Here is a 115,343-nt window from a genome sequence, read left to right on the forward strand (position 1 = left end):
TAGTGGGGGCGACAGCAGCGTCTTCAAGATAACGCATGCAGGTACCGTCACGCTCTCCAATTTGACGATTAGCCATGGTCACGGCAGTCTTAACCTCTATAAGACGCCAGGAGAAAAGATTGGTGGAGGGATTAATAATTCGGGTACGCTGGCGATTGTTCATAGCGTTATAGCTGATAATACTGCTGTTTCTGGTGCAGGCATCAGCAATTTAGGGACACTGACCATTACCAATAGCGAGCTTAAGAGAAACAGGAGTAGTAAAGGTGGTGGTGCCATTGATAATTTAGGGACACTAACCATTACCAATAGCACCATTGCTGATAACATGGCTACTACTGGTGGAGGCATTCAAAATGAAGGCAAACTGATCATGCATAATAACACCATTGTCAGCAATACTGCCACACAGGGTGATGGGGGCGGTATCCTTAATCAGCCTGCTGTGACTGCTGATATGGTAAATAACACCATAACAGCCAATCGCGCTCAAAGAAGTGGAGGAGGAATCTCCAATAGCGGTGTAACCAGGACTGTCTATAGCACTATTTACGGAAACCAGGCTGTCGTAGGAGGAGGAGTTGCCAGTGTAAAAGATAGTTCCTCCTCTGCTGAGCTCGGGATGACGGTGGAAAATAGCATTATCGCTGGAAACATCGCTGATAAGGGGCCTGATGCCTCAGGGACTATTACTCTTCTCAATCCGAATTTGATTCAGCATGTTCCCGATCCAACATTACATCTTGTTTATGGTGGCGATCCTCAATCCAAAGAGCATAGACTTGCTGGAAAGTCCATTTTTGGACAATCTCCGAAGCTGGGTGGACTAAACAATAATGGGGGGCCAACCCAGACGATGGAGCTGGCCGCAGATAGCCCGGCAATTGATCTTATCCCTGATAATGAGCCTACCTGTGGTGATAGATCCGCGATAATCATTTCCCACATCTCTTATAGTTATGACCAGCGTGGCAAGGTACGGGGAACGGGTAGAGGTTGCGATCTCGGAGCTTATGAAAGGAGCCTGCCCAATATTCGCAATCCCTATTTCCCATATACTGGCTCGCTCGTGATTGATGATCAGCTTAGTAGTAGAGACCATTCTGCCTGGTCAGAATATGAATATACGAGATTTGTAGAAAATGCATATCGTATTAAATCTGTAGAGCATGGCATACAGGGGGTATCTGCTGGTATAGCATTAAAGGATTTTTCCTTTCAAGTTGATATGACAATTCTTCAAGGCGATGCTGGAGGTGTTGCTTTCCGGCTAGCGTCTACGCGTCTGCAGCAGTACTATGTTTTTGGTATTAGCCGCCGAGGAACCTACACATTTCGCCTCAATAACGGTTTTAAGGACTCAGACGTGCTTAAAAAGGGACGCAGTTCAGCTATCCATTCTGGCTTAAATCAACGTAATGTGCTTGCGGTGGTAGCTCAGGGACAGACCTTTGATCTTTATGTGAATCATGTGCACATTGATACTATCAAAAATGATGTACTCGCTCAAGGCTTTTTTGGCCTCGTTGCTATCATTGATACACCTAATTTAACTGAGATTGCATTTAAAAATGCCCGGGTATGGTCGTTATCAGAGGCGGAATGAGAAGTAAGATCACGATCGCATGTTTGAGGAGACGGAAGGTGTCGCATTGTCTACCATTGGCGAGTACAAAAAGGGAGAATTAAATGGAAATTACGCCCGAAGTTGTCAAGGGATTGCCATTTCGTCCTTTTCGAAAGACATCTGCGTTACGTGCTCGCCCATTAACCTACATGGATTATATCCAGCGACAAGGGATTATTCACTCATTAGAGGCTTCTGCTAGTTTTCATCCAGGAGATTATCTTGCCTGTGGAATTTTTGATGAAGAGTGGCTGATATCGGCCAGGTTATTGCATGCGGGCTATGAGCCAGCGAGTTTTCCCGATCAAATGGGTTTTGTGACATATTATCCAAAATCCTCTATTCGGCAAGCATGCCAGATATCAGAACCATTTGTGCTTCATTGGAACGGTGTCGTATATCTAGGCAAGGCAGGAGATTACCTGGTCAGGGCAGAAGATGATATATGGATTGTTGATCGAGTTATTTTCGAGCACACGTACCAGCCAACTTCCAGCGTAACGTGAACTATAGCTAAAATCGACAGCCGAACAAACGAATATCATAAGCTTCAAGAGCCTATCCATGCCTCTGAACAGACCAACCATGGCTTGCAAGCTGTAGGATTATTTTCTGGTAAGCTCTCTTTTTAAGAGATCCCCGTCTCTTGAGGGTTGACGAGGTCGACGTAGGCGCACCGCGCGTAGAGCGGGCACTCGCCGCACTTTGGCTTTTGGGCGTGGCAGATCTGTCTCCCACGGAGAACAAGTCCCTGGCAAATTTCAAAGACCTTCAATAACATAGTACTCTTTTGCCAGTATCTCTCCTTAAAAGGCTTAAATACATAGAAGGTTTGTATAATTAAACTGCACATTTGACGATAAAAGTTATGAGGAAATTGTATGCAGGTAGCGTTCAGTCAGGGAGAACAATTCATTGGCCAGACCCTGGGCCCTTATAAATTAGAGAGTCTTATCGGGCAAGGACAATGGAATGCAGTCTACCAGGCTCAACAGCAAACGCATAGCCGTAGCGTCCTTTTGACCCTTTTTTTTCTTCCGGAGACGTACTCAGCAAGCGCGCGCAAACGCTTTATCGACCGGCTTTATCGAGAAGGGGCGATGCTGGTCAAGTTAGACCATCCACATATTTTGCCGTTGCTCGATGTAGGCGACCACGATGGCTACACATATGCGGTCACCCCCTTGATTCCCGGTACTTCACTTGCCCAGGTATTGCATCATCAAGGTTATTTTTCTCCCGAACAGGCCCTGGAGGTGGTGAAACCGCTGATGGAAGCCTTGAACTATGCCCATGGAACAGGTGTGACTCATGGCGCGATAAGCGCTGCCAATGTGCTTTTCGATGCAGACAAACAGATACGCCTGGCGCGCTTTGGTTTCAACCGGCTTGGTAGCATACAGGGCATTGAAATGGCACTCTCCCCTTATCCACATCTCTTAAGTATCACAAGTACGCCACTGCCTGGAATCGAATATTTTGCGCCAGAGGTTATCCAGGGGGCTCTGGCTAATCCACTCGCCGATATCTATGCGACCGGCTTGCTTCTTTTTGAGCTTTTAACCGGCGAGCTTCCTTTCAAAAAGGTCAATTCACTGGATGATGTACAGCAACGGGTACAGTTTGATGTGCCTGCTCCCTCCAGTATCCGACCCGCGATATCGCCGCATATCGATCTTGTAATACAGCAAGCAACACAGCGTGATCCCGCTCAACGCATCCAGACCGCTGATCAGCTGGCCAGAGCATTTGAGAAGGCCCTTTACACCCCTACCCCTCATTCTACACTGCAGCCGGACCAACCAGCCGTGGCTCAAAATAATGATGGTACGCTTGATTGGGTAAATCAGGAACTACCTATGCAGACCGCTGGCGCGGCGTCCGCAGCGTTCGCCGAGGGGATCACTGCCAGTTCGATTAAGACGCCACGAATGCAACAAACTGCTAAGCCTGCTAAGAGCCGCCGTCGGGTACTGGCGCTACTGGCGACCGGTGGCGTAGCTAGCGCGGCAGTATTGGGTCTTGGGAGCGTTGGAATGGCCTATGTATTTCGTTCTCAACCATCACCATCTTCACCGACGGCCAATGTAAAGAATCCCACCGCTACCGCACCTGCCGTCAGTACGCCAGAACCAACAAAAGTAGTTAAAAAAGACGTTACGCCTACTCCGCAAACCAATCCTCAGGCACAACCAACGACTGCCCCACTTCAGGTAACGCAAACAGCTGCGCCTACCCCCCCTCCCGCGCCAGCAGCTACTGGTACCGTGATTGGATCAACCAGCATGGCCATCAATACAGCCGCGAATTTTACCAACCCCGCAGATAGAGATGCTAGCATCCTGATTCATCTACCAGACGGCAATTTCGTAGCCTATGAAACCGCCTGTACGCACAAAAGAGTGCCAGTGTATTATGATAGCGGCTCGCATACATTGGTATGCCCTGCCCATGGTGCCATATTCGATCCTGCTCAGGGAGGTGCAGCCATCCGCGGCCCTGCTACAAGGGCTTTAAGTACTGTCACTATTCACATCAATGCAGATGGCACTATTACAACGGGCTAACATTTTCACAAAGAAGCGCCAGGCAGCTCTGCATTCAGTACTTCTTCATTGAGTGAGCTTTCCCCGCTTTTGCTATCAGATCTTTTGCTCAAATTAATATGTAATGATTTACTGGCTGCTCCGTGTTTGTCTGCTGACTGGTATGTGCTGTGCCTGTTTTATGGTGCTCCGATACTGCTCGACCAGCGGCGTCTCATGGCGTACAAGCGTTTGCTGGTCATTGACCGCGATATCCCACAGGCCCAGGTGCAGCAGATGATCCTCTAAGCTTTGCTCGGTCAAACGGTATTCCCATTCGATCATTGAGAACAGTGGGAACCAGGTATAACCGATGACAGGAACTCCTTGCTTATGCATTTCATGGATCGCTTCAATAGTTTCCCGCAGCCAGGCCTGGCGATTTTCGATACTGCCTGCGGCACTTGTCTCGGTTACGAAGAGAGGGAGGCGTGTATGCTGATAACAACGCCGTAGGACCTCGGCGAGCAAAAGACCATTCTGTGGTACACTGGATTTCCGGACCTGCCCTCCCTCGTCGTGATAGATCTCCTGGGCCGACCAGGGGTAGAAATTGACTCCCAGGATATCTTGCTGCACTGGCTGTATGCGTAACCGGGCCAGTTGTGGTTCGGTGGCTCCGTGTTCAATCAACCAGGAATAGAGCGGATGCTCTGTGTCGACCCGTCCGGCTACAAGATCCCAGCAGAGAAAATCCATTTGATCCAGGCGCACTGCTTCCGGCCGATCCTCCTCCCGGCGCGGCTGCGACCAGTTCATGGCCTCCACCGCTATTAATGTCGCCTCTGGATCGTTACGGCGAATCACCCTGCTGGTTTGCTGTATGCCTTGTGCCAGAGGCAGCAACACGCTCACCAGTCCACGCTCACCAGTCAGATATGGCGGCCACTGACCTCGTACGCCACTGTATTCGGCATTCACCATGGGCTCATTCAATGGCGTATAAAATTGTACAAGCCTTCGGTAACGTTGTACAAACGCTTCAGCATAGGCGGCTACCCGTTCGGGATAGTGCGCGTCCAGGAAACTTTCGGTCATCCACAGTGGTGTCCCATAGTGCACCAGGTCGATAATGGGTTGTATATGCAACGTGTTCACCATATAGTCTAGCACCTCATCTACCCAGTGCCAATCGAACACCCCTGGCTGCGACTCCACACGGTACCAGGGTACACCCCAGCGCAGCATCGTAATGCCCAGCGAGGCCGCGCGCTCAAGGTCAGCGCGCCATTGCCTGTAGTGTTGTGTCAGTTCATATTCTTCGAGAGGCCGCAATCGCGGACCACTTTGCGGGATAAACGTATCTTCAATCCCACCCGCCCAGAAGAATTTACCATTCCCCTTTAAAATATCTTGCCCCATCAATTTTCCCTCTTCCGTCTCTTCCTTAACCGCTGTCTGACGACATCATGGACAATATGCTATAGATTACAACGTCGTAATAGATAGCATATTGCCGTGGCTTATGCAAACTCCCTACAACGAATAGTATAAACCTCAAGAGGTTATCCAGGTTTTTGAGCAGGCAAACAGCGATATGTTATAAGCATAAGATAGATGCACAGTTGAATCCCATTTTAAGAGATTTCTGTCTTCTGGGGATTGACGCTGCCGACATAGGCGCACCGCGCGTAGAGCGGACACTCGCCGCACTTCGGCTTTTGGGCGTGGCAGATCTGCCGACCGTGGCGGATCATACCCACATGCAGACCATAGACCCAGTCCGGCGGCGCGATCCTGGCAAACACGATGTGAGCCTGGCCCGCGCTGACCTTTGGCTCGATCAGGTAATTCTCATACTCAAAAAAAACCATCTATTTGCGTATTAATTAAGAGAACAGAAGACGGGTATGATTTAATATGCATTTCCTTGATCTCATCTTATCTGGCAGAATATATGCACTATGACGTCCGGGTGTATAGAGATGGTTGCCGCACCATAACGAACAAAAAAGCTGCTCTCGTATCCACGCTATTTTGTTTCTTACTCTTTAGATGCGGCAATCCTAATTTCTCAGAAGTTTGAGAGGAAACGCCGATGCCCAATGACGAGAACAGACAGAATGGCAATAGTTTGATCGATGCTAAGGTGTCGCCGCAGGGTGCTGTAAACGCAAACAGTAGTCCGCTTCCAGCTATTTCTCTTCCAAAGGGAGGGGGGGCCATTCGTGGCATCGACGAAAAATTCTCTGCTAACTCGGTAACGGGGACTGGCTCCATGACGGTTCCGATCGCAACCAGTCCAGGGCGCTCTGGCTTTGGCCCGCAGCTCTCGCTCTCGTATGATTCTGGCGCGGGAAACGGCCCTTTTGGCTTTGGCTGGGGCTTATCCCTGCCATCCATCACGCGGAAAACGGATAAAGGATTGCCCTGCTACGCTGATGCTGAAGAGTCCGATGTATTTATCCTCTCGGGCAGCGAGGATCTCGTCCCCTGGCTCGTGGAGGAAGACGGTAAATGGCGGCACAGGCATGAGTTCCGGACATTGGAGGATGGCTTTTCCTATCGTATTATTTACTATCGGCCTCGAATAGAGGGATTGTTTGCCCGTATCGAGCGCTGGACAGATCAGAGAACGGGTAGGATTCACTGGCGATCTATCACCAGGGATAATGTTACGACGCTCTATGGAGCATGGGGAAACTCCTGCGTCGCTGACCCGGAGGATGAGTCGCGTATTTTTCGCTGGCTGATCTGTGAAAGTTACGATGACAAAGGCAATGTTATCACTTATGACTACAAAGCGGAGGATTCCGCCAGCGTCGATCCTTCCTATATACAGGAAAAGAATCGTACCGAACGGACGCGCTCTGCCAACCGTTATATCAAGCGTATCCGCTACGGCAATTGCAGACCACGGCAGGGCGATGAAGATTGCTCTCAGCGTACGGATATGTGCTTTGAGATCGTGTTCGATTATGGCGAACACGATCTGGCAGCGCCCACACCTCGGGAAGACAGATTCTGGCCTGCTCGTCCCGATGCCTTCTCAAGCTATCGTGCAGGTTTTGAACTGCGTACCTATCGCCTCTGCCGCCGCGTGCTCGTGTTCCACCATTTTCCTGATGAGCCGGTTGGACGGGATTGCCTGGTTCGTTCCACCGACTTCGCGTATCATGAAGGCCCCGTCGCCTCGTATATTCGTTCCATCACTCAGTCAGGTTATAGCCAGCTTGAAAATGGAACATATCGAAAAAAATCTCTCCCCGCGCTTGAGTTTACCTATTCGCGGGTGCATATCGATGAGACGATGCATACCATAGACCCTGAAAGTGTTGAGGACCTGCCCTATGGGATAGATGGGAGCCATTACCAGTGGGTGGATTTGGATGGAGAAGGGATCGCGGGTATTTTAACCGAGCAGGCTGGTAACTGGTTCTACAAGCGTAATGGAGGCGATGGCACCTTCTTGCCGACTGAGACGCTGCTCACACAACCCTCGCTGGCGAACCTGAAAGGTGGGAGGCAACAGTTACTCGACTTCACGGGAGATGGGCGCATCTCCCTGGCGCAGTTCGCCGGCCCGGTGTCCGGTTTCTATGAGCGCACCACGCAGGATGACTGGGAGCCATTCAGAGCATTTTCATCGCTTCCCGCGATTAACTGGTCGGACCCCAATCTGCGTTTTGTCGATGTCACGGGTGATGGACTGGTCGATATTTTGATTACCGATCAGGACGTCTTTACCTGGTATCCCTCCCGTCGTAAGTGGGGCTTTGGCGCGGCAGAATATACCGCCTCCAACCTGGACGAGGAACGTGGTCCCGCGCTCGTCTTCGCCGACGCTGATCAATCGATCTACCTGGCGGATATGAGCGGTGACGGGCTGTCTGACCTGGTGCGGATTCGCAATGGTGAGGTGTGCTACTGGCCGAACATAGGCTACGGACGCTTCGGGACCAGAGTAACGCTCGGCAGTGCACCCTGGTTCGATCTGCCCGACCTGTTCGACCAGAAGCGTATCCGTCTCGCCGATATCGATGGGTCGGGCACCACCGACATCATCTATCTCGGGCGAAACGGGGTCAAGCTCTTCTTTAATCAGTCTGGCAACCGGCTGAGCGATCCGCATGTCCTGACCGAGTTTCCCCGCGTCGATAACCTCTCATCGGTTAACGTTGTTGACCTGTTCGGCAATGGTACCGCCTGCATCGTCTGGTCTTCGCCTCTCCCGGTGGATGCGCGGCAGCCGATGCACTACGTCGATCTCATGGGAGGGCAGAAGCCACACCTGCTGCTCTCCGTCAACAATAACATGGGGGCAGAGACCAGAGTGCAGTATGCCGCCTCGACCAGATTCTATCTGGCGGATCGTGCGCACGACACCCCCTGGGTCACGCGCCTGCCTTTTCCGGTCTATGTAGTAGAGCGGGTAGAGACCCTTGACCGGGTGAGCAATAGCCGCTTCGTGACTCGCTACGCCTACCATCATGGCTACTACGATGGCTACGAGCGCGAGTTTCGCGGCTTCGGCATGGTGGAGCAGTGGGATACGGAAGAGATCGATGTCACCCCTGCTGGATATGCCAATCTGGCGGTGTCCTCTTTTGTCCCTCCCATCTACACCAGAAGCTGGTTCCACAACGGTGCCTACCTCGCCCAGGACCGGATCAGCCGGCAATTTGTCCATGAGTATTATCAAGAAGATCCCCTGGCGGTCCTACTGCCAGATACGATTCTGCCGCGCGGTTTGAGCGACGAGGAGCAAAGGGAAGCGTGCCGGTCGCTGAAGGGTTCCCTGCTGCGGCAAGAGGTTTACGCCGAAGATGGGACAGGCAAGAGCCGACATCCCTATATCGTCTCGGAGCACAACTATACTATCGTGTGGGTGCAGCTTAGGAGTGATAATCGCCACGCCGTCTTCTTTACCCATGCGCGCGAAAGCATCGACTACCACTACGAGCGCGTCTACGAGCCGCAGCACGACCCGCGTGTTAGCCACCAGATGGTGCTGGATGTCGATGCATTCGGTAACGTTCGCCAATCCCTCTCCATCGGTTATGGACGCCGGCACTCACCTCTTCAGCATGAAAGGGACCGTGCAAAGCAGACGCAAACGCTGGTGACATACACCGACAATCGCTTCACCAATCCCGTTCTGGAGCAGGATGCCTATCGTATACCATTGCTGCATGAGACGCTCACCTATGAATTGACCGGACATAGTTACAGCGAACGTTGCCGACCTGGCTTGTCAGAAGCTTTCAGGGATGTGATGGGAGCCGTGTCTCTGGAGTACCAGGAGCGTCCCGCTGGCAGCCTACAAAAGCGGCTGATCGAACACGTCCGTACTCTCTATCGCAAGGATGATCTCTCCGCGCCTCTGGCACCCGGAAAGCTGGAATCAATGGCGCTCCCCTACCAGAGCTACAAGCAGGCGTTTACCCCCGGACTATTAGAGCAAGTGTACGGGGATCGCGTCACTGAGGAGATGCTGCTAGAGGGTGGATATGTTCATCATGAGCATAACTGGTGGATACCGTCGGGGCGGACCTTCTACGTCCCTGATAAACATGCTTCTTCAGCGCGTGAGCTTGCGTTCGCGCGTGAGCACTTCTTCCTGCCCCATCGCTTTGAAGACCCATTCGGCAACACGGCGACGGTGGTCTATGACCGCTATACCCTGTGTGCGACCAGGAGCCGCGATGCGCTCGACAATGAGATCAGAGCCGAGTACGACTACAGGGTATTGCAGCCAAAAGTAGTGGTTGATCCCAACCACAATCACTCGCAAGCGGCATTTGATGCGCTTGGTATGCTGACTGGTACGGCCATCATGGGAAAAGTGTGGGAGGGACAGGCAGAGAGCGGTGATTCGCTGGACGGTTTTGTGGCTGATTTGAGCGATGAGCAACTGCGGGCGTTTATCCGCGCCCCAGGAGAGCTGGCACCGCAACTTCTCAACGGCGCTACCACGCGCGTCATCTACGATCTGGATCGCTTTAAGCATGATGGACAACCTGTCTTTGCCGCCACGCTGGCGCGTGAGCTGCATGTCAGCGCGTCAGGTGGAGAGCAGTCACCGGTGCAAGTTAGCTTTGTGTACTCGGATGGCTTTGGGCGCGAGGCGCAGACCAAAATTCAGGCAGAGCCAGGAGACGCACCGCGGCGCGCGGACAATAGCGCCAATCCAGAACTGCCGGGCACGCTGGCTCTGGAGAATGATCAGCCTGTGCTGGCGCCTGCCCATCCGCGCTGGGTGGGCAAGGGACGCACCGTATACAACAATAAGGGCAAGCCCATCAAGCAATACGAACCCTTCTTCAGTTCGACACACCTTTATGAGTCCGAGGCAGAGATGGTCATGACCGGTGTTACATCGATCATGTTCTACGATCCGATGGATCGCGTGGTCGCCACGCTGCACCCCAACCATACCTACGAGAAGGTCGTTTTCGATCCCTGGCAACAGGCGACGTGGGATGTTAACGATACAGTATTGCAGAGGAAGCCTGGCGATGATACAGACGTGGGCGATTATTTCCTCCGTTTGCCCGAGGCCGAGTATTTACCCACGTGGTACACGCGGCGGATAGACGGTGCGCTGGGAACGCAGGAGCAGGCTGCCGCGCAAAAGACGGCTCTCCACGCCAATACGCCGACCACTGTCCATCTCGACACACTGGGCCGCACATTCCTCAGCGTCGCTTTCAACCGCTTTGAGCGCGATGAAGCGGTCAGCGAAGAAAAATACAGCACGCGTACCAACCTCGACATCGAAGGCGATCAGCGGGAAGTCATCGATGCGCGGGAACGTGTTGTGATGCGTTATGACTATGACATGCTTAGCAAGGGTATTCACCAGTCCAGCATGGAAGCAGGCGCCCGCTGGATGCTGAACGATGTCGCTGGCAAACCTCTCTATGCATGGGATAGCCGGGGACACCGTTTCCATACTACTTATGATGCCCTGCGCCGTCGGCTAGAAGTATACCTGCGCTCAGATGATGCTCCAGAGTTGTTGGTAGATCGGACCGTCTATGGAGAAACGCGGCAGAATCCCGAGGTGCGAAATCTGCGCGGGAAAGCATACCAGGTCTTTGACTGCGCGGGCGTGGCCACCAGCGAGGAGTACGACTTCAAGGGCAATTTGCTACGCAGCAACCGCCAGCTGGCTATTGATTACAAGCACATTCCAGACTGGTCGAGGCAGGTGGCGATTGAAGAGCAGATATACACCAGTAGCACCACCTACGACGCGCTCAACCGCCCGGCCTCACTTACGTCACCTGACAATAGCATCATCCATCCCGCTTACAACGAGGCGAACCTGTTGGAGCGCCTGGATGGCAACCTGCGCGGCTCAGTCGATGTAACCACCTTTGTCCGCAACATCGACTACAACGCGAAAGGCCAGCGCACTCTCATTGAGTACAGCAACGGAGCGCATACACACTATGACTATGATCCGGAAACATTCCGCCTCATACACCTGCTCACTTTACGCGGAGCCGCTTTTCCTGATGACCGTCCAAAATCCCATGGGGCAACCTGCGGAGTACAAAATCTTCAGTATATCTATGATCCGGTGGGCAACATCACGCACATTCATGATGATGCCCAACAGACCATCTACTTCCACAATCGGCGCGTGGAGCCGAGCGCGGATTATACCTATGATGCGGTGTACCGGCTGATCGATGCCACGGGTCGCGAGCACCTGGGACAAGCGGCGGATGGCAGCCACGTAGCCCCCGTGCCCACCAGCTCTGGCGATAATCCTCGGGTGGGCCTCGTACAGCCCGGTGATGGCAACGCGATGGGTCGCTACCTCCAGCAGTACGTCTACGACGAGGTAGGCGATATCCTGAAGATGCTTCACCGCGGCACACATCCTGCCAACCACGGCTGGACGCGCACCTATGCCTATCACGAAGCAAGTCTTGTAGAGCCGGACAAGACCAGCAATCGTCTGAGCCGAACGCACGTTGGCGACGAACAGATCGAACGCTATACATACGACGCTCACGGCAACATAACCGCTATGCCTCATCTGCCGCTGATGCAGTGGGATTACCGCGACCGCCTTCAGGCCAGCGCGCGGCAACTGGTCAACAACGGTGGCAATCCGGAAACGACATACTATGTGTACAACTTCGATGGACAACGGGTGCGCAAAGTCACCGAGCGCGCCCTCACGACGCAGCAGGGCACAGCTGAACAGGAGCCAACGCGCTTGAAGGAACGCATCTACCTGGGCAGCTTTGAGATGTATCGAGAGTATAGTGGTGATGGCAACGCCATAACGCTGGAACGCGAGACGCTGCACGTGATGGATGACAAACAGCGCATTGCACTGGTTGAGACGCGTACGCGGGGAGAGGATGATTCACCTGCACAGCTCACCCGCTACCAGCTAGGCAACCATCTCGGCTCGGCAGTGCTGGAACTGGACGGGCAGGCCCAGATCATCTCCTACGAGGAATATTATCCGTATGGAAGCACAGCATATCAGGCTGTGCGTAGCCAGACGGAGACGCCGAAACGCTACCGGTACACGGGTAAGGAACGGGATGAGGAGACCGGACTAAACTATCACGGAGCAAGATATTACGCGTGCTGGTTGGGAAGGTGGGCGAGTTGCGATCCGATCGGTATAGCTGCTGGACTCAATATATATGTCTATGTCAACAATCGTCCGATAAATGCGAATGATCCTCAAGGAACAGAGGGGATTGATATTGGTGATGATCCGGCACTACAACAGGCAGCTCGGGATGTGCATCAAGCCAGGCCTGATCTAAACGCGTCAGGATCCTCAACGACATCCCGACGAACAGTTAGCCGTTCCCAGGCGCGTGCAGAGGCCAATCGCGGTGCTGCTGCTGTAAGACAATCCCAGGGGATGACGGACCCAGCAGTACAGGCCGGTCACACTCAGGCCGCACGTCATGTACCCGAATCAGGAGCCCCGGCGGCACAGACAAACGATCCTGGAACGTTTCAGCAGCTTCACAGTCGCAGGGGTCAGGGTTTAGATGTTGAAGTTACTGAACCCGGTGGACGTACGGTGACAAGGACACGTCATACTGCACAGGAAGGGCTGATTGATGATGCGGTAACCCGTGCCAGGACTACTACTGGAGGCCGTCTTACCCCTGAGGGCCAGGCGGCGGCAGGGCAGGAAGTTATCTGGCGGACACAGGGTACCGGGCTTGATCAGAGAGAGGTACAGATTCGGCGTGCCAGTGGTGTTTTTAATGAGGAGGCTGCTATCCAACGCAGTTCTTCTGTACGAGCATACCAGGAGTCACGTGCAGGAAGAGCCACTTCTGGATCTGGTGAGGGTAGTGGAGTTCTGAAGGCGCTGGGGATCGCCGGCCTGCTCGGAGCCGCGGGTGACGTCATCAAAAATCTCCATGAAGGGAACTATGGAAAAGCTGCGGCAACGATTGGTATCACGGGCGCGTCAACCTATGTCCTGTCTAAGGTCCCCGTGCTCATCCCTCTGGCCGTTATGTTTTCAACCATTAATGCTTACGATGATAAAGTGCAGGAGCACGCCAACGCTGTTGGCAGTTGGGTTGAAGATAAGTTGGGAAGCCGTTACGCAGGAGCATTTGCAGCCTCTATTGCTGCTACCGGAGAATCACTATTCCAGGGGACTTTTGGAGTAGTTGGAAGAGGTATCGGAGAAGGTGCTGCCGCTGCTTATATTAGACTCACCTCTGATGAGTATACCTTGATACCCTGGAAGTCACAGTGGTGGTCGGACATTTTCGACTGATCGCATGTCGTATCGCTGAAACTGAGCGTGTTCGCTCGGGCGAATACTGCAGATGTTTTGAACAGCAGGAGGACTAGCAATGTCTAGCTATCTGGTTGCCCGCCTTACTCCGTCATCGCCGGTGGACGGGGCTACGTTTGCCGCCTATCTCGATGATCTCCATATTCAGGTGTTGCCGGCGAATCCTCTTCCGGGCACGACGCCACTGCCCCTTGGTTCAGCGGTATACGCTTCACCGCTGCTCCTGCTGCCGGATCCCGGTGGGTCCCCGGCCTACCTTGGTATCGTGTCAAAGCTGACATCGGCTCCCACGGCTCAGGTCGGACCAAACGATTATGGAACGGTGCTGGAGTTCGACTCTACCGAGGGGATCGCCGTCGGCTCATGGCTCTTTAGCGCCGAGGCGAACGCTCCTTTTGCCCCAGGCCTTACCGTCATTGAGGTACATGAACAATCGATTACCCTTAGTGGTTCTCTGCCCGCATACGTGCCGGCGGGTACGGTGGCATCGTTCGTCGTGGATTATGAGAATGTCGCACCGTGGAGCACGCATCCTCCGCAACTCTCTTTCGAGAGGAAGACGAGCTCCGCGATTGCCAAGGGCGCGACGGTCTTGCCACTCGCTTCGACTAGAGGAATTACCGTGGAGATGACGGTGAGCACGTCAACGGGCGCGCTCGATACAGGTACGACCGTGCTCTCCGCGAATGAGACCTCCGTCACGCTCTCCCGGCCGACCTCAGACAAGCTGTCGAAGAACACAGCAGTCACCTTCACCTTCGCATTGAGCTCTGGAATTACGCAACATGTCGACCCGAACGGTATTCCTCTTCCCGGTTTCGCTTTCCTTGGCTACAACCCGCAGGCCGTGGCTACGGCAATCATCGAGTTATCTTCACCACCACCGGCATACCTGGATGTCTCTATTGTGGCTTCACGACATGGCATACAGATTCCCATCGATACCACCTTTTACGATGTACTGGTGAGCAGTGGTTCGCTGCCGACACCAGATCAGTACCAGGACATCCCGTCGAGCGCGACCAGCTTCTATCTAACCCTTCCGGCTCCTCCTGCTAACAGTAATGCGGTGAATCTGACGTTAGCGGGCAATGGCACTCCTCCTCCATTCCATCAATTGTTCGCCGCGGTACAAAGCGTGTTGAGCGCCACGCCGGGCGGTTCAACGGATCTTGCGACATTGACCGAGGCCCAATGTCGCAAGATCGCCTATGAAATCGTATGGAGCCAGCAGAAACCGCTTCCAACCGTGCCCGATCCTCAGGATCGTCCGCTTGAGTCGCTCTATACCAATCCACCTAACAATGGGGCTTTACTCAATGGGAAGGACCCCAATAAGAACGAGGGGGATCGCCAGCAGTTTGAAGGGGATCTGCAGGCATATTATGCCAGGCCCAATGCGCAGGCGGAACGCCTGGTCGGATACGTCTATGCGCTCTCGGCGGCCTTTGCCTGTTTTGCATTGAGCCAGCAGGCTACTACCATGCGCTTCCAGTTTCCCATTATAGTTGAGCCGGCAAAAGCTCCCGCGGCGGGAATCGATCAGGGGGCCGTCCTGCTAACCAATGGCAATGCACCCATGACTCCCAGCTTTGCCGTGCCGGTCGAGTACTTCTACGCGCTGGGCGTCGGTCTGCCCGCTCAGGTCACGCCGCAGCAGCAGTATCAGATGGCGTGCCTGGCGAGCGAGCAGCAGATTCTGACTAAAATTCAACAAGCCATTGATGCCGGAGCCATCAGCGCTCCTGTGCTCCCTTCCAGTCCTCCGAACCCTGAGGACCCCAACGCACCCACCATCACGCCACAACAGGCGGTACGCCAGCTGAACGCGTTAGGCGTGATCAGTAGCAAAACAGACCCGGCGTGCGCGATTAATAGCGACGACCTGCCAGCGCTGATAGGCTCATGGCTTGCGATTGCTGGTGACGATATCGCCATCGCGAATTTCTGGCACACCGCGGTGACAACCTATAAGAGCGGCTACCTGGACCTGGTCCTGTGCGCCGTTAGCGGCGGTCACATGCCGTTGATCGACGCCATCAAGGCATCCTGGGAATACTTCGATGGCACGGCACTTCAGACTGTTACGGTCGCTACGGTTGAAGACCTGACTCAGGTCACGGCGAAGCAGTGGCATGACCTGTTTATTCCTCCGCCACAGCTACCAGGTTCTCCACCGCCGCGGCTTGAGCTCTTTCCCTCGTTCATAGTCGCGACCCGAACCCCTGATGAGCGCGTGACGGCCTTTGTCCACCAGTTACAAAATTTCTTTACCGTCTCTTCAGGAGTGGCGGAGCCATCACATCCAGCGCTGGGAGCCCCTCCAACATTTGCTCAACACCCGGGAGATCCCCTGCTCTCCTTCATGAGCAACTACGGTGCTCTCGCCTTCGGCCCCAATTTTCCGTCGCAGCCAGCATTTCAGAATGCGCTCGATAGCACGTTCCAGCATGATGAGGCGGCCAAAGCATGGATGACGCAGCTGCTTGAAACGATCAATGCCCTCTACATCCTGACGGATACTGGCATTCCAAAGGCGGCTCAGCCGGGTGATCCTGACCTGCGCTTCTCCGTGATGGAGGCCCTGTACGCCCGTGGCTTCACCAGCATCCAGGGAGTGCAGAGCCTGACGGAGGCTGATTTTCAGCATGCGCTCACCGCTACGGTGGCTTACAGTTACGCTCACCAGATATACGCCAATGCACAGGCGGCAACGCAACCGGGCGGACAGGATGGGTCGGGCTTTCAGCCGATCAACCCTGATGGCTGCCTCGTGAACTGCGTCCCGCCGCTCTACCTCTCACCGCTTGGTCCCGTGGCTTACCTGCACGACCTGCTGAAGGTCTCAGCGACATCCACCTGTGAGAATCCACTGCCTGAAGATGTTGAGCAGACGTTAGAAAATATGCTCGCGCTGCGACGCGGTTCCCTGGGAGCGCTTCAGGTAACCGAGGCCAACCTTGAGACCCCTCTACCGCTCATCGATATCGTAAACGAGTGCCTTGAAGCTATCACAGCTCAGGTGCCGTTAGCTAGCCCTCCCGCCGGTGTCATCTACAACACTGCCAGCGACAAGCTCGACGAGCATAAGCTCTGTACAGATGAGGATGATACAGACGAAAAACACAGCCCCGACAGGCACCATAAGCACGCAGAAGCCTGCCACAATCCGGCCAGATTGTTTGAGGCTGTGCCGCAGTACTCCTCTCCGGCCACACCGGTAGCACAGCCCGGCGCTTATGAGAAATTGAAGAGCGACTTTTCCTCGTGCCATCTTCCGTATGCTCAATCGCTGGATATCAGCCGATCCTATCTGCGGCGGCTGGGAACGAGCCGCTATGCCGTGATGCGGAGATTCCGCAAGGACATCACCGAGTTTGTGCTTGATCCCAGCCCGGCCCATGAGCCATCCGGCTTCCAGCGTCACCTGTGGCGCTACCCGGTTCGCATTGAGATCGCGAGAGAATACCTGGGCATCAGCCCTGAAGAGTATGATCTGCTTTTTACGCAGGATATTGCCACGATGGCGACATCGGAGGGCGATCAGCTCTTACTCTGGCAGGTCTATGGCTATCCCTCGGAGACGGTCGGAGATACGAGCTGGGAGCAACTGGTGGTGCAGCTCCCCGAATTTCTCAAGCGGACCTGCCTGACCTACTGCGAGTTCCTCGAACTGTGGAGGTCGGGCTTTGTGAAGTTTCAATGTTCCCATGGCCGGCGCGAAGGCGAAGGCGGCGCATTTCCGGACTGCGAACCATGCTGCCTGGACCAGTACTCCATCCAGTTTGAAGATCCCGAGGCGCCAGAAGAAGCGCTCAAGCGGTTGGTTGTGTTTATCCGCCTGTGGCGCAAACTCCAGCAGGTGAAGAATGCCCGCTATTCATTCGCCCGTTTGTGTGACATCTGTACCGTCCTGAACCTGTTCAATAGTGGTTCTATTAATCCCGATTTCATCCGCCAGCTTGCGGCATTCCAGATGTTGCGCGACAACCTTGGACTCAGGCTCGCTGGCGTTACAGGTTCGCAACCTGGCGCCATAGGAGTCGATAGAACGCCGCTGCTGGCGCTGTGGGTTGGTGAGAGCGCGGGCAACGCGTGGCAATGGGCCGTCGAACATCTTCTCGACCGTGTCCAGCACTACGCGCGAACGCGCCACCAGTGCGGCAGCCGCCCGGCGCACTTTATCAAACTGCTGGCGGAGAACCTGGATCCTCTCTCCTTGCTGGCGGGCTTTGATCCGACCCGGTCTGCGGATACCTGGCATGCACTGCCCACGCATACCTTGCGCTTTGCCGAAGTGCTGTCAAAAATCTATGCATCCGAGTTTAGCGTTGGCGAAATCCTCTACCTGTTTACGGCGAACAATCACCTGGATGGCGATGATCCATTTCCCCTGCCGGATGATAACGAGGCGCTCGATTCTCCTCTTGAGTTTCCAGATGACGAGGCGAAGTACTCGCTGTGGGCATTGCGACGCGAGCTGCTGGCCGTTTCCATCCCGAAAGAAGAGGCGGAGCGCTGGACGTGGCGGCACATTGAGTGGTCGCTGCGCCACGAGTTCGGCTACGAGTCCGCTGGCGGCGCGGACCTTTTGCTTTCAATCGGTGAGCACTTCTTCCCGCATATTCTCGCGGCCTGTGGCAATCACGTCGATACGAAGCAGCGGCAGTACCGCGTTCAACTCGCCGCCTCCAGCACAAATGCGACCATGTGGAACACGCCCGATAGCCCGTTCCACTATGATACCAGTGCGCAAGAACTCTGGATTCGCCTGCCATTGATGGATGAGGAGGTGTTTGAGAAGCTCAGCCATATCCGGCAACTGAACCAGGAGGAACAGGACGCGGTGCAGAGCCTGTACTTTGCACCTCGCGCTGACCTGGCCGCGTTCGCCTTTATCTTCTCCAACTTCGGTGCCTCGGTAGAGCGTCTGGTCCAGGAGGGGGATGAAGAGAAACGCTGGGACTACTTCCAGCACGAGTTTGCCCGCTGTCATGCCCGTAGCCACGTTATCTCCGAACACCTGGCGCGGCATGTGGCCGCCGCGACCGGGCAGGAGCAGCCTGCTGGTCCCGATAGCGTCAGGCTCGCCTGGCGCCTGTTGCGACACCTCTTTGCCGACGAGAACCGCGCCACAGGTCCGTGGGAGACGGATAGCGGTCAACTGTCAGGCGTTACCTGGCAGCCACAGCCACATGGTGGTGCCTTTGCGGCCTTGCTTGGCCTGACGGGTACGGGGCTGCTCGGCACATTGACGCCTGAAGGCGGTGGCCTTGCCTGGAGCGAGGTGCGGGGACCAATGAGCGCCTTCGGTCATGAGAAGAATCGCTGGAACATCCCGGTACCAACGATTTTACCATCGATGAGCCTGACGCTCTCGCCTGCCCAGGCACGCTTCGCCGGTATCCGCAACGGCTTTGCCATGAAGGGGCAGAATGGAGAACCTCTCGGTGGGCCGCAGGGTTTCAGTGTCCGCTGGCAGGGTGTTCTGCTCGTCGAGCACGAAGGCATGTATGAGTTTCACGCCGGCTCGCCGACGTCTGAAGGTGAACGGCCTGATTTTGAGGCCGCGGAGGAGCGCAGGTGGCGTATCACGCTGAAACGAGGGCAGAAAGCCTGGGTCGTGCTGGCCCATCACTGGCCCAACACGCAGGCCCCTGCGGCCCATGCCGCGCCGCTCGCCCTCAGAAGCGGAGCGTATCAGATCACTGTCGAGTTCGCGCAGCCAGAGGTGATTTTCACCCAGACTGAGACCTGCCGCCAGCATACCGGCTTCCAGGTGAAATATTGCGGACCCGATAGCGAAGATCACCTCGTTACCATCCCCCTCGACCGGCTGTATCGTGATACGCAAGATGAACCATTGGGATCCGGAATCGACAGGGGCGGCGCGGCCGGATCGTTCTTAAGCCAGCACTTTACCAGCACGCTGCGCGCTATGCGGCGCACGTACCAACGCGCTTTCAAGGCGCTGCTCTTCGCGCAGCGTTTCGGCCTCTCTGCCAGCCCCATCACCGAGTATGGGCAGTCCGAGATCGGCTACATGCTGACGCATCCCGACCTGTTTGAAGGAACGTCATACTATCGCCAGGGGCAGAATGCCGGTTTCGGCACGCATCATGCCTACTTCAACTTCAATTTACTGCCTCTGCTCGACAACTATCACCCACCCTTGCCAGCTGAGGACCAGCGTGTGCAGCCCTCTCCCCAGCGGCGGCAGGCGCTCTTTGACTGGTGGGAGCGCATCTTCGACTACGTCCAGATGCGCCGGGAAACGCGGCACGTGCGCGAGCATCCGCTCTGGCTGCTGTTCGAGGAAGCGATCGAGAAGCAGCCGGATAATCCCGCGCAACTGCTCCGTCACGTAGGCGTCGAGCTTGATCATGCCAACCTGGTCACCCGTTACTATCAAGGTTACACCATGAGCAGCGATGATCTGGAAGACGAACGATGGGCCATCCGAGCCTGGCGGGCCGAGAAGTGGACGCGTGACCTGCTCTCAGACTTCGCGGTGCAGGATATTCAGGCGGCCCGCCCCGATCTGTGGGCCTCTGATGACCCGAATGCCGTGCTGAGCGGGGAGACGCAAGCTGGAAATGATAACCTCACCCGCTTTGTGCGCGACAGCTGCCTCGAAAATGGCAGGCCGCGCCGCTACGAGGAGATCAGGCGGCTCAACGATGAACTGCGGGAGCGTGCCCGGCGAGCGCTGCTGGCTTATCTGTGCGCCATGAACCGCGTGCCGCTCCCCTGGGGTGGCTATGCGCAGAAGGCCGATGACCTGAGCGATCTGCTGCTGCTGGACGTCGAAGCCGGAATCTGCGAGCGCACAACACGCATCGAGGAAGCGATCAGCGCGGTGCAGGCCTATATCCAACGCTGCCGGCTCGGTCTTGAAGCTGGTTTCACCATCTCACCCGCATTTGTTCAGCTCTGGGAAAGCCGCTTCGTCTCATTGCGCAGCTGGGAAGCCTGGAAGCGCCGCGCGCTGTATCGCGAGAACTGGATCGACTGGGATGAACTGGAGAAGGTGGAGCATACAGAAGCATTTCGCTTCCTCGATGCCGAACTCCAGCGTACCATCCTGACCATACCCGGACCGGGCGGCATGGAATACTGGATAGAGCAACCCCCACCAGATCACGCCGGACTCGCGCTTCTGCAGCGCCACGACCCTTCGCGCATACAAGAATTTGCGCCGCCGCCGCAGCCAGAAGGTCTTGATCTGCTCGGTACACCCGAGCGCAACGCACGCCTCTCCTGGCTTTCGATGGCGCCCCAGAACACGACCCAGGGCGATGGCAATCCCGATGGCGGACCCGTGATCCTGGCCGTGAATAATCCTCCGCCAGCACAACCCGGCCAGGATCTGCCTTTGTGGATAGAGGCCGCGATCCGGCTCAACGTGCGCTTCCTGCGTGTGGCCGCTGCCTCTGAGCCGCCAGCATCAGCCACGTTCATCCCTGATCACAGGGATGGCGAAGCACGATGCTGCTGCCAATGTGGTAAGGTTCATTCCGCCGTCGTTGATGAATACTACTTCTGGTTGCTCGACTCGCGTTTCTACGAAGCGCAGGAGCAAGACGCTGAATGGCCCTGGGAAGATCCAGGCCAGCAGCCGCACCTGCTCCACTGGGATGAGCGGCCGATGGTTCACCTGGCCTGGTGCCGTCTGCACAATGGTGAGTTCCAGCAGCCGCGCCGCTCGGATGAAGGTGTACCCCTTACTGTAACTGCAGATCATAAGATAGCCGCTGCCCAGCTCGAACTGGTAGGGAGGGCAGGCGATTCGCTCACCTTCAAAGTAGATGGGGCCGCCGCGCCGCTGCCCGGCTATGACACGCAGGAGCAGCCGGGTTTCCGCTACGATCTTGTAGCCGATACAGCCGTGACGCTCCCGCTGGTGGTCGCGCCTCCCGCGCCGGCAATCGATCCCGGTCTGGGTGGCCTGGCGGCTTACCCGTACTTCGCCTACTTCGAGCCTGGCGCCCCTGTCATGCCGCGCTCTCTCTTTGGCCAGGCGCTGCTGGTTGCCCGAGCACTACGCACGCACTGCCGCTTCGAGGAAGCGCTGAAATGGTACGCGCTGGCCTTCAATCCTCTTGTTGACGACTGCTCGTGGTGTCCACAGGAACAAACGGTCCCTGAGGAAGGTATCACCGAAGTAGCCGCGGCAACCGCCAGGGAAGTTATCGCGATCAGGGAGGATGGCCACAGCACTACCGGGATGCCTTGCTGTTCGAGTATCACGGTTTCAGATGAGGTGGCGCGCAATCGTTCTATCATGTTGCATTACCTGGAAACCCTGCTGCAATGGGGGGATGCCTTGATGCGCCACAACTCGCCCGAGGCGTTTCAGCAGGCCAGGGTGATCTTCGATACCGCTGAGCGCATCCTCGGGAAACGTCCTCGCTCCGTCAGGAGGAGAGAGGGCACTGACATGGCGGGGCAGGAGCCGCAGGTGGTTCTCACTTTCGTTCCCGAATGCGCACCTCTCAATCCGCGCGTTCTGGATCTGTATGAGCTGGTAGACGACCGGCTGGCCCTCATCCATAACTGTCTCAACGAGCGCAGACTGCATAACGGACGCCTCGGCCGCGATATGCCCTACTGGGGAAGTGATCCGTTGCGCAACGGCTGGCAGACAATGGCAGAGGCCGACGAAGGCGAGATATGCGCCATCGAGGGGGAAGGATGTTGCCCGCACAGTCCCTATCGATTCATGTTCCTCATTCAAAAGGCACAGGAGATTGCCAACCAGGTGCGAGAGTTCGGCGCTTCCCTGCTGGCTGCGTTTGAGAAAGGTGACGCTGAGTACCTGGCTTCATTGCGCGCCCTCCACGAACGCCACCTGCTGGACCTGACACTGGAGGTTCGGCAGCATCAGTGGCGCGAGTCTGACTGGCAGGTTCAGGCGCTGCAGAAAACGCTGGAAGAGACGCAGGCACGGTTAAACTACTACACTGGTCTCATTCAGAATGGGTTGATCAGCAACGAGGTACAGTACCAGGCTCTCACGGGCACCTCTACTGCCGCGCGGACGGCTGGCAACGTCTCTGAGGGAATCGGGCAAGCGATGAACATCATCCCGGATTTCTGGTTCGGCGAAGCCGGATTTGGTGGCTCCCCCCTCTCTTACGACCAGTTCCCCCTGGGGACCAAACTGTCCGGACTCTTTTCCGCCGCAGCCCGCATCTCCAATACCCTGGCCGACATCGCCAGCACGACGGCAGCGCTCGATCTGACTCAGGCGGGTTGGGATAGGCGCCTGCAGGAGTGGCACTATCAGGTTCAGGTACTCACGATCGAGATTGAACAGATCAGGCGCCAGATTCTTGCAGCTGAGCGACGGAGAGATGTCGCGCTGCGCGAACTCAATAATCATCGCCAGCAGATGGAGCAATCGGCAGAGGTGCTGGATTTTCTGCGGGATAAGTTCACGAACCACGCGCTCTACCTGTTCCTGCAGCAGGATACCGCTATGTTGTACAGCCGCATGTATGAACTGGCGCTCTGTAGCGCCCGGCAGGCCCAGCGCGCGTTCAACTACGAACGCGGCCATACCACGCGCCACTTTTTGCCAGCTCATATATGGGATAATCTGCATGAAGGTCTGCTCGCCGGGGAACGCTTGCAACTGGCACTGCGGCGGATGGAGAAGACCTACCTTGATGAGAATGTGCGTGAGTACGAGCTGACGAAGCATTTCTCCTTGCGCCTGCATTTCCCGTGGGAATTTTTACAGCTTAAAGCGACTGGCTGTTGCGAGATCGAACTCCCCGAATGGATGTTTGACCTCGACTATCCCGGACACTACATGCGCCGGATCAGAAATGTATCGCTGACCATTCCTTGCGTCGTCGGCCCTTACACCGGTGTTCATTGCCGCCTGACCCTGTTGCGCAGCATGACAAGGGTCCACCCGCGTCTGCGCGATCCCCTCATTGAATGCTGCGACGATGAAGAGTGCGATAACGGCTACCGGCCAATGCACCACGATCCGCGTATCGTTACCCAGTATACAGCCACCGAGGCCATCGCTACCTCGAGCGGCCAGAACGATGCAGGCCTGTTTGACCTCAACTTTCGTGACGAGCGTTACCTGCCCTTCGAGTTCATGGGTGCTGTTTGCCGGATGCGTATCGAGCTACCTCAGGAAAACAACCAGTTTGATATCGATAGTGTGACCGATCTGATTTTGCACCTGAACTACACGGCGCGTGAGGGAGGAGAAGTTTTACGTCGGGCTGCTAACGAGGTCGCCAGGTGCCATCTCCCGGGCTCGGGTGTGCGCTACTTCGACATCAGACACGAGTTCCCCGATGCCTGGCACCGCTTCCAGAGCAGCTTTAAACAAGAAGATGCGCCAAAGCATCTCGGCATCCGGCTCAGTCGCGACATGTTTCCCTTCATCCCTGGACACAAGGAGTTATGGATCAACCGACTCGCCATCTTCTTCGAGATTCCAGAGGCAGAGACAGGTCAGCATAAAGTCGTGGAATTTCTCGTCGAACATCGGGACGGGCCAGGAGATGGGGATAAGGATGACTGTGACGTGTATGCGATCACCTGTGTCGCCAGTGAAGAGTGGCCGCACCTTTATCATGGAGTCCTTGATGTTCGATCAGGGCCATTGGCTCAGCGAGCGGATCGTAATCTCGGCATATTCAGTTTCCCTACAGAGACAGGTGTTATCTCGCGAGCTTTCCTGCTCTGTGGCTATGATGTTAAACAGAGACATTCAGATGAGCAGGCCCCCATGAGGAAGCGGCGGCCCTGGTAAACAGCAGTGATCCTGCTGCTCTACATGCTCTCCTTGTTGAGGTAGGTAAAGAGCACAAACTCAGATGAAAAGAGAGGAACTATAGAACAACAGGACTGTATTAGCCAGATATCGCTGCTACCGTTTTTAAGAGATCCCGGTCTCCTGTGGGTTGACGCTGCCGACATAGGCACACTGCACGTAGAGCGGGCACTCCCCGCACTTTGGCTTTTGGGCGTGGCAGATCTGCCGACCGTGGCGGATCAGGCCGACGTGCAGGCCATAGACCCAGTCAGGTGGGGCGATTTGGGCAAAGACGGTGTGGGCCTTGTCGGCGTTGACCTTCGGGTCGATCAGGCCAAGGCGCTTGCTGACACGATGGACATGGGTGTCAACTGGCATGATCGAGCGATTCATATCGAAGAGCATGACGCAGGCGGCGGTTTTGGGTCCGACGCCGGGGAGGGTGCGCAGGTAGCGCCAGGCATCTTCGGGCGTGCGCTTTTCGATCTCGTCGTAGAGATATTCCGGGAGTGGTTTGTTGCCGCCGCTCTCTTTTTGCTGGCTGGTCAGGGTGTTGAGGACGTCCTGGATGCGTTGGGCTTTGACGTTGGCGAGGCCGCCGGAGCGGATCGCCTCGGCCACCATGTGCGTGGGCACGTCACGCACCTCTTCCCAGGTTGGAAATGTCTTGATGAGCTGGCGATAGGCTCTACCAGAATTGATGTCGGAGGTGTGTTGCGAGAGGATCGTGCCCACCAGCCCGCCCAGGGGATCGTAGTCGGGATCGTTATGCATCTCACCATAGGTGTCGATGAGCAGTTCGTAGACGCTGGTCAGGTGGAGGCTGGGGATAATCGATGTCGCTGTCATGGCTCTTTCCTGTTTCTACCTATCTATTTGCTTGCTTGCCTGAAGTCATGTTGATTTTTCTTATATATACCAGGACGATTCAGCGGGGTAAAGCAGGCGCATGTTTTGTGTCGCTGGGACTATTTTGTTATGGTTCATCGTGTTGACTGGCAGTTTTAGGCCTGAAAAGGAGGGCCCCTCCTTTTCAGGCGTTTATTTACTGGTCGGCTGGCATGGTGGCGTGGCGGACGCGGCGGTTGAGGGTGGTGGCTACGGCCAGCAGGACCAGCCAGGCACCGAGCAGGAGGGCACTCTGCTTTGCGCCGAGGGTCTGGATCAGCAGGCCGCTGGCGATGGCGCCGATCGATTGGGCTCCCTGGACGATCATCTGGACTGTGCTGCTCATGCGGCCGCGCATGGCATCGGGCGTGTTCATCAGGCGATAGGTGTCGAGCGAGATGTTGTAGATGGGAGCCACCAGTTCTTCGGCGGCGGCGATGAAGAACATGGCGAGCGCGTTGGGCGCGATGGCGTAGAGTGGAAACATCAGGGCTTCGAGCCAGAGCATGCTAATGGCGATCTTTCCGAAGGGCAGGCGTCTGCGTATCCAGTTGCTGGCCAGGTTGCCAATAAGCGCTCCGATGGCTGCTCCGGTGAAGATGAAGCCGATGCCGCTGGCCGAGGTGTGTAGCTGTTGGGCCAGGACCACAATGACCAGGTAGCCCGCGCCATAGCGCAGGCTGTCGGCTCCATTAATGATGGTGAGGAAGCGTATGAGTGGCTGCCGCCAGAGCCAGGAGAAGCCTGCACCGATCGTTTTGGTCAGGGATTGGCGCGCACCTGCCTGTTCGCCCTGGAAGTTGCCGCGAATGAAGCCCAGCGAGAGCGCGGAGACGCCAAAGGAGATGGCGTTGGCCAGGAAGGGAAAAACCCTCCCTATGCTATAGAGGGCACCGCCCAGCAGCGAGCCAAAGGTGCGGATGCAGGTGTAGGCGGCCTGCGATTGCGAGAGCGCGACTGGCAGTTGATCACGCGTGACCACATTGGGGAGCGCGGCCGTATTGGCGACGCTGAAGAGGGTTCCCAGGATGCCCGCGCCGGCCACCACCAGGTAGATTTGCAGCATGGTTAAGGCATGGAGCCAGAAGGCCAGTGGTATGCTCAGCGTGAGCAGCATGCGTCCCGTATCGCAGACCAGCATGGTCCGCTTGCGATCCCAGCGATCTACGAGCGCGCCCGCTAGCGGGCTGACCACGAGGAAAGAGATCGTGTTCAGGCCGAGGACAATGCCTGTCTGCACGGTCGATTTTGTCAGCGCCAGCACCAGCAGCGGTAGCGCGATAAACTGCTGCTGGTTGCCGGCGTAAGAGACGATCTGACCGCTCTGCAGGAGGAGATAGCTGGGATTGCGCCAGAGCGATGGCGGCTCCGCGTTTTTATGTTTATGTGTATCAGAGATCATGGGTCGAAAAGCTCCATTTTCAATTATCTTTGGTAAGATGACATATAAAAAAGCCGTGGGTGATGCATACGTATCCGCAGCCCGGCGGCCTCTTGTCCCTGAAAATGGACGCAAAAAAGCCGTGGGCGCGATCGATATGTATCACCCACGGCTCGTCGATTTGACGTTCGGCTACGTTAGATCAGGCTTCGTATCAAAATCTGATCCCAAAAAAGGCATAGTATGGCCCTGGGCGACACGAAGCGCTTTAACAATGCTTCCGCGAGTATAAAAGGTCCACCCCCGGGTGAACTTCGCCGTCGCACCAGCCATCTCGTTCCTTTCTTGATTCTCTGAACTAAATCTGCTCTGCTTAATATAATATCGCACTTAAAATATCATTACCATTAACCGGTGTCAATCTACAGGGCCATTTAAAAGTCTTTTTTGCCGCCTTCGGCGGCGGCGAGAGGGGAAGAGGGTGAGTGGGGACACCCCACGCCCCGCAAGGGGCTAGCCGCCCCTTGACCCCGCTAATTGCTACTTTTAAATAGCCCTGTGTCAATCTATGATGTTGAATGTCTCCAAAACATTCAACATCATGAGCGCAACAATAAAAGGAACAAACGTAGGTTCGGCCCTTGCGGCCGATTTTTCCTCGCCACCCAACAATGTCCACCGAAAGAATCAATGATGTATGAGGGCATTGCATGTTTAAGGGACATGATCGTATGAGAAGGGAAATCGGCCGCAAGGGCCGAACTACGGTGCATGATCGATTTTAGGAGCGCCAATCGTATTCCATGCGGCGCGCCGTCCACTCGGCGGTCTCGCGACCGTGCAGGCGTTCAACGACATGGAGGCTCATGTCGATGCCGGCTGAAATGCCGGCGGAAGTGATGATGCGCCCCTCGTCAACTACACGCGCATCATCGAGGATCGAGATGTCAGGATAGGTGTCGCGCATCCACGAGATGCTGCCCCAGTGGGTGGTGGCGCGGTGCTCGTTGAGCAGACCGCCCTCTGCCAGCAGGAAGGCGCCCGTGCAGACGCTGGTCGTCAGTTGCGTGCGCTGATCCTGCTGCTTGATCCAGTCGACCAGGCGCTGGTTGTACATCTCCTTGCGCGTCCCTTGCCCGCCCGGAACGACCAGGATATCCAGCGGCGGATGTTGCTCGATGGTGGCATGGGGTTTGACCAGCAGGCCGCCCCGGCAGGTGACAATCTCGTCCGCCTCCGCGATGGTCAAGGCCTGGAAGAGTTGTTGCGCGTCGCTGTGCTGGCCAGCCAGCCGCGCCACCGAGAAAACCTCAAAGGGACCACAGAAGTCCAGTACCTCGACCTCATTAAAAATAAGGATGCCTACCGTCAAGATTGATTTTTGCGTCATATATCTATGCCTCGTGAACTATTGGTGCGTATCACCTTTCAAAGTGTAGCCTTTTATGCTGGGAAAAACAAGTATCGATAGGAAAATAAATGTCATATAATTGGCAGAAGATATAAAATGTCGCAGAACATACTTATATGGCAACAGACAACGGTATCGAGGTATGCCGATAATGGCACTATGTTTATCTGTTGGGAGGACCGGGTAAATGAAGCAGTTTGATCAGACTTCCGGTGAGCATAAGAATGACAGAAATAAAGAGAATGCCTCTGCCATGCCAGCGAATGATGAGCCGAATTTCCACTGGGATGATGGGCGGCTACGCGTCTCCAATGTCGCATACATGCTGCCCAAAGATCTGGGGGAGATTCAGCGGCTCGATTTTCAACATTATTTGTTGCGCTATGCCTTTAAGGGGAACTACCTGGCGCCCATCAAGCAGCCACAGAATATTCTGGATGTCGCATGTGGGACCGGACGCTGGATGTATGAGATGGCCCAGGCTTTCCCCCAGGCCAGCATCATCGGGATCGATATGGTGACGCCCCAGTCCCTCAAGTCGAACCTGAACTTTCCCAGGCAATGCATGTTCAGGCAGGGGAATGTTGCCCAGGGCCTCCCTTTTGTGCACGACTCGTTCGATTTTGTGCATCAGCGGTTGCTTATCCTGGGTCTGCAGGCCACGGCGTGGCCGCCCTTGCTGCAGAACCTGATTCGCGTCACCCGGCCGGGCGGTTGGATCGAACTGGTCGAATCCGACCTGATCTGCCGCCGCCTGGGACCTCAGACGGCGCGTTTAGGACAATGGGTACACGAGATATCGGTGCGCAGAGGCATCGATCCTTCGTACCCACAGCGCCTGGGTCTGCAGATGCAGCAGATGGGGCTGGTCAATGTCTCGATGCAGAAGGTCTCTATCCCACTGGGACGCTGGGGGGGCCACATGGGTAGCATGATGTTGCAGGATATGATGGCCGTCATCAAAGCCACCCGGTCCCTGGTGAGCGCGTACACCGGCATCTCGCCCGAGGAGTACGACCGCATGACCGGGACAATCCTCAAAGAGTTCGAACAATATCGCAGCTACTCTAATTTTTACGTCGCCTACGGCCAGCGGCCCACATCATGATTAAGTTCCAATATCAATCAACAGCACCATAATATCCCTGCCTGGGGCGGGGATATTATGGTGCTGTTGATTGATATTTTATTTCTGCCTCAAGATCATCGACGAACTGCCGGGCGCTGCGACCGGAGCGCCCCGCGTGCTGCCGCTCCCATTGGAGCGCCCGCGCCTGCAACTCTTCTTCCGCGATAGTGAGCTGGCGTTGCTGGACCAGGGAGCGTACGATGTGCAGATACTGTAGCTGATCGGGCGTGAAGAAGCTGACGCGCAGCCCGAAGCGATGGGCCAGCGACTGCTTCTCATCCATGGTATCGCGCCAGTTGACGTCCTCGGTCGGCTTGCCGCGCTCCCCGAAGTTTTCTTTGACCAGGTTCATACGGTTCGAGGTAGCACAGATCAGCACATTTGCTGGTCGCGCTTCGGCGGTCCCCTCCAGCAATACTTTCAAGTTCTTATAGCTGGTATCGTGCTCCTCGAAAGAAAGGTCGTCGATGAAGAGCAGATAGTGGGGGGCCCGGCCACGCAGGGAGGATACGATCTGCGGCAGATCACCGGTATACTCCTTGCCCACTTCGAGCAGGCACAGACCCTGGTCGGCGTAGGTATTGGCAATGGCCTTGATGGTTGAGGATTTGCCAGTCCCCGGCGGTCCATATAAGAGCATGTTGTGCGCGGGGAGCCCGGCCAGGAAGCGCTCGACATTGGCCAGGATGCGCGTTTGCTGCCGTTCATGTCCGATCAAGCCACTGAGCTGTATTGGATCGGGATGCTGGATGCCGCTGAGCACCTTGCTCGCGCCGTCCCAGCGCAATACATGATAGCGTGCCAGTTTGCCGGTGCCATAGCGGGACCAGTAGTGCTCCAGCGGTCCCACCAGCTCTTCCCAGTTGGGACACGCCGCGATCGTCTGTATCAGCTCGTGTCGCGCCTGCTGCTGATCGATCTCGGCTGGTGGCTGGAGGTGCTGCCAGGGGACCCAGGCCTCATCCAGCGTGGGCATGGCCGGAGTCACGAGCGCGCGTGTCTGTTCCCAGATAAATTGAGCATCCAGTCGGAAGAGGCGTTGCAGGGCGCGCAGGTCTCGCTGCGCCTGGGTACGGAGCGCGGACGAGATATGTGGACTCCCCTGGGCCTCGACCGCGGTACTCCACAGATTGCTATCATCGATCAGGCGCTGAATCAGGTAGGCCTGCCACGCGTCCGCCACCGGCGAGCCTCCATCCTGGTGGAGGGCCGCCAGCAATTGATAAAAAGCCCCGCTATACGCCTCGGCCACCACCACCGGATCTGGCTTGCTCGCCTGTAACTCCTGGAGCAGGCGCATCACCGCCAGTCCCGCCTCATGAGCCAGGATGCCGCGCAACAGCGTTATGCCATACACACCATGCCATGCTACCCGGATCTCTTCCGTTGGCGCCAGTACACTATCGTGTCGGATATATCCCTGTTCTTGAATCTCTGTTTTCATAAAACGAAGGTCGTCCTTTACCGTGGAGCAGTGAGTGAAATGTCTTTTGAGGAGTATAGCACATAGTTGCTAGCAGACGGCAATAAATATGAAGCAAGAGTCATAAATCTACGTATTCCACTATAGACATATACCTGTTAAATTTAAATAAATTTAGCTAAATGGCGAAAAATCATCAAAAAAACTGGCATTTTCAGGAAAAATATATTGTAATATTGTTATGCAAAGATGTATATTATTATGGCTTCAATAGTAAAAATAAAACCATCTAATTGTATCGTTCGTTGTTCATTGATCTCATGGTTTTGCCGGGTGGAGGGTCGTTGGGTGTTTCTTGTCCTTATCTTATATTATTTCTGCTTACGACTAGACATAATGAATGAAAAGCATCTACTGCCAGTGGAGAACTGTATGGAATCTGCAGATAATACATTTTCTGGCCACGCGCGGGCCGCGCAATCCCAGGCAGATAATCTACGCGAAGAGGATATGGAGAAGACGCAGGAATTACCGGATATCAAGCAGCGAAAGCGTCCGGTCGCGCCATTCATGTCATCGACCATCCCTGTTCATGAAGAGCAGAGCGCAGCAACCGATGTTGATCCCGAGGCTACACTGATACTGGAGAAAGCGTCCATCAGTGTCGGGGATCCTGATGCCACTCCGGGAGGTGGAGAGCAGGGGTCTCCTATAGAAGATCCCCGGTTGTATGACCCACCCATCCTTTATATACCCGGTCGTATCCGACTTGTCACCTATAAGTATAAAGAAAAGAAATCCCGTAGGAAAGAGGCTCCAGTATATATGACCCAACGATCATGGGCCATTCAGACTCGACGTCGCGCGCGGCCGAAGCATGTGGTGTTACCGCTGGCCGTGGCCGTTATTCTGCTCCTGGGTGGTGGGGGAGCGTTCTACTATCTGGGTCTTCTTCCGGGCCATGCCGCCGGTGGTAGCAAGCCCGCGCTGACCCCTCATCCCACCATGTCCGCCCGTGCCCGTATCTTCGCCGCCCCGACCTTGCAACTGCTGCCTGTGCAGGGCGGAGCCGTCGCCACCTCTCAGACGCTCAGCGACGGCTCCATGCAGACCGTTTATCTAGATACGAATAGCCATGTGCAACAATTGAGTAGTAAGGATGGTATTAGCTGGCAGCAGAATGATCTCACCCTGGCTACCCGTGCCGCTGTGAGCAATGGCAAGGCGCTGACCACCTACAGCTGGGGTCAGACCGACCGACAGCAGGTCGCGTTCATCGATGTACTGGGCCATATCCATGTCCTCTCGTCGGGCGCCAATGATCACTGGCAGGTGCTGGACGTGACCCAGCGTGCACAGGCTCCCCTGGCCGATGGAGTTATCCTGGTTAGCTATACCACACTAACGGATAGTTCGCAGCATATCGTCTATATTGATCAGCAGAAGCATATTCAAATGTTGTCGAGTACGGATGGCGTCCAATGGCAAACGGCCGATCTGACAAAGGCTACTGACGCGCCGCTATCCAATGGGATCGCGCTCTCGGCCTTTAGCTGGTCAAAGGATGGCAGCGAACATATCGCATATGTTGACCAGAGCCGGCACGTACAGGAACTATACTCCACGGCCTCTGGCAAGTGGCGGGATAGCGATCTGACGCAATCCGCCGGGGCGCCGCTGGCCAACGGCAACGTCATCGTGGCCTACGAATGGCGCATCGCGGGCAGCATCCATATCGACTATATTGATGTCCGCAATAACATCCAGGAGCTCTCTCGTACGGCCCTGAATGCCTGGTTCGTCAGCGATCTCACCACCGTCACCAATCGTCCCCTGGCCGCCGGCAAGTCGCTGGCCGCCTATGACTGGGTGCAGGGGAACATGCGCGTGGTGGTCTATGTCGATGAGAGCAAGCATGTGCAGGAACTGGCTCTGCCGCCATTCGATCGCTGGCAGGGAAACGACCTGACGCAGCAGGCTGTGATCCCGCTGGCCAGCGATAGTGGCCTGGCAGGCATGGACTGGTCCGTCACCGGCACTAAACAGGTTGTATTTGTGGATGCAACGAATCGAGTTCACGAACTGACCGGATTTCCAGGCGGCCGCTGGAAGCTGTCGAACTGGTAAGATTTGTATCAGCCAGAGCGGTTACGCCCGGCCAGAAAAGTGTTGGCCGGGCGTAACCGCTCTGGCCGTCGTTCGTGCTGCGATCATTCTGGATAGATCGTAATGAAGAAGTTATCGGCTCTGTCGTGACGGTGTGGCATAAGCCGGTTTTAAATTGAGATTTATTGAGCCTCAGTGCGTGAAGGGATGTATCACGCGCTCCCACCTCCTCTGCGGACTACTCATTATGCCAGGTTTTCTCATGTATCTTGCAGTAAGCACAACAGTGATCGCATAATTGAAGCAGACGAGTACACTCTATTTTGAGGAATGCGTAATGATGAAATATCGAGCTAGCCGTATTGATCAGAACCCCCTGGATTATTTTTTGCAGTCTGCATCCGAGGGACCATTTTTGCAAGTGGCCGACGTCGTTCTGCGCGAAAATAAGGATCCCAAAGAGGTATTTGCGCACCTGATCCGCATCGCCACAGACAGTAAGTGGAGCCATTCCGCCATCCTCTACCTTATCAGCGATCCATACCAGGGCTTTAACAATACTTTTCTAGTCGAGGCCAAGACTAAGGGCATCCACCTGGCCAGCTGGCGCAACGAAGTGATCCCTTTTGACGAATTTACCGTGGGCATCAAGCGTCCCGTTCTGGACTGGTATGTTGAGAATCCGTATGAGCAATCGCGGCACAATCCGTGCGATCCCGAGGATACCCATGGCATTGGCTATCTGCGGCATGTGCGCGGCATCGCTATTGATCAGATCAACGGTTTATACGATCATACCACCGTCTATGAACTGGCGGCCCTCTACGCGGCTCGCGCGGCCCGCCGCCATCTTAACGCCGTTCCTCAAGTAGCCGAGGCGGCCACGGCCGTCGCCAACCTGTTCAAGAAGTGGGACGAGAAGTCGGACTCTGCCGAATCGGTGCTACGCTTTATCTGCAGCGGGCTGGTCCAATATAGCTTCTTCGAGGCTCTGCGCCGGCGTATCATCAACGACCTGGCGATCCCGGAGCACCGCGAGGCCGGCCTGAGCAACCTGAGCAATCTCCATCGCGTCATCTATCGTGATGACCCCATGGGACTGGTTCCGCGCTACATTGAGCAGGTCCAGAGCGGTGAACTGGACATTCGCGATAAAGTGCCCGAAGACCTGCTGGACCTGCTCAAGACCGCCACGCCCGCCGACTTCAACAACAGCCCCAATCTGAAGTGGCACTATGTCATTCTCAAAGGGGTCATCTGGCATATCGAAGAGGCCAACGCGGACTATGCGCCCACCAGTTCTGATGAGAGCGAAGTGCTAGGAATGCTGCAGACGGAGCATCGCTCTTGAAATGATGGAATGGAATGTCCCGGCCCTCGTGCCGCCAAACGTGTTATGATAGTAGGGGCGCGCACCTATTGACAGGGCGCGCAGGATCAAGCCATAGCTGGAGACCATGGGGGTCGCCGCGCGGCCGCCGGGTCCTGGCGTTGCTGGCATTTCTATAGATGGTTCAAAAAAGGAGTGATTCATGGCGATTCGTAAAGCAGATGCTGAATGGAATGGTGATTTGAAGAGCGGCCAGGGGAAGATGAGCCTTGGCAGCGGCGCATTTGAGGGCCAGTATTCGTTTCGTTCCCGCATGGGGGATGGTTCCGGCGGCACCAACCCCGAGGAATTGATCGCGGCGGCCCATGCCGGTTGCTACTCTATGGCTCTATCGGCTGCCCTGGCTGGTGCGGGCCACGTACCGACGCGCGTCCACACCACGGCCAATGTGCACTTTAACCCGGTCGAGGGTGGCTTTGCCATCAACCCCATCGAGCTCGTCACCGAAGCGGTCGTTCCTGGCATCGACGAGGCCACCTTCCAGCGCATCGCGGAAGATGCCAAGAAAAACTGCCCCGTCTCCAAAGCCCTGGCCGCCACCGACATCCGCCTGAATGCAACCCTACTAAACCAGTAGGTCGCTGGACGCGAGGCCCCTCATAAGTTCGGACCTCGCGTCCGATTAAACCTTGTACCACCACGACATGAAAAAAACCACCCGTATGGGCGGGTGAGACGGCGACTTCCTATTTTCCCACGCAGTTGCCCACGCAGTATCATCGGGGAGGAAGAGCTTAACTTCCGTGTTCGGGATGGGAACGGGTGTGCCCTCTTCGCTATTGTCACCAGCTCACCTGCACATGCAAGTGGTTTTTCTGACAGAGGGAATACTACTACAGAGTTCAACCTCTGTCAACCCCCTTTTAAGGCAATTTTTCACCAGGCTGCGTGTATGTGCTTGAAAATCTCCTCTATATCTGATTTTTGCTGCCGAGGTAAAATACGTCCCCAAAGTGCTTGACAGGTCCTGACAGATATGGCATAATCATCGAGCTGTCAACAAATGAAACAATCACCTGGCTCGCTGAGATTGGGTGCTCCTGTTCGTTCGCATCAGCCGTGCTACGGTAAGGTAGCTCCTCTGAGATCATTATTCTCCTCATGAATTCTATCCGCCGCAGGTTTGCTGCGTCCGTGGGTATGCCAGCCGTTTTCAGCGGCGGTTCCGACCGGGACCGGGGCGAATAACGAGATTTCGGACGGCTCGCAAAAGTGGTCCCAGAACCGCTTGACAAAGCACAACGGATATGCGATACTACAGCACGTGAGACAAGCAAGCGAAAAAACATCAAGCGCCTGTCTCCTGGCAGAATGAAGGTTCTGCCAACTCAGTACCTTGACAACTGAAGAGTGGAAAGCAGAACAGCAACTGGAACACAACACACAACGAACCAGTTCCTGTCAATTCGGAGGCTTGATGGTCACCATCAAGTATCCATAATAATCTGCGAAATAAGCCAATGTTAATGTAACTTGGCCATGATCGCAATTCACATGCAATTGCACATCACTGCTCTGTGATGTACACATAAAAATTGGATGGCGAGTTTGATCCTGGCTCAGGATAAACGCTGGCGGCGTGCCTAACACATGCAAGTCGAACGCCCTACGCAAGTAGGGAGTGGCGGACGGGTGAGGAACACGTGGGTCATCTGCCCTGGGGTGAGGAATACCGGCGAGAAATCGCCGACAATACCGCATAGCTTCGCAAGAAGAAAGCCGGAAACGGCGCCCGAGGATGAGCCTGCGCTCGATTAGTTGGTTGGTGGGGTAATGGCCTACCAAGACTGCGATCGATAGCTGGTCTGAGAGGACGATCAGCCACACTGGGATTGAGAACGGCCCAGACTCCTACGGGGGGCAGCAGTGAGGAATTTTCGTCAATGGGGGCAACCCTGAACGAGCAACGCCGCGTGCAGGATGACGGTTTTCGGATCGTAAACTGCTTTTCTCTGGGACGAGAACGGACGGTACCAGAGGAATCAGCCTCGGCTAACTACGTGCCAGCAGCCGCGGTAATACGTAGGAGGCGAGCGTTGTCCGGAGTTACTGGGCGTAAAGCGCACGCAGGCGGTCAGATTAGTCTGTGGTGACAGTCGTCGGCTCAACTGACGAAGTACTATGGAAACTGTCTGACTTGAGGGCTTCAGAGGGACACGGAATTCCGGGTGGAGTGGTGAAATGCGTAGATATCCGGAGGAACACCAAAGGCGAAGGCAGTGTCCTGGGAAGTACCTGACGCTCAGGTGCGAAAGCTAGGGGAGCGAACAGGATTAGATACCCTGGTAGTCCTAGCCGTAAACGATGACCACTAGACGTTGGGGGTATCGACCCCTTCAGTGTCGTAGTTAACACAATAAGTGGTCCGCCTGGGGAGTACGGTCGCAAGATTAAAACTCAAAGGAATTGACGGGGACCCGCACAAGCAGCGGAGCGTGTGGTTTAATTCGATGCAACGCGAAGAACCTTACCAAGGCTTGACATGAACTTGCACCAGCCGTAACGGGCTGTCCCTTCGGGGCGGGTTCACAGGTGCTGCATGGCTGTCGTCAGCTCGTGTCGTGAGATGTTGGGTTAAGTCCCGCAACGAGCGCAACCCCTGTCGTTAGTTGGATTTTTCTAGCGAAACTGCCGTTATAAGACGGAGGAAGGCGGGGATGACGTCAAGTCAGCACGGCCCTTACGCTTTGGGCGACACACACGCTACAATGGTCAGGACAAAGAGTTGCGAACCCGCGAGGGGGAGCTAATCTCGTCAAACCTGGCCTCAGTTCAGATTGGAGGCTGCAACCCGCCTCCATGAAGTTGGAGTTGCTAGTAACCGTAGGTCAGCACACTACGGTGAATACGTTCCCGGGTCTTGTACACACCGCCCGTCACACCACGAAAGTTGGCAACACTTGAAGCCGCTGGGCTAACCCATCTGGGAGGCAAGCGTCGAGGGTGGGGTCAGTGATTGGGGTGAAGTCGTAACAAGGTAGCCGTACCGGAAGGTGCGGCTGGATCACCTCCTTTCTAGGGAGCTTGAGCACGCGTCTGAAGACACTTCAGACATCTAAGCGTGTTCCACTTCCAGGTCGACCAGGACATTGGTACGATGTGCGTTGCCAGAAGCGACGCTGGTTTCCACTCTTGAGCTGTTGGGGTACAACCACCGCAACACGCAACCATGCGCACCAGGGGGTGCAGGGAATGACCGTTTCCATACCAGAGGTATGGGGATGTTTTCCCAGCATTTTTCCCTCTTGCGCACAGCGCACCAGGGGGTGCAGGGGGACGGCAGTCCCCATGCCAGGGGTCTGGGGGTGTCCCCCAGGATCTTCTCCCTCTTCCGCGCGCCGCCGCAGGCGGCAAGCGTGTGGCGAGAGCCACAACAGTGCACCTTCACAACTGAATACCATGTATCTTCAATTTTGCTGAGCGATAAGGTCAGCCAGAGTTGAAGCAGAGGATCGATTTATTCTCGCAAAGAATAAGTCAAAGCATTCATAGACCATGATGAGATAAGAAGAGAACAAGCTACACAGAGTACGAGGTGGATGCCTTGGCGCTAAAGACCGAAGAAGGACGCGGAGACCGGCGAAACGTTCGGGGGGAGCTGCATACAAGCGATGAACCCCGAGAATCCGAATGAGGCAACTCCTCCAGAGTGATGTCTGGAGACCGCCTGCTGAACACATAGGCAGTGACGGGGGGCAGTGGGTGAACTGAAACATCTCAGTAACCCGACGAAGAGAAATCAACCGAGATTCCCGTAGTAGTGGCGAGCGAACCGGGAGGAGCCCAAACCGATGAACCCTCGGGTCCATCGGGGTTGTAGGACTAGCAACACAGGAGAGATTTCCACTTGAACGCGTTGGAAAGCGCGACCAGAGCGGGTGACAGTCCCGTAAAGGACGGAGAACTCGAATCGGCTAGGATCCTGAGTACCACGAGACACGTGCAATCTTGTGGGAAGCTGGGGGGACCACCCTCCAAGGCTACACATCTTTAGCGACCGATAGCGAACAAGTACCGTGAGGGAAAGGTGAAAAGCACCCCGAGAGGGGGATGAAAGAGACCCTGAAACCACGTACTCACCAGCAGTCAGAGGCCACTGTTCCACGAGGAACCAAGGGCTGATGGCGTGCCTTTTGTAGAATGATCCGGCGAGTGCATCGTCGTAGCCTGGTTAACCAGCGCTAAAGCTGGGGAGCCATAGGGCAACCGAGTCTGAACAGGGCGAACGTTGCGGCGATGCGACCCGAAACCGTGTGAGCTATCCATGAGCAGAGTGAAGCGGATGTGACAGTCCGTCGAGGCTCGCACCCACCAGTGTTGCAAAACTGGGGGATGACTTGTGGATAGGGGAGAAATTCCAATCGAACACGGAGATAGCTGGTTCTCCCCGAAATGTATTGAGGTACAGCTGTATGACACACTATCCTGGAGGTAGAGCTCTGAATGGGCTAGGGGCCTCGTGCAGGTTACCAAACCCAAGCAAACTGCGAATGCCAGGACAGCATGCATGCAAGTGAGACGGCGGGGGCTAAGCTTCGTCGTCAAAAGGGAAACAGCCCAGACCATCGGCTAAGGTCTCCAAGTATCCGCTGAGTGTAAAAGGGGGTCACAACGCCCAAACAGCCAGGATGTTGGCTTAGAAGCAGCCACCATTTAAAGAGTGCGTAATAGCTCACTGGTCGAGTGTCGTGGCACCGACAACGTATCGAGGCTGAAGCGGATTACCGAAGCCATGGAATCCATCGCGAGATGGATTGGTAGGGGAGCGTTCTCAAGCAGAGAAGCCAGACCGCAAGGACTGGTGGAGCGAAGAGAAGTGAGAATGCCGGAATGAGTAGCGTCATGTCTGTGATAACCAGACACACCGAATGCCTGAGGGTTCCTGGGCACCGTCAAACGTCCCAGGGTGAGTCGGGTCCTAAGCCGAGGACGTCATAGTCGTAGGCGATGGAAAGCAGGTCAGAGATTCCTGCACCGGAGATGCTCGTGATGAGCAATGGGGGGACGCGGTAAGGAAGGTGAGCCCATCGATTGGACAGGATGGGTCTGTGCGGTGAAGTGCGAAGCCGAGGCAAATCCCGGCTTCCTGTGCATGACACGTGCAGCGAGCGGACGTTGGTCCGCGGAAGTCATCGGCCCCTAGGCCGCCAAGAAAAGCCTCTCGCCAGAGTCATCTCCGCCCGTACCGCAAACCGACACTGGTAGGCAGGGGGAACACTCCCCAGGTGATCGAGCGACCCTCTGTTAAGGAACTCGGCAAATTGACCCCGTACCTTCGGAAGAAGGGGTGCCCTAGTAGCGAGGCTCTTCGGAGTGGCGTGAGGGGGTTGCAAGAAATTGGCTCAACCGACTGTTTACCAAAAACACAGGTCTCTGCGAACGCGAAAGCGGAAGTATAGGGGCTGACTCCTGCCCAGTGCCGGAAGGTTACGAGGAGCGGTGTACGTAGCTGCGAATCTAAGCCCCGGTGAACGGCGGCCGTAACTATAACGGTCCTAAGGTAGCGAAATTCCTTGTCGGGTAAGTTCCGACCCGCACGAAAGGAGTAACGAGTTGAGCACTGTCTCGACAGAGGACTCGGCGAAATTGAAGTACCCGTGAAGATACGGGTTACCCACGACAGGACAAAAAGACCCCGTGGAGCTTTACTACACCTTGACCTCGAAACGAGGCAGAGCGTGCGTAGCATAGGTGGGAGTCGGAGAACCTATCCTTGTGGGGGTAGGGGAGACGGCAATGAAATACCACTCTCGTTGTGTTTTGTTTCTCACACGTCACCGTGAGCCGGGACGTGGACAGGATCAGGCGGGTAGTTTGACTGGGGCGGTCGCCTCCCAAAGCGTAACGGAGGCGCCCAAAGGTTCCCTCAGGGTGGATGGACATCACCCATACAGAGTGTAAAGGCACAAGGGAGCTTGACTGCAAGACGGACAGGTCGAGCAGGGACGAAAGTCGGGCTTAGTGATCCCACATTCCCGAGTGGAAGGAGTGTGGCTCAACGGATAAAAGCTACCCCGGGGATAACAGGCTTATCTTGCCCAAGAGTTCACATCGACGGCAAGGTTTGGCACCTCGATGTCGGCTCGTCGCATCCTGGGGCTGGAGTAGGTCCCAAGGGTTGGGCTGTTCGCCCATGAAAGCGGCACGCGAGCTGGGTTCAGAACGTCGCGAGACAGTTCGGTCTCTATCCGTCGTGGGCGTAGGAGAATTGAGGGGCGTCATCTCCAGTACGAGAGGACCGAGATGGCTCGACCGCTGGTGTGCCAGTTGGCCTGCCCGGGCCAGAGCTGGATAGCTATGTCGAGAAGGGATAAGCGCTGAAAGCATCTAAGCGCGAAGCCGCACCCAAGACGAGTTCTCCCATCCTATTCGTAGGATCAAGATCCCAGGAAGACGACCTGGTCGATAGACGACACGTGGACACCTGGTAACAGGCGCAGCGAAGTCGCCCTAATGATCGTACGGCTTGTTTCACCATTGTGTATCTTCATCGTGGCTCATGTAGTGCGCGTCCTCTGCTTCAGCCATGTCTGACTGATGGCTCGGCAAAATTGAGGATACATGGTATGCAGTTATGCAACAAAAAAAAGATCTTACTTCCCAGAAGTAAGATCTTTTTTTATATAATCATAACAAAAACATAATTTCATGGAATATCCACAGCGTCCATAACATTATGGAGAGATGCTCTTTCAGCTGGTGCCTGCTGGATAGAAAGGATCAGGACTTGTCATCTTCACCTGACGCGGAAAACGTTTTTTCTACACCTTTAGACTCGAACAGCGCTTGGACATCTCCTGCAGATATGCCCCACCCATTGACAGCATTTCAGGAGGCTTTTGTGCTCTCTGCTTGTCCACCGGGGACTCGCATCATCTCCGCGAAGCCTCATCGTACGGTCCAGTTGCCCTGTCCGATCTGGATTGATCTGGAATTGCCCGAGGGAGAGAATTACCGCCTCATCTTGCGTATGAATTATATTCGCGGCGGCGTAGAGAAAGAAGCTGCCGTGTTGCCCGCGCTGGTCAGGTTGGGCTTACCTGTGCCTCAAGTGCTGGCAGGCCCGGTGATCGACCCCACCCAACCGGGGGTAGGTGCCATGACGATCCTGAACGTCTTGCCAGGACAGGATTTTCTGACCTGGGGCCAGCATGCGACCCCCACGCAGATAGAATGGGCCATAGGCTTGCTGCTAGAGGGCGTTGAGACGCTGCATGCTGTGACAGAAGCACTGGACGCTGACCCGATTGGCGCTCATCTTCCTCATAGGACTCTGCAGTCGGAACTGCAGGTGATCGTGACAACGGAAAGCCCCTGGCTTGATGATCCACGCTTCAAGCAGGCTGTGGCTATCCTGGAGCCGCGCGTGGATGCCATTAAAACTCCACTGGCCTTTTCCAACGGCGACTACAATCAGGGCAACTTCCTCTTTGATGGTGAGCATCTGACTGGCCTCATCGACTTTACCGATCCCTGTTTTGAAGATCCGCATATCGGGATGGCCATGTACTGGATTCATTGCTGGAACCCATTTGATAGGGCGGGCATCGTCGAGCGCTATCTGGAACGGCAGCGCCTCTCATTCGCTGATTTCGCGCCGCGCCTGGCTCTGCGCTGTTTGCGCACCCTGCAGGGAGGAATACCCGTGTCCGGGGGAGAAGATATATACGATGAATGGGGTTTTGAAAGCCAGGCCGACACGCGCCAGCGCGTTCTGAATCTGCTCCAGCGCGCGCTGACCGGCTAATTTATATTTCTTAGTCGTGTTTGCGCTTTTCTTTGTTGGGGAATAGTATATTTTTGTTCGATGCAGCATAACATATCAGAACAATGACGTAGTCAAGCCTACCGTACGAAAAAGCCAGTGTAGCTCAAAAGGTAATCCCAGGCAGCAAAGGAAAGGATGAAAGAGCCATAAGGATTTATCTGGACGCAACCGCTCCCATAAGATAGATGGTTCTCTTGAAAAAGCTCTTCTTGTGTCATTTGTTTTTCGGCAGAGGAAGATATCTTGATGGGGGGACGCCTTTCTCAGCAGAGAGGAGAGCTATCTGATGGTTTCATTACCATTTCGCATGCGGTACGCATCAACAGCTTTGCTTATCCTGCTCATTTTCATCTTGCTCTCCTGCAATGCGAGCAGTGCGCTGGCCCGCGCCCTCCCGGAGATGGCACCATCCCCACCATCGATGGGCCCCGGTGATCCTCGCGAACTGGAAACCTTTCTGAATGGGGAGATTGGAGCGCAACTGGCTCAAAAGCATATCCCAGGAGCTACGGTGTCCGTGGTCAAGGATGGGCGCCTGTTCTTTGCCAAAGGCTACGGCTATGCTAACCTGCAGCACGGTACCCGTGTAAACGCGGCGACCACGTTGTTCCGCATCGGATCGGTGAGCAAGTTATTCACCTGGACAGCAGTTATGCAGCTTGTTGAGCAGGGCAAACTGAACCTGCATGCCGATGTCAACCGCTATCTCAAGACTTTTCAGATTCCGGCCACCTATCCCCAACCGATTACCCTGGCCAATCTGTTGACCCACACCGCTGGCTTTGAAGATGCGTACGCGCCCGACTCGTCAGTATCAACCATGAATGTGGCTGATCTGGAGCCGTTGGGGAGATGGCTGGCAGCCAATATCCCGGCGCGTGTGCGGCCACCGGGTATGCTGGCCTCGTATTCCAATTATGGCGCGGCTCTGGCTGGCTATATCGTGCAGCAGATCTCCGGTCTGCCCTTTGAGCGCTACATTGAAGAGCATATCTACCAGCCTCTGAGCATGAGCCATAGCACATTCCGTCAACCCATCCCCACCCCTCTGAGCGCCGATCAAGCTGAGGGATATACCTATAAAGATGAAAGCTACCAGGCGGAACCGTTTCAATACATCCAGGAGCCACCTGCTGGCTCCATGAATTCGACCGCGACCGATATGGCCAGATTTATGCTGGCACATTTGCAAGACGGGAGCCTGGGCACTGCCCAGATACTGCAGGCGGCAACCGCGCAAGAGATGCACCGGCGCCAGTTTACCAACGATCCACGCATTCCTGGCCTCACCTATGGCTTCATTGAGCAACGTACCAATAACCAGCAGATAATTAAGCATGATGGAGCTATTGGTCCTTTTCGCTCCCTGCTTCTGCTCTTACCGCTCCAGCAGGTGGGGCTCTTTGTCGCTTACAACAGCGATGGCGGCAGCGAGGCTCTAGAAAAGCTAAGGCAAGCCTTCCTCGATCGCTATTTTCCCGCTCCCTCGCGGCATATGAGCATGCCAAAGCCACTGCCTGGCTTTGCGGAACGGGCCAAACAGATCACGGGAAGCTACTGGCCAGTCACGCGTAACTACACGACCTTTGGGAAAGTGGGGGCATTGCTCTCGACAATCAATGTGCAGGGTTATGGCAATGGGGAGATACGCATCCAGGGGGTTCCACCAGCGGGTCAAATTGCTGCCGAAGTCCAGCCCTGGTTCTTTCGCCTGGTCAATGGGACGGAACTCATCGTCTTTCAAGCAGGGCAGGACGGGACTATCATGCTGCTCAATAGTGTGCTCGGAGCATATGCGAAGCTGGCCTGGTATGAGACGCCTCTGTTCCACCTCATGCTGCTTGCTTTCGCGCTCTTGCTCTTCCTATCAGCCTTCCTGCTCTTACTCTGGCTCCTGCTCCAGAGGTTCCGCTTCCGGCGCACGGGAGCACCTCAGGCGAAGAATGCGTCCTTTCGAATCGCACGCTGGATCATGGGACTGGTGAGTGGCGTCAATATGGTGATTCTGCTCTTGCTCGTATTGTTCCTCTGGTTTGTCGTCACGGTCAACATCCAGGGCATCACCTTCTTTGGAGGATCGGGACGCGCCCTGTTGTTCGCGCTTGGCCTTGTCTCAGTGATCCTCACGGCTGGCGCTATGCTATGCGCGGCTCTGATGTGGAAACAACGGATCTGGGGTCGCGGATTGCGTCTGCATTATACCCTGGTCACCCTCGCGGCTCTGATCTTTGTCTGGGAGATAGCGTATTGGAACCTGCTTCGATGGTGAGCCCGCTTTGCCAGAATGTACAGCATGCAAAATTATCCTTTCCCGTATGTGCTTTTCGCGGAATAGCTCAGTGGGGGATGCGGGTATCACGCTATGTTTGATCTTCGACGGGTTATTCAGGTGCTCATGGTCCCCAGGCCGCGAGGCGGTGACCGCCCCGGGCCTGAGGACCATGAGGAGTCTCAGGGACGCGCTGGTCAGGGGCGAACGGCTCGTTCGTAGAAGCGACGGTCGCTTTTCCAGCCAAAGACGACGTTCTTGATGGTCAGCTGCACTGGTTCTGTACAGATGTTTGGGGTGTTGTCCTTGCGGGCAAAGGCGGTGGCCAACCAGACGTCGCCTCCGGCGTGCCAGTGCCGGATGGTGAGAAAATCACCCCAGGTTCCATCGAACGAGACCCCGGGCTGATCGATGCAGGAGTTGCCCTTCCCTGTGAGGAAATAGTCGACCGTGGGTGAGGCCAGTTTGAATTTGAGATTGTCGAAGATGGCGATCATCGAGCCGGGAAAGTAGTCGGTGGTGCCGGTGCCGCCGCCATAGGCATCGATCAGTCCTAGATCGCCGTGCGCGTTTGCAGCGATTGCCTGATAGGCGTGGGCCACGGTGAGTCCGTACAGGTCGTGGCTGACGGCTACGTGTAAATCCTTCTCCTGGATACCGGTGATCCTTACATACGGGAAGGGGCGCCGGGCGCCGTACTGCTGTGCCGCCCAGGAAAACCACAGGTAGCCCCCGCCGCGAGCGGCGAACACCCCACCGGAAGTCAGTTCACTGCACCAGTTGGTGACTATCTGGTCGCGGCTGCTGCAGTCTCCCTTCATCCTCGGTTTGTCAGGCGTCATGTAGCGAAACGGCGGGACGAGCCGGTCGACGGTGGTTACCCACATGGACCACTTCGGCCAGACGAGCAGGCGTAGCACACGCCCTTCCCCGGTACGCAGTGAGGTAGCGCCCGCGTAAGCGATATCGGTGATGCCCTGGGGAACCCGCAGCTCTTCGATGATGTCGGTGCGGGTGATCGCGTCGTAGTGCGCCGGACGTCCCGCAGCCAGGTCCGCGCGAGAGATCCGCATCAGCACTACGGCATTGACACGGTAGTCCCTGTCGGGAAGGAACGTGATGAGCCGTGTGGTCAGGTACAGATAGCGGCTGCCGACTACCAGGTCGTTGTAGTCCAGGTTGTTCTGGTCATTGGCGTACCCGACATCGGACGGCCTGATAGTGTAGGGGCGCCAGTTGACGAAATCTCCTACAGGAGAAGTCGCCAGCACCAGATGACCATTACCTACAACACCGGGGTTATTGAAAAATGGCATGTACTGCAGTACCCAGTCTTGCAGATGGTACTGGGGGTCGGCCACAGTGACCTGGTCGCAGCAGAAGTCGGGCCCAAAGATGGCGTAGGGATTCAGCCCTTGCCAGATCCGGCCATTGTCCCGGGAGAACTCGGCATGGTGGTTGCCGGTGGCGAAGATATTCCGCCCCAACTGGTCGGTGCTGGGCTCCGCAGGGATTATTTGGTTCCCGGTGGTGACCGGCACGGTGGTATTGCGGAACAGCGTCAGTCGCCGTGGGTCTCCCTGCGGTGGGGGTGGCGTGTGCTTCGGATCCGGTAATGGTGCGCCCAGCCAGGGGGACGTATCCGGCACCAGGACCTGGTCCGCGCCGGGCTGCGCCACTTCACGCAGGGGATGCTCGGTCCGGGATGCCTGCCCGGACACGGCCATCTGCGGCTCGACCTTGTGCCTGGTGGCTGCGCAGGCCTGGGAAGCTGCATTAGGCGCCGGCGTCGGCGGACCGGGCTGCGCGTGCACCACCGAGCCAGGCAGCAGCACACCACTGAGCGCGCGCTGCGGCCCGATGGTGCCCCACCCCCTCTCCGCGCTCCTTGAGGGGGCCGCCTGCGTGGTAGATCTCCCCACACCGACGCTCCCCATGCTGGCGAGCAGCATCACCGCCACGGCAACCAGCCAGAAGCGGGGCATACCCCTGACGGTATCCTTTGAAATGGCATGGGCGGCTGCTGTAGCATGGTGCCAATGCTGTTGGTGAGCCCAGGGGAAGCCAGAAACGGCCAGCCGAGCCGGAGGAACAATTCTCAGACCATACAGACAAACATTCCTGCACACTTTTACACAAATCCTCACGTCAAAAGAGCCCTTTCCAAAACCTGACTTTTACGGTAAAAATAGAAGAGGTTTTATAGTGGTATTATACGTGTAATTACAAATTAAACTGTTTCCTACCCTGCGTAATATGTAAATGTGAATAAAAAGTGATATAGTTATCATATAGAAATTACGAGGCTGGTGAGTTAAGTGAAGGCTGACCGACTTTGCACGAAAGGATGAGAATTTATACTGAAGGTGTTACTTGTTGTTATAATTGCATGGAAATATTTTGATTTTGTGAAAAGGATATACGGGTTAGATGAATGAAAAAGACCTGCAACCGACGCTAGAAAGCCCTTTTTTAGTCGAATGTATCCACAGATACTATCACGCTCAGACTGTAGAGCTTCATCGTCTACCGAGTGATTCAGGGAAATATATTTTTCGGGTGGACCTGGTAGATGGGACGCGCCAGATTCTACGCGTCGTAACAGATTCCGACAAGTCCGCCCTCTTTGAGCTTACGCGCCTGCTCCAGTTTTTCGAGCAGCAGGACTATCCAGCGGAGCGGATCATTTTGACGACCGAGCAGGCGACTACGGTAACCGTTGAGGGCTGGCATCTCTTGCTGACAACCTTTCTCGTCGGCAATCCTTTGGAATACACCCCTTCAATGTTCCGCCTGCTAGGAGGCGTTGTAGGACAGCTCCACGCGCTCAAGCCTGTGCTCACCTACGATCCGCCACGCGCGGGCATGCTGCCGTCAAACGAGCTGGCCTTCGCACAGCGGCAGCTTGATGCCGTCGCCACTCGCGTCCCACATCTCTATATCCCACAATTTGATCTATTAGAGACAACTCTCTCGTCGCTTGATCGCGGCACCCATCTGCCCACGACGCTCATCCACAACGATTGCCATCCTTTCAATGCTGTGATGACGGCACCTGGGCATGTCACTCTTCTGGATTGGGAGGGATCAGGCCTGGGACCGGCGGTCCTCGATGTCGCTTTCTTGCTATCCAACTGCGATGGAAAGGCCCCCTGGTTCCCTCTATCTCCAGAGCCTTTTCATCCAGCCACAGAACTGCTGCAAGCGGTCATTGAAGGCTACCGCCAGTACCATCAATTGACTACCGCTGAACTCGCTTACCTGGCGGACGCGATCCGCTTTCGTTCTCTTGTATTTGGCGTCTGTAACTTCGCTGCGGCCATCGCCCAGCAGCAAAACGCCGGGTTTTCCCAGTGGTGGTGGACCCGCTATCGCGCCGCTGACGAGATCGCGGATCAGGCCCGAACTCGTTTTGAGCAGCTTTCCCAGTAGCCATGCATACCTGGTGTAATCTATTTCTTTTCAGTTGAGTGCGGTCACTATGCGTTCAAAAAGGTCGGCTGATGGTCGAGCGGCTATTGTCAGGGCGCCCACGCGTTTGGCTTCATGCTTGAGCCATTGTCCGTAGAGCCAGCTTACCCGGGCACGCTTCTCCTGCGGACCGTGTTCGGGCTCACGCTGCATAAAATTGCGACGGAATTGTTCTTCGCTGTCTTCATACAGGAAGAGTGCTTGTACCGGGTTCCGCTGTGAGCTATCTGAAAAAGCTGTAGCCAGCATGGGGAGGATGAAATCCCCTTCCAGAATAACAGGCGCTCGACTTTCAATGTGATTGGTGATCACCGCCGCTAGCGCCGGCACCATCACCTGGCCCACGGCGATCGTGTGTTTGACAATCTCCTCTACCGGTAAGTCTCCCGCTCTAGGATGGGTGCGCCAGTAGTGCAGGACAGGTTGCTCCGCGGGCGTCGTCATGCGCTCAAGCACCACCTGGAAATCATCGACTTCCGTGATCCCAATTCCGAAGTGCTGCGCCAGCCGGTAACTGACGCTGGTCTTCCCAACGCCAGAAGGACCGCCGAGCAAGAGAACCTGCCATGGGCGGTGAGGAATGCCATGATTCAACGAGGGTAGCCTCCTATCTACATAGATAGATAAGTATAAATATATCCAGTTAGTAGAGATATTTATAATCCTCTTCGAGGTAAGCATTAATTTTCTGCGTCGTAATATCGGAGATGCACGTTTGCTTCTGCAGCATCTGCCCGACTGAGGGGGACACCGCCATCTCCTGCCATCTCGCTTGCTCCCAGAGCCTTGAGCGCTCGATTGCCTTTGTACAATGGATAAACGCCTCTTCAACCTCGACGCCGATGCCAAGCAGAGGCTGCTGACCCTGAACGGTGGAGCGCGCTAAAATATCCTTATCCCGGATCACGCAGGCTCGCCCATTGACGCGCAACGCCTCCTTTTCGCCAGGGATAAGAAAGAGCATGCCGATGCTACCGACCTGGATAATATTGCCCAGTGTATCGACGCGCCGATTGCCCGATCGTTCCGGGATCACGAGCGTCACCTCATCCAGAATCTGCACAAAGCCTGGCGCATCGCCACGCGGGGACACATCACAATACCCAAACGAGTTCGTTGTCGCCATTAAAAGAAACGGCGATAATCTGATAAACTCCTGGCATTGCTGGTCGAGGCTGGAAAGTTGCTTGTAGCGAACAACCTGGCTCGGCGTCCCTACCAACTGACGTAAGGCCGCCTCAGACGTCACTGGGTTTGTAAATCTGGCTGGACCCATAACGTACAATCCTTCTCCTTGATTATTAAATTAACTTCTAATTATAGTACCATTAAACATTTATATAAATTTATATTCTTATTTATAAATACAGCTGTAGCTTCTCATGTGGTGTAAAACCCAGACAAGCAAGTACAATCATCCTATAGCTAGGCGCTCAAAACGTTACTTTTTGGGCAGGCTATTAGTCATCCCTGGCAGGGGGAACATAGCGATCACCGCCAATGGGATTGCGGAGCGGGAAGAATCTATTTGAGAAATACCAGGCGATATATGTTTTTTACCTTCCGAATATTTTATAATCTTCAAATGAGTGTAATGCAAAATAGAAGGAGCAGAAAACGACGTGGACAAAAAAGGATTTCAGCTCATACCCTGGCCGCGTAAAAATACTGTGAGGGCAAGATTGCTGCGTATCTTTCTCTGTGGGATAATTCTTCTGCTTGTTCTTGCGGGTTCAGGAGCAATCTATCAAACGATCGCGACCGCCGTTGATCGGCACCAGTTTGGTCTCGCCGGGCAGATGGTTGATGTAGGGGGACATCAGCTTCATCTGTACTGTACAGGGAAAGGAAGCCCGACCGTCATTCTTGAGGCGGGTCTTGGTGATACTACACTCGTCTGGAGTAAGGTACAACCTACCGTCTCCATCTTCACACACGTTTGTTCCTACGATCGGGCTGGCGATGGCGCGAGCGATCTTGGCCCGACCCCGCGCACGGGTGCGCAGATCGTGACCGAACTTCATACGTTACTCACGAACGCTCATATTTCGGGTCCCTATATCCTGGTTGGGCATTCATTAGGTGGACTCTATGTGCGCCTCTATGCCAGCACCTATCCCCAACAAGTCGCCGGCATGGTGCTTGTCGATCCAAGTTATGAAGATCAGCCACCTCCTTTAGCTCAGGATATACAGAGCCATTACGCCGATCAGTGGTTGGCGAGGTTTGGTATCCCGCGCCTGGCTCTTCAATTGAATCTCGCGTCCGCCAGCAACTTTAGTGAATATCCTCCAGATGTCCTTCCTGCGCTAAAAGCATATCAGGCTCAGCCACAGTTTTTTCACACCTATGCTGATGAGCTCACAGCTTTTAATCAAACCGCCAATGAGGTACGCTCTTCGGCGCAACGCGCAGGGAAGGAACCATTGGTGGTCCTTTTCCATGGTTTACCTGTGCCCCCGAATGCATCTCATCAGGAATTTTTCGCTCATCTCTCATCCCGCAGCATGCTTGTGGTTGCAAGTCGCAGCGGCCATTACATCCAACTCGACCAACCTGATCTTGTCATCAAAGCTATTCGGCAGGTGTTTCATGAAACGATCCATGCATAGGCTGGACAATGCCTTTAGTAGAGATGCTGATAATCCTCTTCGAGGTAAGCATCAAGTTGCTGTGCCGTCTTATCGGCGATGTGCGTATGGTCGTGAAACATCTGTCCGATGGATGGTAGCGCAGCCAAATCGGGCCAGCTCGCTTGCTCCCAGAGCTTTGAGCGCTTGATTGACTTGGCACAGTGGAGGAAGCCTTCCTCCACCTCGACACCAATCCCGAGCTTCCTTTTCCGCGATACGCAACATAAATCGTAGGTGCCGGGCTTGCCCCGGCTTTGGAGCCCTCCGCAGGAGCGGCGACCCCGTGCCTGGGCGCGCATGTTGCGCCAACGTTGCGTTATTTGCGGCGACGACCCTTGATGATAAGGATGGCGAGCAGGAGGGCGAAGGCGGCCGCTAGCGCCGTGACCGGCCTGGGCGTCTGTTTGGTGACGCTGTCGTTGCTGGTTTTCTTATATACCCCGCCAGCGGCGTAGGCGTCATCCAGCAGCTGGATGGGATGCTTGACTTCCATGGGGAGGCCGCGCTGGCGCATGCCCATGGCGATCTGCATCATGCAGCCGGGATTGCCGGTGGCAATGATCTGAGCACCCGTTGCCTCGACGTTGTTCATCTTGCGCTCCAACAGCTCGTGTCCCATCTCCTGATTGGTCAGGTTGTAGATGCCGGCGCTGCCGCAGCACCAGTCTGACTCGGGCAGGTTGACCAGCTTGAGGCCGGGGATGCTCTTGAGCAGCTGGCGCGGCTGCTGCTTGATCTTCTGACCGTGCAGCAGGTGGCAGGCGTCATGATAGGCGACGGTGTGGTGGACCTCGCCCATCTGCTGCACCGGCTCGATGCTGACCAGGAATTCGCTGATGTCTTTGACTCTGGCGCTGAACTCCTGGGCCTTCTGCGCGTAGTCGGGATCGTCGCGCAGCAGGTGGTCGTACTCTTTGAGCGTCGAGCCGCAGCCGGCCGAGTTGATGATGATGGCGTCGCAGTTGTAGGGTGCGAACGTATCGATGTTGTGACGGGCCAGCGCGCGTCCCCTATCGGCCTCGCCGCCGTGGACGTGCAGGGCGCCGCAGCAGCCCTGCTGGGGTGGGGTGATTACCTCGCAGCCGTTGGCGGCCAGCACGCGGACAGTGGCCTCGTTGATGTCGTGGAAGACCTGGTCCATGATGCAGCCGCTGATGACGCCTACGCGGTAGCGCTGCTCACCGATGGCAGGTGTGACCTCGGGTAGCGGGGCAGGGATAATGGGTCCTCCGGCGTTGTGCATCAGCTCTTCGGGGATCTTGAGTTTGCCCTTGAACGGCGTGGGCAGGTTGTTGGCCGCGTCCAGCAGGCCCGTTTTGTGCACGACGGTTTGTAGTCCGCTGCGCTGGTAGAGCTTGAGGCCGCCAAAGACCAGAGAGAGTGTCGTGCGCGAGGGGAGCATGGCGTCAAAGAAGAAGCGCCGCAGCAGGGTGGCGGAGATGCTGTTCTTGCTCCGACTGACCGTTGGCGTGGTGGTCTCATCGTACTCGTCTCTGGCGTGAACGTCGGGACCCTCCTGGGCTGCCACTTTGTTGGTGGTGAGCTGAATCTGCTCGCGCGCCGCCTCGATCAGCTTACCGAACTGCACGCCCGATGGGCAGGCCGTTTCGCAGGCCCGGCAGCCGACGCAGCAATACATATGCTCGATAAAGTCGTCGGAGATGTCCAGCTTGCCATCGGCGACCGCCTGCATCTGGTAGATGCGCCCCCGGGGCGAATCCATCTCCACCCCCAGAACGGCATAGGTCGGACAGGTAGGCAGACAAAATCCACAGTGGATACATTGACGCATCAGGTCATAGGTATGCGTGTGCCGCCGCAGCGGTCCCTCGCTCGGTGGAATGAACTGCACTGTTCGTGACTGTGTATACTCTGTGCTCATGATTTTAACCTGCCTCCATTGCTAATGGTTATTATTGATTATTCATGACGCTCCGGTCGCGGTGAGCCAGATTGATATGGTCTGCGTTGCTGCGTCCCACGCGACGGGTAGGGACGCGTTTGCGGACCCCGTGGGCGTTCTTTGCCCTCCTGGCGCGGCCCCCGTGATTGAAATGGACGTTGCTGTGGTCCTCGGGTATGCTCCGGTCGCCCCTGTGGTCCTCGATGCGCTGGCTGATTCCTCATCTGCGACGGTCGGCCGGAATACTGCGGCGTCCGGGCCTGCGGCAGCGGTTGGGCTGCCACTACGGTGACCTCCTGTCGATTGTGGAAGAGCTGATGCGCCTGCACGACCGCGTAGCTTCTTTTGAGTATGTTCAAGGCTTCTTTGAGATTGACAAAAGGATCAATGGCAAGGGTGGCATGGGGCAGCTTAAAGACGCTGATCATTAGCCCTTCTTCCGGATCCAGGCAGGCGGCGGCCTTACTGATCAGCCGCGCCGCCTCGCGGGCGTCCATGCGCATGTCGTTGACGATCAGATCATAGTGCTGGTGGCGCTGTACCGCTTCCTCCAGATAGTCTTCAGCGTAGCCACGATAGTGCGTCAGGCCGCGACGTCCGGCCAGGCGTGGATCGAGCTTCGCCGGATCGACGGCGACAACCTCAAGTCCCGCGTCCAGCAGCAGCCGTGTCCAGCCACCGGGGGCCGCTCCCAGGTCCAGCGCTTTCCCCTCTGTGGGTAGTATAACACCAAACACCTCTATTGCTTCAAGTAACTTGAACTCTGCGCGGCTGATTTGTTCATCCGTCTGAGCATAGTGGCGGGCACCCCCGGGCCAGGCGCTGAGATTTTCCTCGGCCGTTGAGATGCCAAGATAGCCTCTGTCCATGGTAGCGAGCAGTGAGACGATCACCTGTGGTTTTTTGACATCCTCGATGGCGGCGGTCTCCTCGGCCAGTGCCTCGGCCAGCGCCTTGTTGATCTGCCCGCCGCTATAGGCACGCTCGCCCCTGCTCTTATCGGTCTGCGTCAGGCGCGTCTGTACCGCGAAGTGCACGCCGCGCTCCAGCTGGGCGAAGCCCGGCAGTTGCACGGTGGCCAGGGCGACCGTGCCCAGGTCGTTCTCGTTATTCTGCAGCGGCACGATGGTCTGCACCGGGGCAATGTGGCGCGCGAACACCGGCCGCGACTTACTGACGATCGTTATAAAGCGCGCCACGTCCTCGGCGCGGCAGAGCAGAATTCCGGGCGCGATCTCTTCTTCCATGCTCAGGCTCGGATCCAATGTCTGCAGTTCGGCCAGTGCCGCCTCGCTAAATTCTGGTTGTGCGGTCACCAGGCATAAATTTTCAGTTGTACTCACAATCCTCCTACGTATCTCCCTGTTACAAATAATCCCTGTGGATCAAATTGTTGTTTGAGCCGTTGCATCAGATAGAAATCTGCTCGGGGCTCTCCCCATACACTCAGGCGTTGTTTCAAGCGTGTCGGGCAGCGCTCCAGGACCAGGCTGCCCTTGTATGTTTGCGCGTAACGGCGCAGTTCGGTAATCGCATCGACGACGTGGGTATCGGCTTCATGGGGACCTAACTCAACGTAGAGGATGCCGTTGCCGGCATGCGCGACGATGTTGGCGACCAGTTGTTCACGCTGGCACGTCTCTTCAACGTGACGCAGCGTGGCCGCGACCCGCGTGATCGGGACGCTGATCTTGCAGGTCAGCGCGCTCAGCATCTGCAGGCTGACCATCTGCCAGAAGCGCTCCTGGTTGTGTCCCTCCAGGTCCTGGCAGAGAAACGCCTGGTGGGTCTGCGCGAGCTTATTCGTTTCGTCGATCTGGCGTGCAATGGCTATTGTACTATTTTCGTAGTCAACTGCCAATGTGTAGCCCTGTTCCGGGATCGGGAAATCGAAGAATGGCGTGGCATCTTTGGGACTGTGCAGCGCGATCAGCTCGATGGCGCTGGGGGCCAGGGGTGATTTGAGCAGGGCCTGCGTCATTCGCATGGCATCTTCGCAGCGTGCGAAGGTAAAGAGCAGGGTGCGTTCCGCCTGTGGCAGCGGATTGAGCTTGAAGTTGGCCTCGACGATAATCCCCAGGGTTCCAAATGAGCCGATGTAGAGCTTGTTGAGATCGTAGCCGGCCACGTTTTTGACGACCTTGCCTCCGCTGCGGCTAATCTCGCCATTAGCCTGAATGACGCGCAGGCCGATTAGCTGGTCGCGGGCGGTACCGTAGCGCAGCCGTTTGGGACCGCTGGCATTGGTGGCCAGCATCCCACCAATCGTCGTCGCATCCCCATCGGGCGGATCGAGTGCCAGTCGCTGTCCCCTGGCGTTGAGCGCGGCCTGCAGGGCCCCTAATGTGATGCCAGCCTCCACCTGGCAGGTCAGATCGGGCACCTCGTGCTCCAGGATGCGGTTGATTGCCGTTGTTTCGAGCAGCACATCTATGTGCTCGGGCCGATCGCCGGTATTCATGTGCGTGCCATTGCCGCGTGGAAGCACGCGCAGATGCTGTTCCTTGAGGAAGCGCACGATACGCGCCGCCTCCTCGACCGTCTGCGGCTGGATGAGGAGTCCGGGTAGGCGATCGTCGACCGCGTAATCGAGCAACTGCCCCGGATCACATATCATCGGCGTCTGTGGAAATTGCTGCTGGACTGCTGGCACAAATGGCGCTATCTCTACCATGGTCTTTATCTCCCCAGAAGATGTAAGGCGCTGCCTCTATCCACATAATGAAAGCTAGATCTGCCTCAGTTCCGCGCACCGTCCTGGTAGCGGGAAGAGCTTGCCCGGATTAAAGAGTTGCCGGGGATTCCAGGCGGCCCGCACCTGCTGCATGGTGCGCAGGTCCGCTTCGCTAAAGATCAGGGCCATCTCTGCCTGCTTTTCGAGGCCGACCCCGTGTTCGCCGGTGATCGTGCCTCCGACCGCCGCGCAGATTTCAAGGATCTCGTGGCCCGCCATGCGCACCCGTTCGACCTCGCCCTCAACCTGGCTATCGAAGAGGATCAACGGATGCAGGTTTCCGTCTCCGGCGTGAAAAACGTTGCCAACTTTCAGATTATAGCGCTGGCAGATCTCGCTGATGCAGTTCAACACGTACGGCAGTTGCGTACGCGGCACCACACCATCCTGAACATAGAATTCAGGACTGATGCGCCCGACGGCTCCAAAGGCGTTCTTGCGTCCCGCCCACAGCAACTGACGCTCCGCCTCGTCGGCGGCGATGCGGATCACGCGCGCATGGTTCTTTTCGCAGATGGTCACGATCTGTGCCAGCTGGTCCTCAACGCCCTCGCGCAGCCCCTCGGTCTCCATCAAAAGTACCGCCGCGGCATCCATGGGATAGCCCGCGTGCGTGTCGGCCTCGACGGCCTGCAGGATCATCTGGTCCATCATCTCGATGGCCGCCGGGATAACTCCGGATGCGATGATCTCGGAGACGGTATTGGAGGCATCCTCCATCGTATCGAAGACGCCAACCATCGTCTTGACCGCCTCCGCCATCGGTACGATGCGCACAATGATCCTGGTGACGATACAGAGCGTGCCCTCGGAGCCGATCAGCAGCCCGGTCAGGTCGTAGCCAGGCAGGTCACTGGTCTCGCCGCCGATCTCGACGATCTCGCCTTCGGGCGTGACGATCTCCAGTCCCATCACGTGGTTGGTCGTGACACCATAGATCAGTGTATGGGGCCCGCCGGCGTTCTCGCCGACGTTGCCGCCGATGGTGCAGGAGCGCTGGCTGCTGGGATCTGGCACGTAGGCGTAGCCATGGGGATTGAGCGCCTGGCTGAGGTGAATATTGACCACGCCTGGCTCCACGATGGCGCATAGATTGTCATAATCTATCGACAGGATACGATTCATGCGCGCGAAGGCGATCACGATTCCGCCGTAGATGGGGATCGCGCCGCCACTGAGACCGGTGCCGGCCCCGCGCGGCACCACCGGCACACCGTAGCGACCGGCGATCCTGACGATCTCGGCTACCTCGCGATTGCTGGAGGGCAGGACGACGATGTCTGGTCGCGCGCGCTCGATTGAGGCATCATACTCATACAGAGCCACGTCGTACGGCGTATGGAGCACATGGGCCTTCCCCAACCTCTGCTGGAGCTCCTGCACCACCGCGGCTTTCGTGGTCTCGGACATCCTTGTGTAGAGCGGTTCGGCGTTCATTGCGGCAGTTTGTTCTACAATGCTCATCGTTCGTCTCTTTCCCTTCTTTCTTGCCTCGCATCCCTGTGGATCTACCGCTACTGTCCAACGTCCAATAGCTCGCATAAAAGAGACAGTGCGGCGGCGCAACTGCATGCAGCCATCGCTGGCTGCGACGATCTACGTATAAGCAAACGTGTTCAACAATGATGGATACTTCCAATACTTTGATAATAACATATCGCGCTGCTCCCCAATCTTAAGAATGTATCTGACTCTTGTCATTATGGGGGCACGTGAGTGCCCCCGCACGGGCGTCCGCTGCGCGGCCGCAGCGGTTTTGTGTGTTGGTGCATCGGGTGCGCATCCGCGCACCCGATGCACCAACACACAAAGGATTCCTGAGCGCCGCGGGTGCGACAACTCAAGCGTGCTCAGGACGATGATCGTGAGAGTCAGACACATTCTGAATGAATGCGCGAGCTCCCCGCTTTAATGTGAATGCGCGAGCTCCCCACATTAATGTGAATGCGCGAGCTCCCCGCTTTAATGTGAATGCGCGAGCTCCCCACATTAATGTGAATGCGCGAGCTCCCCGCTTTAATGTGAATGCGCGAGCTCCCCACATTAATGTGAATGCGCGAGCTCCCCGCTTTAATGTGAATGCGCGAGCTCCCCACATTAATGTGAATGCGCGAGCTCCCCACTTTAATGTGAGTGCGCGAGCTCCCCACTTTAATGTGAGTTGTTGCGACAGGGGCGCATTCGCGCCCCTGTCGCAACAACTCAAAAATCAGTGCGGCCGCGCATGCGGACGCCCGTACGGGGGCGCTTACGCACCCCAAAAAAAGTGTGTCTGACACCCCCCTCCCTTAGTTCAGCAGGCGCTTTGGCAGGTACTGTTTATGGGCCATTGCCAGATCGTCGTAGACCTTCTCGGCTTTGTTATAGGACCACACCAGTGGATTGGCGGCCAGGGCCTTGATGGCGTCCTTGCGGGTGCCCCACAGGGCGACGCGCGCGGTGGCGCCTTCATACTCGGCCAGGGCGGCGATCAACCCGCGCTGGTCGAGGCTGAGCCCTCCATCCTTCTGCGTGAGCGGCGTCGCGCCACGGGCATCAACGCGACAGGGTAGTTCCACCACGCGGTCATCGGCCAGAAAGTTGATCGATCCGTTATTGGGTACGTTGAGCACCCACTCTTCGCCCGTGTCGTCCAGAATTGAGCGCATGACAGAGAGCGCGCGGCCGCTCAGACCGAGGTCTCCTGGAAAGTTTATGATTTGTGACACGTCGGGATGGTCGTTGGACGCTTCCCTCTGGTAGGACGCGAGCAGTTGGGGGAGGCGCTCAATCAATGTTTCCGTTGGCGTCTGTTTGCGCTGGCGTTGATAGTCAAGCACGATATCAGAGTAATAGTAGTAGTGCATATAGTAGGAGGGGATAGCCCCGTACTGTGTTGCCAGGCGAGCCAGCAGGATCGTGGGATAATTCTCTTCGTTCATATCCGGATTGCTCTGTAAGAAATCCTCGTACCACTTGATGGCCGCAGGTAAGATGTTTTCTCCATCGCGCCATATCGCTGTGGTCCAGTTGCCATGGCTAAGCCCGACCTTGCGCGGATGGATGCGTTTCTTCGGTTCCGCGCCGATGCCTGTGCGTTTCAGGATAAGGTCGGTTTCGGGATAGGGATAGTCCTCCATGCCGATGGCGCGGATGCCGCTGGCATGCGAAATAGCCTCGGTGACGATATTGCTCGGGCTTGTGTAGTTGAGCAGAAAGGCTTTGGGGGCCAGTTTCTCGATTTCAGCGGCGATGCCGGCGATGACGGGTGCCGTGCGCAGCGCGTAAAAGAAGCCACCGGCCCCAACGGTATCCTGTCCGATCAGGTTATGGCGCAAAGGCAGTTTCTCGTCGATCACACGCGCCCGCAATCCCCCCGTACGAAACGTGATCAGCACAAAGCTGGCATCCTCGATGGCCTCTTCCTGGCTGGTCGTCTTCTCGATCTGTATGCCGGTGTCCGCCTGCTGCAGAAGCTTGCTGGCCAGCGTATACGTCAGATTGAGGCGCTCCTCATCGATATCCATCAATGTAATCTGACAGCCGCGCAGGGTATTGGGATGCTGAATCAGATTTTGTATAAAACCGGAACAATGCAGGCTTCCGCCCCCGATAATGGCGATCTTGGCATGGTGATTGGGAGGGGTTGCGTTATTTTCCAGATAATTTTGTGCTATCATCAAGCGTCTCGCTTCAGGTAACTTTGCCAGGCTATGGCACCAGTACCTCCTGGTTGTATTCCTTGAAGGCAGCGAATTTTGCTGCCTGCCAATCTATTACTCATCTATAATACAGTACGCATCACGGGCGACGGAAGAGACGGCGCCAGTGCCATATTACTATAGTGAGAGAGAGCAACAGGACGGAAAGGATGACTTTTTGTAGCACATTCCCACCTGTGGCTGGTTGCATGCTGTTCTGGGTAGACACCGAGGATACATTATCTATTGTACCAGAATGATCTTGGGGAGTGGGAACGTGTACATCTTTCCAGTTTGCCTGGATATACCTGGCCTGGTTCGGTGGCTTCATGGCGATCTTTGTTGGATCCCCTGACTGGTAGTTGCTGCCCGACTTGAGGGTGGACCCGCGCGTGCGGCTGGACGAGGACGACTTTGCTCGGGTGGTTGGTGTGCTGCGGCGTCCCTTTGGGGTGACGGTCGCTTTGGGGCTGCGCGCCGTCGCCGTGATCTGTGGTGGCGCTGGCGGCACATTGCTGATACCCAGCGTGGGAGTGTGGGTCACGCTCCAGTGGGGGCCACCATCGGTGGTGCGGGCGTAAGATGTGCCTGGCTGTAGCGCGGGAAGCCTGATCTGGTCGAGCACGCTCTCAACGTTGAGCAGGCGGATCAACGTGTTCTTGCTGATCTCTAGAGCAAGATTGGTGGGTGGGAATATAACGATGAAACTGTGAGCCGCTATGGTGACCGGCGAAAAATAATAGGGGGTCGTGTTCGCGCCGCTATCAATGCTGCCATGGGAGAACTGGATGGTTTGCGTTGATGTGTTATAGAGCTCGATGCGTGGAGCATTGGCGACGTCGATGCTCGTCGATGGCTTGCAGGAGAGTGACGCCGACAGCGGCACGAGCTGGATCTCATTGAGGACGATAGAGCCCGGCGATGGCGAGGACTGCGAAGGCGTTCCCGGCGTTTCTGGTAAGCAATCCTGGGCGTGTGCCGCCTGCAGGTCGGGCTGCAAAATGGCAACAAAAGAGGCCACGCCCAAAAGTAGACAGGTAAGACAAGTCATGATCAACAACCGCACAACTCCACCCCTTTATCATAACTAGTGTATTCATCACCATGTCGTTCAATCAGAGAATGATCCTTGGTGTATCATGCCAGATTGTATATATAAACTATTGAGAACGTGACCATGGAAAGATAGATATTTTTTACAGAAGCGCTCTTTACCAGATATACCCGCTGCAATCTGACTTATTGCGAGAGATATTTGAAAGGCACTTCACGTTTGCCGGGGAATTTATCCTGCATGGCGCGGCGCACGGCTTCAACGCTGCTTTCACCGAGTGTAAAAGCGATGACGGAGCCGATGATAATGCCACAAATGCCACCCAGCGCAATCCCTTCTAAGAACAAACGATTACGAAAAAATGTCATCGTCGCCACCTTTTCTAACAAAACTATTATTGTAAGTACACAACTGTCTTTGCTTCGCTCCAAAGACGCTCAATGCGGTAATATTCGCGTTCCTTGGGTCCGAAGATGTGTACAATAATGCTACCAAAATCGAGGAGTACCCAGCCGGAATCGGCGTCCCCCTCGCGATGAAGGAGCTGTGCTCCCTGTTTCCCTAAATCTTCATCAATGGTATCGGCGATGGCCTGAATCTGACGTGTGTTGCTGGCGCTACAGATAACGAAGTAGTCAGCAATGACGCTCACGTCTCGAATATCGAGCAAGAGAACGTCAGATGCTTTTTTGTCATATGCGATATCCGCGGCTGCCTTTGCTTGCTGGTCGATATCTAACAGAACTTCCTCCACGAGTGCTTCCTATGTCGTTCGCACCTCTCGGCGATGTGCCGCAAGTGGTTCATAAGAACTTGAATTTAAATGTTGTATCCGCATTATAGCATGACCGACCACTGCTTGTTAAGAGGCAAATGACCCAGGCGAAATGCCTATTGATGATCTCCTATTGCCGATCCTTCCTCTCTACCCGGAGGGCCGGGCGCCTTTCTACAACAGGACAGATGTCCCAGTTACGCCATCGCGGGCGACTCCCTGTAAAAGCTCCTGTACTGATTTGCCGCTGCGCGGATCTTGCATGGCGGGCGCGATTTCAGCCAGCGGCACCAGGACAAACGCACGCTCATGCATGCGTGGATGGGGGATAACCAGGTTCTCCTCCGTGTATACCAGTGTGTCGTAGAAGAGAATATCGATGTCGACCGGTCGTGGTCCATTGCGTATCGTTTCCTGCCGTCCGAGCTGGTGCTCAATCGTTTTGGCTCGCCGCAGCAGTTCTTGTGGCGTCAGATTGGTATATCCATGGCAGACGATATTGAAAAAGCAAGGCTGATCGAGATATCCTACCGGCTCGGTTTCATAGACGGTCGATACCTGCTGGATATCGACGACCGCGCGCAAGCGCCGCAACGCCTCTTGCAGGTGCGCCCGGCGATCTCCCAGATTAGAACCCAGGGCAAGGTAGACATCGTGTGTCTGGGAACATTCGGGACTCTCGTCACCCATGCTTACCAATGACCTCTCTTTATCGTGTATATTACTCCCTATAATTGGGACGTATCGCATCCCCGGTTCGTTGCGATTTTAGGAGATGGTACTAGATAGTTGAAGTTGTGTGTAGGGATGTCCTACGTCGCAAACGTGCAGCTATTTCTGGAAGACGGCCAGGCGCCTGAAAACGGCCTCCGTACCATAGCGGCTATCACCACCCACCAGGAAGCCCAGCAGTCCGGTGCTGTACGTGGTATCAGTAAAAGTGGAAACGATCAATTGTCGATTCATGTAGATCTGGAAGCGTGCCCGCGAGGCGACGACCATGATGGTATTGAAGGGGCCGTAGCCCGGCTGGATGGTGCCGGTATAGGTCCAGTCGATCAGGGTCAGCCAGTGGGCGGGATCATTGCCCATGGCGCGCTGGAGGCGGTAGCTGCCGTAGCTATTGATCTCCAGCACATAGAAAGTCTTGCTATATGGATTGAGGCGGAAGACCAGTCCGCAGAAGTCCCCGTAGAGCATCTTCACCTGGACGGACATGACGGTGTTGGCGAAGCTCTGCTGATTGGAGTAGCACCAGGCCACGGCGTGGGCGAGACCGGTGTGCACGTGATAGCCCTGCGGCGAGAAATAGCACTGACTGCCGTCGTTGATCCAGCCGCTACTCTTCCTGTCCATCTCATCGTAATAGAGGATCTTGCCAGCCCCGATGGCGCTGGTGATGCCGCTGCTGGCCTGGATGCGCGCCTGCGCGGCTAGCGTGGCCTGCAGGTGGAGATGGGCGAGCTCCGTCTGCGTCGCTTTGAGCAGGACGGTTGGCCGTGGAGTGAGATGGTGCCGGGGTGGTGCGGGCGCCGGTCGCGTCTCCCACATGAAGAACAACGGTAGGGTGATGCACAGGACCACGATCAGTGCCAGCACGACGCTATGCACGGGGCTGATACGCTTCTTTTTTTTGAACATCTCCGAGGTGTAGGGGATAAATGATGATTTGTCCCGTTCCAGGGGGAAGAGCTGGGGTTTGGTGGATGGGATGTTGAGCTGGGTGGTAATCTGCTCGATGGCGGCCATGGTGGTATCTGTGTGTTGCTGCTGGTTGCTCTGCTCGTACTCTACCTCGTGCTCGCCGCTGAAGACGCAGGCCAGCGCTTCTTCTCCCAGGTCGCGCGTGCGCTTCTGGATCAGGGCCACCTTATAGGCCAGCGCGAACGCCTGTGCCTCCTGGAAACGATCTTCCGGCGCCTTGGCCAGCGCCTTGAGCATTACCTCTTCGATGGCCGGTGGAATCTCACTGTTTATCTGACTGGGTGGTATCGGCGGGGTCTGAATGTGCTTGAGAGTAACCCCGACAGGCGAATCAGCCGTGAAGGGGACGCGGCCGGTCAGCATCTGGTACAGGATGATTCCCAGCGAATAGATGTCGCTGCGGAAATCGTTGTGCCCATCGGATTGTTCGGGGGCCATATATTCAGGGGTGCCGACCATGGCTCCGGAGTGGGTCTGAAATTCGGCCTCGATCTTGGCCTTGGCCAGGCCAAAATCGACCAGGTAGGCGTGTCCATCCAGCCGGAGTAAAATATTGGATGGCTTGACGTCGCGGTGGATGACTCCATGCTCGTGGGCGTGTTGCAGGGCTGATGCGATCTGTTCCAGGAAGCTCCCGGCCTCCTCCAGCGTTAAACGCTCACGCTTATGCAAATAATCGCGCAGCGTGCCACCCTCTACAAAGGGCATCACCAAGTAGTACCAGGGGCGCTGCTCCCCAAAATCGTAGAGAGGCAAGATATGGTCGTGTGAAAGGGCTCCCACCGCGCGCGCCTCGCGTTCAAAGCGGCGTACAAATGGCTCATCACTGCCATACAATACTTTGACGGCTACATAACGTTTGACGCGGCGATCATAGCCGAGGTAGACTTCAGACATCCCACCCTGGGCCACCCGGAACCGTAGTTCGTAGCGCCCTAACTTTGAGCCTTCTAACCCCTTCATGAATCCTCACTCCTACTTTTACCTCATCCACCCCGTGGGTACCGGGCTCATCCCGGCTTTCTCTATGATTGTGCTAATCGCACCGTGGAGAGAGCATAGCATTTCTGTATGTCAGGCAAGAATACATGCGTACCGCTCTCCCCCTCTTTCAATCTATTGTTTAGCGCGTGAGCCAGTAGCGCTCCAACCGGATGGTTTCAACCGGTCGGATATCTCTGGCGTAGTTGTCGATGAGCCGGTGCATGGTTTCTCGGCTGCCAAAGTTTGAGTCGATCTGAGAGCGATACATGTCGGCGGCCTCCAACTTCAAGGGCATCATCTCCGAGATCTCGACCAGGTTATACTCGAAGGCACCACCCAGCTCCTGTAGCCGCTTCTCCAGCGCTCCAGGATCGCGCTGCACATAGGGAAAATCCTCGTAAAAATAGACCTTCGCGCCACGCTGAACCAGGCGATCGGCCGCCGAGCAGACGATCTGGTGGTCGATATGATGGCCGACGCCCAGCGGGGCATACCAGACCGTATCGGGCAGGCGGTCACGTAGCTCGACCAGCATGTTGCCCAGTTCTCTGTCCAGCACGCGGTCATCGGGATGCACCTCGCCGCCCATTAGCTGCTCTTTGCTGGTATAGTAGCCAGGGTTGCCGCGATAGATGGCCTCTGGATAATCGAGCCACAGGTAGTCGGCCTGCAGATAGTCGAGGGCGGCGCTATCCTCTTTGCGGCGCTCCTCCATGACGCGCAGCGCGCTCTGAGCATCGCTGGCGCCCCAATCGCGCACAACCTGCAGGGCCAGTGAGCTCAGCTGCTGACCTGGTCTGGGTCCACCGGCAAAGGCCGTAATGACCAGTGGATGCAGGCCGGAACTGACCTGAACGCCCAGCGTGCCGCCGCATGAGTAGACGATATCATCTAGATGCGGGGCCAGGAAAATATGTCGATGCTGTCGGGTTATATCGTTTATGCTTGTGAGTCGCAACGCTTTATCTCCTCCATAAAATGGTTTTTTCTTGTCGGTGCCGGGCGTGTCCCGGCCTGCCGTAGATGCCGGCTTGCCCCGGCTTTAAGGTAAACGCACACCCTCCTCGTTGGCGTCGAGCAGGCCATCTCTGACCAGCCCTTCAACGATCTTCTGTAGCCAGTCGTGATCCTGCTCACCGAACTCTGGCTTGATCTGCGGCCCCAGAGCGGTCAGCGGAATACGCTGTTGAGCCGGTGTCGAGCGGAGTAGATCAACGATGCGTCCCCGGAAATAGCGGTTGGTGCTGGTAAAAGGTCTGGCCTGATACCCGGTCTTTTTCTCGGCAACTTTCCGCAGCTGACGGAGCACCTTCCCTGAAGGGAAGAGACTGTACTGGCTCATTTCAGTGTAGGCCGCGCATTGCTGCTGCAGGGGACAATCTCCACACAGGGGATTGCCGCTGCTGCAGACGGTGGCCCCCATGTCCATCAGCGCCTGGTTCCAGTTATAGGCGTGTCCCACGGGCAATACCTGCTCGGCGAGGGCCAGCATCTGGGCATCGTTGGCTTTGGGATCTGGATGTTCCAGACCGAGAAAGACGCGGTGCAGGACCCGGCGAATATTGGTGTCAACGGTGGCGACCTGCTTGCGATAGGCGAAGCAGGCGATAGCCCCGGCCGTGTAGCGGCCGACCCCTTTCAGCTTCAATAATTCATCGATGGTATCCGGGATGCGCCCATCGTAGTCCGCCAGCACCTGGCGCGCGATTGATTGTAAGCTCACGGCGCGCCTGTTGTATCCAAGCGGCACCCAGACGGCGATGACGTCAGCGGTAGAGGCCTTTGCTAGCTCGGCCAGGGTCGGAAACGCCGCCAGAAACTGCTGGTACTTGGGCAGCACACGGTCAACCTGGGTTTGCTGCAGCATGACCTCTGAAACCAGGATCGCGTATGGATCATTGGTCTCGCGCCAGGGCAGGGGGCGCTGCTCCTGCTCGTACCATGACAGTAACGCGCTTTGCACCAGCGCGAGATGCTCTGGCTCCGCTTGCGCTAGAGCGGTCGGCGGCGATGTGTGTTTACCCATGCGACCTCAAGACTTGCTCGCGTGCGTCTTTGGCTCTTGTTGGAACCGACCGTTTTGATCGTTTGAGGTGGCTCCCCGCTCCTCATTGCGTTTGCGAACGCTCAGGGTAAAGAGCGTATCGCCGCCCTCCTGCCAGCATTTCGCGTCGGCTGCTGGTAGGTTCTCACATTGGACCCAATCGTTGGCATCACGCAGCACATGGCCTTTGATGCACTTGGCATACGAGATGTGTTCATTTAAGTCAGGATCACCCGGCTTAACTCCGGGTGAAGCAATCTTCGGAATAAAAAATCTGCACCAGGGCACGGTTATGTACCTTCCTTATGTATTTATAATGATAAATCAGGCTTGGTATGATAAATACTACTACCGCGATTCGCGAGTGAGCCTGGCCTCACACCTGGCAGTTCTATCATTTATGCATCATAGAAGCTGTTGCTTATAGGTAACTTGTTGAATAGCGCGCTGGCCGCACGTGTGGGATCAGGATCTACTCTTTATGCTCTCCCCGCCATTGGACGGAGGGGCTAAAAAATTTCTGGTAGCTCTGCTCATTATAGCGCATGTTGCGACCTTGAGTCTATAGAATGAGAGTTTTTCTATTGCCGGTGCATACTTTGTGATGTCGGGACACATGCCCTGTCAGCGTGGTTGACAGGCCTCGCTACTGGTGAGAAGCCGGTGCTCGCCTTCATGGCTTCTGGCAGATCAGTACCAATCTGCTTTCAATGGTGAGCGCGCTGCCGTCGAGTCCGCCGTAGTAGGTGGTCAGTTCGAGCCCGGCCTGGCGTAGCATGTGTGCCAGCTCGGTGAGCGTGTAGACGCGGATGGATTGCCGGTGTTCGCTACGTCGGCCATCGGGATAGAGCAGGCTGATGCGCACGTTGTTATGGCTGCTAAACAGATCCAGCTGACGCTCTTCAAGTACGATCAGGCCATCGGGATAGCGGATGATGCCCTGGGGGGCACTGGTGCGGGCGACGCGGGCCTGGTGAATGGTCTCCAGCAGGAAAAAGCCGCCCGGCTTCAGCGCCTTATGGACCTGCTGCAGGACCTTCTGATCCTCTTCGTCGCTGTCAAAGTAGCCAAAGGAGGTAAACATATTGATGATGGCATCGAATTCATTCTCGAAGGGGATGGTACGCATGTCGCCTTGCAGCCAGCGAACCTGCAACTGCTGCTCGCTGGCGCTGGCCTGAGCACGCTCTAGCAGCCGCGGACTGAGATCCTGTCCCGTCACCTGGCAGCCGTAGCGCGCCAGCTCCAGCGCGTGACGACCGTAGCCACAGCACAGATCCAGCACGCTGTGTTCCGGCTGCAGATCCAGCAGCCTGATAATATCCGTCACATCCTGCTCGGTGCTGGCTGGCAACAAAAATGGTGCATACAGACGGGCATAGTCCTCATTGAAAAACTTCTCATACCACGGCGTTTCACCCATATTCCGCTTCCTCCTCAAAATAATCGCGCTCTTGCTTCTTTCCTCAGAATGTCTCTCATCTCATGCTTCTCACGTGCGGCCTGCATGCGTTTTCGCACCTGCGGTGCTCAACAGTTATGTTTATGTTGGTGCGTCAGGGGCGCATCCGCGTTCCCTGGCGCACCAACATAAACTATAAGCGCGGCCGCCTGTGTGCGTTTTCGCACCTGCATGGCCCAACAGTTATGTTTATGTTGGTGCGTCAGGGGCGCATCCGCGCCCCTGACGCACCAACATAAACTATAAGCGCGGCCGCGCAGCGGACGCGAGTGCGGGAGCTATCACGGGCCACCAACGAGGATAAAATACATTCTTATTAGAATAAACGGTCTAGATTTCTATTTCCGCCTACCTGAAAGGTAGACCCCCCCATATATGCATGAGACCGTCAGGTAATGTATACTTTGATTGCAGGCAAAGAAGAGAATCTCACAACAGCGCCCCTTTTCATCGATTGATTGAAAATCGATGCTCTTTATATCGAGGGGCCCGCCCAGGTGTTATTTATTCGCGATTGACCATAGCGCTTTCTCTTTTGCATGCAATGTGTGTTTTTTATAGAGGAGCATAAAGCGTGTTTGCTGAAGAATTTGTGGTTGTCGATGCTACATCCTCCTTATGGAATGCCGTGCGTCCAATGCTGGATATTGCACTAAAAATAGAACAACACCAGGACTGGCATGGCTGGAATAAAGCATCCATCGATGCTTTCCTCCAGACGTTGCCGTCCCACTGCTCTCTGATGCTGGGCGTCTGGCAGGTTGATGCCGCGCAAGAGCAAGAAACACTCTGGCTGGGATGTATCTGCGAAGTGCTCAACGGTGCTGTATGCTCGCTTCGTACGTTTGCCGCCTTAGATGATCCTGCTTTGCCAGCTTTATCAGAGCTGGAGCCTGGTTTTTCCCATGCTCAGGAGTTGATACGTATTACCAATGGGCAGGTCGCTCCCGTGGCCTGGGCCCTGTTTACAGATAAAGCCAGCTGGGATGAATGGCTTTTGACCACGGACGCCGATGGGCACCCCATTGATAAGGGGGAACTGCTCGCCGCGTTGGCCCGGCAGGGACGGTGTGTGCTGCTGGGTAGCGAGGTCGCTCATCATCCTCATCATCATTAATAGGTAGGGATTGCTTTATGCAGGAATATACTACTCCACTGGTCTGGAATCCTATTCTGAGACAGTATCTTGTAAATGCTGCCCATCGTATGAATCGCCGTGAGGGGACCAACGAGTGCCCTTTCTGTGCCGATATTACCAGCGGGCGTGTCGGGCCGGATACGCAGGTCTGGCTGCATCCGAATGATTTTCCACCCTTGAAGCCGCCCGTTGGCGAGGCCTATGTCGTTATTTATAACCGTGACCATAATCGTAAATTTACCCAGCTGACGGTTGATGAGGTATTTGAGGTCACTAAATTGTGGCGTGATCTGTACCGCGATCTCTCGTCCCGCTACCCGACCGTCATGATTTTTGAGAATAGCGGGGCCGCCATCGGCCAGACGCAGAATCATCCTCACGGCCAGGCGTACGGTGTCTCGGTGGTTCCCTCCATTCTGGAGCGCGAGATGGAGACGGTGGCGCTGGACTTCGAGTCTGGCAGCGGCTGTCCCTTCTGCCGTGTGCGCGAGGAATTGAGCGATGGGGAGCAGCAGGTGACCGCCAATACGACCTGGCAGGCGTTTCTGCCGCCCTACGTGCGCTATCCCTATGAAACCCATCTCTATCCGCGTCGTCACGTGGCTAATATTGGCCTGATGGAAGATGAGGAGCTGCGCGACCTGGCCGAGTTGATGCTGCAGGTTATCCGTGGCTATAATGCTCTCAATGATGGCGAGATGGCCCCGATGCCGTATCTGCTTGGTCTGCATCAGCTGGCCGATGAGCGCTTCCACTTCCACGTTGAGATCCTCGCCATCGGACGTGCCCCCGGCAAGCTCAAATATGCCGCCTCCTCTGAATCGGTGTGGGGACTGTGGGCCAACGACTCGGCTCCTGTACAGAAGGCTCAGGAGCTGCGCGCGGCGATCGATCAAGTAAAAGGAAAGTAGTGACGTATCATGGATTCAACGAAGTTGTTACCACCGGTTAAAGAGGCTCTTGAGCAATTCCCGCGGATATTTGATGACAAAACCGCCTACGCGAGCCCGCTGGGCGCTGCCTGGGCCCCCGGCCGGGTGAATCTGATTGGCGAGCATACGGATTATAATGGCGGCTTCGTGCTGCCGATGGCGGTCGACCGGGTGTCGGCCTTCGCCGGCCGTACGCGCCAGGATCAGACGGTGCGACTCTGGTCGGCCCACTTCAAGGAGTATGCCGAGTTTTCGCTGGACGGCCTGCCGGAAAATTTTGATCAGCAACGCAAGCCGCTGCCGGGCTGGGCCCGTTATGTGCTGGGGGTGGGAGCTGAACTGCTGCGCGCTGGTATCACCTTGAAGGGCTTTGACGCCGTGGTCAGTGGCGATGTGCCGCTGGGCGGCGGCATGAGCTCCTCAGCTGCGCTAGAGATCGCCTCGGCCGAAGCCTATGCCCTCTTTTCAGACCATGCCTTCACCATTGGTGAAAAGGATGCCACCCTGACTCCTATAGAGACCGCCGGTCTGTGTCAGCGTGCCGAGCATATCGCTTCTGGCCTCAGAAGCGGTATCCTGGACCAGGCCGCTTCGTGCCTGGGACAGCCGCGCAAGGCGGTGCTGCTCGATTGCCGTTCGCTGGATTATCGCTACCTGCCGTTTGAGTATCCCAACGTATCGCTGGTGGTTATCGATACGGGCGTGCGCCGCGAACTGGCTTCGTCCGCCTATAACGAGCGTCGCCAGCAGTGCGAAGAGGCGACGGAGCGCTTGCGCGACTTGATCCTGCAGGATGAGCCCGGCAACGAGCAGGCGCGTGGGATTAAAGAGCTGCGCGACATCTCGCCTGAGCAGTTCGAGCGCTACAAGAATCAACTGCCCGAGGTCTTGCGCAAGCGCGCCGGTTATGTGATCGCAGAGAACGAGCGTGTCCTGCAGGTCGTGAAGCTGCTGGAGGCAGGCCAGATCGAAGAGGTAGGCAAGATTCTGTGGATCGGTCACGCGGGCTTGCGCGATGAGTACGAGGTGAGCTGCGCCGAACTGGATGCCCTGGTCGATATCGCCCATGACGTTCCTGGAGTCTACGGAGCGCGTATGATGGGCGGCGGCTTCGGCGGCTGCACCATCAACCTGGTACGCAGCGACGCCGTTGACGCCCTGCGCCAGGCCGTTGAACAGCACTATCCCGAGCGTACCGGCCGCCAGGCCAGCATCGATATCTGCCGCGCCGCCGCCGGTCCCGGCCACGTCGTCACACAATAATCGTTTCTCACCTTTATATATTGAGGCATCAGGTGCGCATTTGCGCACCTGATGCCTCAATATATAGAAATGGGGGTGCCTGCGCTCCCCACGCTCTCTTAAGAGAGTACCCCTTCCTTTTGCTGCACCAGGTGAGGGGCCGGCCGGGTATCATAAAAAATAAGTACGTACTTGCCGATCCCAATTTCGTCCCCGTTTTGCAGCTGCTGTTCCTGTTCAGGAACCAGCTTTTGCCCGTTGACAAATACCCCAGTGGCGCTGCTGCAATCATGTATCCAGCATTGCCTATCTTTAACTCGAATCAGGGCGTGGTGTCTTGATGTCTCCTCGTCCTGGTCCAGTAGGATATCGCTGGAGCCAGCGTGTCCCAGGCTGGTTTCATCCCTGGTGAGTGGATAGATGATCGGTTTACCAGTGAGCGGCGGCGTGATTAGCAGGTAGGGATCGTTGGCTGCCATCGGCTCGGGCAGGGGCAGCAGCGGTTCCGTGTCAATGATATCCCTTTTAGGTTCCTCTTTTGGGGGAGCCTGGGGCGCTGGGGCGGTCTCTGGTTGGGATTCAGGCTGAACCGGTTCGACAGGTTGTAACTCGGGCGGCCCGAAGGGCGTGGCGTCGGGCACCGGCTGGGCGATATCGGGTTCGAATGGCCGGGGCCCCGATGGTAGTGGCTCTGGTGAGGTTTTAATCGGTTCCTCTGGCAGAGGTTCGGAGTTGGGTTCGCGCACCGGCTCGGGCGCTGGTGGTGGCTCATGAACGGGTCGGGGCGTATCAGGCTCAATGCGGCGTAGCGGTTCAGTGTCGGGCTGGACCGGTTTTTGCTCGGCATGGGGCAGCGCGCCGCTCTTCTGTCGGAAGGGACGGGCCGGTGGTAGACCGTCATCCAGGGCTTTTTGCAGGGTCTGCACAAACGCGCTGACGTTGGCGAAGCGATGACCGGGATTGGGGCTGAGGGCGCGCCGAATAGTGTTTTCCATTCCATACGTGACGTCAGCGTTGAAAGGGAGCAGCGATGGGATCATCCCCTGAATTTTATGCATCTTGATCTCCTCAGGCGTACCTAGAAATGGGGGGCGCCCGGCCAGCCATAGGTAGAGGAGCACGGCCAGGGCATATTGATCACTGGCCTGTATTGTGCGGCCTGTGAACTGTTCTGGCGCGGCTGTCATCGAGAAGAAGGTCATTGGCGGCTGCCCCATTTTGCGTACAAAGGTCCCCAGCGCGGCATCGGCGATCAAAAAAGGACTGCTGCTGGTCGCGGAAGGGTCCTGCGCGATGAGGATATTAGAAAGGGTGAGCGATCCATGGGTATACCCGATTGTGTGGAGCTGCGCCAGCGCTCCGGCGATCTGGGCCGCATAGCCGACGGCGCGTCGCACATCCATCGGTGGACGGAACCAGCTTCGGCCCTGTTCATTAATCAGCGATCCATAACCGGTGTAGGTGCGGGCGACGAAGAGCTGCCCATGCCATTCCCCATAATTCAGAATCCGGGCCAACTGAGGATGCGCCAGGCCGCCCATGGACTGCATCTCGCGCAAAAACTGGCGCCGGGCTGCGTCTGGAAGAAGCGTCCAGGGATGAATTATTTTCAGCAGTACCGTGCGCTGCTGGCGGCTATCCTCTGCTGCATAACTGCTCCCGGCTGCCCCATTCCCTGCGAAGCGCATGATGCGATAGCGTTCAAACTTCTGACCTTCTTCCAGTGTATGCATGCCTTACCCTCATTTTGATCTAAAAACATGTTACATATGCATGGTATTGTACCATATCGATCTGTTTCATTGTATTAAATTACTTGACCGGTGGAGACTCTTTCCAAAAATGGTTGCGTATCTTCTCTAATTATGTTAACATATTAATATTAACCGGTTAATATTAAGGGGTTCACATCAAAATGAATACATCTCTTGCCTATTTGTTAGGTAAACTCATGTTCGAAATTGACCGCGCAGCTGATCAATTGTTGCAGACGCACGTGGGCATTTCGTACAGGCGTTTTCTCTTTCTGACTGTCCTGCAACATTGTGGCACGGTCACCCAACATGAATTGGCCGTTGCTCTGGGCTATAGCGATCCTGCCGTCAGTACGATGGTGGTGGAGTTGGCCAGGGACAATTGCATCCAGACGGCAAAGAGTCCGGAGCATGGCCGCAAGCGTCTCGTGACCATCACACCGAAGGGAAGCGAGCTAGTCGCAACAGGGAGAGAGTTACTGGACTCACACTTTGATCAGTTGATGGAACTTGCAGATGTTGATGCACAGCATTACCGCGAACTCTCTGAACGATTGTATCAGGCTCTGATGACGAAAATGAAGAAGGAGTAATTATGACCACCAGTTACATGAGGACAGCCCCGGACGCTACCCACTTCGTATCTTCTCAGGATGGAACGAAGATTAGCTACCTCACTATGGGAAGCGGGCCAGCTGTGATTGTTATTCCCGGCGTGCTCTCTACGGCATCCGACTACACCGCGTTCGCACGCGCTCTGGCCGAGCATTTCACCGTCCACATTATCGAGCGGCGCGGGCGAGGCGAGAGCGGTCCACAGGGCGCGGACTACAGTATTCGCAAAGAGTGTGAGGATGTGTTCGCCTTGCAGCAAAAGACCGGTGCATCATTTCTGGTTGGCCACAGCTTTGGTGGCTTTGTGGCTCTGGAAGCAGCTCGTCACAACCCTTCATTCACCAAATTAGCGGTGTACGAACCGGGAGTGTCTATTGATGGGTCTATCCCCATGGATTGGATCCCTGGTAGCCAGAAGAAGCTCGCCGAAAAAAAATACCTCGACGCCTTTGTCGAGTTTACGCTCCGCTGTGGCCCTGAACGGGTGCGCCGGACACCTCGCTGGCTCATGAAACTGATGATTCCGCTTATCCTCAGCCCTCATGAGCTCAAACAGAGGTTGAGCCTGCTCCATGAGAGTATACGTGAGCACCAGGAAACAGCCCGGCTCGATGGTAGCTATGAAAACTACCGGGAAATAACCGCGAGCGTCTTGCTCATGTATGGCGGGAAAAGCGATCTCCCATGGCTCCATCTCGCTTTAGAGCGGCTCGCAACGGTCATCTCGCAATCTGAAACACAAGAGTTTCCCAGGCTCGACCACTTTGGCATCGACAAAAAGGCTCCACGAGAAGTTGCCGAGGCGGTCTGTGCCTACTTTCTGAAGTAGGTGCCGGGTTTGCCCCGGCTGTGCTTACCTGGCTTGCTATCTGCTGGATTGTGGCGCGTTGTCTTTGCGCTTTTTGTAGACAAAAAACGCGATAATCGCGCCAAGTACGATCACCGCTCCCAGAACCAGGCTGATATTGCTGGCCAGGTGCTCGACAAGCGTGAAGTTGTCATGGAAGACGCGTCCCGCGTAATAACCGAGCAGACCATAGATGGTGGCCCAGATGATGCCGCCGGCGGCGTTGTAAGCGAGAAACGTTGGCCAGTGCATCCTGTTGACTCCGGCCAGGAAGGCCGCGAAGGCGCGCAGGACGGCGACGAAGCGGCCGAAGAAGACGGTCTTGTTGCCGTGCCTGGCAAAAAACTCTTCTGATCGCTGGAGACGCTCCGGTTTGAGAAACACATAGCGCCCATAGCGATGAACAAAGGCTTTTCCCCCTGTGCGCCCGACCCCGTAGCCGACATTATCGCCGAGGATAGCCCCGACGGCGGCACAGGCGATCACGATGGGCAGCGAAAGGTCATGGTAGACGGCGGCATAAAATGAGGCGAGCAGCAGCATCGTCTCACCTGGCACCGGCACCCCCGCACTCTCGACCATCACCACCAGCACCACAGCTGGATAGCCCAGCGTATGCAGGAAGTTTTGTAGGAACTGTAGAATATTAAAACTGGCAAGCGTCATCCCTGGTTGCCCAAATAGATGAGCGCCAATTAAAGATGGCAATTTTCGCATGTCATTCCCTCCTGCCAGTAATACTGTGCACATACGAAAATGGATGCGTCCAGCTCTATTGATGGTGACAAGGATGATTAAAGACAACAGTCAGGTTTCATTGACAGGGTTACGCTTCTATCTTTATACTGGTGACTGATATGCTCGCAACTGGAAACATACGTGTCCTGACCTACCAGGATGTACCTGTACAGATCTGTGCGCTGAAAAATCATATGCAGTCTTTATTTCTGGTATAGAGCCTAAAATTATAGAGTAAGGTCCTAACGATGATCGCATCCAGCCTGGATAAAAAAAATATTTCGATCATAGATATTGTTGTGATCCTTGTCATGGCAGGCTTGCTGTATTATGGTGCCTCCTGGCAAATCTTTGCAACCAATACGGATGCCGCACGATATCAATGTTATACGCGCGCCTTCTGGCATGGCACGTCCGCGTTGAAGGATCTGCCGCCGGGCCAGTGTAAATTTCTACTCAAACCGAGCAAGCAGCTGATTCCAATTACGCATACCGAACTGGTGAAGAAGATGTCGGACCTGGGCTTGCCGTCGGGCCTGGTGCAGTTTGTGGATGGCCAGTCTTCCAGCCAGCCATTTCACGCTCTGCCCTATGAATACCCCATGCTGACCCTGATCCCATTTACCCTTTCGCTGCTGGTGCCGATGCATTTTTTCCAGATCGCCTTCGCCTTCTGGATGCTGGTGGTGGCCGCCCTGGTCTACCTGGTCTTGCTCAAATGGCGTTCGCGGCGCGCGGCCCTGGTCTATGCCTTCCTGCTGGTCGTGGGCGGCTGGGGCACGATGGCGGGCCGCTACGATATCATTCCGTCCGCGCTGACCCTCTTCGCCGTGATCTGCGCCATGAAGAGGCACTGGAACTGGGCGTTTGTCCTGCTGGCGCTGGCGGTTCTCTATAAGTTTTATCCCGTCGTCCTGCTGCCGGCGTTCCTGATCGCGCAGCAGAAGGATTCGACCCTGTCCTGGAAATCGTGGCGCCGCCTGGTCCCGCTGGCTCTCTTTGTGGTGGCCTGCGTGATCGTGATGGGTGTCTCGCTGCTGCTCAGCGTCGAGGGGACCATCTCGCCGTTCAGCTACTTTTCGACGCGCCCGATTCAGGTGGAGTCGCTGCCCGCTTCGCTATTGTGGATTCTCAGCCACATCTTCTCAAAGCCTGCTCAGTATGTCTACACCTATGGTTCGCTGAATATGCTGGCCTCGGGTGCCCGTGTGATGTCGCTGTTGGCGACGCTGGCTGAAGTGGTGGGTATCCTCTACGTCTTCTGGCTGCAGTGGCGCGGCAAGATCGATCTGGCCACCGCCAGCCTGCTGACGCTGCTGGTCGTAATGGTGACCGGCAAAGTCTTCAGCCCGCAGTACCTGATCTGGGTCGTGCCCCTGGTGGCCTATGTCGGTGAGGACCGGCGCTGGTGGGTGATCTGCTGGGGCTTGATCGGCCTGCTGACTACCTGGATCTACCCTTACATCTACATCATGACGCATAACATCGAGAAGGTCCCCTATCTGTGGCCCTTCTTCCCAGCCACCACGACGCGCAACTTCCTGTTGGCCGCCTTTGTGTTGGTGGTGCTGTACATCGCCACCGTTAATCGCTCGCAGAAGCCCGTCTTCGTAGACGAGCAGTCCGCTCCCGCCCTCGATGTGAGCCCTCCCGTTGCCACGACGCCGGGATCATGATCTCAAATCACCATATTTATGGGGTAACGATGTATGGAACCGCGCTCAGCGCGGTTCCATACATCGTTACCCCATAAATATATCTACACCATCCATCTCCCCATGACGAAGAGCAGGGTAAGGGTGGCCAGCAGCGCCGGAAAGATCCACAGCAGCGCCTGGTGCAGGCGCGGCCGTCTGACGCTGATCATGGCCAGGGTGATGAAGGCCGGGAACATCTCCAGCACAAAGCGCTGGTTGGAGATAAATGGATCGCGCTGCCCGATGCTCGAAGAGACAAGGACGCTCAACAGCAACAGGGCGATCCATAGCGTATAGGTGGGGCGCAGCTTCTTGCGTCCCACGATGGCCAGGACGATAAAGGCCGCGGTCGCCGTGGTGTCAAGCAAGATGTGCACCTGGTTGAATGAGCCAAAGGGTTGATGCACGAACAGCTCGAAGATGACCTGGATGAATCCCTGCCAGGGCCAGCTCGTCTGGCGTCCCCAGTGCGGCTGCACCACGGCGAACATCAGCGGATTCCCGCTCACCTTCCAGCAATAGAGACAATAGAGCGCCAGTCCCAGTGGAATTAGTACGATCGGCAGTGTGCTGGCAAGCAACCTGCGCTTACTGCTCAAAACACTCTCCCGCGCCAGCCAGAGCTCGTAGAGGTAGGGCGCGGCCAGCATTACCCCGGCGCTACGTGTCAGGGCCGCCAGCAGGCCGAAAAGACCGGCCAGCCACCAGCGCTGTCGCCGTAGCGCCAGCAGTGTCGCGCTGCTCAGCAGCAGGAAAAGGGACTCGTTATAAGCGGCGAAAAAGAAGAAGGCGGTGGGAAAGATACATGGATAGAGGATCGCGCGACGCCCAACCTGCTCTCCGCCGGCATCCGTAGCTAACTGGTAGAGGACGAACAGCGCGCCCAGCAGCGCCAGGTTGCTGATCAGCATGCCCAGCGGCAGATAGCTCCAGTCCCCGAGCAGGTGCCCTGGAATGGCGATCAGCAGCGAGAAGAGCGGAAAGAAGGCCAGATCATAGGGAGGCCGGTAACCATACTGCGCGATGTGGATGTAGCGCGTGGCATCCCACTGGTTCCAGTTATTCAAGAACGTGTTGAAGGCGACCGGCGCCCCCGAGTATTTTTCCTGCGTCAGCAAAATATAACCGAAATATGTTACCAGGATCAGCGCCAGGCGGCTCCCCAGAAAGAGCCACAGCATATCACGTAGGTGCGCCCCTTGCGGGCGCTTGCCGCGTAGGTGCGCCCCTTGCGGGCGCTTACGTTCCACCAAAGATCTCAACTCCCCAATCAAAATGATGCCGTTCATACAACCCACCGGTTCATGATAAAGGCGATCCCCAACACGGCCTGCAGGGTGGGAAAGAGCAGCAGCAGGGCGTGGTGCAGGTGCGGCCAGCGCTTGCTCAGCAGCGCCAGGGTGAAGAAGGCCGGAAACATCTCCAGCACAAAGCGCTGGTTTGACAGCAGTATGTCCGGTTTCTGCGCTGGATTGAGCAGGATGTAGAGCAGGAATATTGCCATCCATATACTATAACTCTTTGGCAGTCTGCGCCAGCCAGCGATGACCAGGGCGATAAAGCCCAGGGTGGCGCTCAGGTCCAGCAGCAGGTGCGCCTGGTTGGAGGAGCCGAATCCCTGCTGGTGATAGAAGAAGAGCGCCCAGAAGGCCTGGAAGAGACCCATCCAGGGCCACGTGGTGTGGCGCGACCAGCTGGCCTGCACCGTGACGAAGGCCAGCGGATTGCCAAAGGCGTACCAGTTGTAGCTGGCGTAGATGAGCGTTCCCAGTGGGATCAACAGGAGCGCCGCCAGGCTCACTACCACCGTACTGCGGCGCGTCAGGATATAGGATCGCTGCTCCCAGAGCTCGTAGAGATAGGGCACGACCAGTAGGATGCCAACCGAGCGCGTGAGTGAGGCCAGCATGCCCAGCAGTCCCGCCAGCCACCACTTCTGCCGCTTGAGCGCCAGGAAAGCTCCCGCCGCGAAGAGCAGGTACAGCGACTCATTGTAGGCGGCAAAGAAGAAGAAGGCGGTGGGAAAGATGCACAGGTAGAGCAGGGAGCGCAGCGAGAGCTCGTGTCCCACCAGCTCAAGTCCCAGGCGGTAGATGATGAAGAGTGTGCCCAGCAGTGCCAGGTTGCTGATCAGCATGCCCACAAAGATATAGCTCCAGTCTCCTCCACCCAGCAGACGCGCCCCTCCGGCGATCAATAGCGGCAACAGGGGGAAGAAGGCCAGGTTATCGATCGTCTGATAGCCATACTGCGCGATGTGCGCATAGTTGGCCGCATCCCAGTGGTTCCACGTGCTGAACAGGGCCGCCGCATTGACCGGCGTATCCGAATATTTGGCGGCCGTCAGCAGGATGTAGCCGATATAGGTAATGGCCACCAGGAGGAGCCGCGTGCCTGCGAAGAGCCAGAGTATATCTCGTGTTGGGCGCTGCTGTTGCATATGCTACGGATTGACCTTCAGGATATAGCAATAGGTCGTATTGCCTCCCATGATGGTATGTATCACACTGGTATTGGCTGGAAAGGGATAGCCGCGCTGCACCAGGTGCCTGGGCCAGACCAGGTATTGATATCCCTGAAAGCTTGTGCTCGTCTGCTTAAAATCTTTGGCCGTCACGTCGATCTGCTGCAATTGGAAGCGTTGATCAAGGGCCGTATTATAGCTGAACCAGCTGGTGTTCTTGCTGTATCCATTCAGACTGCTGCCGATTAGCCCAACCTTTGCCTGCGCCGGCGCTGACGTTTCCAGCCACTGCAGAGCCTCGCGATAGGCCGGATAGGCCACCTGCATGGTGGTGTCTTCATTGTTCTGGAAGAACTCATTGGTATAGCCTTCAGCCGCGTAGACCGTGGTCAGTCCCAGCAGGTGCGGACCAATGGCCAGCAGCGCCAGGATGGCGACCGGGATAATGACGGCCGGCTTGCCGATCGCCGCACGACCGGTCGCGCTTTCTTCCTCGCCTGTCCGCTTTCTGCTGACCAGGCGCGCGATAGCGCCGATAATCATAGCCAGCCCGCTGACACCGGCGATAGCTACCGATGGGGCCAGTGGCAGGTGGTAGTGGGTGCCGACGACGATATTGAGCACGCTGAACATGCCCAGCACGCTCAGCAGCCAGATAACCAGGTAGGCATCGCTGGCTGCCTTCTCCGTCTCCATCTGGGTGGCGCGCAGGTGGAAGCGCACCAGCTGCACCAAAGCCACGATCACGAAGATGGCGGCCGGAATGGTCAGGAAGGCGCTCATCTTGGTGAAGATGATGAAGATGATGGACCAGTGGGGGACATGGGTGTAGAACTGGCCGGCGATGAAGGTTGGATGCCCGTTGGCGGAGTGATTCCACTCAAAGGTGAAGCTGTGAATCAGGCGACCAATGGGATTGAGCCAGATGGCCGGGTCGACCAGTAAGAAGGCGAGCGGAGCGACCAGGATGGTCGCTCCCCACCACTTCCATGGTAGGGCTGGCCGCTGTTCGGCTGGCATGGTTGGACGCAGCAAGAAATAGTAATAGGCAGTAAATATGACAATGCCGGGTATGACCAGGACGGCGGTGTATTTGCTGGCGGCTCCCAGCCCGACCAGTAGGGCCATGACCGGAAAGAGCCAGGGGCGGCGGATCGCGTGCCACAGGGTTAGGAAGGCGATCGTCACAAACGTGGTCATGGTCATGTCCAGGTAGGCGAGGGCGCTAAAATAGGCCAGCCAGGGACTGAAGGCCAGGCTGAGCGCTGCGATCAGCGCGATGGTGCGACCAAAGGGGGCACGCCCCAACCAGTAGACGGCGGCCACCAGTAAGGTCCCTAGCACGACGCTGGGTATGCGTGCCGCCAGCAACTCGCCCACGGGATGCCCGAGAATGTTGTTGAAGGCTATCGAGATCCCCATCAATACCTTGGCCAGTGGCGGATGCTCGTAGTTAAAGGTGACCCATTGGCTTGAGGTAATGTTGGCGTGCGTAATCAGTGGCAGATAGACCTTGCCACCTAAAATATAGACAACCTCATCCGTAACCACATCCAGTTGACGTGCCAGAAGCAGACGCGGTATCAACGCGACGATAGCCAGCCCGAGCAGGAAAACAAGATCGAGCGCATGGGTGCGGCGCGTTGCAGTCGATGCTGCTGTTGGACCTGATGCCTGATGTGTATTATCATCTTCGGTTGTGAGATCTAGCCTGGTATCCATAAATCCCCCGGTAGTGTAGTGGGTAGGTGTGTACGTGCGCGTACAAGATGCTGGAATACTTCCTGTGATCGCGGGCTAGTATATCATAACGCGGCGCTGAGCGTCGAGAATGTAGTACCGCGCGCACTGTCAGAAAGCTGTGAGGAAGTTGTGAAAAAAGGCGCCAGGCAACAAAAAGGGAACCTGTCAGCAGGTTCCCATGAAGTGAGTACGTTAGACGCATTCGCGTAGCGAGATGCTGTTGCTCATGCCGCGCAGCTTCATCAACGCGACGACTTCGAGCTGGCGCACGCGTTCACGCGAGATGCCGAGCTCTTTGCCTACTTCGAGCAGGGTGCGGCTTCTCCCATCACCAATGCCGTAGCGCAGGGTGATGACGGCGCGTTCGCGAGGAGTGAGGAATGCGAGCGCCCGGTGCAACTCTTCACCCAGTAGATGCTGTGAGGCGGTATCAGCCGGGGCGGGAGTGGTGCTATCCTCCAGCGTATCAGCCAGCGAATAGCGGGCCTCTTCATCCACGGGGGCATCCAGTGAAACTGGCTGCTCAATGACGCCCAGCAGGTCCGCGACTTCATTGACATCGATATTGCAGGCGGCCGCGATATCTTCTGGCAGCGGATCCAGCCCATTTTCCTGCGAGAGCTGCGCGGCCACACGCCGTACTTTGCGCAGGCGGGTCGCGACGTGCTCCGGCAGGTGGATCATGCGCGATTGCTCGCCGGCCGCCCGGCTCACCGCCTGGCGAATCCACCATGTCGCATAGGTGCCGAAGTGGCAGCCGCGTTCAGAGTCAAATTTTTCCGCCGCGCGCATCAGTCCCATGTTGCCTTCCTGGATTAAATCCACCAGGGGCACTCCAGTACTGGTATAGCGCCGCGCGATCGCGATTACCAGGCGCAGATTCGATTCAATCAAGATGCGGCGCGCATCGTTGTCACCGGTCGCCGCGCGGCGGGCAAGTTCTATCTCTTCTTCATGCGTAATCAGACCGTGACGGCGAATATCACGTAGATAACTCTGAAAAGCATCTTCAGACCCCGAGGCACTTTTTGTCCCGGTAATCCCACCCTCTTTACGACGAGGAGCGGCCTCTTCTAGAACATATGCTTCCCCACCCTCGACCTCATCATCCTCAAGCAGCTCATTCGCACCCTCCTCATCCAATACCAGGTCTATCTCGCCAAGAGGCTCAGTATTGCGCTCCATCACCGGCTGAGATTGGTCCTTCGTGGCCTTGCGCCTGGATCGGGGAGATCGGGTGGTTCGTTCTACCGTTGTAGTGTGCATGTCCCTCTGGTCTTCTCTGACAGGGTTTTCAATCACCATAATTCCACGCTCCCTTCAGGAGGAAACTTACCGACAAAATCAGCGTCGGACTCCGTATGGCCTCGTGGTTTCTACTCACAGGCAAGCGCTATACACATGGTTTGATGCATGTCTCTGTGTTGCGCGTACGTGTCCATTCTTCTGTACTATCTTTAGCTCTATTTTAGAGAATCCCGTGTTCAAGTAACATCAGGTGATCACCTTAAATAGTCTCAGGTTCTGACTGTATATTCTATTTGTTGGCCTGTGCCTTTTTCGTGCACAGCGTGATTTTTTGATAAAAGATTGAATTAATGTACTTTATTTGTAAATGCGAACTCGGCATCGAGGCGCACCGATATGCTTAAACACTGGAAAACCAGCCCCATAGCGGCATCGGTTAGCCGCGCGAGCGCGGGCACGTGGTGTTTGATGGGGAAAACGGATGCCGCCGCTGTAGGGTGGTGTAGAGGGTAATGCCTTAGGATTGATCAGGATTCACTTCGTCAAAGGGATCACGGACGCCGTGTCCACGATCATACATTAACTGGGTCGGATCTCCCAGGTGATCTTCATAATCTGGCCGTTTGGTCCATTCTTTGGCCTGGGCCTCGTCTGAAGTCAACTGCAGATGGATCGTATCGCCCTCAATCTGCTCGATGGCGCTATAGGGAATATAGCGATCTTGCGTGAAGATAAACCCCTTATGAACTTTAAACGAATCTTCATATACATCACCGACATGGCCCAGTTTATCGTTATCGGACGAATAGACCGACATATGTTTATGCACATTTTGCTGGGTAAATGATGCCATACATCACCTCTTTCTGAGCTCAAATACTTATCTATTCGCTTTCACGTCTTGCTGCGTTGGAAAGTTTCACGGAAACCTCACGACAAACTCACAAGTCAGATTTCCGTTTTTGGTATGCTTAAAAGTATCGTTTATGTGAGCGCGTAAAACACAGTTTTTTTTCGGGAGGTTGTGGATGGCTGGTTCGCTGTTGATGCCTTTGTCGGATCTTTTACTGCCACGTAAGCGACGCTGGACTGCCAGGCGTTGGCGCTGGCTGCTGATCGGGGGCGATACCCTGATCTTCTTGTTTGTTCTGTCATATGCTCTGTTTCTGGTCTCCATGAACCGGGCGGCATTTCCTATAGTTATTGATACGTCTTCGTATCTCTGGAATCCATTTTACTGGGAGGTACAGGGGGGCCTGGCCTGGTTGATTGCTCTGTACCGGGTTCGCCCGTATGATCAGCTTTATACGTGTTCTGATTGCCGGGGAATACTATCTATGGCGTGCGCGCTGGGATTGATGCTGGCATGCTGGCTGCTGTTTTTGGTCCTCTCTTGCCAGGATGATGTCTTTATCGGCCTGGCGATGCTGTTGCCGTTTGCCTGTATGCTTGTTCCCATCTTCGGCCTCTGGCGCGCCTGCTATGCTTCGCTGCGCAAGTTTGTTCTGTTTGAGACCCTGACCGTTATCGTCGGAGCCAGCACGATATCTGATGCTGCCCTGAACGAGCTGTGCCATTCTGAGCAGTGTGCAATGACCATTCTTGGCTACGTTGATGAATCATTATGTGTCGATGATAGCCGCCTGGCCTGGCCCTTGCTGGGTGGCCGCATGGCGCTACATGACTTGCTCGCATCTGACCTGGTAGATATCCTGGTGGTCTCTCCCGATTGTTATGTGGACCTGGTCTTCTATCCGATTCTGGCGGAGGCGCAGGCCCGTGGTGTGCAGATCTTGTCTCTGGCGGACTTTTACGAGGGCATGGCGGGGAAGTGTTTTTTGCTGCAGGATCCTGACCTGTGGAAACTGGTGACGCGAGTCTATCACTATCGGGGATCGCTACTCTATCGTTGCTGGCGGCGTTTGTTGGATCTCGGCGCTGGTGTACTCGGGCTGATGCTGTTGTTCTGCATGCTGCCCCTGCTTGCCCTGCTCATTCGCCTGGACTCTCCGGGCCCCGTGTTTTATCGGCAGGAGCGTATGGGGTATCGCGGCCGCAGCTTTCGCATATGGAAGTTCCGCTCGATGTGCGTGAATGCTGAAGCGCATGGAGCGTTCTGGGCCGGTGCGAACGATATGCGCGTGACGCGTGTGGGCCGCTTCTTGCGCGCTACCCATCTGGATGAACTGCCGCAGGTAATCAATATTCTTCGTGGGGAGATGAGCTTGATCGGACCTCGCCCGGAGCGTCCCATGTTTGTTTCTCAACTGGAGCAGGTGTTGCCGGTGTTTCATTGCCGCCTGGAGGTGAAGCCCGGACTGACAGGCTGGGCCCAGGTCAAGATGCCCTATGCTCGCTCTTATGGGGAGGCGGCTGTGAAGCTCCAGTATGATCTCTACTATATTCAGCATCAATCTTTTGTGCTGGATGTGTCGATTCTGCTGCAGACTGTGCTGGATGTGTTGTGGTGTTCCGGCCGCCGGGCCGCGCCGGAGATGTAGGTGTTGCGTGTGGGGGAGGATGCGATGACTTTTGGACATTATTGGATAATATTTGCGCGCCGCTGGCCATTGCTGTTGCTGTGCGTGTTGCTGATGGGTGTGGGCGCGCTGGTGGTCAGCCTGTGCATGACACCTGTGTATCGTTCTAGCGTACTGCTGCAGGTAGCTATCCATTCGGGTACCAATCAAAGCGATATCAACGATCTGCTGGCAAGCAACCAACTGGTGCAGACCGAGGCGCAGCTGGCGGTCTGCGATCCCGTGCTACAGGAGGTTGCTGGCCGTTATCCAGGTTTGACGGCCAGCCAGCTGCGCAAGATGGTCTCTTCCAGCGTCAAGCTCAACACACAGCTCTTTGAGATCACGGTTCAGGATACCGATGCGCACCGCGCGGCCTTGCTGGCCGATGATCTGGCTCGAACGTTTATTCGTCACCAGGAGCATGATCGGCAGCAGGAGAATCAGGCCTCACAGCAGCAGTTGCAGCAAGAAATTAATTCTACGCTGCGCCAGATTAATGCGTTGAAGGCTCAGCGTGCCTCGGACGCCACCAAAGGCCAACCTGATACATCTTCTGAACAATTGACGGCTCTGCAGCAGCACTACAACCAGTGGCAGTCGGCCCTGGCTCAATTGGAGCTGTCAGAGGCTCAGCGCGGCGGTTTTCTGCTGATTGCGCAGCCCGCGCAGGTGGCTTCCACACCAGTTCAGCCGGATATCGTATTGAATACTGTGGCCGGGCTGGCAGTTGGCTTGCTGGCAGGCCTGGCTTTAATCTTGCTGCTGGCCCATGTGGATCAGCACGTCCATTCGTGCGAGGAGCTGCAGCGAATCCTGTCCTGGCCGGTGCTGGCGCTTACCTGGTTGGAGCGTACTACCGATGCACTGATCCAGCCCGCGCGCCATACAGCCAATGAGGACGCTTATCGTATCCTGCGTTCGAGCATCGGCTTTGCTGGCGTGGATAAGCCGTTGCGCTCACTGATGGTGACCAGTGCTCTGCCTGGGGAGGGGAAGAGCACGGTCGCGGCCAACCTGGCCATCTTTATGGCTCTGGCGGGGAAGCGCACCCTGTTGATTGACGCCGATCTGCTCTGTCCTACACTGCATGAAAAATTCGCTCTCCCGGCCGATAAGCCCGGATTGAGCAATGCCATTCTGGCCTGTAGCCTGCCCGATTTTCAGGCTCAGCCGTCGCGTGTCTTCCACACGGTGGTCGATCCCCGCTCGATCTCATTGGATGGCTATATCCATCCAGCGGGTATTCCAAATCTACGTGTGATGTCTTCCGGACCTCTCCCTCCCAATCCCGCCGAGCTATTGGAATCGCGGGCCATGCAGCGCTTCTTCCAGGCCCTTGACTGCTGTGATGCGGAGATCGTCATCTTTGATACCTCTCCACTGCTGGGCCTCTCTGAGTCGATTGTCCTGTCAACAAAGGTGGATGGAACCATTGTGGTTGCCGATCTCAACCGTGTCCATAAGCCACATCTGCAGCAGATGCGGTCGCGCTTTGCGCAAGCTGGCTCACGTGTTATTGGCTGTGTGGTCAATAAATATCCTCGTCGTGGCGGCCTGCTTCGTGTTTCGCTTTATGCGCGCTATCGTCCCCTGGAGAAGCTCCGAGACGATCCGCGGAACTCTGCTACGGTTCGTCAGCCACACGCGGTACCGCTGCGCTAGCCTGTCACGCCTGGAGGCTCGTGTGGCGTTGCAGAACTGGCAAGGTTCTTTGTTGTTGATGGTTGTATGTCTGAAACTGATCTTTATCAGGAGGTTGGATGAGTTGTTGTGCGGGGTGGCGGTCCTCTCTGCTGACTGCCGGGCGCTATGTTTCTGTGAAGTGGTTGTTTTGTGTTGTGGGGAGCCTGCCAGTGATTGGCGGGGTACTGGTCTGGCTGGGTCCCCTGGCCTCTGTTGTAGCGCTGGGAATGCTCGCGCTGGGGATGATCGCCGCGCTGCGCCTGGATGCGCTGCTGGTTGTCTTGCTGCTGGCGCTGCATCTGTACCTGGATTGGTACCTGGGTCTGCACCTGGTTGTTCCCGTGCTGGCCGTCGCTTACCTGTTGTTGTGCTACCTGCTGCGTTCGCAGCGCCATCCCTGGATGCGGCTGCGCGGCGCGGGACTCTGGAGCGCCTTTCTCATGTTGACGCTCTATCCTGCCTTCCGGGGCGGATCGCTGATGCTCTATGATGCCGCCTCTTTCTATCCCAGTGACATTCTGGGTGCGTTGCTGATGTATTGGTTAGGCCTGCAGGTCGGTCACGATACGGCCAGCCTGCGTCGCTTCTTCCAGTTGTTTACCCTGCTGGCTGTGGCGCTGGCTCTGCATACCCTCTTTCAGAGCGTGACCGGCACGATCCTGTTCGCGTCCGCGCGGGTGGATGATTTTCTGTCGCGAACGGATGTGGCCTACTACCAGCTTTTAGATAGCGATACGCACCGGGCCGGTTCGTTCTTTATCGATCCCAATTGGAATGGGGCCTTTTTCGCCATGCTATCCTTCCTCCCGCTGGGACTGCTGGTGAGCAGTCGGCGCTGGTGGCAGAAGCTGTGCTGGTTGCTGGCGCTGCCTCTGCTCGTGCTGGCTCTGATGTGTACTTACAGTACCGGCGCCTGGCTGGCGTTTCTGTGTGGCCTTGGCGCATTCCTCTACCTGGTGGGCTCTCTGCGTTATCGCCTGTTTGTTCTGTTGATGGTGATCTGCGCACTGGCGTTGTTGGTCTGGTTCTTCCCCGGCCAACTGGCCTTACAGTTGCGACATGCTGGCGGGGATAATGAGCTCTCGCTGCGCGTGGCGGCCTGGCGTACCGCTCTACGCGTCATCCAGGCCCATCCCTGGTTCGGGGTGGGGCTTGGTCACCAGGCCTACCTACTTGCGTCCAGTGCCTATCGTGTGCCCGAGCAGTTCGTGTCGCTCTCCCACCCGCATGATTCCTACCTGGAATGGGCGGCGATGGCTGGATTTCCGGTTCTCGTGCTGTTTATGCTGTTGCTGCTGCGCGCGTCAAAGCAGGCCTGGACGAACTGGCGTCGTGCGAGCGTATATAACCGCCCGCTGCTCGGGGCTGGCCTGACCGCCAGCATCACGTTGAGCATCAATAGCATCAGTATCAATGGTTGGACCCATTTTGCGCTGGCCCCGATGGGCTGGTTGCTGCTGGGCGTGCTGGCATCCCCTGGCCTGGGGCGCCCTGTCCAACATCTTGATCGGGAGGTGGAGTATGTCGATGCGTAATATATCATCACCTCAGAAGGATGGAGAAGAGACGGAATGGTGCCGACCGCGAGGCGGTGGCCTGCCACGGCATGCCACGCTGCTGAAAGATCCGACGACCTTATTCGCCAGCCCGGATCTGCGGTGCATCAATGACATGCCGACTGCGGTTGACCTGGGAATCCATGAACTGGCGGCCGCTGGCATCCTCGTCGATCAGCAGCCGACCTGGTTGATCCCTGCTGTGCGAGATCTTGAACGTCTGCGGACTATGCCTGGATCAGTGGGTGTGGGGGATGTACGGCCGTTGCTGGTGCGTCTGTTTTTACGCGACTCTGGCATCTATGCCATCGCTTCGTGCCTGTCACCGCTCTGCTCGCTACTGTTAACACCCTTCCTGACGCGCCACCTGTCGGCTCGGGACTATGGGATGCTGACACTGCTAACTACAACGCTGGCTCTGCTGGGTCCCCTGGCACAGCTGGGCCTGGGATCGGCCTTTGTGCGCTTGTATCATCAACAGGTGTCTGGTTTATGTGAGCGCCATGCCCTATTGACCACCCTGACTCTGCTGGTAGCGACCTTTTCTCTGTGCGTTGCCGTGCTACTGGCTATCCTGGCTCCTGAACTCTCTTGCCTGCTCTTGCACGGGGTGGATGGGGTGCCGCTGCTTCGCCTGGCGGCTTTGCAGCTGTTCTTGCAGAATATGGGGATACCCGCCTTCACCTGGTTGCGGGCTCGGGGCCGGGCGGCGGCCTTTGTCGCACTCTCCTTGCTCAATCTCCTCCTCACTCCCGCTCTGACGTTCCTGTTCGTGGGGGTCTGGCAATGGGGGGACGCCGGGGTAGTGCTGGCGACCTGTGGAGGCTGTGCCGGGGCTCTGCTCGGCTCGCTGACTCTGTTCAACTATCGTGTGCGCTGGCGCGTCAGCTGGCCACTGGCCCGGCACCTGCTGATCTATGGTCTGTCAACGTTGCCCGCTGCGTGCTCTGTCTGGGTGCTCCAGCTGGCGGACCGCTACTTCCTGCTGGCGTTTGGGACGCTCGCACAGACGGCCAGCTACTCGATCGCCTATACGCTGGGGAATATCCTGGGACCGCTGGTGATTACGCCTTTCTCGCTGGCCTGGTATTCCGCCCTGCATGCCCTTGCTCGGCAGACGCGTGCCCGTGAGCTGTTCGGCCTCGTCTTTCGCTGGTACTGCATTGCCCTGCTGGTGATGGTCTTCGGCGTCTCTTTGCTGGCGAATGATATTCTGCGCCTGTTTTTTCCGCCATCATATACGCTGGCGGCTCCAATTGTGCCACTGATCGCGCTCTCTAACGTGTTCTTCGGGTTGTTTGAATTCTTCAACCTGGGTATTGTGTTGCGGGGCAAGCTGCGCTTCAATCTGCTCTTGCTTCCATTGGCCGCGCTCATCAACCTGGGCGGCAACTGCCTGCTTGTTCCGGCCTTTGGCGGTATAGGGGCGGCTGGCGCCACCCTGCTGGCATATGTCTTTCTGGCCCTGCTGGCCTGCCTGGTCAATCAGCATCTCTATCCTGTCCCGTTGGATCTCGCTTTATGCGCCGCCGGTTTGCTGCTGGGTGGCCTCTACTATGCCCTTTATCAATGGCTGCTACCGCTGGACCAGCCGCTCTTCCACTGTCTGGCCACCGCTAGCCTGATCGCCTGCTACGCGCTCTCACTATGGTTGCTGAGCCTGCCTGGGGGCCGGAAGCGGAAATAGTTTGTGTCGGGATATGCCATCACATGTGAGGTGAAAGGAGAAGAAGGTATGAAGAAGCTGCGTCCCTGGAGTCGCGTCTGCATGCATCTGCTGGGGCCCGCCTGTACGAACCATCGCGTGATGAATGATGCCCGCGCCCTGCGGACAGCGGGGTATCAGGTGACCATTGTGGACGTGGTTGCCAACTGTGAGCGGGGGCGGACCACCGAGTGGGTGGATGGCATTCAGATTCGCCATGTCTGTTGCGCCAGCTGGTTCGTTCCGGCCCGCTTCAAGCTGCTGTTTCTACTGAAGCTCATCATCCTGATGGTGCGCTGTTTCGTGCGTCTCCTTGGTGTGCGGGCGGATATCTATCACGCCCACGTGGAGCACACCTTTCTCGCGATGTACCTGGTGGCACGTCTGCGCTGGAAAGGGCTCGTCTTCGACACGCCGGAACTGACTATGTCCATCCCGGCGATGCGGCGCTGGCCGCATCTGCGCCGGCTGGCTATCGCCTGTATCCGCCGCATGTCGCGCTCCTGCGATAGCTACATCACCGGCTCGCCCGCCTATAAGCCGCTGCTGCTCTATACATATGGGCGCGTCCCAGTGCTGGTATTGCGCCATATTCCGCCTTCTCGTGCCTGTGTTCGCAATACGCGCCTGCAGCAAAAGCTGAGCCTGCCTGAGCACACGCGCATCGCCCTCTATCAGGGCAACCTGCAGGCCGATCGTGGCCTGCAGGCGCTGGTGTTCGCCGCCCCCTACCTCCTGCCCGATATCGTCATCGTTCTGATGGGGGATAGCTACGATGAGACGCCAGATATACTCCGTGATCTCATTCAATATGATCAGCTTGAAGATCGCGTCAAGCTGCTTCCAGCGGTTCCCTATGCCGAATTGCTGGATTGGACCTCCTCGGCTGACCTGGGACTACTGCTGTTGCCGCCCCACCACTCGTTGAGCATTCGCTTCTGCCTGCCCAACAAATTCTTTGAATACCTGGCGGCGGGCCTGCCGATCCTCTCATCGCGCCTACCTGCTATCACCGAGATGATTCACCAATACCACGTCGGACATGTCCTTGATGATCTCTCTCCTCTCAAGATAGCCCGGGCTATCAACACTCTGGTATCCGATTGCGACCGCTGGCAGACCCTGCACGATAACGCCCTGGTCGCCGTTGCCCAGGGCCTTACCTGGGAGGAGGAATCCAAAAAACTGATCGACCTGTACCAGCATATCGGTCTCAAGCACACCGGGGTCTACTTCCCACTGCCCTCGCCCGTGCGACCTGATAGCTAGATATACTATAATCAGCTAAATGTAGATAATAATTTGAAATATATATAGGTCAGGTCGCTTAATGACTATACACGAAGAACAGGTGACGGAGCGCCTATGCCTGCTGGCGCCCGGTCAACTGGCATGGCTGAATGAAGAGTTGCCCCCTCTGGGTCCACAGGATGTGCTGGTGCGCACCAGCGCGACGGCCATCAGTATCGGCAGCGAGTTGCCTGTATATCGTGGGGACGCGCGCACGAGCGACGCGTTCCAATACCCACGGAAGATGGGCTATGAGAGTGTCGGCGCAGTGGTGGCGCGCGGAGACGCGGTGCGGCGTGTACGGCCGGGCGAGCGCGTCGTGTGCTTCTATGGTCAGCAGACCTACGCGGTCGTGCCGCAGGATCGTCTCATCGTGGTCCCGCAGGGGATCTCGGATGCGCTGGCCATCCTGAGTATCCTGACCTGCGACGCCGCCAAAGGCGTGCGCAAACTCGCACCCAGGCCCGAGGAGACCGCCCTGATTACAGGCGCGGGCGCGATTGGCCTGCTGACGCTCTTCATTCTGCGCGCCTATGGTGTGTCTCAGATAGATGTCGTCGAGCTCGTGCCCGAAAGGCATTCCCTGGCTCGTCTGCTCGGTGCCCGGCATGTCTGGCGGCCACAGGACATGCCAGCTGAAACCTCCGCATATCCTGTCGCCTTCGAGTGCTCCAGCCGCGATCAGGCCTTCGCGCTCCTGCAGCAAAAAGTACAACCGCAGGGACGCATCTGCGTCACTGCCGATGGCAACGTCGAGCCACTGACGCTCACACCAGAGTTCCACGAAAAGGAACTGCAGATCGTCGGATCAAGCGACGGCTGGGATTACCAGCAGCACGCGGCCTGGTATTTTCACATCTTGCAGCAGCATCCCACCGGCCTGGAGAATCTGTTTGAGGTGCGTATAACGCGCCACGAGCTTATCTCGACGTTTGAACGGCTGGCCGCAGGCGTTATCCATCCCGTGAAAGTGCTCATTTCGTACATACCCTCCGGAGTGCCGTAGGTGCTGGGCTTGTCCCAGCTTTGCCGCGCAGCGGCCCATACCCGGGCGCGTACGTTCCACCAACGATGCCATCTACCTAACCAAAGCTGCTTTTTTTAAAGGGGAGAAGAATATGAATGCTTCATCTTTTAACCATCTGATTCTGACTTATGTTGAAGGTTGGAAAGCAGGTGATCGCGATCAGATCCTGGGCACGCTCGATCCAGCGTGTGTGGTCATAGAATCATACGGTCCCGCCTATAGAGGCACGGACATGGTTGGTCGCTGGATCGATTCCTGGTTTGCTCCGGGCAACATCGTCAATCGCTGGGATATCACCTCTTTTTTTGAGGGCGACGATTTTTGCTGCTTTGAGTGGACTTTTGAATGCACATATGATGGACACCGTTCTGGCTTTGAGGGAGCATCGATCGCTTGCTTTAACAACGAAAAGATCGTCTATCTGCGTGAATATGCCATGACTGCTCCACGCTACGAGTGGGATGGGTGACTTTCGCCTGAGGCGTAAATAGATTGACAATACAGGTTCTGCTTTGTTATCATTGATACTAACAATAAAAACATAAAGACACTGAACGAGCGGAGTAGAGAGAAACGATTCGCCAGAGAGTGGAGGTCACCGGGTGCGAGCCTCCTTCGTGTACGCCTCTTGAACGTGGCTCGGAAGTCGAGTATCTGAACTGATCTGCCGCAAGGTGGTCAGCGTTAAGATGCTCCGGGGATGCCCGTTAGCGCTGTTTGAGGATAACCGACTATGGCCAGGTTGGGCGCGTCGGTTGTCAAAACAAGGTGGTACCACGAGTTGCGTTGCCCTCGTCCTTGAGATGTGGCAACGTTTTTTGTTAGTACAATAAAGGAGTACTACCATATGTTGCCCAACCGTTATCATTTCCGCGAGGCTGAGCCCCGCCTGGCGCGCCTGTGGGCGGATGCCAATACCTACGCCTTTGATCCAGCTGGATCGGGTCCCATCTATACCATCGATACGCCTCCTCCGACCGTTTCGGGGACCCTGCACATCGGACACTGCTTTTCTTATACCCAGACTGACGTTATCGCACGCTTCCAGCGCATGCGCGGCCGCCGCGTCCTCTATCCCATGGGTTTTGACGATAATGGCTTGCCCACCGAGCGTTTTGTTGAGAAGACGATCAAGCGTAAGGCGACCGAGATGGATCGCGCTGAGTTCCTGGCGCAGTGCCGGAGCCTGACGCAGGAGACCGAGGATGGCTTTGAGTCGCTGCTGCGCCGCCTGAGCCTGAGCGTCGACTGGGACTATCGCTACTCGACCCTGTCGCCCGAGGCGCAGCGTACCTCGCAGGCTTCGTTCATCCAGCTCTACCAGGCCGGTCGCGCCTATGATCAGGTCGCGCCAACGCTCTGGTGCCCCGATTGTCGGACGGCCATCGCGCAGGCTGAGCAGGATGATCAGATGCTGCCAACGCTGTTTACGACCTTCGCCTTTCATCTGCCAGACGGACAGGCGCTGCCGATCGCCACGACGCGTCCTGAGCTCCTGGCCGCCTGCGTCGCTATCTTCGTCCATCCACAGGATCAACGCTACGCGTCCTTGCTGGGATTAACAGCGCGCATCGCCAGCAAGGCCTTCTCACAGCAAGAGACGATCGAGGTCCCTATCCTGGCCGATGAGCTGGTCGATCCCGCCAAAGGGAGCGGCGCGGTCATGTGCTGTACCTTTGGTGACTCGACCGATGTTCGCTGGTGGCGCACCCATCAGCTGCCACTGCGGGCGGCCATCGATCGCGCCGGACGCATGACAGCCCTGGCCGGTCCGCTGGCAGGATTACCCACGGCGGCCGCGCGCAAGCTTATCTTACAGAACCTGGCCGAGCAGGGCCTGATCTTGCACCAGGAGACGATCGAGCATACCATTGGCGTCCACGAGCGCTGCGGCACTCCGGTCGAGTACCTGCAGACGCGGCAGTGGTTCATTCGCGTCCTGGATCAGAAGGAGCGCCTGATCGAGATCGGCCGCCAGATTCGCTGGAATCCTGAATATATGCGCATCCGTTACGAGCACTGGGTTGAGAACCTGCAGTGGGACTGGTGCATCTCGCGCCAGCGCTTCCTGGGTGTCCCCTTCCCGGCCTGGACCTGTCGTGCCTGCGGGGAACTGCTGCTGGCCGAGCAGGATGAACTGCCAATCGATCCTCGCCAGACCAATCCCGGACGCGCCTGCCGCTGCGGCGCCATGGACTTTGAGCCCGAGATGGATGTCATGGATACCTGGGCTACCTCGTCGTGCACGCCGCTGCTCATCGGACGCTGGCTGGACGACCCCGCCTGGTTCCGGCAGCATTTTCCGGCCAGCCTGCGCGCGCAGGCACATGATATCATTCGCACCTGGGCCTTCTATACTATCGTCAAGGCGCTCTACCACTGCGACGCGGTCCCCTGGAAGGAGATTATGCTCTCCGGCCATGGTCTGTCGAGCGAGCGCACCAAGGTCTCGAAGTCCAAGGGCAATGGCTCGCTCGACCCGACGACGGTCATTGAGCAGGAATCGGCCGACGCCTTGCGCTACTGGGCCACCTCGGTCAAGCCGGGACAGGACACGCCGTTCAGCCCCGAGTCGATCGCCAACGGTCGCCGCCTGGTCACCAAGCTGTGGAACGCCTGTCGCTTCGCCGAGGGCCGCCTGCACGACCTGGACGCCTCCACGCTTTCTACCATACCGGCGGGGATGCTGCCGACCGATCACTGGCTGCTCGCGCGCCTGGCGCAGACCATCACCTTCGCCACCCGCGAGCTTGAACAGGGCGACTACGCCGCCGCGCGCATGGAGGTCGAGCGCTTCTTCTGGTCTGATCTCTGTGATAACTATCTGGAGCTGGTCAAGTCGCGCCTGTATCAAGATGAGGGGGATGGGCGCCGGGCCGCGCAGTGGACGCTCTACCATGCCTTGCTGGGCGTTCTCAAGCTGCTTGCTCCCTACCTGCCCTTCATCACAGAGGAGCTCTACCTGGGACTCTTCCAGTCATGGGACGGTGCCGCCTCGATCCATACCTCCGCCTGGCCCACCGCGCCCGCCGACTGGCTCGATCCGCAGGCCGAACGCGAGGGCCAACTCCTGCTTGAGATCCTGCGCTCGGTCCGCCGCCAGAAGGCCGAGCTCGGCATCTCCGTCGGCGGCCCGCTGGAATCGCTGCGCATTACGACCTCTGCCGCCTCGTTGCCCATGTTGCAGGCCGCCAGTAGTGATCTGCAAAGCGTCACTCGCACCCGGTACATCGAATTTATCGTCGTCTCTGAACCCCATGAGGAGCCATTATCCCAAACTCTAGTTGAGCTTACCCTGCCTCCAATACATTCAATGTAGCGGAAGCCAGGCCTTACGGAACGAGATCGCCGCCGCTGCAGGTGCGCCCCTTGCGGGCGCTTGCCGCGCAGCGGCCTCGTTCCCCGGCGCGCACGTTTCCCCCAACGATGTTTCCTTCCTAACCAGAGGTATCCTGATCCCGCGTGGTGGCGAGCAATGTTTTAAGCCTCTTGCTGAACACGCCTGCATAACTCTTCTGAATCACGTATTTTATCGTCAGTGCCGAGGCTCAATAAGACTCTCAGAGGCTGTTTCAATTGGGGACAAATAACCGCGAGTAAAGGACCAGAATTTGCTTGAATTCATGGTAGATTGAAGGTATTCACAATAAATAGCTCTACATTCTGTATGAGGAGAGAAAAATCAATGGCTACTCGCACGACAACTTCAAAAAATACGATCAATGCTTCAACTGACCGGGTGTGGGCGGCGATCACGCAGCCGGAACTGGTGAAGCAGTGGCAGTATGGCACCGATCTCATCACCGATTGGCACGTGGGGAGCCCGATCATCTTCCACAACGAGTGGGAGGGCAAGGTCTTTGAGCAAAAGGGGACGGTTCTTGAGATCGAGCCAACCAGGCGCGTGAAGTACAGCCTGTTCTTCCTCCATCCAGGAATGGAGGATAGGCCGGAAAACTATTTCACCATGACCTATCGATTAGATGAGATTGGTGATCAGATGACATTGACTATCATTCAAGATGATCCTCGCGAGCAGGCGTCACAGGAGCGGACCGAGTCCCAACAAGCAGCTGAAGAGAGTGAAAACAGCGTCTTGATAGCCCTGAAAAAGCTGGTGGAGGGATAACCGCACACGATATGTCCATAGAGGAATAGCTACATAGTGGACTTTATGTTGACTATGAATATGCAGCAGGTATCGCCTTCTTTTTCATTAGATGCTACAATTGAGGATATAGTTTACAGGTGTTGCATATTATTTTTGTGAGGGTACCGAGCACTATGAAGCTATTTCTTTCTACCGATTTTGAAGGGACCAGCGGGATTGTAGCCTGGGAACAGATCATCGAGGGCAATGCTGAATATGAGCAGGGACGACGCCTGCTGACCAATGAGGTGAACGCGGTGATCGCGGGCGCTCAGGAGGCTGGTGCATCCAGCTTCGTGGTCAATGATGCCCATCATGCCATGCGCAACCTGCATCCCCAGGATCTGGGGGGACGTGCCACGTTGATCACCGGCAAGCATAAGCCCATGTACATGATGGAGGGCCTCGACGAGAGCTTTGACGGCATCTGCTTTGTCAGCTATCATGGTTCGATTGGCGCCGAGCACGCTATCCTTTCGCATACTTATAATCCCGGCGCCATCTGGGAGGTGCGCATTAATGGCGAGATCGTCGGCGAGTCCGGCATCAATGCGCTGGTGGCTGCCCACTACAAGGTCCCGATCATCTTTGTCAGCGGTGATGAGGCGACGGCCAACGAGGCCGCCACCATCGCTCCGCAGGCTGAAAAGATCATCGTCAAGCATTCGCTGGGCCGCTTTGCCGCCTCCCATCTGCATCCCGATGTCGCCTGCGAGATGCTACAGGCGGGCGCCAGGCGCGCCGTCGAGAGTCTCTCAGCCATGCAACTGCCAGGATTTACGCTGCCCGTCACGCTGGAGATCACTTTCCTGGTCGCCGACATGGCCGAGATGGCCTGCTGGATACGCGGCGTCGATCGCGTCGCGCCTCGCACCGTCAAAGTGGTTGGCAGCAATCTGCTCGATCTCTATCGCACCTTCGTCACCATCGTCACCCTGACCCGTTCCCTGGTCGATCGCTAATGAATAGGTTAAGGAACTCCTTTTAGAGATACTTGGATGGATGTCAGGTTATGGATTCATCTGGTTATACGTACGGCTTGAGCGGGAAGTTGCCGCTCAAGCCAGAGTGTCGTCAGACCTGAAATGACGCTCATGATGGCCAGGATTAGCCACGGCAAGGCAGGGGTGATCGCGTATAAGGTGGTAAAGAGGACCGGTACGAGCGCATTGGCGACTCCCCACGAAAACTCATATGTTGCCAGATAGCGCCCACGTCGGTTTGGTCCACCCAGTTCAGCGACCAGGGAGCTTGCTGTGGGAGTATATATCAAGGAGGCCAATGTATGCAGGCCCACGACCAGTAGCAGATAAGGGAAAATCAGGGTGCCAGGTATGCATAATGCCAGTACAAAGAGATTGCATGATATGCACCAGGTCAGGGCGGCGATTCCTATTGTTCTGGTGCGCCGATGCGGCTCCAGAACACGTACTACGAGCGTCTGACAACTGATAGTCAGCAGTGAGCTAAAGATCAGTAACGGGCCTAATATCCATGCGGGTGCGTGAAGGCCCTGGGGAAGATAGATGGGAAGCGCCGTTCCTAACATCAGGGCGCACAAAGGAAAGGTGGTATTGCTGATCAAAAGGATGAGAAATACACGATCTTTCAAAACGGTTTCCGATCTCGCTTGCTTTGCCTGTTTGGTTTTCTTATATCTAGGATTTACCAGACGTAACAAGAGACCCCCAGCCGCCAGGTAACATAGTGCACTGAATGCTATCAGGAGACGATAGATATCTGGATCCTTCGTTGTCAGGACAAGGCCTACGAGGAAACTTCCTATTGCTATCCCCACACTGCGGATAGCTCCTGAGAGGCCATACCAACGATCCCGTTGCGTTGGGACCGCAATTTCGACGATGAGTACCGTGTGCGCAGCGTAAAACATTCTGGCGCCACCTGTAACCAGTAAGGCCATCGTAAAGAGGCTGGGAATGGTATGAACGAAGAGGTAGCCAGACAAACCAAGGCATTGAATGAACTGGCTGCTAGCCACGATGTTGCGCGCCCCCAATCGATCCACAAGACTTCCCGTGAGCAAGGTTAACGGAAGCGTACAGATAGTCGCAATGGTCAGGGTCAGGCCAATAGCTGGTAAAGAAAAGCCGCTGGTAATTTGAAAATAGAGGATGGAAAGAGGAAGATACATCCCTGATCCCAGCGCATCGATAATCAAGACAAGCAGGAAGCCATGTGCCCCTTGTGTTTCTGGAAAGCCGAACCGTGTTTTCCATCGATCCATGTTTTTTCTCCTGAAAAACAAAAAAGGGGAGCAGGCGGCGTACCCTTGTGGGGTCGCTCGCCTGCTCCCTTCTCTAAATAAAAAAAGTTGCTTTGCGAGTGTCTTTACTAATCTGGCTGTGCAGTATCCTTGCTGGCCATGCGGTTTTTACAAGCAGAGAGGTAAGGGGAGGGACAATGCTTGTCGTATGGACATCGCACGAGATACTGACTTCTATTGTATTAATATGATAACATTTCAGGCGTGGAAACGTCTACCATCTGCCGCTATTTAAATAGCGTAAAAGCGCATACACTGTACAATAATGGTATATTGTTTTCTTAAAGGCCAATTTGAGGAGGAAGAGGATGATGACACTCGATGAATTGCCCCAGTTGCTGAAGCGTCTGGATCAAAACGCCGAGCAGGTTTCCGGCCGAGTCTATCGCCAGGCTCTCGTATTGCTGAAACCGTATGGGCTGACGGTCTACTATGACGAGAGGTTGCGGACCCACGTCGTTATACTGCGAGAAAAATTTCTGTTCGCCAATACAGATTTCGATATCAATTCGGACGACCGCGATAATCTCTTATAGTACAATACAATTTTCATGAACACTGGATGCCCGGTGGTTTTACGCCGCTCTGTCTCGGCATTTCCTAGTACAAAAGCACCATAATACCAGGTAAATACCAATTTATTGTATTCTTTTAGTTATGATGCAGAGACAAGATGAGCGTTGTGTGTCGTCGGCGACATGAAAGATGGGATTGTCAGCATGAACCTGCAGAATCTACGGGTCTTCTTGAAGGTTGCGGAGCTGGAGCATATTACGCGGGCCGCCGAGGAACTGCACCTGACGCAGCCCGCCGTGACCAAGATCATTCAGAGCCTGGAGCAGGAGGCTCACCTGGAACTGGTGGAGCGCCAGGGCCGCCGCATCGTGCTGACCCATGCCGGCCGCGTGCTGCAGTCCTATGCGCGCCGGATGTTTTCACTTGAGCGTGAGATGGATGATGCGCTGGCCGCCTTGCGCGATGTCCACCGGGGCGAGATCAAGCTGGCCGCCAATACGACGGCGGGCGTCTATCTGTTGCCATCGATTGTGGCGCGCTTCCGCTCGCTCTATCCACAGATCACGTTGAACATTTCTATTTTAAATTCACAGGAGATCATTGAACATATCCTGGATTGGTCGCTGGACTTCGGTATCGTTGAGGGCGAGGTGGAGCATCTGCCCGAGAGCCTGAATGTGCGCTTCTTTACGCGCGACACCCTGATCCTGGTCGTTCCTCCCAATCATCCCTGGTGCGGTCGTGATCAGGTGAGCGCGGCTGAACTGGGGGACCATACGCTGGTGGCGCGCGAGCCCGGTAGCGGCGTGCGCGATATGCTGGAGCGCGAGCTGACCTGCCGCGATATCGCCTTCAAGCCGCTGTTGACGCTCACCGATAATGAAGCGATCAAGCAGATGGTGATGAACGGCGTGGGGGCGGCGGTGGTCTCGTTTCTGACCGTGCAGCGCGAACTGGCCAGCGGCGACCTGGTGCAGATCCCTCTGGCGGATATGGAATTACAGCCTGAATTGAGCTTTATCCAGCGGCCGGAGAAGCAGCTCTCGCGGGCGGCCCAGGCCTTTTTCTCGTTCCTGTTTCCCTTGAGCGCCCGTCCATCCTGAAGCTGGCGCTCAACACCTGTCTTTTGATTGTATGTGTAGGCATCATGGCTATCTTGCAGCCACCGTCCTACGATAGGAGCACCAATATTTATGGAATTTTATGCACTGATTGAAGAGTGGCCTGGAGAGTGTATTATCTCTTTCCGTACGTTGCCCGGCTGTTTTTCGAAAGCATCCGCTCCCCAGCAAGCTATTCAGCAGGCTCCACAGGTGGTTGCGGATTATCTGCGCTGGCTCAAGAAGAACGATATCTTCTTTTTTGAAGACGAGATCACCTCGGTGAATGTGATGCCTAAAGAGTATCTGCGTGGTGTTAAGGCGGGGGTGCTGTTCGAGGCCGATCGGCCCGCTCCGACCGATCAGGAAATTGATAATGCTTTGAACGTGGCGGCCACCGCGCGGGCGCAGCTGATTGATCTCTACGATGCTGCACCCCTTGAGCAACGGGGAGTCACGCTTGCCCCTGGCACGTGGTCGTTGACGCAGCAGCTGCAGCACGTCAGACATCTGGAGTCGTACTATATCGCTTGCTTAAACGAGCAACTGCCGCCACCACCACCTCCTGTTGATGAAGCGGATCTGCTCAGGACCTTTGTGGAGAATGCGATGGATTATGAGACGCTGTTGCGCCAGCTGACGCCCGAGCAGCGCGCGCGTGTCTACGTCCACAATGGCGAGGAGTGGACGGCGGCCAAGGTGCTGCGCCGCATGACACAGCATCTGCGCGAGCACTATCCCGCTATGCAGGAACTGGCGCGCCAGCTTGGCTCTCATGCGTAGCTGGCCTGGGGGCGCTGACGCCCCCAATCTTTTTAAATAGAGAGTGTTGTGCAAAAATGTGCTTAAGTCGTGCATCCGCATGACTTAAGCACATTTTTGCACAACACTCTCTATTTAACTTTTGAGCGCCGTAGGCGCGTAGAGTCATTGCCGAAGGCACGCCATGCTGGGGACTGGCGCGGTAGTGCCGCGGCACTACCGCGCCAGTCCCCAGCGCTTGCGCACCATGCGTTCGAAGGGACCAAAGATCAGGCTGTCGATGGCGACGCCGAGGATGATAATGACGAGCATGATGGCGAAGAGCTGACCGACATCCCCGAAATCGCGTCCGCTTTCGAGCAGGGCGCCCAGGCTGACGGTGGTGTAGAGCAGTTCGGCCGCCATCAGCGAGCGCCAGGCGAAGGTCCAGCCTTGCTTGAGTCCCGTGAGGATCGAGGGGAGGGCGGCGGGTAGGATGACCTGCGTTGCCAGGGCGAAACCTCGCGATCCCATGTTGCGCGCCGCTTTCAGATAGACTGGCGGCGTGTTTTTGATGCCCGCGTCCACGCCCAGAGTGATCGAGAAGAGCGCGCCCATGATGACGACGAAGATCATTGCCTGCTCGTGCAGACCAAACCAGAGCAGGGCCAGCGGGATCCAGCATACGCTCGGGAGCGCTTGCAGACCCAGCACCAGTGAGCCCAGCGTCTCTTCAATATAGCGGTTGCTGCTGATCAGCAGCCCCAGGATCAGTCCCAGTACAAGCGAGAGGCCATAGCCTAGCGCCAGCCGGCGCAGACTGACCAGGATGGCGGTCAGCAAGGAGCCGTCCTGCGCCAGTCCCTTCAGGCTGTCCAGCACGGTCAGGGGTCCCGGGAAGAGATAGTCCTTCCAGATGTGGGAGACGGCCAGCCCCTGCCAGAGCAGCAGGAGCAGGGCGAAGAAGGCCAGCTGCCGCAGCAGCTTGCCGAGCCACTTGAGATTGGCGCTGCGCTTCTTGTCGACACTAATGGATGAGGCTGCCAAATTCGTCCTCCTGTTCTTGCTTCTGCATTTCGCCGCGCAGGACCTCCAGGATCTCGGCGGCCTGATCGACCAGCTGGTAATCTTCCAGGCTGCGTGGCCGTGGCAGCTCGATGGGGAAGTCACGGATAATGCGTCCCGGGCGCGGCGCGAAGACGATTACCCGGTCCCCCAGCGCGACCGCCTCGCGCACATTGTGCGTGACAAACAGGACCGTCTTACGGGTCTCGCGCCAGATGGTTTCAACCTGGGCGTGGAGCTTGTCGCGCGTGAAGGCGTCCAGAGCGCCAAAGGGCTCGTCCATCAACAGGATCTCTGGATCGATGGCCAGCGCGCGGGCGATGGCGGCGCGTTGACGCATGCCACCGGAGAGCTGGTGCGGATAGCTGTGCTCAAATCCGCTGAGACCAACCATGTTGAGATAGTGCCGGGCAACCTCCGCGCGCTGCCTGCGGGGCATGCGCGCCTGGCGTAGCCCAAACTCGACATTCTGCTGCACATTGAGCCAGGGAAAGAGGGCCGCCTCCTGGAAGAGCAGAATGCGATCGGTGCCGGTCCCCCGAATCTCCTTATCGTTGGCGAAGATGGTCCCACTGTTCGCCTGCTCAAGGCCGGCGATGATGTTGAGTAAGGTGGACTTGCCGCAGCCGCTGGGTCCTAGAAAGCAGACGAACTCGCCCGGCTGTATGGCAAGATCAACAGGGCGCAGCGCCTCCACCACCCGTTCGCCGTCCACGAACGTCTTGCTCACACCTGAAATGCGTAATGAATTGCCGCCAGCCAGTGGGGACGCTTCGTCCCTACTGCTAGTTGCGATCGAACTTTGTATATGGACTATTGATTGGCTCATGCGGTCTTGATCTCCTTATGAGGCGCTAACTTTCTGTAGTCCCTTGCTGCTGAGTACATTGTTCAATGGATCGAGGGAGAAGATTCCGGTGAGATCGGGTTTGCGATGGCCCAGGAAGCCCAGGGCATAGGCGTTGTCCGCGGACTTAAACAGGGTCGAGGCCAGCGGATCATAGGTGATGTCCAGCCGCTTGAACGAGCCGTCAAGCGCCGAGTTGGACAGGGCCTTGCCGGTTAGCTTCTTCAACTGCTCGTTGGCGACCTTTTCGGCCTCGGGCAGGTTGCTATTGATGTATTGCACCGTCTCTACATGGGCCTGCAAGAATTTCTGGACGATGTCGGGATGCTGATCCAGGAAGTCTTTGCGTACGACGACCAGGGTGGTGATGAACTTGTTGTTGGGCCAGGTGCTGCGCTCGTCGACAAAGATGCTTCCCTGCGCCTCGTTGACCAGGCGCGAGGCCCATGGCTCGGGAACCCAGGCGCCGTCGATCTGCCCCTGCTTGAACTCGTTGAGGATGTTGGCGTTGTCGGTGGGCAGGATCTGTACGTCGCCGCCGTCATCCGTCGATTTCAGATTGTTGACCTGCAGATAGTGGCGCAGCGCGATGTCCTGCGTGCCGCCCTTCTGTGGCGTCGCCAGCTTCTTGCCGTGGAGATCCTGCGCGGTCCTGATGTTGGCGCCCGGACGGACGATGAATGACGCGCCACCGCTCGACGCACCGGCGACGATGCGCAGGGCGTCGCCATGGGTCTTGACATAGGTATTGATGGCCGGATTGGGGCCGACGTAGCCGATATCGATGTCGCCTGCACTCAACGCCTCCATCTCGGCAGGACCAGCGTTAAAGGTTTTGGATGCATCCAGGGTATTTTTGCCGAGCACCTTCGCGAACGTTCCGCGTGCTACCCCGACCAGGGCGACGGCATGTGTGATGTTGGGGAAATATCCCAGGTGTACAGTCACAGGTGAGCTTCCCCCGTCATTCGGCGAGGCCGCCGCGTTACTGTCGCTCCCACAGGCCGCCAGTGCCAGTGCTAAGAGTAACAGTAACGCCGGTATGCTCTGGAAGCGATGAGATGATGCCTTCATAAAAAATAACCGCTCCTTCATCCCTCATTCAGAATATGTCCGATGCGCAAAATCATTGCCTGCTGCGTGCCCCGAGTTTTCGATGTGCGGTGCACAATTATATTTTTATGTTGTGGTGATGTTGCCAATGATGCGCATTGCGCATCATTGGCAACATCACCACAACATAAAAACCAGTGCGGCTGCGCACGCGGACGCCTGTGCGGGGACGCGCACGTCCCCTATGAGACAAAAATTTAAATGTAACAGCGATTACATTTGTGGGCATCATTGGTCACAAACATCAATAAATCTGAAACCATGGTTACGATATTGTTTAGAGCTTACATAAGTTCAAATCAGAAGTCAATTGTTTTTGTTGATTTTCTTGATGAAGTTAGTCATCAATAGGAACTTTGACCATGAGCGCTATCCTTTCCATGTACCTTTTACTCATAAAAAAAGGTTATTGTTTTGATATGCTGTGGTTATGGATATGTGTAGGTGCGCCCCTTGCGGGCAATACGTTCAATTTAGCAACATCGGAAACGAAGATCGTAGGTGCGCCCCTTGCGGGCGCTTGCCGCGAAGCGGCCCCGTACCAGGGTGCGCACGTTCCACCAACGATACCATCTTCCCCTTCAAAGGGGTGCCTAGTAGTGGGCGTGGATCTTGCGTATGGGACAGCCCAGCATAGGCTGTATGAGGGGCTGCAGGCGTTCCGCCAGGCCGCGTTCCGGTGCGCGTATCTCGATCACAAAGCGGGCGAATCCTACCGGCCACATATAGTGCAGATTGTTGAGCGACACCATGGTAGCGCAGCAAGGCATCGTGACGTTGAGATTGAGGAAATGGCTGCTGGCGTACGCGTGGTCCATCATCGCGCTCCACCACTCGCACGAGACCGGCGCTTCGCACGCCGGACACTGGATGAGCTCCAGATTGTTGCCAGCATCGATAAATGCGACTTCTTCGCTCAGTTTAACCTGAATTTCCTTCTCAGGCAGGAAAGAGGCGAGCAGGCTCTTGACCTGGTATTGAGCAACCTGAGATGGGACATATTGTGGATCAATCGGGATCAAACGCAGAAAATTCTCGGACATCTATTTTTCCTCCCCACATCTACTTTTTTATCTAAAAGACAACCCATATTGTTCATCACTATGTCAGATTTGCATCGTACCGGGACCGGGGTACATGAGCGCCCCCGCACGGGCGTCCGCTGCGCGGCCGCGCTGTGTTTTTAGGTGGTGGTGCAACAGGTGCGCATTCGCGCACCTGTTGCACCACCACCTAACCATTGTTCTGGATGTTGAGAGCGCGAGACCTCAACCATTGTTCTGGATGTTGAGAGCGCGAGACCTCAACCATTGTTCTGGATGTTGAGAGCGCGAGACCTCAGCATCCTCAGTTGGTGCAGCGGGCGCACCGCGCCCGCTGCACCAACTCAAAAAAACCAGTGCGGCCGCGCAGCGGACGCCCGTGCGGAGGCGCTTACGTGCCCCGGTAAGTGTGCATAAGGCCGCCAGCCGCCAGCCACCAGCCGCCAGCCGCGGCTAGAAGAGCGTCGGCGTCTCCACCAGCGGACTTAGCTTGCGCGGCGTACCATCATGCTTAAAGAGATAGGGATTGAGCTCACCATCTTCGTTGGTGGGAGTGAGCCCTGCTTCGTCGATAAAGCGGGATGCGACGGCATCGGTGCCGCGATAGCGCAGCAGCGAGCTCAGGAAGAGCTGCTTTTGCGCGCGGGTAAACGCTACGTAGGCCAGGCGCCGTTCCTCGGCCATGCCAGTGATCGAGATCGGCCCATCCTCAGCCATGGTGTAGGAGCGCCGGTGTGGAAAGACCCCTTCGGTCATGCCCATCACGAAGACCACCGGGCTCTCCAGTCCCTTGGATTTATGGATGGTCATCAGGCTGACACAGTCGCGCTTGTTCTTGTTGTTGTCCTCGGCCTGTTCTTTGAGCCGGGCCATGGCCTGCAGGAAGTGCCGAATCGTATGGTGCTTCTGCGCGATCTGGATCAGCTCTTCCAGCTCGTCGTAGCGGGCCTCTAGCTTGACCTCTTCGTGATGCGTTGGCGCCTCGGCCTCCTCCTCCGTGTTCTCCCGGTGCTTGCTGTCGTAGTGGCGCAGGTGAACGTCGTAGGCGAACTGGCGAATGTTTTTGATGGCCTCGGCCGGATTGTTATTGGACTTTGACCACAGACGCTTGATCAGCCCCACCAGGTCCTTGACGCCCAGCTGGTGTTCTTTGGCGATGGTATAGGCATGTTCCTCGCAGTACTGCAGCAGGGGACGCCCGCTGGCATGGGCGGCCAGGGTGCCATAGAAGGTGGCGTTAAAGCGGTGCGAGGTCTTGCCGGTGCTGGCGAAGAACTCGCGCGACGGGATGTTGGCGACGACGCGAAACGCTGTATTCTGCTCGCCGCAGTGGACCGGCGTGAAGACGTCGTCCCAGCGCTGCGGATTGGGCGTGTTGCGCGCGGCCTGAAATTCTTGTTGCACCCGAACGCCGTCGATCAGGGCCAGGTAAGCCAGGATGTCGCGTGTGGTCTTGCGCTTGAAGAAGGACGAGCCTCCGGCCGCGCGGTAGGGGATGCGCTTGCGCGCCAGCGCGATTTCCAGCGAGGCAAGATGGTGATTGGTGCGCGAGAGCACGAAGATATCTTTATACGACAGCCCCTCCTGGTGCTCCTTCCAGGTGCGCTGCAGGCGATCGATGCGCTCGGCGATCCCTTCTGCCTCCATCTCCTGGTCTTCGTAGGCGGTGACCCAGACGGGGGCGCCATCAGGCTGCGTTGAGCGCAGCATCTTCTCGAAGCCGGGCGTGATGTCGTTGTGGCTGATCAGCTTGTTGGCGGCCTCCAGGATCTGCGGCGTCGAGCGATAGTTGTGCTCGATGCGATAGATCTTGCCTTTGGGATACATGGTCTTGAAAGAGAGGATCGAGGCCTCGGGACTGGCGCCACGGAACTGGTAGATGGCCTGGTCGGGATCACCAACCACCACCACGTTCTGCTTTGGCGCGGCCAGGTACTGGATCAGCTTATACTGCGAGGGATTGGTATCCTGCGTCTCGTCCACCTGCAGGTAGTGGTAGCGGCCCTGCCAGCTTTTGCGATACTTGGGACTGTTCTCCAGCAGGTTGAGCGGGATGTAGATCAGGTCCGAGAGGTCGTAGAGCTTCTCTTTCTTTTTGGTCTGCTCGTAATTGATGAAGAACTCCTGGTAGCGAGCGGCTAGCTCGACGTCGATGCTCATATCTTTGCGAAAGAAGTCGATGGAGCTGTCAGGCTGAACCATGGCTTCTTTGGCCCGATCGACGGCGGCCAGCGCGTCGGTGATCTCAACATCCCAGTTCATGCCCCGGCTGCGATTGCTGCGCCAGGGCCGAATAATATCTTCAGCTAGCCACTGGCGTGGATCGCCACTGATCAGCTTCTGGTTTAACTGTTGCGGTGTCAGTTCAAGCTTCTCGCGCAGCATCTGGTGTCCCAGGCCGTGGAAGGTCACCACGCGTAGCGGCTTGATCTCTTTTAACGTCATGCCGCGGGCGCGCAGCGCTTTGGAGGCGCGCTTCTCCATCTCGTCGGCGGCGGCACGCGTGAACGTGACACAGAGAATAGACTCAGGTGTGACCCCCTCATCCGCCACCAACCGGACCAGACGTTGTACAAGAATCGACGTTTTGCCGGTCCCTGCCGCCGCAATAAAGGCCGCGGGCCCATCGGTATGGGCGATCGCATCCGCTTGCTGGGGGTTGGCGCTGAACGACGGTGTGGCGCTTATTCGTGTTTTTGTCTTTGGTCTTGTTGCCTGAGAGGACATTCAACAACTCTCTTCTAAAGTAAATTTTTTATGATTTGGCCGAAAAGTTTCGATTTGTACTATAGCAGGTTCAATCACAGAGAACAAGTAAATGCCCTTTTTGGCTGTACATTTGTTCTTATTGTTGTGGGCGCTGCTACCATACTTATCTCCACTACCTTTATTATTCACCTATTGCGCGCCAATCAGGAAACTTCCAGCAAATTTCCTTTGGGATTGATATACGCTGGCAGGTAGTCGCCGCGTCGATAAGGTGCCAGCCCTTTTCTGGAGCCGCTTGAGATCGTATGTGTTTCCCCGGTGGTGGCATCCTTACACTCGGCGATGATCTCGTAGTACCATTTCGGTCCGCCTCCCCACAGCAGGGACCCTCTGCCCGCTGCCGGGAAAAAACCTCCGTTGTCTGGAGGCTCTTGCCACGAACGGATCTGTACAATTTCGGCCATCACCTGCCTTGTGACATCCAGTTTCAAATCTGTTCTCAGTATTTAGTACATGTTTTATGTTGGTGCATCGGGTGCGCATCCGCGCACCCGATGCACCAACATAAAACATGAGTGCGGACGCGCGTGTGGGAGCCCCACGTTTCCTCAGAGTAATGGGCGTAAGACCCATTCTTAGAGATTGGTCAGGGCGTGCTTGAGAAACTGCTGGTAGCTTTCCTCATAAGCCTTGACCTGTTCTGGTTGGGGGCAGACGCTGGTCTCGATGCCGGGCGCTACCGTGGCGGTTGCCGCAGCATCCGGCCAGTGTCCTGCGACTATGCCAGCCAGCAGAGCGGCGCCACGTGCCGAGGCGGAACTGGTGTCGACCAGCTGCAGTTCGCGGTTGAGGATATCGGCTAGCATCTGACGCCAGGCGGGATGTACACTGCCGCCACCGGCGAGGCGCAGGCTGCCGCCCTCCTGCACGCCCGGCAGCGCTTCAAGCGCCTGACGGATGCCTGAGGCCACGCCTTCGAGGGCGGCGTGCAGCAGGTGGGGACGCTGGTGGTGCAGGCGCAGATGCAGGAAGGCGCCGCCGTGATGGTTCGCCGGCTGGTGGGGCCTCTCCCGGGTGAGATCGGGCAGGAAGACCAGTCCCTCTGATCCCGCTATCACACTATCCGCGCTGGCATACATCTCTTCCCAGCTGGCATTGAGCGTCTGCCTGACCCAGTCCAGGACCAGTCCGGCGTTCTGGATGGCCGCCATGCTATACCAGTTGGCCCCATCAGCCGCCCGGTAGAGGTGGGTGCGCAGGCTCTCGTCAGGCTGGAAGTGGTTTTGTAGCTGGATGATCTGCGCGCCCGTACCGAGGGTGAGCTGAATGACGCCGGGCGTGAGTAGACCAGTTCCCAGGGCCGCCGCCGCCGTGTCGGCCGCTCCAGTGGCGATCGGCAGTCCAGCTGGCAGCCCAAGTTCGTCAGCCGCCCGTTGCGTCAGGACGCCCGCCTGTGCGGCCGCAGGAATAATCGAGGGGAAGAGCTCGCGCCTCAATCCGAGTTCCGCGATCACCTCTTCATCCCAGCAATTGTGGACCAGATCATAGAGCAGGGTGCCCGAAGCATCGCTGGGATCGGCGGCTGCCCGGCCGGTCAGCTGCCAGCGCAGCCAGTCCTTGGGCTGCAGAGCCCAGCGCATCGCCTGGTAGTGCTCGTTTTCATGTCGGGCCAGCCAGCACAGTAGCGGGCCCGCCATCCCCGGCAAGAGCGGATTGGCCAGGCGACGACTGCTATCGCCGCTGAGCTGGAAGTAGTGGTAGAGCTCAGCTTCGGCCCGCGTATCCGCCCACAACATGGCGGCCCGCACCGCTCGTCCCTGCTCATCGGTAGGCACTACACCATGCATTTGACCCGCCAGTCCCAGCGCCTTTATGCTGACCTGTGGAACCTTCTCGCGTACCTCGTGCACCGCCTCAACCGTGGCCCGCCACCAGTCTTCCGGATCGCTCTCCGCCCACCCGCTGTGAGGAGAGCGCACCTCATAATCCCTCTTGCTGGTGCCCAGCGTCTGCCCCTGCTCATCCAGCATCAGCGCCTTCACCGAGCTTGTCCCCAGATCGATCCCTAAAAATGCCATTGCTCTTCCTTCCTCCTCCTGGCGTTACGTTGAAAATATTGGGCTCTCTACAACGTTTTGTAGCATTTCCTACATCAATTAATTATAATATAGATATGCACATCAATAATTAAAAACGTTGAATATATCACAATATGTTTTCTGGTTGTCCCGGTCATTATCAATGGCCTCTATCTTATATATACATTCGCGAAAGGAAAAAGCGGAATGCAAGATCGGCATGCTCCCCAGATGGACGCGATGCTTGACGTGGTGGCGACCCAACCGGGTGCGACCACCACTGAACTGCGTGAGCAGGTGCGCGCCTATGCCGAGCGCCTGAGCCTGGATGCCTCAGCTCCCGCACAGGATGTGCCGTCGGACCTCGTTGCCTACGTGCGTAAGGTTGCCCTGCACGCCTATAAGGTGCAGGATGAGGATATTTTGACTTTGTGGCAGGCCGGCTATTCTCAGGATGCGCTGTTTGAGATTACGCTGAGCGTGGCCATGGGGACCGCCCGAGCGCGCCTGGCGCGTGGCTTGCAAGCCTTGAAGGAGGCAACTGAATGAGACTGCCTTGCCTTGATGAATGCCTGCGTGGCGAGAACGTATCTGACATTCAACGCGTGCTCACCTACCGATCAGATTTCTTCGGCCTCCCTATGTCTATGCTCTCCCAGGAAGTCTTGCGCGGCCCCTCCGAGTGGCTGGTGGGCGAGCGCGAGCTCTTTGCCGCCTTTACCTCCTCGCTCAACCACTGCCCCTTTTGACTTGGCTCCCACGGCGCAGTTGCGTCGACAGCCCTGGATGCCGAACTGGTCAACGCCGTAATCGCGGATTGGCGTACCGCACCCATCAACGAGAAATTGCGCGCCATGCTGGAATTCCTGGAAAAATACACCCTGCGCCCGTCCGAGATCGTTCCCCAGGACATGCAACGCCTGCTGGAGATCGGTATTAGTGAGCAGGCCATCCAGGACGCACTCTATGCCAGCGCTATCTTCCAGATCATGAATCGTCTGGCCGACAGCTTCGATGTCGCCGTTCCACCTCCCGAAGCGTTCGCCCGCACAGCCGCCGCCCGGCTCGAACGCGGCTACTATCAATCCTGAACCATTACCGCTGTTCATTTAGTTCGCAGTAGCCATCTACCTGTACCATATCCGCAGATAGATGGCTATTCTGTGACGAGGTATATCTATCGCATGTCGATAGATAGTTGGTAAAAAATAAGGTCTATTAGTCATATTTTCTATTATAATATTTTATATGGCATGCAGAATGTGTACAATAGTAGAAACGAGTAAAGCACTTATTTTATGAGAACATAATTTTTGGTAGGAGAATATTGTATGTATGGCCAGCATATAGCTGTAGTGCCTGTAACTGATGAGCACATACCCGCGATTGTGGAGCTAGTGCGTGCACAGGAGCGTCGCTGGTACAGCCTGGATCCTCGATTACGTAATGTGCGCTCGGCTGAACAGGTGATGGAGATGCTCCAGCTGCATCGGCGACAGCAGCTGCCGCCTGTGGCCGCGCTGGATGAGCAGGGCCGGGTCTGCGGATATGTCCATCCCAAGATCTGGCAACTGCATCCCAAAGATGGGTTGAGGGCCTTTTTCACGGCGCGCAATGGTCTGGCAAAGTCGCTGACGCTGCCCGATCCGGCTGACCCCAACGCTTTTCGCGTGGCGGGCGCCCTTTTTGCTACGCTGTCGCGCCTGTGGAGCGAGCAGCAGGTATACGGCGAGATGATCCGCTGGCCCTGTTGTGATCCCTGGCTCTCGTCATTGGTACGCAAGCAAGGTTTCCTGCTTGATAGCGATCTGGCCTATCAGGCGGCCCCGGTCGCGCTGGCGTCTTGCCCTTTCCCTGACGATATCTATGCTCGCCTGGCCCGTCCCGAGGATGAGGAGGCGCTGGTCGCTTTATTTACCGAGGAGCTCCTGTTTCATGAGCCCTATACACCGTTTGTGCGCATGAGCTCTTCTGTGGAGCGCGCCTTCCGCGATCGCCTGGACCTGCTGTGGTCGGGGAAGAGCGTTGAGGAGGGGGCGCCGCTGGTCGTGGTGATCGAACGGGGTGCACAAATAGTGGCGATGTCTGAAAGCGATCTGTATATAATTGAAGCCGAGGACGATGGAGAGCCGTATTTTATGCCTCGTGGCCGCTATGGACATATTAATAACGTGGGAGTACAGCAGGCTTTTCGCGGTCAGGGTATTGGGCGCCTGCTGGTCCAGGCCAGCTTTGAAGAGCTTGCCCATCTGCGCTTAGATGGCTATCTTTTATGGTTCAATCCCGCCAATCCTCTCTCCAGCCAGTTCTGGCCGCGTATGGGATTCAGCCCGCTCTGGCGTACCTATCAGCGCCATTATTCTGAGCGCGGGGGGGTGCTGTTCTGATCAATCACTAGCTTTCCTTCTGCACGAGCTGCAGCTTGCTGTGATCGCCCTCCTGGACGATGGTAAGCCTGGCGAAGTCGGCATGGGAGGATGGCGCGTTGGCATGCTGGATGCCGCCATAAATAGTTTCGCTGCCACGCAGGATGAGGTGCAGGGTACAGTTGCAGGAGGGGTCCTGCGCGGCGGGGCACGTCTCCAGCAACTGGCGGATCGTCTGCATGCTTGTCAGGTCCAGCACATACCACCAGTACATGTCCCAATCTTCATCTTCCCAGTAGTTCCAGCAATCATGTGAGTATTTCTGGAGTATGCCGCTGCCGCACTGCTGGCAGGCCAGCAAGAGCGTACTGGCATAGGCGAAATTATGCCCGCTTGCTTCGTGCGGGATGCCAGCGTCCCTGACATGCATCAAGAGCTCCAGCCCGCTGGCCTGGCAGACCAGGCATGAAGTGATCGCCGCCATCTGTTCGCGTTTCCTCTCTTTGCGCTAGCTAACCACCCCCATCGTACCTGCATATGCGCATAAACATGCATCTGTATACTAGACAATGAAATGTCGCAGAATTTAAAATCGCTCTGCGCTTTCGCACCTGCAGTGCTTACGAGTTCATTTTGTGTTGATGCGGCAGGGGCGCTCATATTCCACCGCTCTATTTTATGTTGATGCGGCAGGGGCGCTCATATTCCACCGCTCTATTTTATGTTGGTGTGACAGGGGCGCTCATATTCCACCGCTCTATTTTATGTTGGTGTGACAGGGGCGCACTCGCGCCCCTGTCACACCAACATAAAAAAACGAGTGCGGCCGCGCAGCGGACGCGCGTGCGGGGGCACGCATGCCCCCATAAAAAGTGTGTCTGACACACTCCCACTGTAACAAATCAGCAATTCAGGACGTTGAAGCAATGTACGTAGTCGCCTGTGTCCTTTTTTGTTCTCTCATCCTTGCATATGAGCAGCCCACGCCGGGCCAGCTACATAATAATAAGGAGCCTTTTCTAATGAGCCACCTGTTTGTTCTTGAGTTTAACGACGAGGCATCTGCCCAGCAAGTGGTCGATACCTTAAAGCAGTTACAGCAGCAGCAACTGATCAAGCTTGATGATGCCGCTATCTATACTAAGGAGCCCGATGGCAAGCCCAGGATCCGACAGCTGCATAACCTGGTGGGCGCTGGCGCGATGGGCGGCGCTTTTTGGGGCCTGCTGGTTGGCTTGCTGTTCCTGTCGCCTCTGCTGGGGGCCGCGGTCGGAGCAAGCGCGGGCGCGCTGGCCGGGAAATTCACGGATATCGGGATCGACGATAAGTTTATTAAGGAGATTGGCGATACCGTTCAGCCGGGCCAGAGTGCCCTCTTCTTGCTGACCAGCAATGCGGTCGCCGACAAAGTGGTGCCCGCGCTGAAGAATTTCCAGTTCAAGCTGTTGCGTACCTCGCTCTCCAACGAGAACGAACAGAAGCTGCGCGACATGATCAGCTCTACTACCACAACCGCCTGATCGCTGCGTCGAGCCGCCCCCAGGAGTAGCCAGGGACGAGCAGCACAGCCTCGGCGATGTTTCGAGCGCGCACAGGCCGGGCTGACAGGAATGTATACACGTTCCTGTCAGCCCGGCCTTTTCTTTTCTGGCATCTGCACTTTCCGCTTTGGACCGGCATAACGGTATCGTAATGCTGGGGAGTCGAACGGGTTTTGAAGGAGGTTGCAGATGCCTTTAATTATCCCATGTACCGAGCGCTTTGTGCACGCCCTGGAGGGGCTTAACCCTACCGAACGTTCCATTGTGGTCAGGAAGATACGCCTTTTTGTGACTAATCCCTATAGTAAGTCTCTCAAAGTCCACCGCTATATGGCCCTGGACAATGTATGGGAATTCTATGTTGATCGGCGCATGCGCGTGCTCTTTGAGCGGCTGGAGGGCCAACCCCACCTGAGCGACGTTGGCTTCCATGCTATTTTAGATAAGGCCTGTCGTTATCGTTATACACTCTATACCCACGCGTTGCATGTAGAAGAAAATAAGTATCATTACTCGACCAGGCATGAATAGGGCTGGCCCGTGACCGTGGTCGGTGTGTTGTGGTTATGGGTGCGCCCGTGCTGGCACCTGTGTGCGTGCCGACATAGATGTCTCGCGGTACAATAGGATTGCTGGTTGCTGGTGAGTGGGAAGACAAAGGTGTTCTTTTTTCATAGTTTTTTCAATGTTCAGCATATACAATAGAGAGGTCTATTCGGTATATATTGCATATAGATGTAGTGAAGGGGCGGCATGTTTAGAAATTTACACGCGATCGAGATCGCGGAGGGCGCGCTGCTCGCTGATATCGCGGTGGCCTTTCAATTTATGGTCGCCTTTCTGCCGGTTGGCGCGGGCTTCTTCGTGTTCCTCAATATGGTCGTTTTCACGGTCCTGGTGCTGCGGCGCGGCCTGTATGTCGCGCTGATGGGCATCGTGACCGCTATCTGCCTGCTCTGCATTCTCATCGGCCCTCATGGCGCTACCTCACTGGTCACGGAAGGGCTGGCCGGCCTCTTTCTGGGTCTGACGATGAAGTATCGCCTGCCCCATCTGCTGGTCATCTTTCTGGGAGCGCTCGGCGGATCTACCTACTTATTCGTACTGATTATTACTGTGGCCTGGCTAACGGGTGTCCCATTTGATACCTATATTCGCAGCATGCACCACGCCTATAATACGGTCATTCCCATTCTGGCATTGATCGCGCAGCACGTATGGTTGGGAACATTCTGGCGGCAGCAGCTCTATCCACTGATCGCGGCGCTGGCCCAATGGGGCTTTGCCCACTGGATGATCATGTTCTATGCTCTTCTGTTCCTCGTCTTTATCCCGGCCATCGTGGTCATCTATTGGACGGCGAACTCGTTCGTGCGCCTACTTGGCTATGATGTCCGGCCTCTCCTGGAGGGCAAGGTCGGTCGCCAGGTGCATCGCGCGCGCCGGCGCGTGGTAACATTTATCTTGAAAAGAAAGGCTCGAGAGAGACGATGGAGCAAAGCAGCGTGAGCACCTCCCTTTTGATCGATGTTCAGGACGTAACATATACCTATCCCGTTCAACCGCGCAAGGTGGGCCGTGAGCAGGAGTCGCCGCCCGTGCCGGCTTTGCGTGATATCAGTGTGCGCATCCAGCAGGGCGAGTACGTGGTGATTCTGGGCCACAACGGTAGCGGCAAGTCGACGCTGGCGCGCCAGTGTAACGCGCTGCTGCTGCCGGACGAGGGCCGCGTGCTGGTGGCGGGTATGGATACCCGCGATCCGTCTTGCCAGCGTACGATTCGTGAGCGCGTGGGGATGATCTTTCAGAATCCCGACAATCAGTTGATCGCGACGGTGGTGGAGGATGATGTGGCCTGGGGACTGACTGTGCGCGGATATGCCGCCTCAGAGATTCGGACGCGGGTCGACTCGGCGTTGGAAGCGGTGGGCATCGCCCATCTGCGCCAGTTGCCTCCTCACCAGTTGTCGGGGGGGCAGCGCCAGCGCCTGGCCATCGCTGGCATCCTGGCGCTGCAGCCGAGCTGCATCATCGCCGACGAGGCGACCTCGATGCTGGACCCCTTCTCGCGCCAGGAGATGGCCCGGTTGTTTGCCACCCTGCATCGCGAGCTGGGACTGACCATCGTGCAGGTGACCCATCTTCTGGAGGAGGCCGTCTACGCTGAGCGCATCGTGGTGATGGAGCAGGGCCGTGTGCTGGATGACGGGACGCCAGCCCAGATCTTCGGAGACCTGGAGCGGCTGCGTGCCCTCAAATTGATTATACCTGATCCCCTGAGGTTGGTTGCGCGCCTGCGCCGGGCTGGCTTCGATCTGGCTCCCGGGGCGGTCTCGAATGAAGAGATTGCGCGGGAGATTGCCCATGCATGACGCTATTATACAGGTCGAGCACCTCACCCATATCTACAAGACGCCCCCGCTTGAGAAGAAGGCGCTTGATGATGTTAGCCTGGAGATTAAGCGTGGGGATTGCGTGGCGCTGATCGGCTTCAACGGCTCCGGGAAATCGACGCTGGTGCAGCACTTTAATGGCCTGCTGCGCCCGACCCTGGGATCGCTGCGCGTCGACGGCGTCGATGTGGGTGATCCCCATGTGGACCTGCGGGCGCTGCGGCAGCGCGTGGGCATGCTC

General features: G+C 56.4%; 83 protein-coding genes and 3 rRNA genes (2 of these 86 cut by a window edge). 43 read left to right on the plus strand and 43 right to left on the minus strand.

The window, feature by feature from the left end; all coding sequences use genetic code 11:
• Both KTT_RS20160 and KTT_RS20165 read left to right on the plus strand, forming a co-directional pair.
• Positions 1-1,606 carry the 3' end of an nSTAND1 domain-containing NTPase gene (locus KTT_RS20160; protein ID WP_126597699.1) on the plus strand. Its footprint begins 2,201 nt before the window's first position, so only the last 1,606 of its 3,807 coding nucleotides appear in the window; its start codon lies beyond the left edge, outside the window; the stop codon is at positions 1,604-1,606.
• An 83-nt stretch (positions 1,607-1,689) separates the two neighbouring features.
• A complete protein-coding gene (locus tag KTT_RS20165) occupies positions 1,690-2,133 on the plus strand; it encodes a hypothetical protein (protein WP_126597700.1) in 444 nt (147 codons plus the stop codon).
• 122 nt (positions 2,134-2,255) lie between these two features.
• Here the strand turns inward: KTT_RS20165 and KTT_RS37710 are convergent, their stop codons facing one another.
• The gene (locus KTT_RS37710) at positions 2,256-2,480 is read right to left on the minus strand and encodes an iron-sulfur binding domain-containing protein (protein ID WP_126597701.1); all 225 of its coding nucleotides are present in this window, start codon (positions 2,478-2,480) and stop codon (positions 2,256-2,258) included.
• 28 nt (positions 2,481-2,508) lie between these two features.
• Between KTT_RS37710 and KTT_RS20175 the strand changes: the two genes are divergently transcribed.
• On the plus strand, positions 2,509-4,194 hold the full coding sequence (locus KTT_RS20175) for a protein kinase domain-containing protein (RefSeq protein ID WP_126597702.1): 1,686 nt from the start codon (positions 2,509-2,511) through the stop codon (positions 4,192-4,194).
• Between the two features lie 108 nt (positions 4,195-4,302).
• Here KTT_RS20175 and KTT_RS20180 read toward each other — a convergent pair whose 3' ends face one another.
• Positions 4,303-5,574 carry a family 1 glycosylhydrolase gene (locus KTT_RS20180; RefSeq protein ID WP_126597703.1) on the minus strand — a complete coding sequence of 424 codons (1,272 nt, stop codon included), beginning with the start codon at positions 5,572-5,574 and terminating at the stop codon, positions 4,303-4,305.
• 215 nt (positions 5,575-5,789) lie between these two features.
• The gene (locus KTT_RS20185) at positions 5,790-6,026 is read right to left on the minus strand and encodes an iron-sulfur binding domain-containing protein (RefSeq protein ID WP_126597704.1); all 237 of its coding nucleotides are present in this window, start codon (positions 6,024-6,026) and stop codon (positions 5,790-5,792) included.
• Positions 6,027-6,250: 224 nt separating this feature from the next.
• On the opposite strand from KTT_RS20185, the gene KTT_RS20190 reads away from it, so the two are divergent.
• Both KTT_RS20190 and KTT_RS20195 read left to right on the plus strand, forming a co-directional pair.
• Positions 6,251-13,939 carry a SpvB/TcaC N-terminal domain-containing protein gene (locus tag KTT_RS20190; RefSeq protein ID WP_126597705.1) on the plus strand — a complete coding sequence of 2,563 codons (7,689 nt, stop codon included), beginning with the start codon at positions 6,251-6,253 and terminating at the stop codon, positions 13,937-13,939.
• Positions 13,940-14,018: 79 nt separating this feature from the next.
• Entirely contained in the window at positions 14,019-24,743 is a 10,725-nt protein-coding gene (locus KTT_RS20195) for a Tc toxin subunit A-related protein (protein WP_126597706.1), read from the plus strand.
• 126 nt (positions 24,744-24,869) lie between these two features.
• Here the strand turns inward: KTT_RS20195 and KTT_RS20200 are convergent, their stop codons facing one another.
• From KTT_RS20200 to KTT_RS20210, 3 genes are all read right to left on the minus strand, one after another.
• Positions 24,870-25,595: an endonuclease III domain-containing protein gene (locus KTT_RS20200; RefSeq protein WP_126599773.1), complete on the minus strand. Its 726-nt coding sequence runs from the start codon at positions 25,593-25,595 to the stop codon at positions 24,870-24,872.
• 196 nt (positions 25,596-25,791) lie between these two features.
• Positions 25,792-27,036: an MFS transporter gene (locus KTT_RS20205; protein WP_126597707.1), complete on the minus strand. Its 1,245-nt coding sequence runs from the start codon at positions 27,034-27,036 to the stop codon at positions 25,792-25,794.
• A gap of 760 nt (positions 27,037-27,796) precedes the next feature.
• A complete protein-coding gene (locus KTT_RS20210; protein WP_126597708.1) occupies positions 27,797-28,405 on the minus strand; it encodes a DJ-1/PfpI family protein in 609 nt (202 codons plus the stop codon).
• A 208-nt stretch (positions 28,406-28,613) separates the two neighbouring features.
• On the opposite strand from KTT_RS20210, the gene KTT_RS20215 reads away from it, so the two are divergent.
• Positions 28,614-29,534, plus strand: a complete 921-nt coding sequence (locus KTT_RS20215; protein ID WP_126597709.1) for a class I SAM-dependent methyltransferase — start codon at positions 28,614-28,616, stop codon at positions 29,532-29,534.
• A gap of 55 nt (positions 29,535-29,589) precedes the next feature.
• On the opposite strand, the gene KTT_RS20220 is transcribed toward KTT_RS20215, so the two are convergent.
• Entirely contained in the window at positions 29,590-30,999 is a 1,410-nt protein-coding gene (locus KTT_RS20220; protein ID WP_126597710.1) for an ATP-binding protein, read from the minus strand.
• A 411-nt stretch (positions 31,000-31,410) separates the two neighbouring features.
• Between KTT_RS20220 and KTT_RS20225 the strand changes: the two genes are divergently transcribed.
• The 3 genes from KTT_RS20225 to KTT_RS20235 all read left to right on the plus strand — a co-directional run bounded on the left by KTT_RS20225 (position 31,411) and on the right by KTT_RS20235 (position 35,051).
• The gene (locus KTT_RS20225; RefSeq protein ID WP_126597711.1) at positions 31,411-33,105 is read left to right on the plus strand and encodes a hypothetical protein; all 1,695 of its coding nucleotides are present in this window, start codon (positions 31,411-31,413) and stop codon (positions 33,103-33,105) included.
• A gap of 316 nt (positions 33,106-33,421) precedes the next feature.
• The gene (locus tag KTT_RS20230; protein WP_126597712.1) at positions 33,422-34,435 is read left to right on the plus strand and encodes a hypothetical protein; all 1,014 of its coding nucleotides are present in this window, start codon (positions 33,422-33,424) and stop codon (positions 34,433-34,435) included.
• Positions 34,436-34,616: 181 nt separating this feature from the next.
• Positions 34,617-35,051, plus strand: a complete 435-nt coding sequence (locus KTT_RS20235; RefSeq protein WP_126597713.1) for an OsmC family protein — start codon at positions 34,617-34,619, stop codon at positions 35,049-35,051.
• A 96-nt stretch (positions 35,052-35,147) separates the two neighbouring features.
• On the opposite strand, the gene rrf is transcribed toward KTT_RS20235, so the two are convergent.
• Positions 35,148-35,264: ribosomal RNA gene (gene rrf, locus KTT_RS20240) — 5S ribosomal RNA — on the minus strand.
• Between the two features lie 746 nt (positions 35,265-36,010).
• Between rrf and KTT_RS20245 the strand changes: the two genes are divergently transcribed.
• Positions 36,011-37,489: ribosomal RNA gene (locus KTT_RS20245) — 16S ribosomal RNA — on the plus strand.
• A gap of 32 nt (positions 37,490-37,521) precedes the next feature.
• Here the strand turns inward: KTT_RS20245 and KTT_RS20250 are convergent.
• Positions 37,522-37,875: a hypothetical protein gene (locus KTT_RS20250; protein ID WP_126597714.1), complete on the minus strand. Its 354-nt coding sequence runs from the start codon at positions 37,873-37,875 to the stop codon at positions 37,522-37,524.
• 111 nt (positions 37,876-37,986) lie between these two features.
• Here KTT_RS20250 and KTT_RS20255 point away from each other — a divergent pair.
• The 3 genes from KTT_RS20255 (at position 37,987) to KTT_RS20265 (ending at position 44,511) form a co-directional block, all read left to right on the plus strand.
• A 23S ribosomal RNA gene (locus tag KTT_RS20255) occupies positions 37,987-40,948 on the plus strand.
• A 367-nt stretch (positions 40,949-41,315) separates the two neighbouring features.
• On the plus strand, positions 41,316-42,221 hold the full coding sequence (locus tag KTT_RS20260) for a phosphotransferase family protein (RefSeq protein ID WP_160146001.1): 906 nt from the start codon (positions 41,316-41,318) through the stop codon (positions 42,219-42,221).
• 307 nt (positions 42,222-42,528) lie between these two features.
• Positions 42,529-44,511 carry a serine hydrolase domain-containing protein gene (locus KTT_RS20265; RefSeq protein WP_126597716.1) on the plus strand — a complete coding sequence of 661 codons (1,983 nt, stop codon included), beginning with the start codon at positions 42,529-42,531 and terminating at the stop codon, positions 44,509-44,511.
• A gap of 197 nt (positions 44,512-44,708) precedes the next feature.
• On the opposite strand, the gene KTT_RS20270 is transcribed toward KTT_RS20265, so the two are convergent.
• Positions 44,709-46,496: a hypothetical protein gene (locus KTT_RS20270; RefSeq protein WP_126597717.1), complete on the minus strand. Its 1,788-nt coding sequence runs from the start codon at positions 46,494-46,496 to the stop codon at positions 44,709-44,711.
• A 445-nt stretch (positions 46,497-46,941) separates the two neighbouring features.
• Here KTT_RS20270 and KTT_RS20275 point away from each other — a divergent pair, with 445 nt between their 5' ends.
• Complete coding sequence (locus KTT_RS20275; protein ID WP_126597718.1) at positions 46,942-47,943, plus strand: phosphotransferase enzyme family protein; 1,002 nt, start codon at positions 46,942-46,944, stop codon at positions 47,941-47,943.
• A gap of 30 nt (positions 47,944-47,973) precedes the next feature.
• Here KTT_RS20275 and KTT_RS20280 read toward each other — a convergent pair whose 3' ends face one another.
• Both KTT_RS20280 and KTT_RS20285 read right to left on the minus strand, forming a co-directional pair.
• The gene (locus KTT_RS20280) at positions 47,974-48,576 is read right to left on the minus strand and encodes a hypothetical protein (RefSeq protein ID WP_126597719.1); all 603 of its coding nucleotides are present in this window, start codon (positions 48,574-48,576) and stop codon (positions 47,974-47,976) included.
• 49 nt (positions 48,577-48,625) lie between these two features.
• Positions 48,626-49,258, minus strand: a complete 633-nt coding sequence (locus KTT_RS20285; RefSeq protein WP_126597720.1) for an MSMEG_1061 family FMN-dependent PPOX-type flavoprotein — start codon at positions 49,256-49,258, stop codon at positions 48,626-48,628.
• Between the two features lie 346 nt (positions 49,259-49,604).
• Between KTT_RS20285 and KTT_RS20290 the strand changes: the two genes are divergently transcribed.
• Positions 49,605-50,594, plus strand: coding sequence for an alpha/beta fold hydrolase (locus KTT_RS20290; RefSeq protein WP_126597721.1), 990 nt, complete (start codon positions 49,605-49,607; stop codon positions 50,592-50,594).
• Positions 50,595-50,608: 14 nt separating this feature from the next.
• On the opposite strand, the gene KTT_RS20295 is transcribed toward KTT_RS20290, so the two are convergent.
• The 15 genes from KTT_RS20295 to KTT_RS20365 all read right to left on the minus strand — a co-directional run bounded on the left by KTT_RS20295 (position 50,609) and on the right by KTT_RS20365 (position 66,916).
• Positions 50,609-50,797 (minus strand): PNPOx family protein, encoded by a 189-nt coding sequence (locus KTT_RS20295; protein WP_126597722.1) that lies wholly within the window; start codon positions 50,795-50,797, stop codon positions 50,609-50,611.
• Positions 50,798-50,931: 134 nt separating this feature from the next.
• Positions 50,932-52,497, minus strand: a complete 1,566-nt coding sequence (locus KTT_RS20300) for a (Fe-S)-binding protein (protein ID WP_126597723.1) — start codon at positions 52,495-52,497, stop codon at positions 50,932-50,934.
• 38 nt (positions 52,498-52,535) lie between these two features.
• Positions 52,536-53,861, minus strand: a complete 1,326-nt coding sequence (locus tag KTT_RS20305) for an SAM-dependent methyltransferase (protein WP_126597724.1) — start codon at positions 53,859-53,861, stop codon at positions 52,536-52,538.
• On the minus strand, positions 53,858-55,192 hold the full coding sequence (locus KTT_RS20310) for an FAD-binding oxidoreductase (protein WP_126597725.1): 1,335 nt from the start codon (positions 55,190-55,192) through the stop codon (positions 53,858-53,860). Before KTT_RS20310 ends, KTT_RS20305 begins: the two co-directional genes overlap by 4 nt.
• A 54-nt stretch (positions 55,193-55,246) precedes the next feature.
• Positions 55,247-56,716 carry an FAD-linked oxidase C-terminal domain-containing protein gene (locus tag KTT_RS20315; protein WP_126597726.1) on the minus strand — a complete coding sequence of 490 codons (1,470 nt, stop codon included), beginning with the start codon at positions 56,714-56,716 and terminating at the stop codon, positions 55,247-55,249.
• 824 nt (positions 56,717-57,540) lie between these two features.
• On the minus strand, positions 57,541-58,911 hold the full coding sequence (locus KTT_RS20320) for a family 4 glycosyl hydrolase (RefSeq protein WP_126597727.1): 1,371 nt from the start codon (positions 58,909-58,911) through the stop codon (positions 57,541-57,543).
• Between the two features lie 121 nt (positions 58,912-59,032).
• Positions 59,033-59,989: a hypothetical protein gene (locus KTT_RS20325; protein ID WP_126597728.1), complete on the minus strand. Its 957-nt coding sequence runs from the start codon at positions 59,987-59,989 to the stop codon at positions 59,033-59,035.
• Positions 59,990-60,171: 182 nt separating this feature from the next.
• Positions 60,172-60,354, minus strand: a complete 183-nt coding sequence (locus KTT_RS20330) for a hypothetical protein (RefSeq protein WP_126552569.1) — start codon at positions 60,352-60,354, stop codon at positions 60,172-60,174.
• A gap of 26 nt (positions 60,355-60,380) precedes the next feature.
• Positions 60,381-60,740, minus strand: a complete 360-nt coding sequence (rsfS, locus tag KTT_RS20335; RefSeq protein ID WP_126597729.1) for a ribosome silencing factor — start codon at positions 60,738-60,740, stop codon at positions 60,381-60,383.
• A 195-nt stretch (positions 60,741-60,935) separates the two neighbouring features.
• Positions 60,936-61,451, minus strand: a complete 516-nt coding sequence (gene folK, locus KTT_RS20340; protein WP_126597730.1) for a 2-amino-4-hydroxy-6-hydroxymethyldihydropteridine diphosphokinase — start codon at positions 61,449-61,451, stop codon at positions 60,936-60,938.
• A gap of 141 nt (positions 61,452-61,592) precedes the next feature.
• A complete protein-coding gene (locus KTT_RS20345; protein ID WP_126597731.1) occupies positions 61,593-63,428 on the minus strand; it encodes a protein kinase domain-containing protein in 1,836 nt (611 codons plus the stop codon).
• Between the two features lie 160 nt (positions 63,429-63,588).
• Positions 63,589-64,407, minus strand: a complete 819-nt coding sequence (locus KTT_RS20350) for a PIG-L deacetylase family protein (protein ID WP_126597732.1) — start codon at positions 64,405-64,407, stop codon at positions 63,589-63,591.
• Positions 64,408-64,491: 84 nt separating this feature from the next.
• Positions 64,492-65,475: an A/G-specific adenine glycosylase gene (locus KTT_RS20355; protein WP_126597733.1), complete on the minus strand. Its 984-nt coding sequence runs from the start codon at positions 65,473-65,475 to the stop codon at positions 64,492-64,494.
• Positions 65,476-65,481: 6 nt separating this feature from the next.
• On the minus strand, positions 65,482-65,781 hold the full coding sequence (locus KTT_RS20360) for a hypothetical protein (protein WP_126597734.1): 300 nt from the start codon (positions 65,779-65,781) through the stop codon (positions 65,482-65,484).
• 385 nt (positions 65,782-66,166) lie between these two features.
• A complete protein-coding gene (locus KTT_RS20365; RefSeq protein ID WP_126597735.1) occupies positions 66,167-66,916 on the minus strand; it encodes a class I SAM-dependent methyltransferase in 750 nt (249 codons plus the stop codon).
• A gap of 613 nt (positions 66,917-67,529) precedes the next feature.
• On the opposite strand from KTT_RS20365, the gene KTT_RS20370 reads away from it, so the two are divergent.
• Genes KTT_RS20370 through galK form a run of 3 tightly spaced genes read left to right on the plus strand, consistent with a single transcriptional unit; the run spans position 67,530 to position 70,288 of the window.
• Positions 67,530-68,072, plus strand: a complete 543-nt coding sequence (locus KTT_RS20370) for a hypothetical protein (protein WP_126597736.1) — start codon at positions 67,530-67,532, stop codon at positions 68,070-68,072.
• Between the two features lie 17 nt (positions 68,073-68,089).
• Positions 68,090-69,004, plus strand: coding sequence for a galactose-1-phosphate uridylyltransferase (gene galT, locus KTT_RS20375; RefSeq protein ID WP_126597737.1), 915 nt, complete (start codon positions 68,090-68,092; stop codon positions 69,002-69,004).
• A gap of 9 nt (positions 69,005-69,013) precedes the next feature.
• Entirely contained in the window at positions 69,014-70,288 is a 1,275-nt protein-coding gene (gene galK / locus KTT_RS20380; protein WP_126597738.1) for a galactokinase, read from the plus strand.
• Between the two features lie 98 nt (positions 70,289-70,386).
• On the opposite strand, the gene KTT_RS20385 is transcribed toward galK, so the two are convergent.
• Positions 70,387-72,000, minus strand: a complete 1,614-nt coding sequence (locus KTT_RS20385) for an FHA domain-containing serine/threonine-protein kinase (protein ID WP_126597739.1) — start codon at positions 71,998-72,000, stop codon at positions 70,387-70,389.
• Between the two features lie 182 nt (positions 72,001-72,182).
• Between KTT_RS20385 and KTT_RS20390 the strand changes: the two genes are divergently transcribed.
• Both KTT_RS20390 and KTT_RS20395 read left to right on the plus strand, forming a co-directional pair.
• The gene (locus KTT_RS20390) at positions 72,183-72,614 is read left to right on the plus strand and encodes a MarR family winged helix-turn-helix transcriptional regulator (RefSeq protein WP_126597740.1); all 432 of its coding nucleotides are present in this window, start codon (positions 72,183-72,185) and stop codon (positions 72,612-72,614) included.
• Between the two features lie 2 nt (positions 72,615-72,616).
• Complete coding sequence (locus KTT_RS20395; RefSeq protein ID WP_235845781.1) at positions 72,617-73,465, plus strand: alpha/beta fold hydrolase; 849 nt, start codon at positions 72,617-72,619, stop codon at positions 73,463-73,465.
• A 36-nt stretch (positions 73,466-73,501) separates the two neighbouring features.
• Here KTT_RS20395 and KTT_RS20400 read toward each other — a convergent pair whose 3' ends face one another.
• On the minus strand, positions 73,502-74,200 hold the full coding sequence (locus KTT_RS20400; RefSeq protein WP_218030941.1) for a DedA family protein: 699 nt from the start codon (positions 74,198-74,200) through the stop codon (positions 73,502-73,504).
• Between the two features lie 269 nt (positions 74,201-74,469).
• On the opposite strand from KTT_RS20400, the gene KTT_RS20405 reads away from it, so the two are divergent.
• Entirely contained in the window at positions 74,470-75,897 is a 1,428-nt protein-coding gene (locus tag KTT_RS20405; protein WP_126597741.1) for a glycosyltransferase 87 family protein, read from the plus strand.
• Between the two features lie 83 nt (positions 75,898-75,980).
• On the opposite strand, the gene KTT_RS20410 is transcribed toward KTT_RS20405, so the two are convergent.
• From KTT_RS20410 to KTT_RS20430, 5 genes are all read right to left on the minus strand, one after another.
• Positions 75,981-77,168: a mannosyltransferase family protein gene (locus KTT_RS20410; protein ID WP_160146002.1), complete on the minus strand. Its 1,188-nt coding sequence runs from the start codon at positions 77,166-77,168 to the stop codon at positions 75,981-75,983.
• A gap of 35 nt (positions 77,169-77,203) precedes the next feature.
• Complete coding sequence (locus KTT_RS20415) at positions 77,204-78,358, minus strand: mannosyltransferase family protein (RefSeq protein WP_126597743.1); 1,155 nt, start codon at positions 78,356-78,358, stop codon at positions 77,204-77,206.
• A 3-nt stretch (positions 78,359-78,361) separates the two neighbouring features.
• On the minus strand, positions 78,362-80,104 hold the full coding sequence (locus tag KTT_RS20420; RefSeq protein WP_126597744.1) for an ArnT family glycosyltransferase: 1,743 nt from the start codon (positions 80,102-80,104) through the stop codon (positions 78,362-78,364).
• Positions 80,105-80,317: 213 nt separating this feature from the next.
• Complete coding sequence (locus KTT_RS20425) at positions 80,318-81,430, minus strand: sigma-70 family RNA polymerase sigma factor (RefSeq protein WP_126597745.1); 1,113 nt, start codon at positions 81,428-81,430, stop codon at positions 80,318-80,320.
• 460 nt (positions 81,431-81,890) lie between these two features.
• Positions 81,891-82,226 carry a DUF2171 domain-containing protein gene (locus KTT_RS20430; RefSeq protein WP_126597746.1) on the minus strand — a complete coding sequence of 112 codons (336 nt, stop codon included), beginning with the start codon at positions 82,224-82,226 and terminating at the stop codon, positions 81,891-81,893.
• 175 nt (positions 82,227-82,401) lie between these two features.
• Here KTT_RS20430 and KTT_RS20435 point away from each other — a divergent pair, with 175 nt between their 5' ends.
• From KTT_RS20435 to KTT_RS20480, 10 genes are all read left to right on the plus strand, one after another.
• On the plus strand, positions 82,402-83,874 hold the full coding sequence (locus tag KTT_RS20435; RefSeq protein ID WP_126597747.1) for an exopolysaccharide biosynthesis polyprenyl glycosylphosphotransferase: 1,473 nt from the start codon (positions 82,402-82,404) through the stop codon (positions 83,872-83,874).
• A gap of 24 nt (positions 83,875-83,898) precedes the next feature.
• A complete protein-coding gene (locus KTT_RS20440) occupies positions 83,899-85,557 on the plus strand; it encodes a tyrosine-protein kinase domain-containing protein (RefSeq protein WP_126597748.1) in 1,659 nt (552 codons plus the stop codon).
• A 98-nt stretch (positions 85,558-85,655) separates the two neighbouring features.
• Positions 85,656-87,113: an O-antigen ligase family protein gene (locus KTT_RS20445; RefSeq protein WP_126597749.1), complete on the plus strand. Its 1,458-nt coding sequence runs from the start codon at positions 85,656-85,658 to the stop codon at positions 87,111-87,113.
• The gene (locus tag KTT_RS20450; protein ID WP_160146003.1) at positions 87,106-88,821 is read left to right on the plus strand and encodes a lipopolysaccharide biosynthesis protein; all 1,716 of its coding nucleotides are present in this window, start codon (positions 87,106-87,108) and stop codon (positions 88,819-88,821) included. Before KTT_RS20445 ends, KTT_RS20450 begins: the two co-directional genes overlap by 8 nt.
• 48 nt (positions 88,822-88,869) lie before the next feature.
• On the plus strand, positions 88,870-90,108 hold the full coding sequence (locus tag KTT_RS20455) for a glycosyltransferase family 4 protein (RefSeq protein ID WP_126597751.1): 1,239 nt from the start codon (positions 88,870-88,872) through the stop codon (positions 90,106-90,108).
• Between the two features lie 61 nt (positions 90,109-90,169).
• Complete coding sequence (locus KTT_RS20460) at positions 90,170-91,135, plus strand: zinc-dependent alcohol dehydrogenase (RefSeq protein ID WP_126597752.1); 966 nt, start codon at positions 90,170-90,172, stop codon at positions 91,133-91,135.
• Positions 91,136-91,247: 112 nt separating this feature from the next.
• Positions 91,248-91,625 carry a nuclear transport factor 2 family protein gene (locus tag KTT_RS20465; RefSeq protein WP_126597753.1) on the plus strand — a complete coding sequence of 126 codons (378 nt, stop codon included), beginning with the start codon at positions 91,248-91,250 and terminating at the stop codon, positions 91,623-91,625.
• A gap of 378 nt (positions 91,626-92,003) precedes the next feature.
• The gene (locus KTT_RS20470; protein WP_126597754.1) at positions 92,004-94,475 is read left to right on the plus strand and encodes a valine--tRNA ligase; all 2,472 of its coding nucleotides are present in this window, start codon (positions 92,004-92,006) and stop codon (positions 94,473-94,475) included.
• A 366-nt stretch (positions 94,476-94,841) separates the two neighbouring features.
• Entirely contained in the window at positions 94,842-95,285 is a 444-nt protein-coding gene (locus KTT_RS20475) for an SRPBCC domain-containing protein (RefSeq protein ID WP_126597755.1), read from the plus strand.
• Between the two features lie 155 nt (positions 95,286-95,440).
• Positions 95,441-96,268, plus strand: a complete 828-nt coding sequence (locus KTT_RS20480; RefSeq protein WP_126597756.1) for a M55 family metallopeptidase — start codon at positions 95,441-95,443, stop codon at positions 96,266-96,268.
• Between the two features lie 56 nt (positions 96,269-96,324).
• Here KTT_RS20480 and KTT_RS20485 read toward each other — a convergent pair whose 3' ends face one another.
• On the minus strand, positions 96,325-97,551 hold the full coding sequence (locus tag KTT_RS20485) for an MFS transporter (RefSeq protein WP_126597757.1): 1,227 nt from the start codon (positions 97,549-97,551) through the stop codon (positions 96,325-96,327).
• A gap of 347 nt (positions 97,552-97,898) precedes the next feature.
• Here KTT_RS20485 and KTT_RS20490 point away from each other — a divergent pair, with 347 nt between their 5' ends.
• The 3 genes from KTT_RS20490 (at position 97,899) to KTT_RS20500 (ending at position 99,989) form a co-directional block, all read left to right on the plus strand.
• The gene (locus KTT_RS20490; RefSeq protein WP_126597758.1) at positions 97,899-98,126 is read left to right on the plus strand and encodes a hypothetical protein; all 228 of its coding nucleotides are present in this window, start codon (positions 97,899-97,901) and stop codon (positions 98,124-98,126) included.
• 183 nt (positions 98,127-98,309) lie between these two features.
• Complete coding sequence (locus KTT_RS20495) at positions 98,310-99,209, plus strand: LysR family transcriptional regulator (protein ID WP_160146004.1); 900 nt, start codon at positions 98,310-98,312, stop codon at positions 99,207-99,209.
• Positions 99,210-99,299: 90 nt separating this feature from the next.
• Complete coding sequence (locus KTT_RS20500; RefSeq protein WP_126597760.1) at positions 99,300-99,989, plus strand: DinB family protein; 690 nt, start codon at positions 99,300-99,302, stop codon at positions 99,987-99,989.
• A gap of 195 nt (positions 99,990-100,184) precedes the next feature.
• On the opposite strand, the gene KTT_RS20505 is transcribed toward KTT_RS20500, so the two are convergent.
• The 7 genes from KTT_RS20505 to xylB all read right to left on the minus strand — a co-directional run bounded on the left by KTT_RS20505 (position 100,185) and on the right by xylB (position 108,802).
• On the minus strand, positions 100,185-100,994 hold the full coding sequence (locus KTT_RS20505; protein ID WP_218030942.1) for an ABC transporter permease: 810 nt from the start codon (positions 100,992-100,994) through the stop codon (positions 100,185-100,187).
• Positions 100,975-101,841: an ABC transporter ATP-binding protein gene (locus KTT_RS20510; protein ID WP_126597761.1), complete on the minus strand. Its 867-nt coding sequence runs from the start codon at positions 101,839-101,841 to the stop codon at positions 100,975-100,977. Before KTT_RS20510 ends, KTT_RS20505 begins: the two co-directional genes overlap by 20 nt.
• Before the next feature lie 15 nt (positions 101,842-101,856).
• Entirely contained in the window at positions 101,857-102,933 is a 1,077-nt protein-coding gene (locus KTT_RS20515) for an ABC transporter substrate-binding protein (protein ID WP_126597762.1), read from the minus strand.
• 632 nt (positions 102,934-103,565) lie between these two features.
• On the minus strand, positions 103,566-104,015 hold the full coding sequence (locus KTT_RS20520; RefSeq protein WP_126597763.1) for a hypothetical protein: 450 nt from the start codon (positions 104,013-104,015) through the stop codon (positions 103,566-103,568).
• Between the two features lie 453 nt (positions 104,016-104,468).
• Positions 104,469-106,742, minus strand: coding sequence for an ATP-dependent helicase (locus KTT_RS20525; RefSeq protein WP_126597764.1), 2,274 nt, complete (start codon positions 106,740-106,742; stop codon positions 104,469-104,471).
• 185 nt (positions 106,743-106,927) lie between these two features.
• Positions 106,928-107,188, minus strand: coding sequence for a hypothetical protein (locus KTT_RS20530; RefSeq protein WP_126597765.1), 261 nt, complete (start codon positions 107,186-107,188; stop codon positions 106,928-106,930).
• Between the two features lie 171 nt (positions 107,189-107,359).
• Positions 107,360-108,802: a xylulokinase gene (xylB, locus tag KTT_RS20535; RefSeq protein WP_126597766.1), complete on the minus strand. Its 1,443-nt coding sequence runs from the start codon at positions 108,800-108,802 to the stop codon at positions 107,360-107,362.
• Between the two features lie 207 nt (positions 108,803-109,009).
• On the opposite strand from xylB, the gene KTT_RS20540 reads away from it, so the two are divergent.
• From KTT_RS20540 to KTT_RS20550, 4 genes are all read left to right on the plus strand, one after another.
• Positions 109,010-109,351: a carboxymuconolactone decarboxylase family protein gene (locus KTT_RS20540; protein ID WP_126597767.1), complete on the plus strand. Its 342-nt coding sequence runs from the start codon at positions 109,010-109,012 to the stop codon at positions 109,349-109,351.
• The gene (locus KTT_RS37715) at positions 109,348-109,551 is read left to right on the plus strand and encodes a hypothetical protein (protein ID WP_235845784.1); all 204 of its coding nucleotides are present in this window, start codon (positions 109,348-109,350) and stop codon (positions 109,549-109,551) included. Before KTT_RS20540 ends, KTT_RS37715 begins: the two co-directional genes overlap by 4 nt.
• Positions 109,552-109,656: 105 nt before the next feature.
• A complete protein-coding gene (locus KTT_RS37720; RefSeq protein WP_235845785.1) occupies positions 109,657-109,893 on the plus strand; it encodes a carboxymuconolactone decarboxylase family protein in 237 nt (78 codons plus the stop codon).
• Between the two features lie 240 nt (positions 109,894-110,133).
• On the plus strand, positions 110,134-111,189 hold the full coding sequence (locus KTT_RS20550; RefSeq protein ID WP_126597769.1) for a GNAT family N-acetyltransferase: 1,056 nt from the start codon (positions 110,134-110,136) through the stop codon (positions 111,187-111,189).
• A 7-nt stretch (positions 111,190-111,196) separates the two neighbouring features.
• Here KTT_RS20550 and KTT_RS20555 read toward each other — a convergent pair whose 3' ends face one another.
• Complete coding sequence (locus KTT_RS20555) at positions 111,197-111,652, minus strand: hypothetical protein (RefSeq protein ID WP_126597770.1); 456 nt, start codon at positions 111,650-111,652, stop codon at positions 111,197-111,199.
• 538 nt (positions 111,653-112,190) lie between these two features.
• Here KTT_RS20555 and KTT_RS20560 point away from each other — a divergent pair.
• The 5 genes from KTT_RS20560 to KTT_RS20580 all read left to right on the plus strand — a co-directional run.
• Positions 112,191-112,688, plus strand: coding sequence for a DUF1269 domain-containing protein (locus tag KTT_RS20560; RefSeq protein ID WP_126597771.1), 498 nt, complete (start codon positions 112,191-112,193; stop codon positions 112,686-112,688).
• A 210-nt stretch (positions 112,689-112,898) separates the two neighbouring features.
• Positions 112,899-113,240 (plus strand): hypothetical protein, encoded by a 342-nt coding sequence (locus tag KTT_RS20565; protein ID WP_126597772.1) that lies wholly within the window; start codon positions 112,899-112,901, stop codon positions 113,238-113,240.
• 222 nt (positions 113,241-113,462) lie between these two features.
• Positions 113,463-114,218: a YybS family protein gene (locus KTT_RS20570; protein WP_126597773.1), complete on the plus strand. Its 756-nt coding sequence runs from the start codon at positions 113,463-113,465 to the stop codon at positions 114,216-114,218.
• Positions 114,215-115,081, plus strand: coding sequence for an energy-coupling factor transporter ATPase (locus KTT_RS20575; RefSeq protein WP_235845787.1), 867 nt, complete (start codon positions 114,215-114,217; stop codon positions 115,079-115,081). Before KTT_RS20570 ends, KTT_RS20575 begins: the two co-directional genes overlap by 4 nt.
• Positions 115,074-115,343, plus strand: partial view of an energy-coupling factor transporter ATPase gene (locus KTT_RS20580; protein WP_126597775.1) — the 5' portion only. It continues 639 nt past the right edge of the window; 270 of the gene's 909 nt are visible here — the first part of the coding sequence; the start codon lies at positions 115,074-115,076; its stop codon lies off the right edge, out of view. The genes KTT_RS20575 and KTT_RS20580 overlap by 8 nt, the downstream gene beginning before the upstream one ends.

Origin of the sequence: Dictyobacter aurantiacus (assembly GCF_003967515.1) — a bacterium.
Classification (GTDB): Bacteria; Chloroflexota; Ktedonobacteria; order Ktedonobacterales; family Ktedonobacteraceae; genus Dictyobacter; species Dictyobacter aurantiacus.

What these genes read in the sequence shown, in the direction of transcription:
- KTT_RS20440 (WP_126597748.1), top strand. Translation starts at nt 83,899, where the DNA reads ATGACTTTTGGACATTATTGGATAATATTTGCGCGCCGCTGGCCATTG.
- KTT_RS20570 (WP_126597773.1), top strand. Translation starts at nt 113,463, where the DNA reads ATGTTTAGAAATTTACACGCGATCGAGATCGCGGAGGGCGCGCTGCTC.
- KTT_RS20470 (WP_126597754.1), top strand. Translation starts at nt 92,004, where the DNA reads ATGTTGCCCAACCGTTATCATTTCCGCGAGGCTGAGCCCCGCCTGGCG.
- KTT_RS20455 (WP_126597751.1), top strand. Translation starts at nt 88,870, where the DNA reads ATGAAGAAGCTGCGTCCCTGGAGTCGCGTCTGCATGCATCTGCTGGGG.
- galT (WP_126597737.1), top strand. Translation starts at nt 68,090, where the DNA reads ATGCAGGAATATACTACTCCACTGGTCTGGAATCCTATTCTGAGACAG.
- KTT_RS20355 (WP_126597733.1), bottom strand. Translation starts at nt 65,475, where the DNA reads ATGGGTAAACACACATCGCCGCCGACCGCTCTAGCGCAAGCGGAGCCA.
- KTT_RS20405 (WP_126597741.1), top strand. Translation starts at nt 74,470, where the DNA reads ATGATCGCATCCAGCCTGGATAAAAAAAATATTTCGATCATAGATATT.
- KTT_RS20540 (WP_126597767.1), top strand. Translation starts at nt 109,010, where the DNA reads ATGCAAGATCGGCATGCTCCCCAGATGGACGCGATGCTTGACGTGGTG.
- KTT_RS20415 (WP_126597743.1), bottom strand. Translation starts at nt 78,358, where the DNA reads ATGCAACAGCAGCGCCCAACACGAGATATACTCTGGCTCTTCGCAGGC.
- KTT_RS20510 (WP_126597761.1), bottom strand. Translation starts at nt 101,841, where the DNA reads ATGAGCCAATCAATAGTCCATATACAAAGTTCGATCGCAACTAGCAGT.
- KTT_RS20445 (WP_126597749.1), top strand. Translation starts at nt 85,656, where the DNA reads ATGAGTTGTTGTGCGGGGTGGCGGTCCTCTCTGCTGACTGCCGGGCGC.
- KTT_RS20500 (WP_126597760.1), top strand. Translation starts at nt 99,300, where the DNA reads ATGGAATTTTATGCACTGATTGAAGAGTGGCCTGGAGAGTGTATTATC.
- KTT_RS20385 (WP_126597739.1), bottom strand. Translation starts at nt 72,000, where the DNA reads ATGCATACACTGGAAGAAGGTCAGAAGTTTGAACGCTATCGCATCATG.
- KTT_RS20390 (WP_126597740.1), top strand. Translation starts at nt 72,183, where the DNA reads ATGAATACATCTCTTGCCTATTTGTTAGGTAAACTCATGTTCGAAATT.
- KTT_RS20345 (WP_126597731.1), bottom strand. Translation starts at nt 63,428, where the DNA reads ATGAAGGGGTTAGAAGGCTCAAAGTTAGGGCGCTACGAACTACGGTTC.
- KTT_RS20395 (WP_235845781.1), top strand. Translation starts at nt 72,617, where the DNA reads ATGACCACCAGTTACATGAGGACAGCCCCGGACGCTACCCACTTCGTA.
- KTT_RS20235 (WP_126597713.1), top strand. Translation starts at nt 34,617, where the DNA reads ATGGCGATTCGTAAAGCAGATGCTGAATGGAATGGTGATTTGAAGAGC.
- KTT_RS20320 (WP_126597727.1), bottom strand. Translation starts at nt 58,911, where the DNA reads ATGATAGCACAAAATTATCTGGAAAATAACGCAACCCCTCCCAATCAC.
- KTT_RS20275 (WP_126597718.1), top strand. Translation starts at nt 46,942, where the DNA reads ATGAATGAAAAAGACCTGCAACCGACGCTAGAAAGCCCTTTTTTAGTC.
- KTT_RS37710 (WP_126597701.1), bottom strand. Translation starts at nt 2,480, where the DNA reads ATGTGCAGTTTAATTATACAAACCTTCTATGTATTTAAGCCTTTTAAG.
- KTT_RS20300 (WP_126597723.1), bottom strand. Translation starts at nt 52,497, where the DNA reads ATGAGCACAGAGTATACACAGTCACGAACAGTGCAGTTCATTCCACCG.
- KTT_RS20430 (WP_126597746.1), bottom strand. Translation starts at nt 82,226, where the DNA reads ATGGCATCATTTACCCAGCAAAATGTGCATAAACATATGTCGGTCTAT.
- KTT_RS20495 (WP_160146004.1), top strand. Translation starts at nt 98,310, where the DNA reads ATGAACCTGCAGAATCTACGGGTCTTCTTGAAGGTTGCGGAGCTGGAG.
- KTT_RS20220 (WP_126597710.1), bottom strand. Translation starts at nt 30,999, where the DNA reads ATGAAAACAGAGATTCAAGAACAGGGATATATCCGACACGATAGTGTA.
- KTT_RS20515 (WP_126597762.1), bottom strand. Translation starts at nt 102,933, where the DNA reads ATGAAGGCATCATCTCATCGCTTCCAGAGCATACCGGCGTTACTGTTA.
- KTT_RS20525 (WP_126597764.1), bottom strand. Translation starts at nt 106,742, where the DNA reads ATGTCCTCTCAGGCAACAAGACCAAAGACAAAAACACGAATAAGCGCC.
- KTT_RS20400 (WP_218030941.1), bottom strand. Translation starts at nt 74,200, where the DNA reads ATGCGAAAATTGCCATCTTTAATTGGCGCTCATCTATTTGGGCAACCA.
- KTT_RS20310 (WP_126597725.1), bottom strand. Translation starts at nt 55,192, where the DNA reads ATGGTAGAGATAGCGCCATTTGTGCCAGCAGTCCAGCAGCAATTTCCA.
- KTT_RS20435 (WP_126597747.1), top strand. Translation starts at nt 82,402, where the DNA reads ATGGCTGGTTCGCTGTTGATGCCTTTGTCGGATCTTTTACTGCCACGT.
- KTT_RS20550 (WP_126597769.1), top strand. Translation starts at nt 110,134, where the DNA reads ATGTATGGCCAGCATATAGCTGTAGTGCCTGTAACTGATGAGCACATA.
- KTT_RS20555 (WP_126597770.1), bottom strand. Translation starts at nt 111,652, where the DNA reads ATGGCGGCGATCACTTCATGCCTGGTCTGCCAGGCCAGCGGGCTGGAG.
- KTT_RS20200 (WP_126599773.1), bottom strand. Translation starts at nt 25,595, where the DNA reads ATGACAGCGACATCGATTATCCCCAGCCTCCACCTGACCAGCGTCTAC.
- KTT_RS20225 (WP_126597711.1), top strand. Translation starts at nt 31,411, where the DNA reads ATGGAATCTGCAGATAATACATTTTCTGGCCACGCGCGGGCCGCGCAA.
- KTT_RS20450 (WP_160146003.1), top strand. Translation starts at nt 87,106, where the DNA reads ATGCGTAATATATCATCACCTCAGAAGGATGGAGAAGAGACGGAATGG.
- KTT_RS20365 (WP_126597735.1), bottom strand. Translation starts at nt 66,916, where the DNA reads ATGGGTGAAACGCCGTGGTATGAGAAGTTTTTCAATGAGGACTATGCC.
- KTT_RS20210 (WP_126597708.1), bottom strand. Translation starts at nt 28,405, where the DNA reads ATGACGCAAAAATCAATCTTGACGGTAGGCATCCTTATTTTTAATGAG.
- KTT_RS20195 (WP_126597706.1), top strand. Translation starts at nt 14,019, where the DNA reads ATGTCTAGCTATCTGGTTGCCCGCCTTACTCCGTCATCGCCGGTGGAC.
- KTT_RS20250 (WP_126597714.1), bottom strand. Translation starts at nt 37,875, where the DNA reads ATGGTATTCAGTTGTGAAGGTGCACTGTTGTGGCTCTCGCCACACGCT.
- xylB (WP_126597766.1), bottom strand. Translation starts at nt 108,802, where the DNA reads ATGGCATTTTTAGGGATCGATCTGGGGACAAGCTCGGTGAAGGCGCTG.
- KTT_RS20165 (WP_126597700.1), top strand. Translation starts at nt 1,690, where the DNA reads ATGGAAATTACGCCCGAAGTTGTCAAGGGATTGCCATTTCGTCCTTTT.
- KTT_RS20520 (WP_126597763.1), bottom strand. Translation starts at nt 104,015, where the DNA reads ATGTCCGAGAATTTTCTGCGTTTGATCCCGATTGATCCACAATATGTC.
- KTT_RS20215 (WP_126597709.1), top strand. Translation starts at nt 28,614, where the DNA reads ATGAAGCAGTTTGATCAGACTTCCGGTGAGCATAAGAATGACAGAAAT.
- folK (WP_126597730.1), bottom strand. Translation starts at nt 61,451, where the DNA reads ATGGGTGACGAGAGTCCCGAATGTTCCCAGACACACGATGTCTACCTT.
- KTT_RS20530 (WP_126597765.1), bottom strand. Translation starts at nt 107,188, where the DNA reads ATGGCCGAAATTGTACAGATCCGTTCGTGGCAAGAGCCTCCAGACAAC.
- KTT_RS20270 (WP_126597717.1), bottom strand. Translation starts at nt 46,496, where the DNA reads ATGCCCCGCTTCTGGCTGGTTGCCGTGGCGGTGATGCTGCTCGCCAGC.
- KTT_RS20465 (WP_126597753.1), top strand. Translation starts at nt 91,248, where the DNA reads ATGAATGCTTCATCTTTTAACCATCTGATTCTGACTTATGTTGAAGGT.
- KTT_RS20190 (WP_126597705.1), top strand. Translation starts at nt 6,251, where the DNA reads ATGCCCAATGACGAGAACAGACAGAATGGCAATAGTTTGATCGATGCT.
- KTT_RS20425 (WP_126597745.1), bottom strand. Translation starts at nt 81,430, where the DNA reads ATGGTGATTGAAAACCCTGTCAGAGAAGACCAGAGGGACATGCACACT.
- KTT_RS20185 (WP_126597704.1), bottom strand. Translation starts at nt 6,026, where the DNA reads ATGGTTTTTTTTGAGTATGAGAATTACCTGATCGAGCCAAAGGTCAGC.
- KTT_RS20475 (WP_126597755.1), top strand. Translation starts at nt 94,842, where the DNA reads ATGGCTACTCGCACGACAACTTCAAAAAATACGATCAATGCTTCAACT.
- galK (WP_126597738.1), top strand. Translation starts at nt 69,014, where the DNA reads ATGGATTCAACGAAGTTGTTACCACCGGTTAAAGAGGCTCTTGAGCAA.
- KTT_RS20175 (WP_126597702.1), top strand. Translation starts at nt 2,509, where the DNA reads ATGCAGGTAGCGTTCAGTCAGGGAGAACAATTCATTGGCCAGACCCTG.
- KTT_RS20490 (WP_126597758.1), top strand. Translation starts at nt 97,899, where the DNA reads ATGATGACACTCGATGAATTGCCCCAGTTGCTGAAGCGTCTGGATCAA.
- KTT_RS20560 (WP_126597771.1), top strand. Translation starts at nt 112,191, where the DNA reads ATGAGCCACCTGTTTGTTCTTGAGTTTAACGACGAGGCATCTGCCCAG.
- KTT_RS37720 (WP_235845785.1), top strand. Translation starts at nt 109,657, where the DNA reads ATGCTGGAATTCCTGGAAAAATACACCCTGCGCCCGTCCGAGATCGTT.
- KTT_RS37715 (WP_235845784.1), top strand. Translation starts at nt 109,348, where the DNA reads ATGAGACTGCCTTGCCTTGATGAATGCCTGCGTGGCGAGAACGTATCT.
- KTT_RS20265 (WP_126597716.1), top strand. Translation starts at nt 42,529, where the DNA reads ATGGTTTCATTACCATTTCGCATGCGGTACGCATCAACAGCTTTGCTT.
- KTT_RS20460 (WP_126597752.1), top strand. Translation starts at nt 90,170, where the DNA reads ATGACTATACACGAAGAACAGGTGACGGAGCGCCTATGCCTGCTGGCG.
- KTT_RS20205 (WP_126597707.1), bottom strand. Translation starts at nt 27,036, where the DNA reads ATGATCTCTGATACACATAAACATAAAAACGCGGAGCCGCCATCGCTC.
- KTT_RS20180 (WP_126597703.1), bottom strand. Translation starts at nt 5,574, where the DNA reads ATGGGGCAAGATATTTTAAAGGGGAATGGTAAATTCTTCTGGGCGGGT.
- KTT_RS20230 (WP_126597712.1), top strand. Translation starts at nt 33,422, where the DNA reads ATGATGAAATATCGAGCTAGCCGTATTGATCAGAACCCCCTGGATTAT.
- KTT_RS20480 (WP_126597756.1), top strand. Translation starts at nt 95,441, where the DNA reads ATGAAGCTATTTCTTTCTACCGATTTTGAAGGGACCAGCGGGATTGTA.
- KTT_RS20330 (WP_126552569.1), bottom strand. Translation starts at nt 60,354, where the DNA reads ATGACATTTTTTCGTAATCGTTTGTTCTTAGAAGGGATTGCGCTGGGT.
- KTT_RS20315 (WP_126597726.1), bottom strand. Translation starts at nt 56,716, where the DNA reads ATGAGCATTGTAGAACAAACTGCCGCAATGAACGCCGAACCGCTCTAC.
- KTT_RS20485 (WP_126597757.1), bottom strand. Translation starts at nt 97,551, where the DNA reads ATGGATCGATGGAAAACACGGTTCGGCTTTCCAGAAACACAAGGGGCA.
- KTT_RS20285 (WP_126597720.1), bottom strand. Translation starts at nt 49,258, where the DNA reads ATGGGTCCAGCCAGATTTACAAACCCAGTGACGTCTGAGGCGGCCTTA.
- KTT_RS20565 (WP_126597772.1), top strand. Translation starts at nt 112,899, where the DNA reads ATGCCTTTAATTATCCCATGTACCGAGCGCTTTGTGCACGCCCTGGAG.
- KTT_RS20420 (WP_126597744.1), bottom strand. Translation starts at nt 80,104, where the DNA reads ATGGATACCAGGCTAGATCTCACAACCGAAGATGATAATACACATCAG.